Origin of the sequence: Pseudarthrobacter sp. H2 (genome assembly GCF_050157045.1) — a bacterium.
GTDB lineage: Bacteria > Actinomycetota > Actinomycetes > Actinomycetales > Micrococcaceae > Arthrobacter.
The window spans coordinates 224784-339236 of record NZ_CP189594.1 but is presented as its reverse complement, the minus strand read 5'-3'; the positions used below and the strand labels follow the sequence as shown (position 1 = coordinate 339236).

At 65.2% G+C, this 114453-nt stretch carries 102 protein-coding genes and 2 pseudogenes (2 of these 104 running past the window's edge); 47 read left to right on the top strand and 57 right to left on the bottom strand.

All coding sequences use genetic code 11. The features are described 5' to 3' along the window. The 5 genes from ACQCSZ_RS01610 to ACQCSZ_RS01590 form a co-directional block, all read right to left on the bottom strand. Positions 1 to 226: the 5' end (the start) of a dihydrofolate reductase family protein gene (locus tag ACQCSZ_RS01610; protein ID WP_427006407.1), read on the bottom strand. The gene continues 410 nt to the left of window position 1, outside the view; only the first 226 of its 636 coding nucleotides appear in the window; its start codon is at positions 224 to 226; the stop codon falls past the left edge of the window. A gap of 91 nt (positions 227 to 317) precedes the next feature. After that, complete coding sequence (locus ACQCSZ_RS01605; RefSeq protein WP_427006406.1) at positions 318 to 800, bottom strand: hypothetical protein; 483 nt, start codon at positions 798 to 800, stop codon at positions 318 to 320. Between the two features lie 99 nt (positions 801 to 899). Next, on the bottom strand, positions 900 to 1715 hold the full coding sequence (locus tag ACQCSZ_RS01600; protein ID WP_427006405.1) for an MBL fold metallo-hydrolase: 816 nt from the start codon (positions 1713 to 1715) through the stop codon (positions 900 to 902). A 141-nt stretch (positions 1716 to 1856) separates the two neighbouring features. Beyond that, a complete protein-coding gene (locus ACQCSZ_RS01595) occupies positions 1857 to 4511 on the bottom strand; it encodes a hypothetical protein (protein WP_427006404.1) in 2655 nt (884 codons plus the stop codon). A 59-nt stretch (positions 4512 to 4570) separates the two neighbouring features. Beyond that, positions 4571 to 5680: an acyltransferase family protein gene (locus tag ACQCSZ_RS01590; protein WP_427006403.1), complete on the bottom strand. Its 1110-nt coding sequence runs from the start codon at positions 5678 to 5680 to the stop codon at positions 4571 to 4573. Between the two features lie 93 nt (positions 5681 to 5773). On the opposite strand from ACQCSZ_RS01590, the gene ACQCSZ_RS01585 reads away from it, so the two are divergent. The 4 genes from ACQCSZ_RS01585 (at position 5774) to ACQCSZ_RS01570 (ending at position 9715) form a co-directional block, all read left to right on the top strand. Further along, positions 5774 to 6565: a hypothetical protein gene (locus ACQCSZ_RS01585; RefSeq protein ID WP_427006402.1), complete on the top strand. Its 792-nt coding sequence runs from the start codon at positions 5774 to 5776 to the stop codon at positions 6563 to 6565. A gap of 345 nt (positions 6566 to 6910) precedes the next feature. Beyond that, entirely contained in the window at positions 6911 to 8662 is a 1752-nt protein-coding gene (locus ACQCSZ_RS01580; RefSeq protein ID WP_427006401.1) for a reverse transcriptase domain-containing protein, read from the top strand. A gap of 178 nt (positions 8663 to 8840) precedes the next feature. Then, the gene (locus ACQCSZ_RS01575; protein ID WP_427006400.1) at positions 8841 to 9197 is read left to right on the top strand and encodes a hypothetical protein; all 357 of its coding nucleotides are present in this window, start codon (positions 8841 to 8843) and stop codon (positions 9195 to 9197) included. Beyond that, on the top strand, positions 9179 to 9715 hold the full coding sequence (locus tag ACQCSZ_RS01570) for a hypothetical protein (RefSeq protein ID WP_427006399.1): 537 nt from the start codon (positions 9179 to 9181) through the stop codon (positions 9713 to 9715). The genes ACQCSZ_RS01575 and ACQCSZ_RS01570 overlap by 19 nt, the downstream gene beginning before the upstream one ends. Before the next feature lie 45 nt (positions 9716 to 9760). On the opposite strand, the gene ACQCSZ_RS01565 is transcribed toward ACQCSZ_RS01570, so the two are convergent. Further along, positions 9761 to 11929: an acyltransferase family protein gene (locus ACQCSZ_RS01565; RefSeq protein ID WP_427006398.1), complete on the bottom strand. Its 2169-nt coding sequence runs from the start codon at positions 11927 to 11929 to the stop codon at positions 9761 to 9763. Between the two features lie 364 nt (positions 11930 to 12293). Between ACQCSZ_RS01565 and ACQCSZ_RS01560 the strand changes: the two genes are divergently transcribed. Then, positions 12294 to 12488, top strand: a complete 195-nt coding sequence (locus ACQCSZ_RS01560) for a hypothetical protein (protein ID WP_427006397.1) — start codon at positions 12294 to 12296, stop codon at positions 12486 to 12488. Between the two features lie 429 nt (positions 12489 to 12917). Here ACQCSZ_RS01560 and ACQCSZ_RS01555 read toward each other — a convergent pair whose 3' ends face one another. Further along, positions 12918 to 15572 (bottom strand): DUF7402 domain-containing protein, encoded by a 2655-nt coding sequence (locus ACQCSZ_RS01555; protein WP_427006396.1) that lies wholly within the window; start codon positions 15570 to 15572, stop codon positions 12918 to 12920. 635 nt (positions 15573 to 16207) lie between these two features. Between ACQCSZ_RS01555 and ACQCSZ_RS01550 the strand changes: the two genes are divergently transcribed. The 4 genes from ACQCSZ_RS01550 (at position 16208) to ACQCSZ_RS01535 (ending at position 18433) form a co-directional block, all read left to right on the top strand. Next, on the top strand, positions 16208 to 16570 hold the full coding sequence (locus ACQCSZ_RS01550) for a putative transposase (protein WP_427006395.1): 363 nt from the start codon (positions 16208 to 16210) through the stop codon (positions 16568 to 16570). Next, complete coding sequence (locus ACQCSZ_RS01545) at positions 16458 to 17174, top strand: putative transposase (protein ID WP_427006394.1); 717 nt, start codon at positions 16458 to 16460, stop codon at positions 17172 to 17174. Before ACQCSZ_RS01550 ends, ACQCSZ_RS01545 begins: the two co-directional genes overlap by 113 nt. Positions 17175 to 17198: 24 nt before the next feature. Beyond that, positions 17199 to 18062, top strand: a complete 864-nt coding sequence (locus tag ACQCSZ_RS01540; RefSeq protein WP_427006393.1) for a putative transposase — start codon at positions 17199 to 17201, stop codon at positions 18060 to 18062. A gap of 128 nt (positions 18063 to 18190) precedes the next feature. Beyond that, positions 18191 to 18433, top strand: coding sequence for a hypothetical protein (locus ACQCSZ_RS01535; RefSeq protein WP_427006392.1), 243 nt, complete (start codon positions 18191 to 18193; stop codon positions 18431 to 18433). Positions 18434 to 18543: 110 nt separating this feature from the next. On the opposite strand, the gene ACQCSZ_RS01530 is transcribed toward ACQCSZ_RS01535, so the two are convergent. From ACQCSZ_RS01530 to pdhA, 6 genes are all read right to left on the bottom strand, one after another. Then, positions 18544 to 19587, bottom strand: coding sequence for a glycosyltransferase (locus tag ACQCSZ_RS01530; protein WP_427006391.1), 1044 nt, complete (start codon positions 19585 to 19587; stop codon positions 18544 to 18546). Positions 19588 to 20500: 913 nt separating this feature from the next. Then, positions 20501 to 21673, bottom strand: coding sequence for an IS630 family transposase (locus tag ACQCSZ_RS01525; protein ID WP_427006385.1), 1173 nt, complete (start codon positions 21671 to 21673; stop codon positions 20501 to 20503). A 177-nt stretch (positions 21674 to 21850) separates the two neighbouring features. Continuing rightward, positions 21851 to 22261: a reverse transcriptase domain-containing protein gene (locus ACQCSZ_RS01520; protein ID WP_427006390.1), complete on the bottom strand. Its 411-nt coding sequence runs from the start codon at positions 22259 to 22261 to the stop codon at positions 21851 to 21853. 318 nt (positions 22262 to 22579) lie between these two features. Continuing rightward, complete coding sequence (locus ACQCSZ_RS01515) at positions 22580 to 24031, bottom strand: dihydrolipoamide acetyltransferase family protein (protein WP_427006389.1); 1452 nt, start codon at positions 24029 to 24031, stop codon at positions 22580 to 22582. A 2-nt stretch (positions 24032 to 24033) separates the two neighbouring features. Next, positions 24034 to 25119 carry an alpha-ketoacid dehydrogenase subunit beta gene (locus ACQCSZ_RS01510; protein WP_427006388.1) on the bottom strand — a complete coding sequence of 362 codons (1086 nt, stop codon included), beginning with the start codon at positions 25117 to 25119 and terminating at the stop codon, positions 24034 to 24036. Then, positions 25116 to 26384, bottom strand: a complete 1269-nt coding sequence (pdhA, locus tag ACQCSZ_RS01505; protein ID WP_427006387.1) for a pyruvate dehydrogenase (acetyl-transferring) E1 component subunit alpha — start codon at positions 26382 to 26384, stop codon at positions 25116 to 25118. Before pdhA ends, ACQCSZ_RS01510 begins: the two co-directional genes overlap by 4 nt. Positions 26385 to 26543: 159 nt before the next feature. Here pdhA and ACQCSZ_RS01500 point away from each other — a divergent pair, with 159 nt between their 5' ends. Both ACQCSZ_RS01500 and ACQCSZ_RS01495 read left to right on the top strand, forming a co-directional pair. Continuing rightward, on the top strand, positions 26544 to 27008 hold the full coding sequence (locus ACQCSZ_RS01500) for an Lrp/AsnC family transcriptional regulator (protein WP_427006386.1): 465 nt from the start codon (positions 26544 to 26546) through the stop codon (positions 27006 to 27008). Between the two features lie 142 nt (positions 27009 to 27150). Beyond that, positions 27151 to 28323, top strand: a complete 1173-nt coding sequence (locus tag ACQCSZ_RS01495) for an IS630 family transposase (RefSeq protein WP_427006385.1) — start codon at positions 27151 to 27153, stop codon at positions 28321 to 28323. A 122-nt stretch (positions 28324 to 28445) separates the two neighbouring features. Here the strand turns inward: ACQCSZ_RS01495 and ACQCSZ_RS01490 are convergent, their stop codons facing one another. From ACQCSZ_RS01490 to ACQCSZ_RS01455, 8 genes are all read right to left on the bottom strand, one after another. Beyond that, positions 28446 to 29957: a polysaccharide biosynthesis tyrosine autokinase gene (locus ACQCSZ_RS01490; RefSeq protein WP_427006384.1), complete on the bottom strand. Its 1512-nt coding sequence runs from the start codon at positions 29955 to 29957 to the stop codon at positions 28446 to 28448. A gap of 213 nt (positions 29958 to 30170) precedes the next feature. Then, on the bottom strand, positions 30171 to 30968 hold the full coding sequence (locus ACQCSZ_RS01485; RefSeq protein WP_427008462.1) for a glycosyltransferase: 798 nt from the start codon (positions 30966 to 30968) through the stop codon (positions 30171 to 30173). 878 nt (positions 30969 to 31846) lie between these two features. Next, a complete protein-coding gene (locus tag ACQCSZ_RS01480) occupies positions 31847 to 33082 on the bottom strand; it encodes a hypothetical protein (RefSeq protein ID WP_427006383.1) in 1236 nt (411 codons plus the stop codon). Beyond that, positions 33075 to 34265 (bottom strand): glycosyltransferase family 4 protein, encoded by a 1191-nt coding sequence (locus ACQCSZ_RS01475; protein ID WP_427006382.1) that lies wholly within the window; start codon positions 34263 to 34265, stop codon positions 33075 to 33077. Before ACQCSZ_RS01475 ends, ACQCSZ_RS01480 begins: the two co-directional genes overlap by 8 nt. Beyond that, positions 34255 to 35475 carry a hypothetical protein gene (locus tag ACQCSZ_RS01470; RefSeq protein WP_427006381.1) on the bottom strand — a complete coding sequence of 407 codons (1221 nt, stop codon included), beginning with the start codon at positions 35473 to 35475 and terminating at the stop codon, positions 34255 to 34257. The genes ACQCSZ_RS01475 and ACQCSZ_RS01470 overlap by 11 nt, the downstream gene beginning before the upstream one ends. A 38-nt stretch (positions 35476 to 35513) precedes the next feature. After that, on the bottom strand, positions 35514 to 36470 hold the full coding sequence (locus tag ACQCSZ_RS01465; RefSeq protein WP_427006380.1) for a polysaccharide pyruvyl transferase family protein: 957 nt from the start codon (positions 36468 to 36470) through the stop codon (positions 35514 to 35516). Between the two features lie 211 nt (positions 36471 to 36681). After that, positions 36682 to 37908, bottom strand: a complete 1227-nt coding sequence (locus ACQCSZ_RS01460; RefSeq protein ID WP_427006379.1) for a glycosyltransferase family 4 protein — start codon at positions 37906 to 37908, stop codon at positions 36682 to 36684. Then, positions 37832 to 38419, bottom strand: a complete 588-nt coding sequence (locus ACQCSZ_RS01455) for a WecB/TagA/CpsF family glycosyltransferase (protein WP_427008461.1) — start codon at positions 38417 to 38419, stop codon at positions 37832 to 37834. Before ACQCSZ_RS01455 ends, ACQCSZ_RS01460 begins: the two co-directional genes overlap by 77 nt. Positions 38420 to 38965: 546 nt before the next feature. On the opposite strand from ACQCSZ_RS01455, the gene gmd reads away from it, so the two are divergent. The 6 genes from gmd (at position 38966) to ACQCSZ_RS01425 (ending at position 45916) form a co-directional block, all read left to right on the top strand. Then, a complete protein-coding gene (gmd, locus tag ACQCSZ_RS01450) occupies positions 38966 to 39994 on the top strand; it encodes a GDP-mannose 4,6-dehydratase (RefSeq protein WP_427006378.1) in 1029 nt (342 codons plus the stop codon). Continuing rightward, positions 39994 to 40968: a GDP-L-fucose synthase family protein gene (locus ACQCSZ_RS01445; protein WP_427006377.1), complete on the top strand. Its 975-nt coding sequence runs from the start codon at positions 39994 to 39996 to the stop codon at positions 40966 to 40968. The genes gmd and ACQCSZ_RS01445 overlap by 1 nt, the downstream gene beginning before the upstream one ends. A 58-nt stretch (positions 40969 to 41026) precedes the next feature. Continuing rightward, positions 41027 to 42463: a sugar transferase gene (locus ACQCSZ_RS01440; protein ID WP_427006376.1), complete on the top strand. Its 1437-nt coding sequence runs from the start codon at positions 41027 to 41029 to the stop codon at positions 42461 to 42463. A gap of 309 nt (positions 42464 to 42772) precedes the next feature. Further along, the gene (locus ACQCSZ_RS01435; RefSeq protein WP_427006375.1) at positions 42773 to 44560 is read left to right on the top strand and encodes a DUF4012 domain-containing protein; all 1788 of its coding nucleotides are present in this window, start codon (positions 42773 to 42775) and stop codon (positions 44558 to 44560) included. 163 nt (positions 44561 to 44723) lie between these two features. After that, positions 44724 to 45359: an LPXTG cell wall anchor domain-containing protein gene (locus tag ACQCSZ_RS01430; RefSeq protein WP_427006374.1), complete on the top strand. Its 636-nt coding sequence runs from the start codon at positions 44724 to 44726 to the stop codon at positions 45357 to 45359. A 50-nt stretch (positions 45360 to 45409) separates the two neighbouring features. Further along, the gene (locus ACQCSZ_RS01425) at positions 45410 to 45916 is read left to right on the top strand and encodes a VanZ family protein (RefSeq protein WP_427006373.1); all 507 of its coding nucleotides are present in this window, start codon (positions 45410 to 45412) and stop codon (positions 45914 to 45916) included. A 44-nt stretch (positions 45917 to 45960) separates the two neighbouring features. Here ACQCSZ_RS01425 and galU read toward each other — a convergent pair whose 3' ends face one another. The 11 genes from galU to ACQCSZ_RS01370 all read right to left on the bottom strand — a co-directional run bounded on the left by galU (position 45961) and on the right by ACQCSZ_RS01370 (position 54013). Next, on the bottom strand, positions 45961 to 46854 hold the full coding sequence (galU, locus tag ACQCSZ_RS01420; RefSeq protein ID WP_427006372.1) for a UTP--glucose-1-phosphate uridylyltransferase GalU: 894 nt from the start codon (positions 46852 to 46854) through the stop codon (positions 45961 to 45963). A gap of 51 nt (positions 46855 to 46905) precedes the next feature. Continuing rightward, on the bottom strand, positions 46906 to 47685 hold the full coding sequence (locus ACQCSZ_RS01415; protein ID WP_427006371.1) for an enoyl-CoA hydratase/isomerase family protein: 780 nt from the start codon (positions 47683 to 47685) through the stop codon (positions 46906 to 46908). Between the two features lie 23 nt (positions 47686 to 47708). Continuing rightward, a complete protein-coding gene (gene paaE, locus ACQCSZ_RS01410; RefSeq protein ID WP_427006370.1) occupies positions 47709 to 48941 on the bottom strand; it encodes a 1,2-phenylacetyl-CoA epoxidase subunit PaaE in 1233 nt (410 codons plus the stop codon). 15 nt (positions 48942 to 48956) lie between these two features. Beyond that, on the bottom strand, positions 48957 to 49502 hold the full coding sequence (gene paaD / locus ACQCSZ_RS01405; RefSeq protein WP_427006369.1) for a 1,2-phenylacetyl-CoA epoxidase subunit PaaD: 546 nt from the start codon (positions 49500 to 49502) through the stop codon (positions 48957 to 48959). 2 nt (positions 49503 to 49504) lie between these two features. After that, positions 49505 to 50437: a 1,2-phenylacetyl-CoA epoxidase subunit PaaC gene (paaC, locus tag ACQCSZ_RS01400; RefSeq protein WP_427006368.1), complete on the bottom strand. Its 933-nt coding sequence runs from the start codon at positions 50435 to 50437 to the stop codon at positions 49505 to 49507. Beyond that, positions 50434 to 50751 carry a 1,2-phenylacetyl-CoA epoxidase subunit PaaB gene (paaB, locus tag ACQCSZ_RS01395; RefSeq protein ID WP_427006367.1) on the bottom strand — a complete coding sequence of 106 codons (318 nt, stop codon included), beginning with the start codon at positions 50749 to 50751 and terminating at the stop codon, positions 50434 to 50436. The genes paaC and paaB overlap by 4 nt, the downstream gene beginning before the upstream one ends. Then, positions 50748 to 51779: a 1,2-phenylacetyl-CoA epoxidase subunit PaaA gene (gene paaA / locus ACQCSZ_RS01390; protein WP_427006366.1), complete on the bottom strand. Its 1032-nt coding sequence runs from the start codon at positions 51777 to 51779 to the stop codon at positions 50748 to 50750. Before paaA ends, paaB begins: the two co-directional genes overlap by 4 nt. A gap of 139 nt (positions 51780 to 51918) precedes the next feature. After that, the gene (locus ACQCSZ_RS01385) at positions 51919 to 52221 is read right to left on the bottom strand and encodes a hypothetical protein (protein ID WP_427006365.1); all 303 of its coding nucleotides are present in this window, start codon (positions 52219 to 52221) and stop codon (positions 51919 to 51921) included. 843 nt (positions 52222 to 53064) lie between these two features. Beyond that, a complete protein-coding gene (locus tag ACQCSZ_RS01380) occupies positions 53065 to 53217 on the bottom strand; it encodes a hypothetical protein (RefSeq protein ID WP_427006364.1) in 153 nt (50 codons plus the stop codon). 245 nt (positions 53218 to 53462) lie between these two features. Continuing rightward, the gene (locus ACQCSZ_RS01375; RefSeq protein ID WP_427006364.1) at positions 53463 to 53615 is read right to left on the bottom strand and encodes a hypothetical protein; all 153 of its coding nucleotides are present in this window, start codon (positions 53613 to 53615) and stop codon (positions 53463 to 53465) included. A gap of 245 nt (positions 53616 to 53860) precedes the next feature. Then, positions 53861 to 54013, bottom strand: a complete 153-nt coding sequence (locus ACQCSZ_RS01370) for a hypothetical protein (protein WP_427006364.1) — start codon at positions 54011 to 54013, stop codon at positions 53861 to 53863. 504 nt (positions 54014 to 54517) lie between these two features. Here ACQCSZ_RS01370 and ACQCSZ_RS01365 point away from each other — a divergent pair. The 3 genes from ACQCSZ_RS01365 to ACQCSZ_RS01355 all read left to right on the top strand — a co-directional run bounded on the left by ACQCSZ_RS01365 (position 54518) and on the right by ACQCSZ_RS01355 (position 57313). Further along, on the top strand, positions 54518 to 54952 hold the full coding sequence (locus ACQCSZ_RS01365) for a VOC family protein (protein WP_427006363.1): 435 nt from the start codon (positions 54518 to 54520) through the stop codon (positions 54950 to 54952). Between the two features lie 5 nt (positions 54953 to 54957). Continuing rightward, complete coding sequence (locus tag ACQCSZ_RS01360; protein WP_427006362.1) at positions 54958 to 55599, top strand: winged helix-turn-helix transcriptional regulator; 642 nt, start codon at positions 54958 to 54960, stop codon at positions 55597 to 55599. A 292-nt stretch (positions 55600 to 55891) separates the two neighbouring features. Next, a complete protein-coding gene (locus tag ACQCSZ_RS01355) occupies positions 55892 to 57313 on the top strand; it encodes a GTPase (RefSeq protein ID WP_427006361.1) in 1422 nt (473 codons plus the stop codon). A gap of 11 nt (positions 57314 to 57324) precedes the next feature. Here the strand turns inward: ACQCSZ_RS01355 and ACQCSZ_RS01350 are convergent, their stop codons facing one another. After that, positions 57325 to 57855: an RNA polymerase sigma factor gene (locus tag ACQCSZ_RS01350; protein WP_427006360.1), complete on the bottom strand. Its 531-nt coding sequence runs from the start codon at positions 57853 to 57855 to the stop codon at positions 57325 to 57327. Positions 57856 to 57976: 121 nt separating this feature from the next. On the opposite strand from ACQCSZ_RS01350, the gene ACQCSZ_RS01345 reads away from it, so the two are divergent. The 3 genes from ACQCSZ_RS01345 to ACQCSZ_RS01335 all read left to right on the top strand — a co-directional run bounded on the left by ACQCSZ_RS01345 (position 57977) and on the right by ACQCSZ_RS01335 (position 62126). Then, positions 57977 to 58366: a hypothetical protein gene (locus tag ACQCSZ_RS01345; RefSeq protein WP_427006359.1), complete on the top strand. Its 390-nt coding sequence runs from the start codon at positions 57977 to 57979 to the stop codon at positions 58364 to 58366. Beyond that, positions 58350 to 60179 carry a hypothetical protein gene (locus ACQCSZ_RS01340; RefSeq protein ID WP_427006358.1) on the top strand — a complete coding sequence of 610 codons (1830 nt, stop codon included), beginning with the start codon at positions 58350 to 58352 and terminating at the stop codon, positions 60177 to 60179. The genes ACQCSZ_RS01345 and ACQCSZ_RS01340 overlap by 17 nt, the downstream gene beginning before the upstream one ends. Before the next feature lie 129 nt (positions 60180 to 60308). Next, complete coding sequence (locus tag ACQCSZ_RS01335; protein ID WP_427006357.1) at positions 60309 to 62126, top strand: Hsp70 family protein; 1818 nt, start codon at positions 60309 to 60311, stop codon at positions 62124 to 62126. A gap of 41 nt (positions 62127 to 62167) precedes the next feature. Here the strand turns inward: ACQCSZ_RS01335 and ACQCSZ_RS01330 are convergent, their stop codons facing one another. Further along, positions 62168 to 63217 carry a S1C family serine protease gene (locus ACQCSZ_RS01330; RefSeq protein ID WP_427006356.1) on the bottom strand — a complete coding sequence of 350 codons (1050 nt, stop codon included), beginning with the start codon at positions 63215 to 63217 and terminating at the stop codon, positions 62168 to 62170. Positions 63218 to 63692: 475 nt separating this feature from the next. Between ACQCSZ_RS01330 and ACQCSZ_RS01325 the strand changes: the two genes are divergently transcribed. From ACQCSZ_RS01325 to ACQCSZ_RS01305, 5 genes are all read left to right on the top strand, one after another. After that, on the top strand, positions 63693 to 63977 hold the full coding sequence (locus tag ACQCSZ_RS01325; protein ID WP_427006355.1) for a hypothetical protein: 285 nt from the start codon (positions 63693 to 63695) through the stop codon (positions 63975 to 63977). Between the two features lie 119 nt (positions 63978 to 64096). After that, entirely contained in the window at positions 64097 to 64834 is a 738-nt protein-coding gene (locus ACQCSZ_RS01320; protein ID WP_427006354.1) for a helix-turn-helix domain-containing protein, read from the top strand. Next, a complete protein-coding gene (locus ACQCSZ_RS01315) occupies positions 64827 to 65678 on the top strand; it encodes a hypothetical protein (protein ID WP_427006353.1) in 852 nt (283 codons plus the stop codon). Before ACQCSZ_RS01320 ends, ACQCSZ_RS01315 begins: the two co-directional genes overlap by 8 nt. Before the next feature lie 197 nt (positions 65679 to 65875). Then, a complete protein-coding gene (locus ACQCSZ_RS01310; protein ID WP_427006352.1) occupies positions 65876 to 66982 on the top strand; it encodes an LCP family protein in 1107 nt (368 codons plus the stop codon). Then, positions 66948 to 67595: a low molecular weight phosphatase family protein gene (locus tag ACQCSZ_RS01305; RefSeq protein WP_427006351.1), complete on the top strand. Its 648-nt coding sequence runs from the start codon at positions 66948 to 66950 to the stop codon at positions 67593 to 67595. Before ACQCSZ_RS01310 ends, ACQCSZ_RS01305 begins: the two co-directional genes overlap by 35 nt. Positions 67596 to 67634: 39 nt before the next feature. On the opposite strand, the gene ACQCSZ_RS01300 is transcribed toward ACQCSZ_RS01305, so the two are convergent. From ACQCSZ_RS01300 to ACQCSZ_RS01280, 5 genes are all read right to left on the bottom strand, one after another. Continuing rightward, positions 67635 to 68369, bottom strand: coding sequence for a DUF4386 domain-containing protein (locus ACQCSZ_RS01300; protein WP_427006350.1), 735 nt, complete (start codon positions 68367 to 68369; stop codon positions 67635 to 67637). A gap of 466 nt (positions 68370 to 68835) precedes the next feature. Beyond that, positions 68836 to 69255, bottom strand: a complete 420-nt coding sequence (locus ACQCSZ_RS01295) for an SRPBCC domain-containing protein (protein ID WP_427006349.1) — start codon at positions 69253 to 69255, stop codon at positions 68836 to 68838. 90 nt (positions 69256 to 69345) lie between these two features. Next, positions 69346 to 70875: a CHAD domain-containing protein gene (locus tag ACQCSZ_RS01290; RefSeq protein WP_427006348.1), complete on the bottom strand. Its 1530-nt coding sequence runs from the start codon at positions 70873 to 70875 to the stop codon at positions 69346 to 69348. 5 nt (positions 70876 to 70880) lie between these two features. Continuing rightward, on the bottom strand, positions 70881 to 71147 hold the full coding sequence (locus tag ACQCSZ_RS01285; RefSeq protein ID WP_427006347.1) for a hypothetical protein: 267 nt from the start codon (positions 71145 to 71147) through the stop codon (positions 70881 to 70883). A gap of 268 nt (positions 71148 to 71415) precedes the next feature. Continuing rightward, on the bottom strand, positions 71416 to 72603 hold the full coding sequence (locus ACQCSZ_RS01280) for a carboxylate-amine ligase (protein ID WP_427006346.1): 1188 nt from the start codon (positions 72601 to 72603) through the stop codon (positions 71416 to 71418). Between the two features lie 128 nt (positions 72604 to 72731). Between ACQCSZ_RS01280 and ppk2 the strand changes: the two genes are divergently transcribed. Further along, positions 72732 to 73667 (top strand): polyphosphate kinase 2, encoded by a 936-nt coding sequence (ppk2, locus tag ACQCSZ_RS01275; RefSeq protein WP_427006345.1) that lies wholly within the window; start codon positions 72732 to 72734, stop codon positions 73665 to 73667. Between the two features lie 248 nt (positions 73668 to 73915). Beyond that, positions 73916 to 75001 (top strand): LCP family protein, encoded by a 1086-nt coding sequence (locus ACQCSZ_RS01270; protein ID WP_427006344.1) that lies wholly within the window; start codon positions 73916 to 73918, stop codon positions 74999 to 75001. Positions 75002 to 75041: 40 nt separating this feature from the next. On the opposite strand, the gene ACQCSZ_RS01265 is transcribed toward ACQCSZ_RS01270, so the two are convergent. Continuing rightward, positions 75042 to 75425 (bottom strand): hypothetical protein, encoded by a 384-nt coding sequence (locus ACQCSZ_RS01265; RefSeq protein ID WP_427006343.1) that lies wholly within the window; start codon positions 75423 to 75425, stop codon positions 75042 to 75044. Positions 75426 to 75713: 288 nt separating this feature from the next. Here ACQCSZ_RS01265 and ACQCSZ_RS01260 point away from each other — a divergent pair, with 288 nt between their 5' ends. Together ACQCSZ_RS01260 and ACQCSZ_RS01255 are read left to right on the top strand one after the other, a co-directional pair. After that, positions 75714 to 77930, top strand: coding sequence for a S9 family peptidase (locus ACQCSZ_RS01260; protein WP_427006342.1), 2217 nt, complete (start codon positions 75714 to 75716; stop codon positions 77928 to 77930). Between the two features lie 290 nt (positions 77931 to 78220). Next, positions 78221 to 79420: an NAD(P)/FAD-dependent oxidoreductase gene (locus ACQCSZ_RS01255; protein ID WP_427006341.1), complete on the top strand. Its 1200-nt coding sequence runs from the start codon at positions 78221 to 78223 to the stop codon at positions 79418 to 79420. A 660-nt stretch (positions 79421 to 80080) separates the two neighbouring features. On the opposite strand, the gene ACQCSZ_RS01250 is transcribed toward ACQCSZ_RS01255, so the two are convergent. The 5 genes from ACQCSZ_RS01250 to ACQCSZ_RS01230 form a co-directional block, all read right to left on the bottom strand. Continuing rightward, positions 80081 to 80656 (bottom strand): GNAT family N-acetyltransferase, encoded by a 576-nt coding sequence (locus ACQCSZ_RS01250; RefSeq protein ID WP_427006340.1) that lies wholly within the window; start codon positions 80654 to 80656, stop codon positions 80081 to 80083. Positions 80657 to 80750: 94 nt separating this feature from the next. Next, positions 80751 to 81953: an acetate kinase gene (locus ACQCSZ_RS01245; protein WP_427006339.1), complete on the bottom strand. Its 1203-nt coding sequence runs from the start codon at positions 81951 to 81953 to the stop codon at positions 80751 to 80753. A gap of 8 nt (positions 81954 to 81961) precedes the next feature. Continuing rightward, on the bottom strand, positions 81962 to 84088 hold the full coding sequence (pta, locus tag ACQCSZ_RS01240) for a phosphate acetyltransferase (RefSeq protein ID WP_427006338.1): 2127 nt from the start codon (positions 84086 to 84088) through the stop codon (positions 81962 to 81964). Between the two features lie 62 nt (positions 84089 to 84150). Further along, positions 84151 to 84309, bottom strand: coding sequence for a hypothetical protein (locus ACQCSZ_RS01235; RefSeq protein WP_427006337.1), 159 nt, complete (start codon positions 84307 to 84309; stop codon positions 84151 to 84153). Positions 84310 to 84324: 15 nt separating this feature from the next. After that, a complete protein-coding gene (locus ACQCSZ_RS01230; RefSeq protein ID WP_427006336.1) occupies positions 84325 to 84879 on the bottom strand; it encodes a hypothetical protein in 555 nt (184 codons plus the stop codon). Positions 84880 to 85300: 421 nt separating this feature from the next. Between ACQCSZ_RS01230 and ACQCSZ_RS01225 the strand changes: the two genes are divergently transcribed. From ACQCSZ_RS01225 to ACQCSZ_RS01205, 5 genes are all read left to right on the top strand, one after another. After that, positions 85301 to 85807: a hotdog fold thioesterase gene (locus ACQCSZ_RS01225; RefSeq protein ID WP_427006335.1), complete on the top strand. Its 507-nt coding sequence runs from the start codon at positions 85301 to 85303 to the stop codon at positions 85805 to 85807. Positions 85808 to 85823: 16 nt separating this feature from the next. Then, positions 85824 to 87164 carry an AMP-binding protein gene (locus ACQCSZ_RS01220; protein WP_427006334.1) on the top strand — a complete coding sequence of 447 codons (1341 nt, stop codon included), beginning with the start codon at positions 85824 to 85826 and terminating at the stop codon, positions 87162 to 87164. A gap of 226 nt (positions 87165 to 87390) precedes the next feature. Then, a complete protein-coding gene (locus ACQCSZ_RS01215) occupies positions 87391 to 88743 on the top strand; it encodes an MFS transporter (protein WP_427006333.1) in 1353 nt (450 codons plus the stop codon). Positions 88744 to 88847: 104 nt separating this feature from the next. After that, positions 88848 to 89453, top strand: a complete 606-nt coding sequence (locus ACQCSZ_RS01210; RefSeq protein ID WP_427006332.1) for a TetR/AcrR family transcriptional regulator — start codon at positions 88848 to 88850, stop codon at positions 89451 to 89453. Between the two features lie 261 nt (positions 89454 to 89714). After that, positions 89715 to 90551, top strand: a complete 837-nt coding sequence (locus ACQCSZ_RS01205; RefSeq protein ID WP_427006331.1) for a DUF427 domain-containing protein — start codon at positions 89715 to 89717, stop codon at positions 90549 to 90551. 92 nt (positions 90552 to 90643) lie between these two features. Here ACQCSZ_RS01205 and ACQCSZ_RS01200 read toward each other — a convergent pair whose 3' ends face one another. Further along, a complete protein-coding gene (locus tag ACQCSZ_RS01200) occupies positions 90644 to 91051 on the bottom strand; it encodes a VOC family protein (protein ID WP_211879689.1) in 408 nt (135 codons plus the stop codon). Positions 91052 to 91709: 658 nt separating this feature from the next. Here ACQCSZ_RS01200 and ACQCSZ_RS01195 point away from each other — a divergent pair. Further along, the gene (locus tag ACQCSZ_RS01195) at positions 91710 to 93110 is read left to right on the top strand and encodes a sensor domain-containing phosphodiesterase (RefSeq protein WP_427006330.1); all 1401 of its coding nucleotides are present in this window, start codon (positions 91710 to 91712) and stop codon (positions 93108 to 93110) included. Between the two features lie 201 nt (positions 93111 to 93311). Here the strand turns inward: ACQCSZ_RS01195 and paaZ are convergent, their stop codons facing one another. Then, positions 93312 to 95423: a phenylacetic acid degradation bifunctional protein PaaZ gene (paaZ, locus tag ACQCSZ_RS01190; RefSeq protein WP_427006329.1), complete on the bottom strand. Its 2112-nt coding sequence runs from the start codon at positions 95421 to 95423 to the stop codon at positions 93312 to 93314. A gap of 146 nt (positions 95424 to 95569) precedes the next feature. On the opposite strand from paaZ, the gene ACQCSZ_RS01185 reads away from it, so the two are divergent. Together ACQCSZ_RS01185 and ACQCSZ_RS01180 are read left to right on the top strand one after the other, a co-directional pair. Continuing rightward, a complete protein-coding gene (locus ACQCSZ_RS01185) occupies positions 95570 to 95986 on the top strand; it encodes a PaaI family thioesterase (RefSeq protein WP_427006328.1) in 417 nt (138 codons plus the stop codon). 230 nt (positions 95987 to 96216) lie between these two features. Continuing rightward, positions 96217 to 97425 carry a globin domain-containing protein gene (locus tag ACQCSZ_RS01180; RefSeq protein ID WP_427006327.1) on the top strand — a complete coding sequence of 403 codons (1209 nt, stop codon included), beginning with the start codon at positions 96217 to 96219 and terminating at the stop codon, positions 97423 to 97425. 13 nt (positions 97426 to 97438) lie between these two features. On the opposite strand, the gene ACQCSZ_RS01175 is transcribed toward ACQCSZ_RS01180, so the two are convergent. Both ACQCSZ_RS01175 and ACQCSZ_RS01170 read right to left on the bottom strand, forming a co-directional pair. Beyond that, positions 97439 to 99892, bottom strand: coding sequence for a hypothetical protein (locus tag ACQCSZ_RS01175; RefSeq protein ID WP_427006326.1), 2454 nt, complete (start codon positions 99890 to 99892; stop codon positions 97439 to 97441). A 4-nt stretch (positions 99893 to 99896) separates the two neighbouring features. After that, positions 99897 to 100604 carry a tyrosine-protein phosphatase gene (locus tag ACQCSZ_RS01170; protein ID WP_427006325.1) on the bottom strand — a complete coding sequence of 236 codons (708 nt, stop codon included), beginning with the start codon at positions 100602 to 100604 and terminating at the stop codon, positions 99897 to 99899. Between the two features lie 188 nt (positions 100605 to 100792). On the opposite strand from ACQCSZ_RS01170, the gene ACQCSZ_RS01165 reads away from it, so the two are divergent. Further along, a complete protein-coding gene (locus ACQCSZ_RS01165) occupies positions 100793 to 101641 on the top strand; it encodes an SGNH/GDSL hydrolase family protein (protein ID WP_427006324.1) in 849 nt (282 codons plus the stop codon). Between the two features lie 21 nt (positions 101642 to 101662). Here ACQCSZ_RS01165 and ACQCSZ_RS01160 read toward each other — a convergent pair. The 6 genes and pseudogenes from ACQCSZ_RS01160 to ACQCSZ_RS01135 form a co-directional block, all read right to left on the bottom strand. Next, positions 101663 to 102267 (bottom strand): annotated as a pseudogene (locus ACQCSZ_RS01160) (GNAT family N-acetyltransferase). Positions 102268 to 102312: 45 nt separating this feature from the next. Further along, positions 102313 to 103212 carry a 3-hydroxyacyl-CoA dehydrogenase family protein gene (locus ACQCSZ_RS01155; protein ID WP_427006323.1) on the bottom strand — a complete coding sequence of 300 codons (900 nt, stop codon included), beginning with the start codon at positions 103210 to 103212 and terminating at the stop codon, positions 102313 to 102315. Between the two features lie 2 nt (positions 103213 to 103214). Next, positions 103215 to 104033, bottom strand: a complete 819-nt coding sequence (locus tag ACQCSZ_RS01150; protein WP_427006322.1) for an enoyl-CoA hydratase/isomerase family protein — start codon at positions 104031 to 104033, stop codon at positions 103215 to 103217. 29 nt (positions 104034 to 104062) lie between these two features. Continuing rightward, on the bottom strand, positions 104063 to 105292 hold the full coding sequence (locus tag ACQCSZ_RS01145; RefSeq protein WP_427006321.1) for a thiolase family protein: 1230 nt from the start codon (positions 105290 to 105292) through the stop codon (positions 104063 to 104065). A 141-nt stretch (positions 105293 to 105433) separates the two neighbouring features. Beyond that, on the bottom strand, positions 105434 to 106129 hold the full coding sequence (locus ACQCSZ_RS01140; RefSeq protein ID WP_427006320.1) for a pentapeptide repeat-containing protein: 696 nt from the start codon (positions 106127 to 106129) through the stop codon (positions 105434 to 105436). Further along, positions 106129 to 106617, bottom strand: coding sequence for an SRPBCC family protein (locus ACQCSZ_RS01135; protein WP_427006319.1), 489 nt, complete (start codon positions 106615 to 106617; stop codon positions 106129 to 106131). Before ACQCSZ_RS01135 ends, ACQCSZ_RS01140 begins: the two co-directional genes overlap by 1 nt. A gap of 176 nt (positions 106618 to 106793) precedes the next feature. Between ACQCSZ_RS01135 and ACQCSZ_RS01130 the strand changes: the two genes are divergently transcribed. Continuing rightward, positions 106794 to 106970 carry a CsbD family protein gene (locus tag ACQCSZ_RS01130; protein ID WP_427006318.1) on the top strand — a complete coding sequence of 59 codons (177 nt, stop codon included), beginning with the start codon at positions 106794 to 106796 and terminating at the stop codon, positions 106968 to 106970. 232 nt (positions 106971 to 107202) lie between these two features. Here ACQCSZ_RS01130 and ACQCSZ_RS01125 read toward each other — a convergent pair whose 3' ends face one another. Further along, a complete protein-coding gene (locus ACQCSZ_RS01125) occupies positions 107203 to 108660 on the bottom strand; it encodes an amino acid permease (RefSeq protein WP_427006317.1) in 1458 nt (485 codons plus the stop codon). A 255-nt stretch (positions 108661 to 108915) separates the two neighbouring features. Between ACQCSZ_RS01125 and ACQCSZ_RS01120 the strand changes: the two genes are divergently transcribed. Further along, on the top strand, positions 108916 to 109677 hold the full coding sequence (locus ACQCSZ_RS01120; RefSeq protein WP_427006316.1) for a CPBP family intramembrane glutamic endopeptidase: 762 nt from the start codon (positions 108916 to 108918) through the stop codon (positions 109675 to 109677). 157 nt (positions 109678 to 109834) lie between these two features. Here the strand turns inward: ACQCSZ_RS01120 and ACQCSZ_RS01115 are convergent. After that, positions 109835 to 111033: pseudogene (locus ACQCSZ_RS01115) on the bottom strand (IS4 family transposase). Positions 111034 to 111220: 187 nt separating this feature from the next. On the opposite strand from ACQCSZ_RS01115, the gene ACQCSZ_RS01110 reads away from it, so the two are divergent. The 4 genes from ACQCSZ_RS01110 to ACQCSZ_RS01095 all read left to right on the top strand — a co-directional run. Continuing rightward, on the top strand, positions 111221 to 111661 hold the full coding sequence (locus ACQCSZ_RS01110) for a VOC family protein (RefSeq protein WP_427006315.1): 441 nt from the start codon (positions 111221 to 111223) through the stop codon (positions 111659 to 111661). Between the two features lie 21 nt (positions 111662 to 111682). Next, positions 111683 to 112636, top strand: a complete 954-nt coding sequence (locus ACQCSZ_RS01105; protein WP_427006314.1) for a 1,4-dihydroxy-2-naphthoyl-CoA synthase — start codon at positions 111683 to 111685, stop codon at positions 112634 to 112636. A gap of 83 nt (positions 112637 to 112719) precedes the next feature. Further along, positions 112720 to 113859, top strand: a complete 1140-nt coding sequence (locus ACQCSZ_RS01100) for an AMP-binding protein (protein ID WP_427008460.1) — start codon at positions 112720 to 112722, stop codon at positions 113857 to 113859. Positions 113860 to 113919: 60 nt separating this feature from the next. Further along, positions 113920 to 114453, top strand: partial view of a 1,4-dihydroxy-2-naphthoate polyprenyltransferase gene (locus tag ACQCSZ_RS01095; protein WP_427006313.1) — the 5' portion only. 348 nt of this gene lie beyond the right edge of the window; only the first 534 of its 882 coding nucleotides appear in the window; the start codon lies at positions 113920 to 113922; its stop codon lies off the right edge, out of view.

Here is a 114453-nt window from a genome sequence, read left to right as displayed (position 1 = left end):
CTTGGTGCGGCCAGTACGCGGCGAAGATGTCGTAGGTCCGGCGCCCGAGCAACAGCGCGTCCATCCCCGCCATCCCGGAGTTGACCTGCTCGCCGACGACCTCGTCCAAGAGAGGCGCCTGCCAGCCGCCAAACACGAACCCGCTGTCGGTATCCTCGTCCGGTCCGCCGGGCGCCTGCGCGACGCCGTCGAGCGTGGTGAACAGATCGATGTGGATGAGTCCCATGCCGTGCTCCGTCCCGGTCACCCGTCGTCGCCCCGGCGACGGGATTACTTCGAGGCTGCCACACGACCCTCTGCGAAGCAACCGGCAAACATCATGCAAGCGACCAGGCCATGGCCTTTTTGCGATCTGGCGCTTTAGCTTCGGGGACCTTTTGCCCTTCGTTGCCGGCAGTTTCTTTGGTCGCACTCCTAGGGTCTTTTAGGATGATTTTCCCCGTCGTCGCACTTCGCAAAACAACCTTGCCCGCAGCTCCGTGACGAAGCGTCTTCCTGCCTTTGGTCGCTACCTTGGCTGCATCGCTTCCAACGCGCGCGTCTCGTGCGTCTACAACCTTTGCCTGGGCTCTTGCCAAAAGCTGGAACGCGCGTTGGTGAGAAATATCCAGGAGAGAACCAATCTCACGAAGGGTCAATCCTGCCGAGTGCAAAGCCTCCACTGCGTGGCCTGACTCAATGGCGGCTCGACGGTTCAGTTCCTCAGACTCCTGGCGCAGCCGCTCTGCGTCCTCTAGAGCGTCTATCCCTTGTTCCGGACCCGTCACCTGCATTTCAATCTCAATGTCGCTTTCGGGCACGCGCGGAGCATCGCGAAGAAGGCCGCGGCGAGAAGCAAGAGACTACCGGCGTTATCCATTCGACGGCGGCCGCCAGGCGTGCCCGGGCCCGGAGCAGCCTCAGTGGTGGGCGCGGGTCTCCTGCAGCCGCTTGATGAACCAGCGGGACTGTTCCGGGCCGTACGGGAGGATGGGGATCGCCTTGGTGGCGTCGTTCGGGGTTTCCCGGGTGGCCTGGATCGCCTGCCGCACCGCGGTGGACATGGTGTTCGCCATGGTCTTCACGAGCTGGTCCCCGAACGGCTTCCCGTGCCCGGGAATCAGGAATTCGTACCGGTGCCGCAGGGCGGAGAGGTGCCGGAGGGCGTCCGCCCATTCCTCGGGGTAGGAATCCTCGAAGGACGGGTAGGAGCCCTGCTCCACGAGGTCCCCCGTGTACAGGGTGGTGCCGGTCCCCACGAGGAGGTCGCCGTCGGTGTGGCCGCGGCCCAGGTAGAACAGGGTGACCGTCTGGCCGCCGAGGTCCACGAGGACCGGCTGGTCCTTCACGATGGCGTTCGGCACCACCAGCTCGACGTTCTCGCCGTCGCCGGCGGCCATCTCCGGCTCCCCTGATCCCACGAGCCGGCGCTGGGCGTCACCGTTTCCCTCGATTTCCGCGGCGCAGTTCTCGTGGGCCCAGAATTCCGTGACGCCCGCGTCGGCGAAGACCGCGTTGCCGAAGAAGTGGTCGTAGTGGGCGTGGGTGTTGACGACGACGAGCGGCAGCGCGGTCTGCTCACGCACCGCATCGAGGATCTCGCGTCCCTGCCGGGGACCGCCGCCGGTGTCGATCACCATGGCACGTTCGGTGCCGACCACCAGGCCGGTGTTGAGCAGGGATCCCTGGGTTGTCAGTACGTAGTTGTCCGGACCGACCTCGAGCCATCGTGACATTAAATCTCCGTATTCCGGCGCTGGTGCTTGCCATGTTCAGGCCTCGATTCTACCCACCTGGGCTGGCAGGACCCTGAAGACGTGCCGCGGCCGGGGGCAACCGGGAGCCATCGCCAGAGATCGCCCGAGGTGCTGCGCTCGTCAGTGTCCAGCGGGGCTGTGGCCGGCTCCTGCCTCGGAACCGGGCGTTATCAGGCCGTTGTAGTGTCCCAGCCAACGGTCACGGACAGCCTCGTAGGGTTCAAGCCATTCGGTGTCCGGAGTCCTGACGTCCATGCCCAGGGCCTCCATCAGGACCTCCGCGCGGATCCACCCGGCACCCGGCCGGTGCTGGCCCGCATACTCCAGGGATACGGACGCGGCTGCCTCCGCGTCGTCCGTCGCGAGCGCGTTCAGCAGCAGGAGTTCGGCTTCGCCCACGGTCATCGGTTCTTCACTGCTTCGCAGGCCCCGCATCTGCTCCACAATCTTGTGGACCGTCTCCGTATCGGCTGCATGGAAATAGCCCAGCGCGTTGAGCAGGTTCCGGTGCCCGGTCCGGTAGCCCACCTGTTCCATCCGGTGCAGCATTGCTTTGACCTCCGGCTCGGCAACGTCCCGCGTCAGCGAGCGGGCACGGATCATCCGGCTCTCAAGTTCGAGGGTGAACAGCCTGGTCATCGTTCCGGCGCCGGCCGCGATCCGCGCCGGGGTCGACGCGATGAACTCGGAAAAGTCCCCGAGTTGCTGGTTGATGTAGCTGAGCCCTCTGGCCATTGCGGCCGGCTCCCGGGTGAGGATCAGTTCGTGCGCCGTACGGAACTTCCTAGCCATCACCAGGGTGGAGACTGTTTGGCTGTCGAGCAGGGCCGCACGCTCTGGGTGTTTGACCCGCAGGGCGGCGAACTCCGGAAGCGCCTCGAGGAATTTGCCCTGTGCCCTGAGTTTGTAGGCTACCCAAAGCCCCGCGGACCAGGCCATGGCTCCCCCATGTCCCGCCACTTCCCGCAGGATCTCCACCGCACGGTCCTCCGCGCCCAGGCTTTTCGCGTCGATGTACCTCAGGACGTCCTGGACATTCGCGACGGCACAAGTCTCCGCATTCGCCGGCATGACATCGGCCGCCATGGCGAAGGACGGGACGTGCGGGACGGCCTTCGCCAGCCAGTCCTCCCAGATTTCATAGTCGTGGCAGATACGGACGGCCAGGCCGATAGCACCGACCATGCCGCGGTCATCGCCTGCCGCCTTGGCTGCTTCGAACCGCTGCTGTGCGTGGGCGGTCCCGCGGCGCGCCGCGGCCATCCAGTCACCCTGTGCCCATCCGCCTGAGGCGTTGGGCCCCGCCACTTTCACCGCGTCGCGGACCGAGTCATGGACCCGGAACGGATACGTCTCGCCCGCCGTCTTCAGGATCAACGCACGGGCAGTGAAACGCACGACGGCGCCCTCGTCCACGTTGCCGACGGCGGCAGCCAGCGCCACATCAAAGAAAGGCAACAGGCAGCACGCCTGCAGGGCCTTGGTTTCGTCCGCCGGCAGGTCGTCCACCAGCCGCTCCACCACAATTGCCAGGTCGCCCTGGACATCCTCCACACGGACCGGCCTGCCCTCGGCTGCCACGTTCCGGATGTATGTGGCCGCGGCATCCATGTGGATCGGCCATCCTTTGGTCGCCGCGACGACGGCCTCAACAACCTCGGGCGCGAGGTCTATTTCCTCCATGGCGGCCCGCTGCAGCACCGCCGAGCGCGTGTCGTCGTCGGACAGGGAACCGATCAGGTGTTGACGGGGATCCTGTTCCACCCCGGGGACCAGGCCCGGCCAGGCCGCCTTGCCGGCCCGGGGCAGGTCATGGCGGCCCGGGGAATCCCAGTCCATCCGGTTCCGTCCCGACACGACAAACAGGACGCCCGGCAGGGCCTGGATGCAGGCGTTGAGCAATTCCTCGCCGAGCCGGCGCCCCGGCGTCTGGATCTTCTCGAAATGGTCCACGAAGATGACCGGTACCGGCCGCGCCGCGGAAGGGATGGCGTTCATGTCCAGCGTCAGCATGGACATGATGTTAGGCACCAGGTGGGGCATTTCGTTTTCCGGCGACGGCTCCCGGGAGCACACCTCCAGCAGGGCCGCAAGCTGCGGCGACGCGTGCTGGAAAGCCTGGTGGCGGCGGGCGGCGACCTTAAGAACCTTCATCGCGCTTTTCAGGAGGCCGCCGCCCAAGCCGCCTACGAGATTTGTGTAGTCCAGGTCGAGGTCGGCCCCGAAGTCCTTAAGGTCCTGGAAGGCGTCCTGGGCCAGCCCCACAATTCCCGCTTCCACAGGATTGCGGCTTCCGGCCATTTCAGGGAGCGGCTCACCGGGCCTGATGCTGCTGAAATAGGCGGCAAAGGCCGTATCGAAAGCCGGCCAACTGCGGCGTGACTTTCCCATCGTGTCCCGCAGCGCGATCAGCAGGCGCTGGGCAGAGAGGTTTCCGTGCGAGTTATTCAGTTCCCAGCGCCCGGTCACCAGATTGTCCATAACGGGCGGCGGACCCCAATCCCCGGGGTCCCGCAGCGTCCCGTTGATCCAGGATTCCAGCCTGGCGGACAATGTGGTTTTGCCGATGCCGCCCATGCCGTAGAACACCAGCACGTTCCGCCGGTCACGGAGCCGCGGCAGGTCGCCGCCGGCGCGTTCGGCGTGGAACGCCAACGACGCCGCGATGGCTTCGCTTTGCGGCACCCTGTCGGCGAAGGCCGTCACAGCCTGCCGTTCGTCGAAGAATTCATCGAAGAAGTTGATCGCGTACATGGTTCCCGCGTCAGCCAGCACCTAGTCGAATGCTAGCGGCTGGCAGGGCAGCGTCAACGTGCAGTACCGAATCGGGGGCTTTATTGCGGCAAAGCGGCGGCCACCTTCTGTTCCGCCTCCACCCTTTCGGGCCGGGGGCGGCGGCCCCGGAGCCGTTCCTCGAGCGGCTTCTCAAACCAGGTGTAGGCGGCGGCTGACACGGCAACGGCCACCAGCACGAAGACGCCGCCCTCGAGCATCTGGAGGGTCACGGACCGGGCCTTGGATCCGGGGTCAAGATGAACCACCAGCTCCAGGAGCAGCCAGTGGGTGAGGTAGAGCGCGAACGACCACTCACCCAGCCGGACCACCCACGGGTGCGAGAGGAACCACCCCTTGCCGGAGATGTTCGCCGTGGCCGCGGACGCAATCACGAGCAGCATGAACGGCAGGATGATGGCGTCTTCCACTCCGTTGCCCAGAGGGTGCCCTTCGCGGTTGCCGGCCGTAAGCAGCGTATAGGCGGCGCCGGCGGCCAGGGCCGCGGCAGGAAGCGGCACCGGGCTTCGCCACCCGGACTTGATCAACAGTGCCAGGAGGCATCCGGCGATGAACTCCAGGATGCGGAACGGCGGGAAGATGTACAGCCAGAACCGGGCGTCGTCCCCGGGCGTCAGTGCCATGGTTACTGTGAACGCTATGGCCAGCGACAAGGTGAGGACAGCCGCCATGGACTTCCACAGGCCAGGTCGGCCCAGATTGACCAGGCGCGCGGCCAGGAACGGGAAGGCCGCATAGAACAGAGCCTCGCAGGAGAGTGACCAGCTGGGGGCATTCATGCCGAAGTAGACGTTGCTGTCGGGGATCCAGGCCTGCAGCAGCCCGCCGGCGGACACCAGCTGCCCGGCGTCAAGCCCCTTCCCCTCGAACAGGAACAACGGGACGGCCAGCAGCAGGGTCAGGAGGTGTAAGGGATAGACGCGGGCGAAACGCCGGCGGTAAAAGGCTCGCTTGGTGTCCGCAGGGCGGAGTGACCATGTCAGGACGAAGCCCGACAAGGCGAAGAAGAAACTCACTCCCACCGTCCCCAACCAGACCAGGTCCGAGACGCCTGGAACGTCCACGAGATCCCGGAACGTGTGGTGGATGACCACCAGCAGCGCGGCGAAAAACCGCAGGCCGGTCAGGGAGTAAAGCTTGATTGACTGCACGCCCGCAGCGTGGGGAACCCCAAGTTGCATAGGAACGAGCCTATTGCACGCGGCCGCTCCCGAAAAAATGGAGTACCCCGGGACCCGCCTCGGGTGGTTTACGGAACCTTCCACGCCAAACACCTCGTAGTTGTTCAGGTGAAGGTCCCGCACCGAGGGGAACCATGGACAGGCAATGCATTCGCTGCTGCCACCGTCTACAGAAGGGCCGAGCAGCAGCCGGGTCGTTCGTGGCCCGCTGCGAGGCTCGATCTGAGACGCGATTTCGCGGCACTTACTGCCACCTATCTTGACCAGCCCAGCGCTGCAGGCCCATTCAGTACGCCAACGGCCAGGCTCGATATCCTTGAACCGGCCGTCGATGCTCGACGCTATGTAGGCGAGAACACCGACATCGGTTCGGACGTGACTACCCAGCTTCAAGCGTGGCTCACCGCACTTGAAGGCAATGCCGGGGACCACCAGCGCGAGGCGTTCCTTCCGGCTGGAACCTATAACGTCTCGGCTCCGATACTCGCCCCGGATGGCTGTAAACTCTCCGGCCAGGGATCCTCCGGCGGCGGCAAGAACATGATGGCAAGCAGGATCAAGGCAATGCCGGGATTTGTCGGCGACTCGATCCTCAAGTCCAAGAACGCCGGAGCGGGCACCTCGGCCGTCAGCTCGTGGCACTGGGGCGGCATCGAACGGATCTGGTGCGCCACGAGGCGCGCTGCTATATCCCCGGTGCAGCCGGGACAAACTCGAAGGGAGGTTTGTGGGTCTGATGGCTTACCCGGATACCGAAAGGTGATGGGGACCAGAGCATGCCAGAAAACCGGTGACCGTGCCCAGGTGTTAGGGACGGTGCGCCGGGAAGACCCGCGTGACATGGCGAAGGCTTGATTGCTTGAATCCCAATCTCCAGAAGATGAAAGTTCACATCCACCGGAAATGACACCCGTTGCCGGTGCCGGTCCTGCCAAGGGGAGGAAAAACACCGAGGCAACCTTCGGGACCAGGAGCGATGCCCAATGAGGGCATTTAAGGAGATGAGTGGGGCGCCTAAATCATGCTCGATACGTATAGCAGCGACGAACGTGGGATCACCTACCGGGCGCGAGCCCCATGGTGACGGAGGCCTCGTAGTAGTCGCCGGTGTCACGACCGGCCACGGGGGACGGGAAAGCCGTCCACAGGGCGAAGGGGGCCAGATGGTGAAAGGTGACCAGCAGAAATGAGGTATGCGAAATGCAGAACGCCGAAGCAGTTCTGGGCATCTTGCGTGAACGCGGCAAACGCGGTTTGCCGTGCAATGAGTTATATCGACAATTGTTCAACCCGCAGTTCTATCTGTTGGCCTATGGGCGGATCTACTCCAATAAGGGGGCGATGACCCCGGGGGTCACAGCGGAAACGGTGGACGGCATGTCTATGGGCAAGATCGGGGCCATCATTGAGGCCATGCGTCACGAACGCTACCGGTTCAAGCCTTCACGGCGGATTCTCATTCCCAAAAAGAATGGGAAAACCCGCCCCTTGGGCCTGCCGACGTGGTCGGACAAACTCGTTGGCGAGGTGGTGCGCCTGCTCCTCGAGGCGTACTACGAGCCGACGTTTTCCGGCCGATCCCACGGGTTCCGGCCCCACAGGGGATGCCATACCGCGTTGCGGGAGGTCGCCAATGTGTGGAAGGGGACCACGTGGTTCATCGAAGGAGATATTGCCGACTGCTTTGGATCGCTCGATCACGAAGTTCTGATCGGCATCTTGTCGGAAAAGATTCATGACGGGCGCTTCCTGGCCCTCATATCCGGCATGCTGACCGCCGGGTACTTGGAGGACTGGAAGTGGGGTGCCACGGTTTCGGGCGCACCCCAGGGCGGCATCGCCTCGCCGGTGCTATCAAATATCTACCTGCATAAGCTGGACGAATTTGTTGAGGACACACTCATTCCGGACTACACCCGGGGCCGGTTGCGGAAAAGAAATCCCGCCTACCGGTCGGTGGAAGCACAGATCCTCAGGGCGCGGCGGCGCGGCGAGACTTCCGCAGTGCGGGAGCTTCGCCGCCGTCAATACGCCCTGCCCAGCCAGGATCCGCAAGATCCCGGCTACCGGCGTCTGCGCTATATCCGTTACGCGGATGACCACCTTCTCGGGTTCGCCGGGCCCAAGGCCGAAGCCGAGGCCATCAAGGAGCGTCTGGGGGTGTTCCTGCGTGAGGAACTCAGGCTTGAACTCTCCCCTGAAAAGACACTGGTCACCCACGCCCGCACGGGCGCGGCACGATTCCTTGGCTATGACATTCGAGTCGGGCACAATCAGCGGTATCACCGCAAAGGCCGCCGTGCGGTCAACGGTGAGATCCAGCTGGGCGTCCCCGACGAGGTGATCAAATCGGCTGCCGCCCCGTATATGGCCAAGGGGAAACCCGGACGCCGGGCCGCATGGATCGGGCACGATGACTACAGCATCGTGGCCAACTATGGTGCCAAATATCGGGGTATCGCCCAGTACTACATGCTTGCCGGTGACATCCGCAAGATGCACCGGCTGCGGTGGGTCATGGAAACTTCCATGCTCAAAACCCTGGCAGGTAAACACGGCTCCTCGGTATCGAAGATGGCGGCACGCTACAAAGCCAAAATCTCCACACCCCAGGGCCTGCGGACCTGCTTCGAGGCCACACTCGAGCGCAAGGGCATGAAGCCACTGGTGGCACGGTTTGGCGGTTTTCCACTCGCACGGCAGAAAACGGCGGTCATCAATGACCGCCTGATTACAGGACCGGCATACCCGCACAAGGAGTTGATCGATAGGCTCCGGAACGGTGTATGTGAGATTTGCGGCAGCCGCGACGGGGTGCGAGTGCACCACGTCAAGGCTCTCGCCGACCTCGGCCGGTCCGACACCGCACCGCAATGGGCGCAGATCATGGCCGCACGACGACGAAAAACCATCATCGTCTGCGGCAGCTGTTACGAACTCGCCCACCGGTAACACACCGGAATGTCGTTCACGTCAACACCATTGGAGAGCCGGATGCCGGGAAACTGGCACGTCCGGTTCGGAGGGAGGCCACGCGGAAAAGGACCCCACCAAGGGCACCTCGCCGCGTGGCCGACCCCACCATCATCGGGAACGGATCACCGGCCCGAACGGCATTTATCCGGGCAGCATGGGGGAGGCGTCGTTCATCCGCGACACCCTCATTCAGGGTGTCAAGGACGGGATCTACCTGTTCGGGGACCAGACCTCAGCGCATCTTGAAAACGTCTCCATCCATAGCAGTCGCTACGGGATCAACGCCGACAACGCAAATTCCACCATCCGCGTGTTCGGCGTCTCCGGCGACGGCAACACCTCGCTCGTGCGGATCAAGGGCGGCGTCTCGCTCTCGGTGATCCTGCATGGGCTCAAGGCGGAAAACTACACCGCAGGGACCGGGGACCCGTCATCCTCTTGGACTTCGAGGGCTCGCTCGTCCTCGACGGAGCGTGGGCCGATACGACGTCGTTGCGTAACGACTTCCTGAAAATCACCAAGACGACCGCCGTGAACAGCCCCAAGGTGATCCTGTTGGGCGTGGACACGAACGGGCTCTACACGAACCTCACCAATGACACGATCCTGAGCAAAACGCTCCCGGGCTCCGTCGCCGGGAACCGTCGTCCGGCCGTGTTCTGGAACGTGAGCAACACCGTCAGCGGCGGCTCCCTCGTGCTGGAAAACGGGAACGCGGTGCGCGCAAGGAACACCGCTGGCACCTATCAGGCAATCTTTGTCCCAGTCTCGGATAACTCGACCGACCTCCGCGCTCTCGGATCCGGCGGCGGCAAGCTCACCGGCACCGGCGGCACCGGACCGGCCCTCAAGTGGGGAGCCAACGGCGACACGCTCGGATTCTTTGGATCGGCGGCCGGCGTCAAGCCGACCGCAAACCCTGCCGCGGCCACCGACGCCGCCACGACACAGGCACTCGTCAACGATCTCCGGGCGAAGCTGATCGGGCTGGGCCTTATTGGCCAAGGCGACAAAAGCCCCGTCATCTAGGGATGACGGGCCATCCGAAAACTCCGGGGTATCCTCCAGGCAGGCCTACCCGGCGAGGGCCTTGGAAAGTAGAGGCGCCAATTTTTGCGAGTATTCGACCGTCATATGGCCGGTGTCCACGCGAACAGGAGTCTTTCCCACGAATCCGGGGCAGTAGCCATTGCTATGGCAGAACCAAGAGACCGTGTCGACATAAGTGACCCCCGGGCCGGGAATCACTTTCTTCTCGGCATCACTTAGCGACCTCCACTCGTCTGTCAGTTCGCTGATGCAGCTACCCGGGTTGGCAACCTTCGTCACACAGGTCTGCAGGCTCTTGCCCGTGGGGGGCGAGCCAAGCACTGCAACACGCCCGGTGCTCCCGGCCACCTCCGTCACGGTCTTTTCCAAGCCTGCCACCATTTCGGCGACGGCGTCTTGCCCTGTTTTGCCGGAGGCCAGCCGGCGCATAGTGCTTCCTTGGGCTGACGCCAGGATTGTGAAATCCGGGTGCATGGCCCGAACACTGTCGAGGGCCCACTGTTGGTGTGCTTCACAGGCGGGAAACGCTGCGCCGCCCTCCATGGTGACCTTCACGGTTGCTGCCGGGCACTGGCCCATGGTCAACGCCTGGACCTTGTATCCGAGCGGCTCCAAAGCAGCGCGGATTCCAGGCAGCCAGGCGACCGCAAAAGAGTCCCCCAGCACTGCGGCCGTTTTTGTAGCCTCAGCCGGACCCGTCAAGCAACTAGCGACGTTGCCTCCATTGACGTTCATGCAAGCTATCTCCGGGCGCTTTGCCCAATTTTCGGTCCCCAGGGATTCGATAGCAGGCGTGAACTCCGGGAAGTCCCGCGATGCCAACGCGGCGACAATTTGCGCTGAGAGGACACCTTCCGGAGTCGTATCCACGGTTTGCGGTGTTGCGCTGGGCGCGGCTGCCGCTGCCATGGAGGCCGATGCGGCTGGGGTGGCGGGGGCTTGGAACGGGGAGGCCCCCATGAGTGCGGCGGTACAGACAACAGCAGTGACCGCGGACAGGACGGCCAAGCCGATGTATTGAGGCGCTCGATAGTCCTTCTGCGGTTTCTGGCGCCGATCCTTCCTGCTTTTGGGAAGCAGCCATTCGGACCTGCGGATCGGTTCCTCCACCAGATGGAACGAGGCAATCGAGAGGGCCAACATCGCGACCAACGCGGCCGCGTAGAACTCGGGAGTCTGGTCAGGCAGGAAAGCCTGGGCGAGGATGATGACCGGGAAATGCCAGAGGTACAGCGAATACGATATACCGCCCACGTAGCCTGCGACCTTGTTGGTAAGGAGCCCCAGAAAGCGCTGCTCCCCGCCTGTTCCTGCAATGATGACGAGCGCAGTTGCCAGCACCGGAACGGCTGCCCAAGGGGCGGGAAACGATGCCTCTGCCGAGATGGCGAATACTGACCAAATAATCCCGGCGACACCCAACCATGCGATAGCGGGGCGTATCCGGTCCGGGATGCGGTGGAACGCCGGAGCGATCACGGCGACCAGTGCGCCCACCCCGAGCTCCCATGCCCGGGTGAAGGTCGAGAAGTATGCGGACGTCGGGTTGGCTGCGGACTGATACAGCGCCCAGGCGAAGGAAAGTGCCACGATCGCGACCATGGTGACGCCAATAGCCCTGTGCGCCCTTGCCTTGTCCCATTTGGCGGACTTGCTGCCGATCCAAAAGATGAACACCATCGGCCAGGGCCAGATGAGGTAGAACTGTTCTTCCACCGCAAGCGACCAGAAATGCTGCAGCGGCGATATTGGGCCACTCGCCTGGAAGTAATCTGTGCCAACGGCGGAGAAGTGCCAGTTGGCTGCGAAGAGAAGGCTCCAGACCGCGTCGACCAGGGTTTCACGCGCCCGGGCCTCACTGAATATCCAGTAGGCGGCTGCGGATGTGGCGGCAAGAACGGTCATGGCAGCCGGCATGATGCGCCGGATGCGCCGCCGGTAGAACCCTGCGAACGAGATGGTGCCGGTCTGGTCGTATTCCCGGAGCAGCAGCCCCGTAATAAGGAATCCGGAAATGACGAAGAACACGTCAACACCGACAAAGCCGCCGGACGGCCAGTGTACAAGGTGGTCAAAGACGACGACCAGGACGGCGATAGCTCGGAGTCCTTGAATGTCACGTCGTTTACTTTTCGGCTTCTGCGACAAGACAGCAGGCGAGGACTTAATTTTGGTCAGCGTCGATTGCGCCACGATTCCCCCATGTGAGACCTAACGGTGGCCCAAGCCTACAGGGCCGAAAAGTCCGGGAACGCTCACCATCACCAGCCCAGATGCTCATGGCGCCGTCCTTACATACAACATCACTTACGGTTCGCCGGTCACAAAGACCTTCACCCAGCCAGCCAGCCATTACCCGCAACGCCAACGGCGCCGCGACAAACGTCCCCCAGATTGTGGTGAGCTAAATGGGAATCCTCGACACCCCCGGTTACACCAGGAGCTCGGCCGACCAGCGTTTCAACAAGCGCGGCGCCGTATCCTCCCCGGCACAGTGAGCATGCGGGCGAACTCACCGACCAGCGCAGGGTCGCAGTGCGCGACCAGATCGGCCTCGATGAACCCCGAAACCTGCTCGTGTTCCTGGCCGGCCTGGCGCACCGCGTTGGACGAGCGCACCTCGCTGCCGGCCTTCGTCGCGGACAGTCCCTTCGGGAGCCGCACGTCCATGGTCGCCGCGAGGTACTTGCCCGACGGCATCCCGGCCAGCCGCCACACCCTGATCAGCGCCGTCAGCCTGTCGCATCCGTAGGTCCGCGGCCGGGGCTTGCGCTTCGCTTTCCGGACCGGCGTCCTGCGCCTGGCAGCGGCGAACAGCGCGCGTCTGGCATTGGCTCGCGACCAGCCAGTGACACCGAGCAGATCATCCAGGATCCGTCCCTTGTCCTTTTTCGTTGCCCGCGCCTACTCCGCCGCGGACTGTTTGGTGATCTCCCTGCGCTGACAACGACAACCCCTGACCCATCCACCATGGTCCCAGCAGTACCCGCCGGACCCGTTTCGCGAGCAATATTCGTGAGTCTCGTCGACTGCTTGACCACCAAGATAGAGGCACCGGATCATCAATGACAGGGCGAGAAAGTCATACCGGGTCCAGGGACCAAATCGCCACCCTTCGGAGAGGCTAGCAGCGGCTGCCCGGCGGTGGTGGCGGGTGGCCCGGATGCGGCGGAGGCGGTCGTCAATTCGTGTAGGCCTGGAGTTCGGAGAGTCCGACGTTCACGGTGGTGCCGCTGACGGTGGTGACGGTCAGTCGCAGGCTGGTGGTGGAGCGCTCGGTGAAGTTGATGGTGGTCGCCTGGCCTGCGTTGTCCAGGGAGGGCACCGGCACCGTGGTGCCGTCGGAGAAGGTGAGGGTGCCGGCGGTGATCTGGTCGTTGGTGTTGGGCCGGTCGTAGAGCACGACCCGGTTCAGGGTCACGGCGGAGGGGAAGTCGAGGTTGAGGTAGCTTCCGGCGTTGCCGCCGGCGGTGGCCCATTCCCGGGTGGAGTTGCCGGGGTAGCCGTCGATGAAGCCGTCGACGGCCTTCACGGCGGTCTGGCCGGCGGCGGCATTCTGGGAACTGGCGGTGACCGTCGCCGACGCCGCGACATTAGTGCCGGCACCCGGCGTCGGGATCGGGACGGGCGTCGGAGTCGTGTAGGCCTGGAGTTCGGAGAGTCCGACGTTCACGGTGGTGCCGCTGACGGTGGTGACGGTCAGTCGCAGGCTGGTGGTGGAGCGCTCGGTGAAGTTGATGGTGGTCGCCTGGCCTGCGTTGTCCAGGGAGGGCACCGGCACCGTGGTGCCGTCGGAGAAGGTGAGGGTGCCGGCGGTGATCTGGTCGTTGGTGTTGGGCCGGTCGTAGAGCACGACCCGGTTCAGGGTCACGGCGGAGGGGAAGTCGAGGTTGAGGTAGCTTCCGGCGTTGCCGCCGGCGGTGGCCCATTCCCGGGTGGAGTTGCCGGGGTAGCCGTCGATGAAGCCGTCGACGGCCTTCACGGCGGTCTGGCCGGCGGCGGCATTCTGGGAACTGGCGGTGACCGTCGCCGACGCCGCGACATTAGTGCCGGCACCCGGCGTCGGGATCGGGACGGGCGTCGGAGTCGTGTAGGCCTGGAGTTCGGAGAGTCCGACGTTCACGGTGGTGCCGCTGACGGTGGTGACGGTCAGTCGCAGGCTGGTGGTGGAGCGCTCGGTGAAGTTGATGGTGGTCGCCTGGCCTGCGTTGTCCAGGGAGGGCACCGGCACCGTGGTGCCGTCGGAGAAGGTGAGGGTGCCGGCGGTGATCTGGTCGTTGGTGTTGGGCCGGTCGTAGAGCACGACCCGGTTCAGGGTCACGGCGGAGGGGAAGTCGAGGTTGAGGTAGCTTCCGGCGTTGCCGCCGGCGGTGGCCCATTCCCGGGTGGAGTTGCCGGGGTAGCCGTCGATGAAGCCGTCGACGGCCTTCACGGCGGTCTGGCCGGCGGCGGCATTCTGGGAACTGGCGGTGACCGTCGCCGACGCCGCGACATTAGTGCCGGCACCCGGCGTCGGGATCGGGACGGGCGTCGGAGTCGTGTAGGCCTGGAGTTCGGAGAGTCCGACGTTCACGGTGGTGCCGCTGACGGTGGTGACGGTCAGTCGCAGGCTGGTGGTGGAGCGCTCGGTGAAGTTGATGGTGGTCGCCTGGCCTGCGTTGTCCAGGGAGGGCACCGGCACCGTGGTGCCGTCGGAGAAGGTGAGGGTGCCGGCGGTGATCTGGTCGTTGGTGTTGGGCCGGTCGTAGAGCACGACCCGGTTCAGGGTCACGGCGGAGGGGAAGTCGAGGTTGAGGTAGCTTCCGGCGTTGCCGCCGGCGGTGGCCCATTCCCGGGTGGAGTTGCCGGGGTAGCCGTCGATGAAGCCGTCGACGGCCTTCACGGCGGTCTGGCCGGCGGCGGCATTCTGGGAACTGGCGGTGACCGTCGCCGACGCCGCGACGTTGGTGCCGGTGACGGTGGCGCCGGCGACGGTAGCCGGCGTCAGAGTAGGCGGGGCGACGGTAGCCGGCGTCAGGGTAGGCGGGGCGACGGTGTACTGCCGGGAGAACCAGGTGCCCTCCGAACGGGAGGAACACGCGGCGGCGGTGTTGCAGGTCCTGGAGTCGTACTGGGCGTAGGTCAGGAAGGCATTGGTCTTGGTCGTCAGATCGGGATTGAACACATTGGACGGGCGTTTGGCGATGCCGTATCCCTGAAATCCGGTGATCGTGTGAGGCAGGCTGTACTGCTGCTGCACGGCCAGCACGAGGTAGCCGACGGTGTGGTGGTCACTGTGGTCGCCGTCGCCGTAGCTACCGGCGAAGTCCAGCGTGGCGATCTGGTTCGGCTGGTAGCTGTTCATCAACGCCAGCAGGGCGCCCTGAAGCGTCGAGAGGGTGTACGAGGAGGAGTTGTTGACGGCGGTGATCGTGTTGATCACGCCGCTGTACAGTTTCTGGAGGCTCTGGAAATCGTGGGTGGACCCGCCTCTTCCATCGGGGAACCCATCGGGCAACCGCATGAACGCCAGCGAGATATTCGTCGCCCCGGCGAGTGTGGCCACCGGAATCGGGTGGCCGGCGACCCCAGCATCCGCCGTCGTCCAGGTGTTGGCGACCCCGGCGAGCTGCGCGTAGGCCGCCTTGACCCCGGTCTCCCGCGATGTCCAATAGGCGGCGGAGTCATTTGCATCGCCGGCGGTGAGGTAAACGGTGCGCACGCACAATCCTCCGCGGATCGCCGAGAGGAGCGCAGGGCTCTGGAACAGCAGGTCGTCGTCCTGGTGGGCGACGATGTTCATCGCAGTTCCCGCCGTGCACCCCGGGGCTGCGGAGGCGCTGGGGGCGGTCGTCATGCTCCCCGCGAGCGCGGCGACTGCCGCGGAAGCGAGAAAGACTCGGAACAATCGGCGAAGCCGGGGAAAGGGCATTTGGCTCATCCTCACTGGTCATCAAGAAATTGCTCTTCTGGTGACAACCACGAGACCCGTTGCCGCTGGCTCGTAGACGAGCCTTTACTATCGAGGATGCCGACCCTTCAGCACGTCCCGCTACGAGGCGGGCTACCCGATTAGGTCGGCGCAATACCCGTATTTGGGCGGCGGCTACTTGCCTGCTCCAGGCACAATTACTCGGTAGGGTGGAGACTGGCCTCCAGTTGGTGGCCGCCGTTGTGCCGGGTGGGAGGCAAGTTAATGGTGGTTCCGAGACGCCGGATCGCTCTCGACGAAGGACACGCCGCGCTGGCCGCATGGCTGGAAGCCAACCTGCCAATGTCGGACGCTGCGGCCGACTCCCCGAAGCTACCGCCAATGTGTCCCGCAACACGCTCGCGACGGCGGTGTGCTACTCGCTGGAGGGAGTCACCGCGCGGGCACCCGGAAACTCGGTGGAGGGCTGCAGCCGGAGACTCGCTGCGCGGACGGAATCGCACCGGGTTTGATGGAGCCGGTGCGCCGGTCCGGGGAGCGGCGGCGGCAGGGTTGCTGGAGTGCGCGGCACCGGTGTTTGCCCGGCCGCCCGGGTTCCGCACGTCGGGTTGTTCCTGGCCTTCCCTGCCTTGGAAGCCGCAGGGCCGCTGTCCTGCGCGAAGGAGACCTATGGGGCGTTGCCGAACGGTTTCTACGGGCTGGAAACCGTCCTCATCGATGCGGTGTTGCGGGCCCTGGCAGGGGAAACGAGGGCCGAGGGCGCCACCCGCTTCGACCCGCAAGCGTTGGGCCGGGTCCTGGGGGTGGACCGTGCACCGGAAAAGACCATCCGCCGGCGGATCTGCCGGCTCGCCGGGGCTGGAAGGCCAACGCGAGCTGGTGGCCGCCCTGGCCGCCCACCACCTGCAGGACACAGGTATTGACGGTGGGAACCTGGCCGCTGTCCATTACGTTGACGGGCACGTGCGTGCCTACCAGGGCACGAAAAAGATCGGCAAGCTCTACTCCACCCGATTGAAGTTCCCCGTTCCGGCGACCGAGGAAACTTGGGTCGCCGATGCCGGCTCCCCGGTGTTTGTCGTCATGGCAGAACCGGGCGCGTCCCTGGCCGGGGAATTGCGCCGGCTGCTGCCCGAACTGCGCACACCCGTCGGCGATGACCGTCGTGTGTTGGTGGGTTTTGACTTGGGAGGCTGGTCCCCGGCCCTCTTCAAACACATGAAAGAGCAAGGTTTTGACGTCCTGACCTGGCGCAAGGGCGCCACCACCGACATCCCGCAGGACCAGTTCACCGAGGCCACCCACACGGACGCGCACGGGGAAACGAAGGTCTGGTCCGCGGCCGAAACGCTCGTGGACCTGCCCCTGAACACCACGAAGAAAACAGGGCAAGTCTTCGCCATACGCCAGATCAGCCGCATCGTGGGCGCCGCAGGCGGCGGCACCCGGCAAATCCACCTCCTGACCACCGACCATGGCATGCCTGCCGGGGAAGCGATCTACCGTCTCGGGGCCAGATGGCGGTAGGAGAACCAGTTCCGCTACGCCCGCATGCACTTCGACCTGGACTCCCCCGACGCGTACGCCAGCACCGATGAGGACCCCGACCGCCTCGTTCCCAACCCGGCCAAGGCAAAGTCATACCAAAAAGTGGTGGCCGCCAGGAAGCACCATGCCGACGTGGCGGCGGAGACGAACGCGGCGTTGATGGCCGCACGCACCCCGCCAGCCGACACCGACGAAGTCATCGTCGCCAGCGCCATGCACAACGCGGTCATGGCGCCATTATGGGAGGCCGAATCCGCCCTCGATCAGGCGGAAGCAGCCCATGCGGGAATCCCTGCCAGGGTGCGTCTCGGGGACCTGGCCCCGAGCCGGCAAGTCCTGGACACCGAGGTCAAGCTCATCACCCACGCCATCCGCATGGCCGCATACAACGCCGCGATGACCATCGCGTGGGAGATCCGCACGAACACCGGCTACAAACGTGCCGCCGACGAAACCCCTGCGCTCATGCGCCAGGCCTTCAACCAGCCGGGCGACATCGGTCCTACCGTCCCGGGGTTCCTAACGATCCGGCTGGACCCCCTGCCAACGAAGCGGGCCACCAAGGCCATCGACGAGCTCTGCGCACACCTCACCAGCACCGAAACCCGCTACCCCGGCACCGGGCTGACCCTCAAATTCGCCATCAAAAACAACACCCCCACCTCCCGGGCATTAAATCGCCAGGTCGGGAGTCCTCAGACCGCGAGGCTGCGCCGGCTCGTGTCCACAGGCTCCAGCACGGACTCCTTCTTCACGGTCCCCACTCGGCTGCCACCTCGCCACTCTCTGAGAATGACGCCCGTTTCAAGGTCATGGTCCCAACCCTCGGCGCACAGTTCACCCTCGGCGGCAAGTACGAGACCGTGACCAACAATCGCGGCTGGCTTGTGCAGGTCAACTCCAACGGCACGATCAGCTTCTACTATTAGACGGACGGGAGCGGCGGGACGGGCTCTATGCAGTGTGCACCCATTTTGCTGTTCCTCATCGGGTGCGTGTCCGGGCAGACGGTTTCCTACGCCAACGACGCGACCAGGCAGCCCAAGCTCGCCTCCATCAGTTCAGACCTGGCCGTCATCAACTTCAGCCACAACGAGCAGAACAATGTATCCTATCGGGCAGGGTACGAGCAGCTCGCGGACGCACTCGTTGCCAAGTGGCCAGACCTGGGGATCATCGCCACCACCGAAGCCACGAGAGTCCCGGGCGATCCAGATAGAACGTCCACGGCTGGCTGACCGAGATAACGTCAATAGAATTGTCGACGCGAATCAGAGCAGTTAGCCGAGCACAATCGAGGCCTTGTCATCCGACAGGGCCTCACGGTTCGATCTTTTGGGGACGGTGGCTACGGCCGTCGCAGAACGAAGTCGTACACGCCGTCGACTCGGTCCGCGACGGTGCCGGGGTGCACCAGCGCAGCCGCCGCGAGAGCAATCTCAGGCAAAGGTGTGCGCCCGATGCGACTCCTGACGAGCGACCGGAGCTTGCCGACCCCGTCGGCGGGCCGATCCCCGTCAATAACGAGACCGCCCCAATGTTCAACGAGGGGGGCAACGTGCATTTCTTGTGACACCACGGGAGGCGTTCCCACCAGTGCAGCCTCGAAGATTGATAGACCGAATGCTTCCCACCGTGCGAGTTGCATATAAACGGCGGCCGACCTCAGAACGCTCCACTTCCGCTCCCCCCATACAGGCTCATGCAGCGTCACGTTCGAAGGAAAAGCGGGCAACGACGTCCCCGTCCGGGCCGGACCGTAGATGCCGAAGGTCAAGTCTGGCATCGCCTCGGCGAACGTAGCCAGCCGGTCCAGGCCCTTTTGCTCTACATCCAAGCGTCCGAGGAACACCACATCCTCGCAGTCAATCAGCGGCATGTCTGTCGGTGCGGGGTTGAGAGCGTTCGACACAGAGAACGCGGGAAGCCGGTCCCCCGCGAAGTCTCGAATTTCCTGCAGCTCCGCGTCTAAGACTGCGGTCGCGGCTGCAGCGTGCCGAAACCTGGGGCGCTCGATCAGCGCGGAGTATACTGACTTCTTCAACTTGCCTCGCCCAAGAGTCTGGGGTGCGACCGCTCCGTGGGGGCTGACTATGTACGGAACGGAATGTCGCTTTGCCCACATAGCAAGTTTCGCCTGCACGGGGATGAAGACCGAGTGCAGGTGGAGGATATCGGGTCGGGGGCCTGCCATCGCGGATTCAATCGGCAGCAGGCGGATCCCCATCGCTTCGGCGTCCGTGATTTGCCTCTTCGATCCGTCCGCGAGGAATACCACTCGGTGCCCTCGCCGGGCTTGCTCAGCGCCTAGCGCCCACACTGTTTGCGCCACTCCATTGACTGCGTCGGGTGTGGGGCCAGCGGCATGATGCCAGATATTCAGATCGCTCATTGCGCCATCCTATCCCGATCCTATTGGCCCGTAGTATGAGGCCATTCACGAAACACTTTGGGGACTCATTGCGCTTTTCACGCCTGCTCACGGTGACTACTATGTCCCGGTCCTTGACCGCCACCGCGCAATGGAATTACTTGAGGGAATCATGATCAAGCTGAGAAACGCGTTCGCGCCCTTCCGAGATTCAGGGGTTACAGTTCGTTCGGGCAAATGCGGTTCTGCTGGTCGTCCTGTACCACTCGGCAGCGGTTTTGCGCCTGCCCAAATACTTCGACGTCGTCTTCCTGGGCGGACTCTTCAGCATTGGTGCTGTCGCAGGGTCGGGTGGCCGGAGGGGATTTCACCCTCCGGCTCCCACAGATCCCGGCGTGACAGTCTCCCGTCACCGGGCTCTTCTCAACCTCTTCACCATGCAGTTGTGACCCATTGCCAATGACGGAAGAATCGCGGATACGCGCTGGTGATCTCGTGAAGTTTCGTCCTGCCACGATGGGTCGAGTCATACCGTCGATATTTGTTGCGGATCCAACGCACCAAGTAGGCGTTGATGCGCGCCAGGAGGGGATACAGTGCCGAGGGATAGAGCTGCCCTGCATCCACCCGGCGATGATCGGGTTGATCACACGGGCCAGTTCACCAAAGGTGTGGTAGATCTTGCGGTGCAGCCGCCACCGGGGGACCTGTCCGCTGATCCTTTTCAAGGCCTGTTTGCTAATGGCCGGCAGGAAGGCCAGGAAGGTAGCCCTCTGGCGGTCCCGCGCAGCCCTGGGCCAAAACGTGTATCCCAGAAACGTAAACGAGGTCCGATCATACTTTTGGCCTCGCTTGCCGCCCTTGCAGTACACAATCGCGGTCTTGACAGGGTGCAGTTTCAGTCCCAGCTCCCCCATCCTCTCAGCGATCGCCGCTAGTGCGGTGAGCGGAAAGGTCCGGGGTGTTGGTCATGCCGCCGTCGGGGTGTCGTGCCGGCCCCAGCGGTGGCCCTATTCGCTGCGGATGCGGATGCGGTCCCGCTCGGGCGTTGGGCCTCCAGCACGTCGGGGTGGCGGGCGTGGGCGTTGCGCCAGCGCAGGTATTCGTGCAGCCGCCGGGTCTGCACGACATGGTTGGGGTGGACCGAGTTGGCCAGGGTGAACTGGCGCAGCGGCCCGAAGTGCGCCTCGATCGGGTTGGCCCAGGACGCGTAGGTCGGGGTAAGACACAACTCGCCGCCGTGGGCGAGAGCCCAGCGGCGGACCCGCGGACCGTTATGGGCGGAGAGATTGTCCAGGATCACGTACACCGGTTCCCCGTCGGGGCACGCGGCCCGGATGCTCTTGAGCGCGGTGAGGCTGTTCGAGGTGCCCTTGTGCCGGTGGTTGATGCCCCACAGGGTGTCCGCGCCGACCGAATAGCAGCCGTGGAAGTAGTTCACCCCTTCGGTGCGGTGGTAGTTCGCCGGCAGCCGGTCCGGCTCACCCTGGCGGGCCCAGCCGGAACCGGCGGTCGGGCGGATCCCCAGCGGCCCGAACTCGTCGAACGCGAAGGCCCGGTCCGGATGGTGGTTGAGCACGTCCTCGATCCTCTCCAGCTTCGCCTCGATATCCGGGTCGGTGGATTCATTCCACGTCGAGGTGCGCTGGAACGTGATTCGGTGCCGGTGCAGCAGGGTACGCAGCGCCTCCCTGCCGATCCGCACCGGCCTGTGCGGGCATTCGCCCAGAAAACCGGCGAGCTTGCGGACCGACCAGCGGGCAAAGGGCTGTCCCAGCCGGAGCGGGCGGGTCAGGGCCGTCGCGGCGACGAAGTCCTCGTCGCCGGAACCGAGCAGGCGGGGACGGACTCCCGCCCAGCCAGGGTCCAGGCAGTCCAGCCCGATCTCGTTGAACCGGTGGATCACCTCCCGGACGGTGTCCTCGTCCACGGCCACCAGCCGCGCGATGACCGGCACCGTGTTCCCGCCCGCCGAGGCCAGGATCATGGCCGCCTGCCGCCACCGGATCACTTTTCCGCCCTGTTTCGACTCGCCACGGCGCACGATCCGTTGGAGCCGCTGTCCCTCCGCCGGACTCAGCCGGCGCACTTTCACACGATCAGCCATGCCTCCAGACTGGCACGTTCCCAAACCCCGTCAACCTTTACGATCACAGCACTAGCACCTCACGGGCCCCGTTCTCGCTGAGACAATGCACCACCGCATCGTCGGCGTAGCGTTCGAACACCATAGCCGGGTATTCTCGCACCAGCCATTTGATTGAAGGCGTAATGCATGAACAAGTTAGCCAGCACCGAGGACCCCTGCGGTCCCGCACTCACGCTCTACCAGCACACTATTTAACTGTTGTAACGGCGCAACGAGCCACCGTCTCACATACAACAGCACCCATGGTGCCTCGGTGTGTGCGCTCACCTCTTGGGTGACCAGATCCCACGGCACGGTATCGAAGAACGCCCGAATATCAAGATCGATCACCCAGTCATACTTCCAACTCCGTTTCCGGCATACGTCTACCGCATCCAAGGCGGAGCGCGCCGGCCGATAGCCGTAGGAATCCGGGTGGAAGATCGGTTCGACCTTCGCTTCCAGATGTCGCGCCACGACCGGTTGAGCGATCCTGTCAGCGACGGTCGGTATCCCTAACGTCCTGACCCCGCCACCATCCGGTTTCGGTATGTCCACCGCCAGCACCGGAGGAGGAAAATACGTCCCCGAGGACGTCCGATTCCAGATCTTGTAGAGATTCCCCGCAGATCTTCCTCGAATGCCGTCAAGGTCTGCCCGTCCACTCCCGGCGCCTCTCGATTACCCTTAACTTTCTTATATGCCTCCCAGACTTCCACTTCGAAATCACGAACGGTTTGCCTGATAATTGTGGCTTTGACATCTCCAGTTCCTCCCGAAAAAACATCGGTTGACTATTGACCAAATGGCCACGGATGTGCCGGTCCCGTCACTCCACCCTCGCTGGTCTTGGATCACTCGGAACGAGACCGACTTCAACAACCCTTACATATCGGCCAGCACGGATCCCGGGTTCTCGATCGCGTCGGCCACGTAGCGCAGGAAACCTCCGGCCGTTCCGCCGTCGCAGACGCGGTGGTCGAAGGTCAGCGTCAGTTCGGTGACCTTGCGGACAGCGAGCTCGCCGTTGACCACCCAGGGCTTGTCGATGATCCGCCCGACGCCGAGGATTCCCACCTCGGGGTGGTTGATGATCGCGGCGGAGCCGTCCACGCCGAACACCCCGTAGTTGTTCAGGGTGAAGGTTCCGCTGCCGAGTTCGGCCGGGGTCGCCTTGCCTTCGCGGACGACAGCGGTGAGCCGGCGGATCTCCGCGTCCAGTTCACGGGCGCTGAGCTTGTCCGCGTTGCGCACCGACGGAACCACGAGCCCGCGGTCCGTCTGGGCCGCGAAGCCCAGGTTGACGCCGTCGAAGGCCACGATCTCCTGCATCGCTCCGCCGGCCGTGTCCTCGGTGGTGACGATCCGGGTGTTGAGCTCCGGGTACTTCTTCAGACCTGCTATGACAAAACGTGCGATGAACGCCAGCAGCCCGGGAGTGTCGTGCGGGTCCGACTTCTTGAGCGCGGCGCGCATCTCCACCAGCGCGGTGGCGTCGACATCGACCCACACCGTGGCTTCCGGGATCTCTGAACGGCTGCGCGTCATGTTCGCTGCAACGGCCTTCCGCACCCCACGGACGGCAGTGCGGCCGGAAATTCCAAGGCCCGTGCGGGCGTCTGTGCCGGCGACGGTCTCGACCGGCTCCACCACCAGACGCTCGTCAGCCCGGCGCGGGACCTCGACAGGCTCAGCCACCGGATTGGGCTTGATGACGGCCTCGACATCGCGCCGCATGATGAGCCCGCTGTCCCCCGATCCCTGGAGTCCCCCCAAATCAACTCCATGATCGCGTGCCATCCGCCGGACCAGCGGAGAAATCACAGCACCAAGCTTCCCCGGCACCCGGGTCCGCATCAGCAACACCTCATCGGCGGCCTTCTCCGCCGCGGAAATCTGGCTCGCGACTCCCGCGGTGTCGACGGTCCCGACCATCGGGTGCTTCGGAGCCCGAGTCCGCCGAGCAACTCCCTGCCCGCCAGGAGTCCCATAACCGATCAGCACATTGCCTGACCCTGCCTTTTCCTCCTCGCGGTAGGTTTCGGCAGACGTGGCTTCAGCAGGCGCTGTTTCGACGGGCTCAGCCACGGACCCAATTGGCGTCACCGAGATCAGCGGCTTTCCGACGTCGAGCGTCTGGCCGGGTTCGCCGTGCAGCACGGTGACGGTGCCGGCGTACGGGGAGGGCACCTCCACCATGGACTTGGCGGTCTCCACCTCGGCAATCGGCTGGTCCACGCGGATCTCGTCGCCCACGGCCACGAGCCAGTTGACCAGTTCGGCTTCGGTGAGGCCCTCGCCGAGGTCCGGGAGGAGGAATACTTTCGTTTCGCTCATGGTCAGTCTTCCCACTGGAGGTCGTCAACGGCGTCGAGGATGCGGTCCACGCCGGGCAGGTAGTAGTGCTCGAGTTTCGGCGCCGGGTACGGCACATCGAAGCCGGTGACGCGGCGGATCGGCGCGGCCAGGTAATGGAAGCAGCGTTCCTGGACCCGTGCCACGATCTCGGAGGACACGGACGCGAAGCCGTGCGCCTCGGCGATGACCACGGCGCGTCCGGTCTTGCGGACCGAAGCGCAGACCGTCTCGTCGTCGAACGGCACGATCGAGCGGACGTCGATCACTTCCAGCGAGCGGCCTTCCTCGGCGGCCGCGGCGGCGGCGGCGAGTGCGGTCGGGACGGAGGGCCCGTAGGCGATCAGGGTGGCATCCGTCCCGGGGCGGGCGACGGCGGCACGTCCCTCCGAGGAGGTGCCGCGGTCGGTGTTCGCGGCGTGCTCGGCCCGCAGCGCGTCCAGGTCCACCTGGTCCTTGGTCCAGTAGAGCCTCTTCGGCTCCATGAACATCACCGGATCATCCGAGTCGATGGCCTCGCGCAGCATCCGGTAGCCGTCCGCCACGGTGGCGGGGGTGAAGACCTTCAGGCCGGCGGTGTGGGCGTAGTAGGACTCGGAGGAATCGCAGTGGTGCTCCACTCCCCCGATGCCGCCGGCGTACGGGACGCGGATGACCATCGGCAGCTTCACGGCGCCCCGGGTGCGGTTGTGCATCTTGGCGACGTGGCTGACGATCTGCTCGAACGCCGGGTAGGCGAAGGCGTCGAACTGCATCTCAATCACGGGGCGCATCCCGTTCATGGCCATGCCCACAGCCATGCCGACGATGCCGGACTCGGCCAGCGGGGTGTCGAAGCAGCGGTTCTCGCCGAAGGTCCTGGTGAGCCCGTCGGTGATCCGGAAGACGCCGCCGAGCAGGCCCACGTCCTCGCCGAAGACCAGGACGGACGGGTCCGCGTGCATGGCGTCGGCCATCGCTGTGTTCAGGGCTTTGGCCAGGGTGATGGTCTGCGGCCCGGTCTGCTCCGCGGTGGCGGCGGCTCGGGCGGCTGCGGTGGCGGTGGCGGCGCTGACGTCCGTGGGGCTCATTTCGCGGCCTCCCCCGCGTTGGATGCGGTGGTGGCTGCGCCGGCGGCGTCGCGGGCGAGTTCATCGGCGAGCATGGCGGACTGTTCCTTCAGCTGCGGTGTCGGGGTGGAGAAGACGTATCTGAAGAGGTCCTGCGGATCCACCGGGACGTCCTCGCCGAGGCCGTCCCGGAGCTGGGTGGCGACCTCTTCGGCCTTTCCGGCGATCCGGGCGGCGCGGCCGTCGTCGAGCAGTCCGCGGTCCGTCAGGTAGGTCTTCATCCGGCTCAGCGGATCCTTGGCCAGCCACTGGGCAACCTCGCTGTCCTGGCGGTAGCGGGTGGCATCGTCGGCGTTGGTGTGCGCCTGCATGCGGTAGGTGTGGGCCTCCACCAGCAGCGGGCCGGAGCCTGCGCGGGCGAGCGTGACGGCCCGGTCCAGCACGGCGAGCAGCGCGACGACGTCGTTGCCGTCCACGCGTTCGCCGGCCATGCCGTAGCCCACGGCCTTGTGGGCGAGCGACGGCGCGACGGACTGGTGCGCCAGAGGGACGGAGATGGCGTACTGGTTGTTTTGGACGAAGAAGACCACGGGCAGGTGGAAGACGGCGGCGAAGTTCAGGGCCTCGTGGAAGTCCCCCTCGCTGGTGGCGCCGTCGCCGCACATGGCCAGCACCACGGTGTCCTCGCCGCGCAGCTTCGCGGCGTGGGCGACGCCGACGGCGTGGAGCAGCTGGGTGGTCAGCGGGGTGCACTGGATGCCCACCTTGTGCCTGGCGGGGTCGTAGCCGCTGTGCCAGTCGCCGCGGAACAGCGTCATGGTCTGGACGGGGTCCACGCCGCGGGCCATCACGGCGACGGAGTCGCGGTAGGTCGGGAACAGCCAGTCGCCATCGGACAGGCAGAGGGCGGCGGCCACCTGGCAGGCCTCCTGGCCGTGGCTGGAGGGGTAGACGGCCATCCGGCCCTGCCGGACGAGGGCGGAGTTCTGGTCATTGACGCGGCGCCCGATGACGAGCTGCTCGTAGGCGGCCAGGAGTTCCTCGTCGGCCGGCAGGCTGTACTCGTGGCCGGGCTGGGTGCCCTGCTCGGCATGGGGGGTCAGGGTGCCGTCCGGGCCCACCATCTCGATCTGGTGGCGGGCGGGCAGCATGTAGTCCTCGGCCGTGATGCCGAACTTGCGCACGGCCTCGCTGGCGGCGTCTTCCGGTGCCTGCCCGAGCGCGTTTTCCGGCACTCCCGCGCCGCCCGCCTCGGGATGCGCAGTGTGGTCTGCGGAGATCGTCATTGGTCCGTCCTTCTGTAGCCACTATTCTTTCCAAGTATGGCGCGGGACGATGTTTCGTATCCAGCCCTCTTTGGAATCGTGGAGAACTACAGGGTCCTGCCCTATTCTGGAAGACGAATTGTAAGTGTGAGCTGGATTACCGGCGGGAGTTGTAGACAAATGGCAGACGAAGAGTCCGAGCAGGTGGCGGTTCCTCTCGATGACGTGGACCGGAACATCATTGCGGAGCTGACGCGGGACGGCCGGATGTCCGTGACGCAGGTGGCGGAGAACGTCCATATCTCGCGCGCGCATGCCTACACGCGGATTGCCCGGCTGACGGGCGAGGGTGTGCTGACCAAGTTTACGGCGCTGGTGGATCCCATCAAGGCGGGACTCAAGTCCTCGGCGTACGTGACGCTGAAGGTGCGGCAGCATTCCTGGCGGGAGCTGCGGGAGCTGCTGCGCGCAGTCCCGGAGGTGCACCACATCGCCCTGGTGGGCGGCGACTTCGACGTGATCCTGCTGGTGCGCGCCGTAGACAACATTGATCTTCGGCGGGTGATCTTCGACCAGCTGCAGTCCATGCCCGGGGTGCTGGATACGCAGACGTTTCTGGTGTTCGAGGATGTGGATACGCGGTAGGACAGAACTGCACTCAAGAACAAGACAACGTAGCTGTCCGTCTCGTCGGAGACAGATTCCACGCCGTAGACATAGAAGTTCCCTTAGCTAGTGCTGTGATCGTAAAGGTTGACGGGGTTTGGGAACGTGCCAGTCTGGAGGCATGGCTGATCGTGTGAAAGTGCGCCGGCTGAGTCCGGCGGAGGGACAGCGGCTCCAACGGATCGTGCGCCGTGGCGAGTCGAAACAGGGCGGAAAAGTGATCCGGTGGCGGCAGGCGGCCATGATCCTGGCCTCGGCGGGCGGGAACACGGTGCCGGTCATCGCGCGGCTGGTGGCCGTGGACGAGGACACCGTCCGGGAGGTGATCCACCGGTTCAACGAGATCGGGCTGGACTGCCTGGACCCTGGCTGGGCGGGAGTCCGTCCCCGCCTGCTCGGTTCCGGCGACGAGGACTTCGTCGCCGCGACGGCCCTGACCCGCCCGCTCCGGCTGGGACAGCCCTTTGCCCGCTGGTCGGTCCGCAAGCTCGCCGGTTTTCTGGGCGAATGCCCGCACAGGCCGGTGCGGATCGGCAGGGAGGCGCTGCGTACCCTGCTGCACCGGCACCGAATCACGTTCCAGCGCACCTCGACGTGGAATGAATCCACCGACCCGGATATCGAGGCGAAGCTGGAGAGGATCGAGGACGTGCTCAACCACCATCCGGACCGGGCCTTCGCGTTCGACGAGTTCGGGCCGCTGGGGATCCGCCCGACCGCCGGTTCCGGCTGGGCCCGCCAGGGTGAGCCGGACCGGCTGCCGGCGAACTACCACCGCACCGAAGGGGTGAACTACTTCCACGGCTGCTATTCGGTCGGCGCGGACACCCTGTGGGGCATCAACCACCGGCACAAGGGCACCTCGAACAGCCTCACCGCGCTCAAGAGCATCCGGGCCGCGTGCCCCGACGGGGAACCGGTGTACGTGATCCTGGACAATCTCTCCGCCCATAACGGTCCGCGGGTCCGCCGCTGGGCCCTCGCCCACGGCGGCGAGTTGTGTCTTACCCCGACCTACGCGTCCTGGGCCAACCCGATCGAGGCGCACTTCGGGCCGCTGCGCCAGTTCACCCTGGCCAACTCGGTCCACCCCAACCATGTCGTGCAGACCCGGCGGCTGCACGAATACCTGCGCTGGCGCAACGCCCACGCCCGCCACCCCGACGTGCTGGAGGCCCAACGCCCGAGCGGGACCGCATCCGCATCCGCAGCGAATAGGGCCACCGCTGGGGCCGGCACGACACCCCGACGGCGGCATGACCAACACCCCGGACCTTTCCGCTCACCGCACTAGCCAACACCCGCAGCCAGGTCGAAGTGAAGGAGCGTCCGAAGACGGACTCTCTGAGCCGTCAAAGACGGGCGTTTCGTGTTTAAAACGCCGGACCCGGTGCCAAGCTCATCGGTGGATCACGGCTAAGAATCCCGTCGTCCGGGGAACGCCCTGGGGGGACGACTTCCGCCGACCATGATCGTCTCGTCAAACAAAGTGCTTGAGCGTACATCCCTATTCGCTAGTTCGGACACGTCCCCGGGCATCACGGAAGGACGCTCTTTCTCAGCCGGAGCGTGCCCCGCATCAGGGCTGCTGTAGTAGCTATATGCGTAGGCGTCTGGACCCTTGAGCGGAAGACGGTTCAAAACGACACCTAAAATGTTGGCCCCCACCAAGCGCAGAGCTCCCAAAGACTTGTCGAGATCCGCCTGACGAAGCTTTTGTGCCCCGACGACAACCATAACTCCGCCGACATGTTGGGAGAGGACAGCGGCGTCGGTGACGGGCAACAGCGGCGGTGCATCGATTATGACGGTATCAAAGGCATCCTCCAAGCCAACAATCAGGTTCTTCATTTCTGGCGATCCCAATAGTTCGCTGGGGTTCGGAGGGATTTGCCCTGAAGATAGGATGAAAAGGCCGTCAGCTCCCCAGGGCTGAAGAAGATCATTCACATCGGCGGCGCCGACAAGCGCCGTTGTCAGGCCAGCGTTTCGATCCAACCCCAAGTACTCGTTGATCATTGGGCGCCGAAGGTCTGCATCTATAAGGCAAACAGTCTGACCGGCCTGCGCCAAGGCAATCGCCAAGTTGGTCGCGGTGGTGCTCTTGCCTTCTCCGGGCAAAGAGGAAGTAACGAGAACAGACTTGGCGTGGCCAGATACATTTGCAAATTGCAGGTTAGTTCTCAATTGGCGAAAAGACTCGGCTCGAGGACTCTGAGGGGCCGCCTGTGTCAGAAGGGGCTTACGAATTGCGTCGTGGTCGAACGATATACCCCCCAGTAGCGGAATGTCTGTCAGTCGACGCAGATCCGCTTCGCCACGAATTCGGTTGTCCAACAGGGCCCTAAGGACAGCCACACCCGCCCCGATGACAAGTCCGACCAGGAATCCAACCACAAGATTGAGCTTCGTGTTTGGCAGCGATGGGGCAGCCGGGGCCGTGGCAGGTTTGATGATGGACAGGCTGACGGGCGACGTTCCCCCGGTCTTTGGCTTCTCAAGAGAGTCGATAGCTTGGATCAAACTACTGGCAACTGCCTGAGCCGTCGCAGCGGCCTGCACGGGCGAACCACTGGCCACAGAGATGTTGATAAGAACCGTGTTAAGTTCCGCGCTCGCCTTGACGCTCCCCGCCAACTCGTCTGCAGTCGCAGCTAAACCCAGTGAGTCGATAACAGGCTGGAGGACGATGGGAGATTTCACCGTTTGCACATATGACTGCACACGGGCTTGGCTGAAGGTGTTGCCCTGCTGGAGTTCCTGAACCGTTCCCGAACTTTGAATGGCCACAAAGAGCTGAGTCTCGGCGATGTAAATTGGCTTCGTCAGAACGGACATGCCGCCGCCCAAAAGGAGGCCCGCTAGCGTTGCGCCGACGATAAGTATCCAGCTCCGGCGGAGGATCCGCACGTAGTCGCTAAGTTCCAAAGCGGTCCCCCTGTGGGTTGCTGACGGTCGCCCGATGGCACGCAGTCAGAACGGCAAAAAATCGTGTATACGCTAATCATACCGGGGTCGCTGGGATGAGATGAGACTCTTGTCTAGGGAGACCGACGGCTTCAGCCACAGCGCCGGCCTCAGGTGCCATGTTCTGGACCCTCCGAACCATAGGCGCGATTCGTTTCCCGACGGTCCGACTATTTATACAGTCAAGTACCAATCATGGAGGAGAGCGCCGAAACGCGAAGCCGCCCACCGATTGACAGGACCAGGATGATCTCCGCTGTCCAAGAGTCGTATGACCGCTGCCCCAACCGCTTGCCCCAACTCTGGCTCATCGTTGCTGACCACCATTCCCCCTCCGCTGACTAGGCCAACTAGGTAGTCAGCTCCGTTCCCGGCGATGGTAACGACCCACTTGCCCTGCGTAAGAGCTTCGGCAATAGCCCATGGGGCGCCCTCCCGAACGGACGAATGTATCAATCCAACGCAGCCGGCCACTTCAATTTGAGCCTGGTCATGTGAAAGCCATCCGGTGAAGCGAAGTAGCCCTTCATCCATGAGGTCCCGATTCTTGCTCTCAAGTTGCTCTCGCAGAGGTCCATCACCCATGACGACCAGCTCCCACCGGCCCTTTCCGGTGGCTCTGAGTGCGTCGATCGCGAGTTGCGGGCGCTTTCGATCGGTCAGCACCCCCACGATCGCGACTCGTGGTCGCTCGTTTTGTCGAGCGCGCGTTGAACGGACGGGCAAATCGGTGACTCCATCAGCGACTACGCAGTTCTGCTCTACGACAATCGCGACGGCAAGCCCCTCAAGTTTTCTTGCAACGCTTCCTGTCTGGGCGACGACTAAGTCGACACGCGACCCTAGGAATCGGAACCAAGATTTCTTAACTTTGAACAATGCTCGCGTTACAAGCGACTGCGGAGACTCCAGTCGCGCGTCCGAACTTCCTACTGGCCCCCAAATTTTCCGTGACCGTCCAAGCCCTGGCATGTGAATGGCAGACGGTAGAGTATCCGAGGCGAACGTCACATGATGTATCAGCAAGCTGCCTGTGCGGTGCTGCATCGTTCGGAGTGCTGAGTAGGCAGAGAATTGCCAAGCTAGCGAATGCTGGCGAGAACCATCTCTACACATCCTCTCAATCAATCCTGCGACCCGCACCGGCCGAACTGACGCAAGATGTGTCAGGTCGGATTGCCTCAAGGCAGCCTCAAGAGTTGGCACGTGCTTAGCGCGCGTAAGTATAACGCACGAGGTACCGAGTTCATCGGCCACGCGGGCCGCCGCGATAGCGATGCGTCCCCCTGCACCCGGTTCGGATCCCGCTGTGGGATCACAGGCATAAGCGACGATTGCAATCGTCTTCGGAAGCCTGAGGTTACTATTCAACTGTGAGCCTACTTTCCACACTTATCGCAGATGCATCGCGCCTCGACCACCGTCAAGACAACACTCTGTCCGCCTGCCGTCTGGCCATTACGTCTGTGCCGTTCAGGACGGTACTGATCTATCGACTCGCGGCCGCCCTTTATCCCAAGGCGCCCTTCGCCGGGCGAATACTTCATCAAGTCAACATCGTTGCCCATGGCGCAGACATCGATCCCCGCAGCAACATCGGTGAAGGGCTTCTTTTACAACACCCTGTTGGAACGGTCATTGGCGGCGGCGCCAGCATTGGCAGCAACTCCACCCTGATGGGTGGCGTCGTGTTGGGTCGCCGCGACGTTCGAGGTGGGGATTCGCCCCTCCAGTACCCTCAACTTGGCTCCGACGTTCTGGTAGGAGCCGGCGCTTGCATTCTTGGCGCCGTGAAAGTCGGCGATCGGTCAACGATTGGCGCGTTAGCACTGGTATTGAACGACGTGCCATCAGATTCCGTTGCTGTCGGGAACCCGGCTACTACGAGAGCGAACAGAACTCCCGACCAAAAGCACATAAGTTGAAATAACCGTAGAAACGGAACCGAAGGCCAGCGCCCACACGAAATCTCGAATACTCTGACTTGTGGCCAATACACACAATATCAGTGTGACGCACATTCCCATTACTTGGCCCCAAAAGCTCACCGCACCGAGTCGCCGCACCTTGATCAGGGCACCTCCCGGCAGTCCTACGACCACGAATGAAAGCGACACTGCTACCGGAAGCAGTAATTCGTCAACAACCTCAGCCTGGCCCGGTGGAATAATGAAGTCGCCCAAAACGCTAATACCCCAGACAGCAATCAATGCCATAAGGGATGCGACTGATACTGAAACTAGTATCGTCGAGATCATAAACTTTCCAAAACGGCCGGATTTTTGACGCTCTGCAAATAGTCTAATCAGCGAAGGTTGGAAAGCTGAAGTCAGAAGCGTTATTGGTGACAGAATACTCTGCGCTATTCTGATGGCCCCAAATTGTGCCGCTCCGAATGCATGCAGGGCCAAGAACGGTATCACCTGAGATAATCCTGTTCCGGTCAGGAACTGAAAAGCCATGAGACCTTCAAACTTTTCCTTCCGACGAACAAAAGCCACAGCCCGACTAAAGCGCGGGAATCCATTCATTCGCAGACCGACCACTATCCAGACAACGGACGAAGCCAGGGCAAACCCTACCGACAAATAGGTCGACCCATTGAGCAGAGCGATAATCAATGCAAGCAAACTTGCGCCAAGTCGAATGAGCTCAATAGGCATGAGAACAAAGCCCCGAGCTTCTTCTAGAGGGCCAAGACCAGCCATTTCGCCGTAGCGGACCATGTCAGAGACTACGAATAGGGCAACGCATAACACACCTGGGATCAGTGATGACAAGTCGGTTGACACTGCCACAACGACCGTGGTCAGTATTCCAAGAGCCGACCATAGAAAACCGAAGTCAAGATATCCGTGCCGGATCTCGGGATCGTGAGACTGAGCAATTAACTGCTCACCAAAGACCGCACGATTCATCGACATGAGCAGCATCCAGACAGACCAGAAGGCCGCTAAAAAACCAAAATCACTAGGCGTGAGAATATTGATAAAAGTCAGAGTAGTCATCAGGTTGACTGCGGCCTGACTCAGCTGGGAAATCACGCTATCTAAAGCGCGCCAGACCAAACCATATTGCTTAGTCATTCAGAATGCTCTCAAAAGCTTCTGAGAGCATCATCTCCGTGGAACCTTGCGCGAATATCAACGCTTGCATAGAGCTAAAGGGCTTTTCAAGAACGGCTGCTATCTTCGAGGCAAGCTCGGTATGGTCAGGATAGCCAAACGTCTCGCCTAGAGAGTGATGCCTTGTGCGCCATCCGACCAAACCATGATTGGACGATACTACCGGTGTAGACGATGCGGCAGCCCGCACGAGCACGCCGGATGTGGAGGTGAAATCCGTGTGATAAGGAAGCAAGACTGCTGAAGCTGCAGCAAAGTACCTCGCCATGTCTTCGTCACTCAAATAGTCCGAGATGTGCAAGAAATCCTGGCCGAAGGTGCCTACGATTTCTTGCAAGTACCTTCGCATAGAGGGGTCGACCCTTCCCACCAAGGCCACCCGAAGGTTCGGTCTTCGCGCTCTCAAAAGAACTAGGGCTGGAACCGCAACGTTGAACCCCTTTCGTTCGTCTTGCCCACCCACGAGAAGGATAACGTCGCTATTATGAGACCAGCCAAGCGCAAGCCGAGACTCTGCCCTCGACGTAGCCCCAAATGGCCCCGTCCAAGGGTCAGGAAGTACGTGTAATTTGGTGGATTCAGCTACTCTTTCGTCAAAGATTGCACTTTCCGCGCCGGTGAGCATCTCAAGCATGCTAATTACAACTCGCTTTACGAGTTGCACTGGCTTTATGTCTTCAATGGGCAACAAATCAGCAACCCGGTAGCGAACCACAATTATTCTCGTCCGGGGGAAAAAAATCCGAACAACTACAGAAATCCAGGGCAATGCGGAAAAGTAGTCGTCAATCGCCGATAGAACCAGTGTGCGCCTTTCGCAACGGAGCAAAATGCGCCGAGCTTCCTTGAGTAATCTTATGAGCAGGCTAGGCGTGATACTGGTCTTGCCCGTCTCGGCGCTGTCAGCGGCGATACTGACAAAGGAAACCCCTGCATAAAGTCCTTCCGTAAACACGGCAAAATCAGTACCGGGCGGCCGTTCTGGACCTACAATCCAGACATCACGGTCTGGGCTCGCTGCGCCCGCAGCCATGGGTCCGAGCACGTGAAGGCGGGAAGCGAACGGGTTAGCCTCAATAAACACGACACCGTCGCGTCCATTTGGACTAGCCATCTGGGGCAGATTCATATCGTCATCTTGCATGGTATCTTTCCGAGTTCTCCGATGTTCTTGGCGTTCCTGTACTGCCGCAGAGCATAAGGGCGTAAAAAGGAAGAGCCGTGCCTAGACTGTCCAGGACCGGGTTCACTGACATTGTCACGAGTCCGCCCAGTAAGGCAGGCAGCCACAAGCCTGCCCTACGTCGCATTCCGAGGTCAGGCGAAAGGCAGGTAGCGAAGAGGAGAATGGTTGATAACGCAAGGAGCCCGACTGCCACCAAGCCACAAGAAACAGCGAGTGTTAGAAACGAATTATGGAACGGGACTGGCTGTATCACCCCCCGAATATTTGCGAGACCAGTGATTGGCTCAGACGCTGCCGAACCAACAACTGGGTTAGCCACTACCGACGCGATGGCTTGGTCCCAAAGACCCAACCTGGTCTCCGTATTGTCGCCCCGCCCCATCACAGCATAAAATTTGGCGATCCAGTCATTCGACTTGACTGCAATCACACCAAAACAGCCGATGAGACCAATAGTGCGTATATTTCGTGAGGTGTTCGTCTTCGCCTGAAGCAGCCAAAAGCAAACCATCGATACGATGACGACAAAACCGACCGTTGCCGATGGATACTTGATGAAAGCCACAATTAAGGCAGTCAGTGTAATTGCCTTGTAGACAGCCGATCGTCTAGTTTTGGGCATGCCCATTACGACTATCGCCAGAAACGCCTTCTCGTGGCCCAGCAATGTCGGCTGCTCACCCCACGGGGTGAGAGCGGCGTCCAGCAGTGCTGTTACCCCGAATATCAGAGTCGCAATCTGCAAGGCCTTTGACGTCAGCGATCCCCACTTCGGTCTTGCTGGAAGAGCGAAATAGGCTGCTGGTGCTGCAGCCAGGGGCAGTGCTCCGGCCAGAATCACCAAGCCATCCGGTTCCCAATTTCCTGACATTAATGCAAAGGTATGGACGCCTGCTATCCACAGACTGAAGAAGACTAGGGATAGTGCGGCCAGTGGTTTGAGCCGACGCCGAGAACCACTAAGCGCGCCATCAATAGCAAAAGAGAGTACTATCAAACTAGTTGCGACAACATACCTATACGGCGGTCCGTGAGACGTCCACGAGACTACATCCAGGGTGGCCAGTGCCAGCGCGCAGGCAATTGTTGCCGGCCATGGTATTGAATCAACCCGTGCTGGGTTCGTCACCCCTGCGTCAAGCGGTTGGAACTCATCACCAGCGTTCACGGATGCCAACATACGCCTGTGCGGTGATCTAGGCCCAGCTATTCCAGCACCCACGCGCTTAGGTTCTTCCTCCATTGTCCAATAGCGACGTGTGGAATCGCAAGTTTCCCTGGCTCCCGCCTGTCCACTTGTTCCCAATCGACATCGTTCAAGTCGTTCGACATTATGGAAATACCTATATCACGAGAAATCTCGGTGGCACGATTATCTATAGCCAGAATGGTGGATTTCACGCCAAACTGCAAAGCCCGAATCCCAGCGTGAAGGCGCGTCCCCACATAGTCCACACTCCCGCCGTTCAGCGCAGCATCAAAGTCGCTGAGTTCGGGGCCGATGAACTTAATTTGGCTGTCGAGGCTCGTCAAATAATCTCGGTCTTGAGAACCTTGGGGCCACACCAGGACCTCTCTATATCGGTCCCGGAGTCCTCTAATTAGACGCAAATCCCTCTTTGGGTTCTTATGATAGTCGGTAATAGTCATCAGGACGCTGCTCGGGGCCAGTGCTTGGGCCGACGTGTATTCCGGAAGTTTCCAGACAGTGGGGCAACTCGTGTTGATTGAGGCGACACCGAATTCAGCTAATCTATTAGCCGTGTAGGTGTCTCTTACGCTGTTCGCACCGCTGCCAAGAACATTCTTCCAAATGTGTCGGGATACCCCGTTTGCGGCAGACTGATATTGCCACCAACCCACGCCCATCGTCGATACGCGCCTCTTATAGGTGCCATATGAGCCTGGGTCCAGCCTCCATTGGATGTACCGCGGAATATTCCCGTTCAGCAGGTTCGTCCCACCCACTATGAATTTATTGCACGACCTTGCCAGGACTCGTTCCGACGGGCGCAAGAATGTCTGAGTCGGCAGGCGTACAATCTCCGTATCCCTAAGCGTCTCCCGTAGTTCACGGTGCACTGCATCAGCTATGATCTGGTCGCCCGTGTTGCGACTATTGAGACTGGGATCGAGCCATCCGACGCGGATCGTCTTGGTCATAAAAGATTTTCCTCTAATGTTCATTGGCAGACAGCATCGTGGCAGTCTGCTTGAATTTTCTTAAATAAGTATTCGGGAAATCGTCGAGCAAACACTCTCAGTCATGTGGTGCACAAAAATCCACGGGAAAAGTTTCGACGGAACACTCCCTTAATTCCCTAGACCCGTTCGGCAGAATCTACTAAGGTCGGGTATCCGATGGGAAAATATTCTATTCGATCACAGTGCTATCGATGGCGGAAAGTGTTAAGTTGACGTCCTCGGCTAACTCCCGCAGCCCACTTCGCCAGGCCGTTGAATAGGCGGTACGGGAAAGATGAGTTTCATAGTATGCTGCGGCATTAGCTCCAAACTTGTTCCGAAGTAAGTCATCTTTCGCAAGAAGCACCATCGAATCAGTCAATGACGCCTTATCGCCAGCTTTTATAAGAAACCCGGTACATCCATCTTCGACCAGGTCGCGAATACCTCCTGTGTCATAAGCAATCACGGGCAAGCCTCGTGCCATGGCCTCAACAATTGTCAGAGGTTGCGCCTCAAAAGCATAAGTACTCGGGAAGACTAGTACGTGAGAAGAATCCAGCAGTCGCCACTTCGTCGCCTCGTCTGCTTGGCCGATAAGATCAATACGATCACTGTATGGTGACCTGGATATCATGGCCCTGAGATCTCTCCTAGTGGATTCATCGGGCGAGGCTCCCGCGACCACGAATTTCGCTGACGACTCGACGGAGGCTACCCCAATGGCGGCCTCGATGAAGTCGGGTGCGCCCTTACCCGGTAGAAGATTAGAGAGGAACACGAACTTCGGAGCTGTGCACCGGACGGCCGCCGCTTTTGTTGGAAGACGATAGGGTGTGTTTGGAATTCTTCTTATCGTGCCGTGAGAGGCCCAAGAGACGTCTTTCACCAAAGCATCGCCTAGACAAATGGTCATCTTGGCAGCCCCCAGTGCCCGTCGGACGAGAACCTTAAAAATGCGGTTCTTCTTTGCCAAGTCAGAAAAACCACTCGTGTGAACGTAATTGACGATTGGACGACGAAGGGTGCGCAGTAGCTCAATCATCATCCAGTCGACAAGAAACGATGCCGGCCGATTCGTAATGAAAAGCACGTATGCCTGTGGTTTTCGCCGAAGATGGACGGTAATTAGTCGTCCCAGCAGGCCTATGGACTTGACAATCTTCAAAAGCGAGAAGCGGCCCACATCTCCGACCTTTTTACTGAAACGGCGATCCACCAAATGCCAATCGACGCCTAGTGAATCGAGAGTCTCCAAGAAGACTTGCGTCATAACGGTGGACCCGTGATGTGGCGGCGGCAGTTGACTAATAACGACGAGCGGTCCGACTGTTTCTTTTTTACCGGGGACCACGACCGCCCGTTTCATAGTTAGTAAATAGTCGCCAAGCAATTTGGAGAAATTTGATATTTCCAAATAGATACCGTCGCCACAGTCGGCGAGGCTCGGAAACGAGCCTGAACAACCACTCCAAGCATAAAGTTGTCATCCATCTAGGAGCTTCCCGGACTTCCCCGGCCGCAAAGTCGAAGGCGGCTCCGACCGCAATCGCCGTAATCCCTGTTGATTGTGTCAACCGGCCGGCCTCCGTATCCTGCTTGGGCGTTCCCAACCCAACCCAAATGATGTCGGGACGTGCATCAGAAATTCGCTTATCTTGAACTGCGCGCTCATTTTGAGTGAGGGCTCGGTAAGGCGGACTCTCCACGCCCACGATCTCACACCCTGGATACTCCAACGACAACGACTTTTGGAGTTTCCTGAGTACTACGGGAGAGGAGCCAAGAAGGTAATGACGGACTCCATAGTTGCGTCCGACATCAAATACGTCCAGGAAGAGCTTGGGGCCCCTAATCTGGTGAAGTCTTGGGACATGCCGCAAGACTTTCGAGACGATTGAAATCGGCTTTCCGTCAGGCAGATTCATTGAATCACCGGAAAGGAGTTCAGCATAGTCCTCGTCACCGTCCGCTAGTGCCAGAGTGTAGGCATTTACGAGGTGGACATGGCGCCCCTCGGACGCTTCGTCGACTGCCAGACGACATAGCTCGTGTGCCGCATCTGCTGGCGTCGTGGCTATGATCGGCACAACGCCGAAATAGTGGGAGTCAGTCGGCCAGGTCGTTTGGTTTCTTGTAACTTGCGCAGTCATGGGCCCCCCGGATGTTTTTGTTCACTCTTACTCACGGCCAAGAGTGTCTCAACCTCGATGATCATTCTCTCAGATCGGCTGGCAGTCGGAGTCACACCTCAGAAGCTCGGGTGAGAGTGGCCCCGGATCAACGATGCGAACGCCCGCATGATACCGGACGTAGATGATCTGTTCGCGCGTTGCACAACTGGACCCGGCGGAACGTCACATGCTGTTCGAGGTTTGACGAGGTTCTGACTATGATGGCACCAAACCAAGCTTTCAAATGTCGCTCTGCCGTCGTGTCGAGCGACATTTCATTTCGCACCCCTGGGGGACCACATGACTAAACGCGCGCTCATTACTGGTATCACGGGGCAGGACGGTTCCTATTTGGCAGAACTGTTGCTGAACAAGGGCTACGAAGTGCACGGACTGATCCGTAGAGCTTCAACTTTCAACACAGTTCGTGTTGATCACCTCTACGTTGATCCACACGATCCGAAGGCCAATCTCTTCCTTCACTATGGTGACCTGAGTGACGGTGCGCGCCTCGTCACTCTGTTGGCGGACATCAAGCCGGACGAGGTCTACAACTTGGCGGCCCAGTCTCACGTTCGAGTGTCCTTTGATGAACCAGAGCACACTGCCGACACCACGGGGGTGGGAACCATTCGACTTCTCGAGGCCGTGCGTATGTCAGGCATCGAGACCAAGTTCTACCAAGCGTCCTCCTCGGAGATGTTCGGCGCCACGCCTCCCCCGCAAAACGAGGACACCCCGTTCTATCCGCGATCGCCCTACGGCGCCGCGAAGGTATACAGCTATTGGATCACCAAGAACTACCGTGAAGCGTACGGAATGTACGCGGTCAACGGCATCCTGTTCAACCACGAGTCCCCACGCCGCGGCGAAACATTTGTGACGCGCAAGATTACCCGCGCAGTAGCGGCCATCAAGGCCGGCAAACAGGACCTGCTTTACATGGGAAACCTCGACGCCGTCCGCGACTGGGGGTACGCAGCAGAGTACGTCGAAGGCATGTGGCGCATGCTTCAGGCCGAGGAACCCGATGATTTTGTCCTCGCAACCGGCGGCAACTACACCGTCCGTGACTTCCTCCAGATTTCATTTGAGCATGCGGGTCTCAATTGGGAGAACCATGTCCGCTTTGACGAGCGTTACCTGCGACCGACCGAAGTTGATGCCTTAGTAGGAGACGCTTCGAAAGCCCAGGAGAAACTTGGCTGGAAGGCCTCAGTCCACACTCCGGAATTGGCCCGGATCATGGTCGATGCCGACGTTGAAGCCTTGAAGCACGCCGGGAACCACTGGATCGACAGCGTAGACCTCGACAGCTGGAAGAACTGATGCACGGAAAAATCGGTTTCGTTCCAGGCAAACTGGACCGGTCGTCAAGTTTCTACGTTGCCGGTCATCGTGGACTGGTTGGCTCCGCGATTTGGCGGAAACTTGAGGGTGAGGGCTTCACAAACATGGTCGGCCGCTCGTCGGCAGAATTAGACCTAAAGAACCGCGATGCGGCCTTCCAGTTCTTTGCGGAAACCAGGCCGCGTTATGTGGTCCTAGCGGCGGCCAAGGTCGGAGGCATTCTTGCCAACAATACCTATCCCGTGGATTTTCTCAGCGAGAACCTGCGCATCCAGGTAAATGTCCTGGACGCCGCCGTTGAACACGGAGTTGAGCGTCTGCTCTTCCTGGGCTCTTCATGTATCTATCCGAAATTCGCCGTACAGCCCATCCGAGAAGACTCGTTGCTCACTGGGCACCTGGAGCCGACGAACGACGCGTACGCCGTCGCGAAGATAGCCGGCATCATGCAGATCCAAGCTATACGAAGGCAATACGGACTTCCTTGGATCTCCGCGATGCCCACAAACCTTTACGGTCCGGGCGACAACTTCTCACCGGAGGGCTCCCACGTTTTGCCCGCCCTTATCCGCCGATACGATGAAGCGGCGCGGTCCGGAGCGGAGAGTGTCAGTAACTGGGGAACTGGCTCCCCTAGGCGCGAGTTCCTCCATGTGGATGACATGGCCGCGGCGTGCCTCCACCTGATGGAGAACTATGACGGTCCCTCGCAGGTCAATGTCGGGACCGGTACGGACGTCACCATCAAGGAGCTTGCCTCCATCGTTGCCGACGCCGTTCGCTATGAAGGAGACATTCAATGGGACTCGTCCAAGCCTGATGGAACTCCACGTAAGCTCCTGGACGTTTCAAAGCTCTCCGAAGCCGGCTGGACCGCATCCATCGGTCTCGAGGAGGGTATCCGAGAAACAGTCGCGTGGTACCAGAGCAACATGGCATCCCTTCGCGAGTAGTCAAGGCTGTCCATCGCCGCCTAACCACGGCAACTAGCTTCGAAATGGGGGAAATCTGATGCCTACGGGCACTGATTGGCGCGCGCGATCGTCACGTCGCCTGCGGATCGTCGACGCATTCGTAGTGGTTTGGGCCGTGGTTGGGGCCTTCAACATCCGGTTCGGCATTGAACCGAATTTCGTAGTCGCCGGCCAGGAATTCACCTACACGTGGCTCTCGGTTGCGCTCGCCCTCGTTTGGTGGATCATGCTCGGAGCTTGGAATAGCAGGCAGACCCGGATTCTGGGTGCTGGGCCCGACGAATACAAGCGCGTTGCCGCTGCTTCATTGTGGTTGTTTGGGCTTGTCGCCATTTTCTCCTATGTGTTTCGCCTCGACACCGCTAGGGGGTACGTGGGTGTGGCGTTGCCGGTAGGGCTGGTTGGCCTGCTCCTTGGCCGATGGCTCATCCGGCAGCACCTGAACATCAGCCGCCAGCGCGGTCACAGCATGTCGCACTTGCTCATTCTCGGGGGTCCAAGTGCCGTCGCGCATCTGGCTTCGTCCCTGGAACGTGCAAAAGGTGCGGGATATTTACCGGTGGCAGCATACACACCGGGCTCTCACGACGGTCCCGCGGTAGAGCCTGAGTCAGGGCTTCCGATTCTTGGCTACCGACCCGATACGGCGTCAATACTAGGGGCAATCGACGCCTGCAACGCCGATGCAGTGGCAGTGTCAGCAGGTGTTCAGTTGCACCCGCAGACACTAAGACACCTGGGGTGGGAGCTGGCGTCCCGCAATATCGGACTGATCATGGCTCCAGCACTAACTGATATTGCGGGACCGCGGATCCACACTCAACAAGTGGCCGGGCTCCCCCTCATCCATGTGACAACGCCTACTTTGGAAGGCGGCCAGGGCGTCGCAAAGCGCCTCTTTGACGTCTTTGTATCGACGCTACTGATCATCCTCGCGTCCCCCGTGATGGCACTCGTGTCGATACTCGTGAAAGTGGAGAGCCGAGGTCCCGTCCTCTTCAGGCAGGAGCGCGTTGGTATGGAGGGCGAGCATTTTCGGATGTTGAAGTTCCGGTCCATGGTGGTGGATGCAGAACAGCGCCTGACGGATCTGACGAACCAGAATGAAGGAAATGGGCTTCTCTTCAAGATGAAGAATGATCCACGGGTCACGCGAATCGGAAGAGTTCTCAGAAAATTCAGCTTGGATGAATTGCCCCAGCTCTTCAACATTTTTGCGGGCACCATGAGCTTGGTGGGCCCGCGCCCACCGTTGCCCTCTGAGGTCGCAGCCTACGAGCATGATGTGCGTCGACGGCTCTTGGTGAAGCCTGGCCTCACGGGACTCTGGCAGGTTAGCGGGCGTTCAAATCTATCGTGGCAGGACTCAGTCAGGCTTGACCTGTACTACGTGGAAAACTGGTCCCTGGCGGGGGATCTCATCATTTTGCTGAGAACCTTCCGTGCCGTTTTTCGTGGCTCGGGCGCATACTAAACCACCTCCAGGACAAGAGCCCATAATAGGCAAGGAACAAACAATGCGAATTTCGGTCATCGGCTGCGGGCGCCTAGGCGCAGGTCATGCAGCGTGGATGGAAAAGCTAGGCCACGAGGTCATCCTGACGGCCGCAACGTCGTGGTCGCCGCCAAACGGCGTCCCGCCGGATGGAACTATCGCGGATTGGGGCGTCCGTAGACGATGACTGATAGTCACGAGGCGCTTGAGGCCAGTAGCAATAACACGGGGCAGAGTAGCGGCACGAAGTCAACAGACCGCAGGGTTCGGTGCCCCCGAGGTCGTGTATTGATAGCTGCGTCATGGCTGGCGCTCGCCGCTGTACTCGCGATTGCTGTGGGGGCGTGGCTAAGCACGCGAGCCACCATCATTAAGGATGAACTTGAGGCAACCGCACAGCTCATCCCGGTGCTCAAGGAAAATATTGCTGGCGACAAGCCACAGGAGGCCAGTGCGACGGCCGACCAGCTCCGCTCCCACACAGCGGCGGCCCGCGAGGCAGCAGGAGACCCGCTCTGGACCTTGGCCTCTGCAGTTCCCGTACTCGGTGCCAACTTCAGCGCCATCGCCGAAGTTGCCCGGTCAGCCGACGATGTAGCGGCATTGGGCGTGGCCCCTCTGGTCAGGGTGTTCGATTCCCTCAACTGGGACAGCCTGCTGCCGAGCAGCACGGGGACGGATCTGGATCCTATCCAAAAGGCCTCCCCCAGCGTTTCAGCTGCCGCCCACGCTGTACGCGCTTCTGCCGAACGGCTGGACCGAATCGATGCCAACAGCCTGTGGCCCCAGGTGTCGGAGCCGTTGACCCGGGCCCGTGAGCAGCTTCAGACAGTGACCGGCGCCCTGGATGTAGCAGCGAATGGCGCCCGACTCGCCCCTGGCATGCTCGGGGCAGACAGCCCACGGAACTACCTGCTCATGATCCAGAACAACGCCGAAACCCGCGCATCCGGCGGTATCCCAGGAGCACTGGCCGTACTCGCCATCGACCACGGCAAGTTAACCCTGGCCGCACAAAATAGTGCTAACGGCATGGGGTTCTTCTCCCCGGCTCTACCCGTGGACGCCGAGCAACAGCAGATTTATTCAGCTCGACTCGGGGAGTACATGCACGACGTCAATCTGACCCCGGATTTCCCCACCGCGGCCAGTACGGCCCAGGCCATGTGGGAGAGAAAGACGGGGCAGCACGTGGACGGCGTCATCTCCCTGGACCCTGTGGCGCTGGGCTATGTCCTGGACGCAACCGGACCGGTGAAGATCACCAACCCCGAGTTGCTTGCGCTGGCCAAGGGCGCATTGCCGACTGAACTGAACGGCCATAACGTGGTGGCAACCCTGCTCTCCGATGTCTACGCCAAGATCGCGCAACCTCAATATCAGGATGCTTACTTTGCAGGGGTAGCCAAGGAAATCTTCGGCGCCCTGTCCAGCGGGAAGGGCGAAGCCAAAGGTTTGATCGAAGGCCTCACCCGGGGAACGACGGAAGGCCGAATCCTCGTTTGGTCCGGCTCAAGCGCTGAACAGGCGGTCATCGCGAAATATCCGCTGAGCGGATCCATCGCCGGCCCCAGCGTCTCCCCCGCACAGTTTGGTGTCTACTTCAATGACGGAACCGGCGCCAAGATGGACTACTACGTCAAGCGGACCGTGCAGCTTATGGAGGAATGCACCGGCGACGAGTACGGGCAGGTCAAGGTGCGCATCACCAGCACCAACACGGCCCCGGCAGACGCTGCCACATCGATTCCGGCGTATGTCACCGGCGGAGGTTCCTTCGGTGTTCCGGCAGGGACGGTCCAGACCAACGTCATTGCCTACGGTCCGGTCCAGGCCACCGTCCAAACAGCCAGCCTGGACGGCAAGAAAATCAGCTTCGCAGCAAACCGCCACGCCAATAGGCCCGTGGGATCTGTAACCGTCGCTCTCGCCCCCGGCCAGAGCAGCACCGTAGAGTTGACCTTCGGCAAAATCGTCCAGCACACGGAACCTAACGTGGTTGTCACGCCCACAGTCCAGGCCGTCAAAGACGTCGTTTTAGCCTCAGAGCCGGCCGAGTGCGGTCCCAGCAAATAGACACTTCGTTAACAGTATGTAAAGCGACTTGATTCACTTTGGTAACAGGCGTCACGGGGTGCTACCGTCTACTTGGATATCAAATGAGATTTCACCCTCTGTCCGCTCGAGGACCGGAAATCTCCATCGCGTGACACGAATTTAACGGTCTCAGGGGGACAAATTGAAGAAATCACTTGCAGCACTGGTGCTCGCCGGCTCGGTCGCACTCATCGGTGCAGTTCCGGCCATGGCGGACGACTACACGGCGCCGAACCAGGGCGATCAGGGTGGCGAGCAGGGCCAGGTTGACAACGGCGACGTCCAAGAGGGTGAACAGTTCAACTTCTCCGGCGGCGGTTTCACACCGAACGAGCCCATCCGGGTTGACGTTGAGGAGACCGGCGGCCCTCAGGCAATCGGCGGCGGCTTCTCGGGTGGCGCCAGCATGGCAGCTCCGACCAAGATCACCCTGCCGTCCGCAACGCAGACCTTCAACACACAGGCCAATGCCAGCGGCCGTTTCTCTCTGCCGGTGTCCATCAACGGAGCGGGAACGTATCGGCTGACCGCAACCGGCCTGGTTTCCGGCCACTCGGTTCCCGCCACCGTGACCGTCAAGGCTGCAGCCGGCGGCTCCGGTACAGGCCTGACCAACAACGGCGGCGGCACGGCCACCAACTCCGGCCCGGCCCTCGCCAACACCGGTGCGGACACCAGCCTGGTTCTCTGGTCTCTGGTGGGCGCTGGCGCACTGGCTGCCGGCGTAACCTCAGTAGTGGTGGTCCGCCGCCGCGCGAAGGCTGACGCCGCCGCCTAAGGGCACACAAGCACCAAAGAGGGTGGGCAGTTCCCGGGGAAACCTGAGAATTGCCCACCCTTGTCTTATCTCCCCATGAATCCCGGAAATCCCGACCCGAGGCCACCTTGAAGCTACTGGAAAAGCCACCGCTGTGGCGCGCAGTACTCGCGGTGATGATGGCCGTGCTGGCGCTGGTTGGCTTCTGGCCGAGCCCTGTCGACGCGCCAGCCCAAGGCGGAATTGACAGCGCCCTGGCCTTCCTGCACGCCCATGGTATCCCCGGTTGGATCAATTACTCGTTCGTGGAAAAGTCAGCGAACGTGGCGCTTTTCATTCCCTTCGGGGCCGCCACCTCCTTGGCTTATCCGGAAAAACGGTGGTGGCAGAATGCCGCACTCGGGCTGGCGGTGTCCGGCTGCATGGAGCTGGGCCAGCTGCTGTTTCTTCACAACCGGTTTTCAAGTTGGGTTGATGTTGTCACTAACTCGGGAGGCTCTTTAATAGGGGTGCTCCTGGCGGTGGCAGCCGTCCACTCCTACCAACAGAAACAGGCCCAACGCTTCAATCAGCGTTGAGCCTGTCCAAAACCAGTTTCTGAGCCTGCCGGCCAGCCTAGTGCTTAGTTGTTGACGAAGCCCTTTATCCAGGTCTTGAGCTCCTCGCCGAACTCCACCCGCTCGGAGGCCAGGGTGATGACGGCCTTCAGGTAGCTCAGCTTGTCCCCGGTGTCATAGCGGCGGCCCTTGAAGACCACCCCGTACACGCCGGATCCTTCACCGTCGGCCGCTGCAAGGGTCTGGAGGGCGTCGGTCAGCTGGATTTCCCCGCCCCGGCCCGGTTCCGTCTTCTCCAGGACGTCGAAGACGGACGGGTGCAGCACGTACCGGCCGATGATGGCCAGGTTTGACGGCGCCTCCGCGGCAGAGGGCTTCTCCACCAGGCTGTTCACCCGGACGTACTCTTCGCCGTCGATGGCGGTGATGTCCGCGCAGCCGTAGGCGCTGATCTGGGACGGGTCCACCTCGATCAGGGCGACCACCGAACCACCTGTCTTGGCGTGGACCTCCATCATGGTGGTCAGCAGCTCGTCACGCTCGTCGATCAGGTCGTCGCCCAGCAGCACGGCGAACGGTTCGTCGCCAACATGCTGGCGGGCGCACAGCACGGCGTGCCCCAGGCCCTTGGCCTCGCCCTGACGGACGTAGTGGAGGGGCCCCAGGCCGGAGGCATACTGGACGGCCTCCAGGCGGGCGGTGTCCCCCTTCAGCTCCAGGGTGCGCTCCAGGTTCGGTTCCCTGTCGAAGTGGTCCTCCAGGGCGCGCTTGTTGCGCCCCGTGATCATCAGGAGGTCCGTCAGGCCGGCGTTGACAGCCTCTTCCACCACGTACTGGATGGCCGGCTGGTCCACGACCGGCAGCATCTCCTTCGGCATCGCCTTGGTGGCCGGCAGGAACCGTGTTCCCAGACCGGCGGCAGGAATGACGGCTTTAATTACTGGTTTCCCCAAAGTCATACCCGAACCTTACAAGTTGTCGGCCAAAAACAGAATTGCCCCGACCGGCCGTTAGCCCTTGAAGATGGGCTTGCGCTTCTCCTGGAAGGCGCGGAAACCCTCGGAGTAGTCCTCGGTCTTGCAGAGCCGGGCCTGCTCGGCGTTCTCCTCTTCCATGGACGCCCAGAGGCCCAGGCGCTGGTCCCGGATGTGCGCCACGAGTTCCTTGCTGGCGTTGAACGCGCTGGTGGCGCCGGTGGCGGCCTTGGCCACGATGGCCCGGGTGCTCTCCAGCAGTTCGGCGGCGGGCATGGCCCGGCTGAACATCCCCTGCGCCACGGCCTCGGCGCCGCTCATGAGCTCGGCGGTGTAGATCAGGTCCAGGGTCCGGTGCATGCCCAGGCGTTCGGTGAAGTACCAGTGCCCGCCGGAATCCAGGGTGGCGCCGAGGTTGGCGAACGGCGAGCCGAACTTGGCGTTCTCCGCCACATACACCACGTCCGTGGCCAGCAGCAGGCCCAGCCCCACGCCGAGGCAGGCCCCCTGCGCGGCGGCGAAGGTGGGCGCCGGGAAGGCGCTCATCTTCTGCAGCAGCGGCTGGAGCAGCCCGCCCAGGTACGCCTGCACGTCGTCGGTCTCCGGCGTCACGCCGGCAATGTCGCGGCCCGCGCAGAAGGCCCGTCCCTCCCCCCGGAGCAGCAGCGCCCGCACCTCACCGCGGCCGGCGGCGTCAGCGGCGTCGTCGTACGCCGTGCCGAGGTCCTTGAGTGCCTGCTCGTCCAGCGCGTTCAGCTTGTGCGGGGCGTCCAGGACGATCTCGGCGATGCCGCCGTCGATGGAGAGGGAAATCATGGGGCTCCTTGGATTCAGGCGGGTCAGACGTCGAAGTCGACGGTGACTTCCGGGGTGGTGGGGTGCGACTGGCAGGTCAGGACGTAGCCCCTGTCCAGCTCGTCCTGTTCCAGCGCGTAGTTCTCGTCCATTGTGACGGCACCGGCCACCACCTTGGCGCGGCAGGTTCCGCAGACGCCGCCGGCGCAGGCGAACGGTACGTCGGGGCGGACCCGCAGGGCCGCGTTGAGGATGGATTCGCGGGCGTGGGTGGGGCTGGTCACATCGCCCTGGAGCCCGTCCAGCTTGAAGGTGATCTTGTACGTGTCCTGGGACTCGTCCGCGACCACCGGACGGCCGATGTTGCCCTCGGGGCGGTCCGGCTTACCGGAGGTGAACAGCTCGAATCGGATGTGCTCGGGGGCGACGCCGCGCTCGGCCAGGGTGTCGCGGCACAGCTGCACGAGCTCGAACGGCCCGCACAGGAACCATTCGTCCACCGTCTCGGCCTGGATCGCGGTGCCCAGCAGGGCCTGGAGCTTCCCGGCGTCGATCCGGCCGCTGAGCAGCGGCGCGATCCGCTGTTCGCGGGAGAGCACGTGGTGCAGGGCCAGCCGGGACGGGTACTTGTCCTTGAGGTCCGCGAGCTCCTCAAGGAACATCACATCCATGGCCGCCTTGTTGGCGTAGACCAGGTCGAAGCGCGTCTCCGGGTGCGCCGCGAGCAGGGTCCGGGCGATCGCGATCACCGGGGTGATGCCGGAACCGGCCGCGATGGCCACGAAGGAGCCCGGCTCCCCCGCCAACCCGCCTTCCAACTCTGTCGGGTGGTTCATGGAGGTCATCAGGTTCTGCTCTTTGCCGTCCCGGCCGTGCTTGGAGACGAACGCGCCCATCGGGCTCATGACGTCCAGGACGTCGCCGGCCTTGAGCTCGGCGTTGGCCCAGGTGGAGAACAGTCCGCCGAGGTCCTTCTTGATGGCCACCCGGATTTCGCTGCTGCCGTCTTCGAAGCTGCGCGGTTCGGCGCAGATGGAGTAGCTGCGGCGGATCTCGTGCGGCTCGCCCTGCTCATCCGGCAAGGTGGTGCGCAGGGCGACGTACTGGCCCGGGAGGTAGTCGAACTGCCCGCTCAGCTCGGCGGGGACGCCGAACTTCACCTCGATGGCGTCATCGGTCAGCCGGCGGACCTCGTCCACCGTCAGCGGGTGGAAGGACGCGCGACGGCGGCCGGTCGCCGCGGCCGTTTCGGCGGCGGTCTGGCGGACAACACTCATGGGAGTACCTGTTCCTTACAAAACTTTGAAGTAGTCGAACGGTTCCTTGCAGTCCTGGCAGACGTACAGCGCCTTGCAGGAGGTGGAACCGAAGCGGGTGAGTTCCTTGGTGTGCAGCGAGGAACACTGCGGGCATTTCACCGCCAGGCTCAGGCGCACGGGCCCGGCATGCCGGACGGCATTGGAATGGCCCGACGGCGGGGCGATGCCGTACTCCTCCAGCTTGGCCTTGCCGGCCTCGGTCATCCAGTCCGTGGTCCACGCCGGGGAGAGGACCAGGTCCACGTCCACGCTTCCGTAGCCTTCGGCCGCGAACGCCGTCTTGAGGTCATCGCGGATGGCGTCCATCGCCGGGCAGCCGGAGTAGGTGGGCGTGATGGTGACCCGGACGGCCGGTGCCGTCCCGGCGTCGTCCGCTCCTGCTGTCTCTGCCGTGGCGGTCAGCAGTTCGACGTTGCGCAGGATCCCGAGGTCCGCGACCGTGAGTACGGGGATTTCCGGATCGCACACCGTGGCCGCGATGTCCCAGGCCTTCTGCACGGCTGTTTTCACATCAGCCATGGCTACCACGTGGCTCCCGGGTACTCGCGGGCGAGCACCTGCATTTCGGCGAGGAGGTAGCCGAGGTGTTCGGAGTGCAGGCCGCGGCGTCCGCCGCCGGGAGCGGCCTTGACCTGCGGGACCTCCAGTTCCGCTTCGGCGAGGACTTCGCCCGTGAGGCGGTCGAAGTCCGCCCGCAGGCTGGAAGGCTCGACGGCGGCACCGGTCCCGGCCAGGCGGGCGGTGAGCTGGTCGTCGCGGAACAGTTCGTCCACGTACGGCCAGAGGACCTGGAAGGCGTGGATCATCTTCGCGCGGGACTCGTCGGTGCCGAGGGCCAGGCGCAGGACCCACTGGGCGCTGTGGTCGCGGTGGTAATCCACTTCCTTGACGGCCTTGGCGGCGATGCCGGCCAGGGTGGCGTCCGTGGATTCGGTGAGCCGGCGGTACAGCTCGTACTGGTAGTAGCTGACCACGAACTGGCGGGCGATGGTGACGGCGAAGTCCCCGTTGGGCTGCTCGAAGATCTCCACGGAGCGGAACTCCGGCTCGCGGCGGAAGTAGGCGAGGTCATCCTCGGTCTTGCCCCAGGCGCCGCCGGCATAGGTCAGGAAGGACCGGGCGTGGCCCAGCTGGTCCAGGGCGATGTTGCCCAGGGCAATGTCCTCCTCGAGCTCCGGTCCGCGGGAAATCCAGTGGCCCAGGCGCTGCGCGAGGATCAGGGCGTCGTCGCCCAGGCGCAGGGCGTACTCGGCGACGTCCTCGCTCGGTTTGGCGGTGCCGCGGCTCACGGCCAGGGCGATGTCCTCCGGGCGCAGGGCGTTGCCGGGCGTGATGCGGGTGGCGCTCGCCGCGGCGTCGCCGCTGCCTGCGCCGGCTCCGGGGACGCCGACGGAGATGTCGCCGTGGCCGCCGGTTTCTTCTGCGGGGACCGCAGTCTCAGGCGTGGTGCTCACAGGTGCTTCACGCCCTCGCTCTTGGTGTAGTACGTGGCGTGGCGGTAGTCCTTGCCCTGGGGCGACTCGAAGAACGCGCCCTTGGAGTCCGGATCGCTCGAGGCGATGGCGTCCGCCGGGACAACCCAGATGGACACGCCCTCGTTGCGGCGGGTGTAGAGGTCACGGGCGTTGCGCAGGGCCATCACGGCGTCCGGCGCGTGCAGGGATCCGGCGTGGACATGGGAGAGGCCGCGGCTGGAGCGGACAAAGACTTCCCAGAGCGGCCAGACGTTGCCTGCCGTGTGGGCAGCGGGTGCGGTTGAGTCGTTCATGCTGCAAATTCCTTCTGTGCTTGCTTGCGGCTCTGTTTATCGGCATAAGCCGCCGCGGCTTCGCGCACCCAGGCGCCGTTTTCGTGGGCTTCGCGGCGCCGTTCCAGGCGCTGGGCGTTGCAGGGGCCGCGGCCGGCGAGGACTTCGTGGAATTCATCCCAGTCCAGCGGGCCGTGCTCCCATTTCTTGGTCTCTTCGTTGAAGCGGATGTCCTTGTCCGGCAGCGTGAGCTCCAGGACCTTGACCTGCTCCATCATCATGCCGACGAAGCGGGCGCGCAGCTCGTCATTGCCGAAGCGCTTGATGTTCCACGCCATTGACTGCTGGGAGTTGGGCGAATCCTGGTCCGGCGGGCCGAACATCATCAGGGCCGGGGCGTACCAGCGGTCCACGGCCTCCTGGGCCATCTGCTTCTGCTCCGGCGTGCCGTGGGAGAGTTCCAGCAGGATCTCGAAGCCCTGGCGCTGGTGGAAGGATTCCTCCTTGCACACGCGGACCATGGCCCGGCCGTAGGGGCCGTAGGAGGCGCGGCACAGCGGCACCTGGTTGGCGATAGCGGCGCCGTCGACCATCCAGCCGATCGCGCCCATGTCCGCCCAGGTCCGGGCGGGGTAGTTGAAGATCGAGGAGTACTTGGCCTTGCCGTCCATCAGGTCCTGCATCATCTGGTCCCGGGGCTGGCCGAGGGTCTCGGCGGCGGAGTACAGGTACAGGCCGTGGCCAGCCTCGTCCTGGACCTTGGCCATCAGGATGGCCTTACGCTTCAGGGAAGGGGCCCGGGAGATCCAGTTCGCCTCCGGCTGCATGCCGATGATCTCCGAGTGCGCGTGCTGCGAAATCTGGCGCACCAGGGTCTTGCGGTATGCCGGGGGCATCCAGTCGCGGGGCTCGATCCGGGAGTCATCCGCCATGACTTTGTCGAAGTATGCCTGGCCTTCAGCGTCACGCCGGGCCGCATCTTCGAGGCTCTGTTCGTGCTGTGCAGGTGTTTGCTCAGCGGACACTGACTGCAGGGTCTGCGATGCCATGGGTTGCTCCTATGCATATCCGATAAATAATTACCGACCGTTCGTTCAGAATATGCGGAAGGCGCCAGATGCGTCAAGCACAGGGCGGGGGTGAGGGCGGCCGGCAGGCGGCCGTGACGGCGGCGGGCCGGCGCGGAAGCTAACGACTCTTACGGCTGATCTGGAACGAGTCGCCCCCATCCTCGTCGTCACGATCGACATAGGCCGCAAAGTCCGCCAGTGACATGAAGCAATAGAAATCGCTATATCGATAGGTCGATTTGTCGGCCTTGGTTGCCATGGTTCTCACCGTTTCGAAATGGTTCGAGTGTTCTGCTTGCTGGTGGTGCCTCGTTGCCGCAGAGGCGTTGGGCGATGCAACGTGCGACAGTCCTGCCGTAGCCGGCCAGAAGAATACGTCCACCACATCGATAAAACCGTCGTGTTTGGTGTCGTAACCCACCGCATCCGCCCATCCGTCACCGTTGCTGCCGACGGCGTAGGTATCGAAGTAGCCGTCACAATCAGTGTCTGGCGCACCTACGACAAAAAGGTGGCCTCAACGAACACCTCGGAATCCTGCGGGCACAAATAGGGCTGCGCACCTGGTGCGCACCCCTCCCGGACCGCTTCAGCACTCGCGCCCTCGGGGATCCTCGGCCGGTCCTTCGGCTTGAGTGTTTACGTTTGCCTCAGCGGGCAGACTCCCGGCTGCTGATTGAAAAGCCATCTTCCCCGTCGCGGTCATCACGTGAGACATACGCGGTGAAGTCTGCCAGCGACATGAAGCAGTAAAAGTCGCAGTAGCGGTACTTCGATTTCTCTGACCTCGTTGCCAATTTGGATGCCTCTTCATTCACTGTCTCTGGGGGTGCGGTGCCGGTTGACCAACAATTCGGGACTTCCTGAATTTGTTGATACCCGTTAGAGGTCCGGTACTGCCGAATTGTTCCTTGCAACTGGTGCGGATTTCAGGGAACTTTCCGAAGGAATGCCGCATCTAACAGACCTTGTGTGTGCCTTGCCGAACAGAGGGTGCGACGGGTGGAGAACTACACGCCGAGGCTGTGGAGGTGCCAGAGGAACTTCCGTGAGGCCCCGGCACTATCGGTGCGGGCCACAAACTTCTACCCGGCCCTGGCGCGGTTCCGTCGATGATGAGCGGGTCCGCGGCCGCCGCGGACAAAGTCGGGTTCCGTTCCCCGGCGGCGCGGCCCCTCCGGGGTTTTCCCGGCCGGAAGGTGCCGGACACAGAAGCAGGGTGCGCACTGCGTGCGCACCCTGCTTCTGTCAATTTTTGTTCGGGTCAGTAGAACCAGACGTCCTCAACGTGGACCGGGTTCCAGCCGTCACAGGGGTTGAAGTCCTGCCAAACGGAGAACGTGCCGTCCGAGTTGGGGGTCAGGTCGATGGCGGTGTCGTAGCCGTTGATGCCGTCCTTGTCGAGATATTCGTACATGGTGTTCTCCTTGTTTCGGGGGAAGCGGGGGCTTCCTGGTTTTGTTGATGTGTATTTAGAGGCGCCCAGGGGCTGGAAAGTTCCCTCAAAAAAGACGGGATTCCAGGGAACATTTGCTGCCCCCGGCAGCATCAAACAGACATGGAGTTATTCGCGTTTCCGGTGGTGCCGTGCCCGATGACGCGGCACACAGAAGCAGGGTGCGCACTGCGTGCGCACCCTGCTTCTGTCAATTTTTGTTCGGGTCAGTAGAACCAGACGTCCTCAACGTGGACCGGGTTCCAGCCGTCACAGGGGTTGAAGTCCTGCCAAACGGAGAACGTGCCGTCCGAGTTGGGGGTCAGGTCGATGGCGGTGTCGTAGCCGTTGATGCCGTCCTTGTCGAGATATTCATACATGGTGTTCTCCTTGTTTCGGGGGAAGCGGGGGCTTCCTGGTTTTGTTGATGTGCATTTAGAGGCGCCCAGGGGCTGGAAAGTTCCCTCAAAAAAGACGGGATTCCAGGGAACATTTCCTGCCCCCGGCAGCATCAAACAGACATGGAGTTATTCGCGTTTCCGGTGGTGCCGTGCCCGATGACGCGGCACGCAGAAGCAGGGTGCGCACTGCGTGCGCACCCTGCTTCTGTCAATTTTTGTTCGGGTCAGTAGAACCAGACGTCCTCAACGTGGACCGGGTTCCAGCCGTCACAGGGGTTGAAGTCCTGCCAAACGGAGAACGTGCCGTCCGAGTTGGGGGTCAGGTCGATGGCGGTGTCGTAGCCGTTGATGCCGTCCTTGTCGAGATATTCGTACATGGTGTTCTCCTTGTTTCGGGGGAAGCGGGGGCTTCCTGGTTTTGTTGCTGTGCATTTAGAGGCGCCCAGGGGCTGGAAAGTTCCCTCAAAAAAGACGGGATTCCAGGGAACATTTCCTGCCCCCGGCAGCATCAAACAGACATGGAGATGCGTCCGGAAGGAGGATTGGCAATGGGTGATCTCCCTATCGGCTATCCAGGGCTTCGCTCCAGCGCGGAGCAGTTCTTGGACGAAGTCGAGGCTCTGCTCGGGCCGCTGTGGATGCCCAGGTCCGTGCGCTGGGGGAAATACTGGCGCAGCAGGCCATTGGTTTTTCATTGATGCCGCGCTGCCAAGGCGAGTGCACAGGCGGAGCCCCGGATATCCGGCTCCGCCTGGCCTGCCTCCCAGCCCAAAAATCCCACGTGTTGCCCCCACGGCGTTGCCCGCCGAGGTCTTGACGCAGCACTTGTTTTTTGCAAGCGTGGATTCCGTCACCTACGGACCTAAGAGAGTGAGACCCCGATGACCGCGATGTTCGTCAACCTGCCAGTGACCGACTTGGACCGCGCGAAGGCGTTTTACACGGCGATTGGATTCACCATCAACCCGCTCTTCACCGATCACAACGCGGCCTGCGTCGTCGTCGAGGAGGACCACAGCTACTTCATGCTCCTGGTGCGCGACTTCTTCCAGACCTTCACCGACCGGCCGATCGGAGACCCGGCCGCGGCCGTGTCGGTGGCGACCGCCATCTTCCTTGAAAGCCGGGAGGCGGTCGACGTGGCCCTCGCCGACGGCATCGCCGCGGGCGGCTCGGAGGAGCACCCCGCCACGGACCTCGGCTTCATGTACCAGCGTCAGCTCACCGATCCCGACGGCAACGTCCTCGAGTTCGGCTACATGGACCCGGCCGCCGCAGAGCAGGGTCCCGAGGCCTTCGTAAACCAGCAGGCCTGAGGTCGATGGCCGCACGCGAGTATGGGCAGTACTGCGGCATCACGCGGGCCCTGGAGCTCGTGGGCGAACGCTGGGCCCTGCTCATCGTCCGCGACCTGCTCGTCGGGCCGCGCCGCTACGGAGAGCTCGCCGCGGGGCTCCCCCGGATCCCGAGCAACATCCTGGCGGCGCGGCTCAAGGAGCTGCAGGCGGCCGGGGTCATCCGCCGGGTGCCGCACTCGCGCGTCGTCGTCTACGAGCTGACGCCTTACGGCCGCGAACTCGAGCCGGTCGTGCTCGCGCTCGGCGTGTGGGGCTTCAAGGCGATGGGCGATCCGCGGCAGGAGCAGATCATCACCCCCGACTCGATGACCATCTCCCTCCGCACCGCCTTCCGGCCGCAGGTGGCGGCGGACCTGCCCGCGACCGCCTACGCGGCGCGCTTCGGTCCCGCCGGGCTGCTCATCCGGGTGGACGGCCCCACCCTGGACGTGACGCGCGGGGACGGACCGGCCGACCTCGCCTTTGCCGCGGGTCCGGGCATCCGCCGGATCATCTCAGGCGAGCTCGCCCCGGATCGCGCGATCGCGACCGGCGTCATCGAGGTGCTGCGCGGGCGCGGCGACCTCCTCGACCGCTTCGCGAGCACGTTCCACCTCGCCGCCTGACCCGAGCCAAGAAGGCACGGCCACTCGCGACCGCAGCGGAGGGCACGACCGGGAAACCGGACACAGAAGCAGGGGTGCGCACAGAGTGTGCGCACCCCTGCTTCTGCTGCCCGTGGTCCGGTTGGTTCCGGTCAGAAGTTGATAGCGTCCCCAACACCGTCGTCCCAAACTCCTTCATAGGGGTCTAGGTCCCTGCCGAAAGTTCCTCAAAAATATTTCGGATTCCCGGGAACATTCCCGCCCCCGGCAGCATCAAACAAGCATGGAGTTCCGTCCGAAAGGAGGACTGACAATGGACGCTCTTCCTACAGGCTCTCCGAGGCTTCGCTCCAGCGCGGAGCAACTGTTGGACGAAATCGCGCCGCTGCTCGGGCTGTCGGGAGCACAAACGGTGGAAGAGGCCAGGCGTGCGCTCGCGACGCCGGCCCTCATTGCCGTGGCCGGCCGGGTGAACACGGGCAAGTCGACTCTGGTCAACAGCCTGATCAGCGCCAAGCTAGCGCCGACGTCAGCCCAGGAGGCCACCGCCTTACTGACGTATTACGTCTACGGCTCACCCTCTCGCGCTGAAGCCGCCCTGGGTTCCGGCCAGGTGGTTCCCATTCCGGTTACCGGGTCCGGGCCCGCCCTCGGGAACATCCGGCCGGAGACCGTCGATTTCCTGCGGGTCTATGTGCAGGCCGCCGCCCTGGAAAACAGCACGATCCTCGATACGCCCGGACTGGAGTCTGCGGTGACAGGCAACTCCGCCAGAACCGCGTCAGGGATGCTGGAAGAGCGGGAGTCATCAGTGGATCCGGATGTGTTGCTGTACCTCATCCGGGACGCCTTCCGCCCGGACGACGAGGAGTTCATTGCCGCGTTCAGGGCACGGCAGGGTGCCGGCCCGGACCGTCCAGTCATCGGACTGGTAGCCCATGCCGACAATTTCGGCGCCGGCCCGTGGCACACCGCTGACCCTATTGATGAAGCGCGCAAAGCCGCGGCCGACCTCGCCAAGCGCATGCCCCAACTGACCGCAGTCCTTGCGGTCTCGGGGCTACTCGCCGAAACAGCCAGAACCGGGGCCTTGCGGGAGCAGGATGTACGCAGTCTTCGCGTTCTTCGGGGCGTGGACGATGTGCACCTGCAGTTCAGGGACCAGCTTGGGCCGCCCCCGGGAGCACGCCTGGAGGACCTTCAAAGGCTCACCGGGCTGATCGGCTCCTACGGGCTCAGATTCGGGCGGGAACACTGCGACGGTGCCGGGACGCTGACGGAATGGCTGCTGGACCGCTCAGGTCTGGGCCGCCTCGAGCGCGTTCTGCACGAGGAAGTAACCGGGCCGAGCGAATGTGCCCGCGTCGATAAAATGCTGACAATGCTCCTGGCGGCCGGCCGCTCCCAATCCTGGCCGGCCGAAGCGCGGCACCTGATCGAATCGGCACGGCATGCACCTGCTTTCCACCGGTTGCACGAAGAAGAGGCACTGGCCCTGCTGCGGGGCTCCGCCCCGGACCACGCGTTGGTTCCCGTTCTGGAGGGGCTGCGGCAGGCGGACTGGCGCCCGCCGGCCATCGGCCCGGCAGTGCCCGAAAAAAACGGCTACCTGGAGCTGGCATCGCATTACCAGGCGATGGCTGGCACGGCATCGACCGGCGCCGAGGCCCGGGCCGCCCGGGTAATAGCCCGGTCGCTGCTCATCCGCTCCGGCACCGGCAGGACTCCGGCATGAGGCGCCCGGGATCAGGGAGTGCCCGAGCTGAGGGCCTCCTCGAAGGCGTGCCGGGCACGGTTGATTCTGGTCTTCACCGTGGCCACGGGCACGCCCTGGTATTCCGCGACCTGGGCATAGGTAAAATCGCACAGCTCCCGGAGCACGAGGGCCACCCGGAGGTCTTCGGGAAGGAACTTCAGTGTCTGCTGCACCAGGTCGGCGGCCGCGAGTTGCTCAGCGAAGTCCCGTTCAGGCGCGAAATTCTCGGGGATCTCGACGTCGGTGGCCCGCCGCGCGCGGATGACGGCCAACGCGGCGTTGGCCGCGATCCGGTATATCCACGTCCCGAAGCTGGAATCCCGGCGGAACCGCCCGATGCCACGCCAGGCAGCGAGCAGCGTGTCCTGGAGGGCGTCTTCGGCGTCGTAGGTGTTCCCGGTGACCCGCAGGCAGACGGACCAAATCATCGTCCGGTGCTGCGTCACCAAAGACTCGAAGGCGTGGGCGTCTCCGCCGATGGCCCTGTCTATGAGGAGCACTTGGCCCCCGTCTGCGTCCATAGTTCCCCCATATGGGTTCAGGTCGCAGTGCCCCCCGCACTAGCCGATAGTAGGGCCACTCTAGACCTGTCCGAAATGTTCAACCACCCCTACCCCAGAGAAATCTGAAATGAGCGACGAAATGCCTGAAATATCATTCAAGGAAATGCTGGTTGTTCCCGAGGGCCCGCCGGAATCCGTCTGGGAACGGGCCTTGGACGCTGCCTTCGCCAGTACCGAACAGGACGCCGTCCCGGACGACGAACCCCCGGATTCTGCCGGGCCAGGCAAGCTGCATGATCCGGGCGCGGACTTCCTGCAAACAGACGACGACGCCGGCGACTCCCACCCAACCATGCACGACGACAGCTCTGCGGGCGCTGCCTGGGATGACGGGAACGGGGTTCCCCACGCCGGCCACGATGACGGGGACGGACTCCCGGATGGCGGCCACGAATTTCCGGACGGCAGCGACGGATTTCCGGGCGGCAGTGACGGACTGACAGGCGGCGGCGATGACGTCGGATACTGAACCGCAGCAGCATTCCGCGTTGAGCGCGGCCAGGGCCGTGCTCAGCACATCCACCCGTCTGCTCCGGACCGCAGGCTATTCGGACGCTGCCGACCGCATCATCCGTCAAGCCACCGGCGCCACCGGAACTCCCGTCGTCGTATTTCTCGGGGAAAGCGGGAGAGGCAAATCCTCCCTGGTCAACCTGCTGGCCCCGGACCTGCACGGCGCCTTTTCGGGCTCCGACGGACAAGGACAGGCTCTGTACCGATTGGTGATCCCGGCGAAGGAGGACAACCCCGATGCCGGGGCCGTCTGGGTCTACCCCGATGGCTCACGTTCGGCGCCGGACCCGGAGGCGGCCGATCCCATTGGCGTTGAGCTGGAAACACGCGGCGGGTTACTGGGTGACGTGATTCTGCTCGATGCGCCCAGCGCGGGAGGCCTGGCGGCGCCCCAGTCGCTCTTAAATCTGAAGATCCTTGACGCGGCCTCCGCTGCGGTCTTTATCACCGACGCCGGTGCGCTGCTCTCGAGTGCCGAGATCGCCTATTTGGAGCAATGTTCCGCCCAAGTGGAATCGGTGGGCGTGGTCGTCACCAAAACGGATTTGTACCCGGCCTCCTGGCAGGACGTTGTGGCAGGAAATGAGGCCCTGATTAAGGCCCGTATTCCCCGGCTGGCCGAGTCATTTGTCATCGGCGTTTCGTCTGTCATCGCCAATGCGGCCAGCCCTTTGACGGATCCGCCGATGCGCGACGGCTTGCTGGACGCCTCCGGGCTCCCGCGGTTGGTTCAGGCCCTGAAGCGGGACCTCGCCCGCGCCGGCACCGCCCCCACAGCCAATGCCCTCCGCATGGCCCGCACCGCCCTGGACGCAGGCCGGCAGACCCGGTTCACCCAATTGGCCATTGCCGAGGCTCCCGCCGAAGCACGGGCGGGGATCATGGCCCAGAGGAAGCGGCTGTCCGAACTGAAAGACCAACAGCAGCGATGGACTTTGGATCTGGAACGGGACCTCGGGGACCTGCGTGCCGGGGTGATGCGCAAAGCAGTCTCAGCGCTTGACAGCTGGGCCGCCCAATGGCGAAGCCGCGTCCAGTCCACGCCAAGTCTGCGGATGGGAAAGATGGCGCAACAGCTCACGAGTGACATCTTCGCTGAACTCCTGGTGCTCCGCGCCGACCTCCTCGACGACGCCGAGGAACAGCTTGGCGAGCTGATGCATGGGTTGTTCCGCGACATTCCGCTCCCCGCGGTACTGAATGAGCTCCTGGGTGCCGGGGAGCGGCCCGCGGACACTCCCCATATGGGCAGCGAAAAGAGCCACACCGGATTTGACCCCACAGTTGCCATGTCCGTGGTCGTGGGATCCAACATGGGAAGGGCGGTCGCCGCTCTTGTTAGTAGCAGCGCGCTGACCGGTGGCGTTGTGCTGACCGGTGCCGCCGCCCTCCCAGTTGTCATTCCGGTTGCGGTGGTGGGGGCGGGCGGATGGTTTGCCGTCAACCGGTTCTTCCGCCAGAACATGCTGGAGAAGAACCGTCTCCAGACGGAAATCCCCAGACTGGCCCAGGCAGAGCGTGCGGTCATCACGGATTATCTGGACTCCCGTCTCCGCCACCTGAAACCTGAGATAGTCGTGGCTTACCGTGCCCAGCTGCAGGATTCCCTGGCCGGTTTACAGCAATTGATCCAGGAGAGCCAAGCCCAGGAGCAACTCTCCGCCCAGGCATCCCTACAGCGGATCGAAGCGCTCAAACACGAGGTGGCCCTGCTCGACAAACAACTGGCGGACATCGACGCGAGCCTGGCGAACCTCAGGCGCCCCTGACGGAATTCCTCGCCCTCCGGACCGTTGGAGCCATACACAGAGGGCTGCGCCCGGCCGACGTTCAGGTGTACAAAGATGGAACCATCTGAAACACCAACACACCTGAACCGGGTGAAGAGCGGATCCACAATGGAGAGAATCCCCTGGCGCTTGGCCATCGACTTTGGCACGTCGAATTCCGCTGCCGCCGTCGCGCAGGACGACGGCGGCCCGCATGCCCTGCGGTTGGGAGCCCGCGCGGACGCCATCCCTTCCTCTGTGGCTGCCTACAACGGCGAAATCCTCACTGGTGACGCAGCCCTTCAAATCTCGGGCATCTACCCAGCTGCCTTCGAACCAACGCCCAAGCGACGCCTGGGCGAGGAGGCAGTGGTGCTGGGCGGCGTCATCTGCGACCCCGTGGACCTTGTCGCGGCGGTGTTGGAATTCATCATGGGCCAAGCCACCCGGTTCGTGGGCGGCGGGTCACCGGCCCAGGTGGTTCTGACCCATCCGGAGGCCTGGGACGAATATCTGAAGGCACGACTGCGTGCGGCCGCCCTCAAAGCGGGCATACCGGAGGAGAGCATCGTCCTGATACCGGAGCCGGTGGCGGCTGGATGGCATTACGCGGCTGGCTCCGATATGGACCCTGGAACTCACGTGGCCGTCCTGGACTTCGGCGGCGGCACCTGCGACGCCGCCGTGCTGGAACTTGCGCAGACGCCGGACGGACCTGCTTTCCACGTCGTCGCGGCAGACGGAATCGATCCCTTGGGCGGGCACGACTTTGATGCCCAGCTGGAGACCTGGGTTTACTCGCAGCTCGCCGCTGACGGCAAGGACGAACTTCTCGACGGCCTGAAAGCGGAACATTCCGGCGCCGACAGGGCTCATCTGCGGGACCAGATCCGCGAGGCCAAACACGCCCTGAGCTTCCATGCCTCGGCCCCCATCGGCGTACGTTCAGGGCAGCACGAGTGGGTCTGCACGGTGACGCGCGCCGAGTTTGAGCAACTGATTGAACCGCAGCTGTCCCGGGCCGTGGACCTGGTCCAGCAGGTCATCCAGGAGGCGCTGCCTTCGGCCGAACAACTGCGCAAGGTATATCTCACGGGCGGATCCAGCCACATACCGGCCCTCCAGGCCAAGCTCAGCGAGATCCTGCCGATGAAGCTGGGGCTGATGGGCGATCCGAAGCAAGTCACGTGTATCGGAGCGCTGGAGGCACCGCCAGCCGCCGGGCGCATCGCGGACAGCAACGTCCCCGGGCTCCAGACAAAGGCACCGGCCCCGGAGCCCGCCGACAAGCAGGGCGCCAGCAAGCAGCCCGCCGACAAGCAGGGCGCCAGCCGAGGCAGGCGTTCCGGGATGCTCGTTGCAGGCGGGGTCGCTGCCTCGGTGGCTCTCCTTGCTGCAGTGTTCGCGCTGGCTTCCGGCGGGACACCGCAGCCGCCGTCGTCGTCGTCGTCAGCGGGATCCGTTGAGACAGCCGTGCGGCAGTGCGGCGGCAAGGAACGGCCGGACCTGCGGGAGGGCGAGTGCAACCTGCTGAACAACGTCAACAGCATCGGACGGGTGTCCCCTGACAGCTGCGTCCCCAAGAAGGACCTGGACGGAGCCAGCTACGGACTTACTTGTGACCCGAACGCCAACAGCAACTTCAGCTCCACCGAACGGCCGGCGGTGTACGTCTACGGCTACCCGTCCGTCGAGTCACTCAAAGCTTCGTTCGACGGCCTCATCCAGCGATTCAAGGCTGCCCCACGATCCGCGACGAAGCCTCCCGGATGGGAGACCTGGCACCTGGCCGGCGACACGACGCAGGCGCCCAGGGGCCGCGTCCTCAGCGCGTCGGAGGAGGGCATGAATTACCTGATCTGGACTGAGGAAGCGCCGCTCATGGAGATCTGGGCGGCCTCCCAGGACGCGGACGTCGCGAAGCTCTATGCATGGTGGAACAAGTAAGCCCCTTGGCGGGGACGGCCTTCCGCCGAGGGGCGGGGGTGTTAAGGCTTGCCAGGCACGACGAACTCCGTATGGAGCTTTTGGTCGAAATGGGCGGCGTCTGCGAGGAGATTGATTCCATCAACCTCGGCAGTGGAGCCCGGAAGTATGGACCCCACAATGGCGCACATCTCATCGATGGTAGCAATGGAGGTATTCTGTAACCTGGTCAGCAGCATGCCCGTCTTGATCCCTGCCTTGCTGGCTCCCGAGCCGGGGGTGACGGCCTTGACGTAGAGACCACCCTTAACTCCCGCGCCCGCCAGCAGGGCGTCGAGGGCAGGACCCCTGGTGCTGTCCAAAGCCGCGAAGTATCCGGGGTAATACTCTTCGACTGCCCATCCCATGTTGTTCGGGGAATCACCCTTGAGCAGCTTGGCGACGACCTCGCTCTTGGCCGAATCGCTCGATATCGAGTAGAACTGGCCCTGCGCCGGTTGACTCTGCGAGCCGAAGTAGGTCAGGGCGTTGATCCCCACGAGACGGCCATGGTGATCCAGCAAGGGACCACCGGAGTTTCCGGGGTTCACGGTGGCGCCGTGCTGGATGGTGTCCTTATATTCCGGCAACCCCGCTCCCCGCGCAGGCACCTTTATCGCGTTTACCAGTCCCGAGGTGATCAGCATTTTCTGCTCCGATTGGCTGGCGGTGCTCGGGTAGCCCAGGACCGTAACAGTATCTCCTGGCTTGACGTCAGCCGAGCTGCCGAAGATGAGGGCCTCCGCCTGCTTTGGCAGATCGGTCGAGAAGTGGACGACTGCAAGATCGGTGCACGGATCCGACCCAATCACGTGAAGGGCCGCCTTCTCGCCCGTGTTGAAGCGGCCGGAGATCGCCGAGAGACCCTCCACCACGTGCGCCGTGGTGACGCCCATCGCGCCTTCCTTGTCCACCAGAAAGCCGGTGCCAAATCCTATGAAATCGTCGGGCCGGCGTCCTTCGATCGAGAACACGGACCGTTCGCCGAGTGCGTACAGCTGCTGGGGGGTGGACTCGGCCGGATGCTGCTCGCCTGAAGGCAGCGGGTCAGCCGCCGCGAGACCGCCCTCCATATGATGCGAGACCCCGGCAGAACCTCCTGATGCGCTGGCTGACGCTGAGGCTGATGCTGAGGCTGATGGGCCCGGCGCGTTGCCTGGCTGGCACCCGGTGACTAGCAACGCCACGGCCCCAAACGCCGCAGCATACTTCGGAAGCGCCCGACCGTGCATGCATGGTTCCATGATTTCCTCCTGGAGACCGCTAGTTGGCGATGACTCATTATCACGTATCCGGCCCGCGACACAATAGGGCGCCAAGGCCCTGATGTAGCGCCCGCTCTGGCCCAAGGAAAACCCAAGGGCCGGCGGATAGCGCCTGGAGGATCGTCGGCAGCTAGGTCATCCCGGACTTTCCAGTCCGGAAGCTGCACGAAACCAGGGGGACCGGCATGTCGAATCTTTTGGAAGTGGACCACGCAGCACCACCGGAGCCGGGCACGCCCGAGCCGCCCGAGCGGCAGGGCCGCGGCGCCGCCGTCGGGCCTTATTGTTCGGCATCCTGGCGCTGGTGCTCATGGTCCCCGGGTCGGTTGGGGCCTACCTTTACTCGCTGGCGCACGTCTACGATTCCCAGACCGTCACGCTCCAGGACGCGTTCCCACCGGAGGCCGTCCGCATCCAGGCGCCGGAGGTCCCCGCCGGCGAAGCCAAAGCCATGAACATCCTGGTGCTGGGCAGCGACAGCCGCGACACATCGGCCGGGGCGGGGGCCAAGGCGGCGGAGTACAGGTACAGGCCGTGGTTCAGGTGCAGGTTGTCGGATCGGCCGTGATCGCGCCGCTGGCCTCGGGGGCGATGATGACAGCTCAGGCCAGACCCCCGGAGCGCACGCGCGAGGATCACCAATCCCATCCTTTGCATATATGCAATTTCTTGCCTAACGTTGCGTATATGCAAAACATCGTTCAGGAGGCCATCCGGCACTCCGGGTACAGCCGCAGTGAGCTCGCCCGCCGCGCGGGGGTATCCACCTCGACCGTGACCCGGATTGAGAAGGGCGCCTCAGATCCGACCCTGGGCATGGTCACCCGGATCCTCGCGGCGGCAGGGCTGCAGCTGCCAGCAGCGACCGAGCCGCTGTGCGATCCGGAGGCGCTGCGGGCCGCACGGTCCATCATCGGCGGCGTCACTGCCACTGCCCCGGATCACTCCGGCATGGCCGGCACCCTCATGCGCTGGGCGAGCCCGGATGGTTCCCCGCAGCCGCGCAAGCTGGCGCGTGAGGCCGGCGCCGCCGCCCCGCCACGGTTCCGGCCCGGTGTCACCCAGGCAACCTCCGACTGGAACTTCCTGCGGATCTGCTCGACCGTGTCCGCGACCCGCAAGGGCTGGGCCGTGAGTGGAGCCCCGGCCGCGACCCGGATAGGAGCCACAGAGGTGCCGGGCGGCCCGATCATCCTATACGTCGAGGAACCCCGCAGGGTCGCCACCCTGATCAACCGTCCCGGTGCGGCCGCGGCCGACATCATCGTGCTGCCCTTCGACGGACACAGTGAGGCAGGTGCCTGGAACGATGAAGGTGTCATCTGGGCGGATCCGATACAAATCATCCTGGACTGCTACGGCATGGCCGAGACCGCGGCACAGGCCGTTGAACTCACAAAAGACTGGGAGCCGGTCAATGACTGAGCCACCACGCTGGGGCGTAGGCTCCAACCAGTACAAGAAGCGACGGGGCCGCCCCCGCCTCAACGAACCCGCCCCTGACCTGCTGAACACTGCCGCGAAGGACCGGGAGCGGGAACTCGGCTTCGCATGGGACTCCGCCGCAATTCCCTGGCACTTGATGCCGGACATGGAAGTCCCCCGCGCTGTGGCCCGCTTCGAGGGTCAACTAGCCGGCCATGTCTGGGACGCCGCCGCGCTCGAAGGCAACCCATATACGCTCCCCGAGGTGCAGACTCTCCTGGAAGGCGTCACGGTCGGCGGCCACCGCCTCGATGACGAGCGGCAGGTCCTGGCCCTCGCCGCATCCACCCGGATGCTTCACGACATGGTCCAGGCCGGCAGCTTCGAGCCCGTAAAAGAGGTTTCCGACCGGCTGCACGGCGTCGTGGCGCCTCACGAAGCGATCGAGGCCGGGCACTTCCGCGGCGAAGGATCCGTCCGCGGTGGAGGAACGGTTAATCTCGGGGAAGCCGGAACGTTTTATGCGACCGGCTGCGAAGATGGCGGGGAAGCGCTCAGGGACGAATACGACCGAGGCAGGGCTTACCTTTCGACGCTCCAGAACCCAGTGGAGCGGGCCGTGGCGTACTTCTGCTTCGGCACCCGGCACCAGTTCTACTTCGACGGCAACAAACGCACCTCCCGGCTGATGATGAACGGCATCCTGATGGGCTCGGGGCACGATGCGATTTCGATCCCGTTCAGCCGGCGGCTCGAATTCAACCAGCACCTCATCGCGCTGTACGCGGATGCAAATGCCACCCCGCTGATGGAGTTCATCATCGACTGCCGTCCGCCGGGCTGACCCTGTCCTTGCCGACCCCGCCGCCTGACCCCACGAACCAACGAAAATGCCCACCAGCGGTCCCGCCGGCGGAGAGCGCCGTCATCGTCGGCCAAAGGAAAACCCAAGTTCCCCCGGATAGCGTCTGGAGGATCGTCGGCAGCTAGGTCATCCCGGGCTTTCCAGTTCGGAAGCTGCACGAAACCAGGGGGACCGGCATGTCGAATCTTTTGGAAGTGGACCACGCAGCACCACCGGAGCCGGGCACGCCCGAGCGGCAGGGCCGCGGCGGGACCGCCCGCCTGAAGCGCCGCCGTCGGGCCTTATTGTTCGGCATCCTGGCGCTGGTGCTCATGGTCCCCGGGTCGGTTGGGGCCTACCTGTACACGCTGGCGCACGTCTACGATTCCCAGACCGTCACGCTCCAGGATGCGTTTCCGCCGGAGGCCGTCCGCATCCAGGCACCGGAGGTCCCCGCCGGCGTAGCCACGGCCCTGAACATCCTGGTGCTGGGCAGCGACAGCCGCGACGCATCGGCCGGGGCGGGGGCCAAGGCGGCGGCCGGGACCGCCTCCAACCAGCGCTCGGACACCCTGATGCTGGTCCATATCCCCGCCGACCGCTCGCAGATCTACAGCATCTCGCTGATGCGGGACCTCTGGGTCACCATCCCGGACCATGGCGAGGCCAAGATCAACGCCGCACTGGCCTACGGCGGTGTGCCGCTGGTGGTCCAGACCGTGGAGTCCCTGCTCCAGCAGCGGATCGACCAGGTGGTCAGCATCGACTTCGCCGGATTCAAGGCACTCGTCGACGCCCTGGGCGGGGTCAAGGTGGATGTCAAGGTGCCGTTCACCGCCGTCAGGGCCACCAGCAGCTACGTCTTCAAGGAGGGGCCGAACACCCTGAACGGGGCCAAGGCGCTGGCCTTTGTGCGCGAACGCTACGCTTTCGCCGACGGCGACTACCAGCGGGTCCGCAACCAGCAACTGCTCCTGAAGGCCGTCATGGCCAAGACCTTCGACACAGGCGCCCTCCGAAACCCGGCCACGCTGCAGAAGGTGCTCAGCTCGGTGTCCCCCTATCTGAGCGTTGCGCCGGCACTGGACCCCGTGGAGGCCGGCCGCCTGGCCTTCAGCCTCCGGGATGTCCAGAGCCAGGATGCCGTCGCGTTCACGCTGCCCACCGCCGGAATCGGCACCTCCGCGGACGGCCAGTCCATCGTCCTGCCGGACTGGGCTGCCATCGAGGAGATCAAGGCTGCGCTGAGCGGGGATAGACTGGGCGACTATGCCGCAGCCAAGAGCCTCGGAAACGGAAACTAGGGGCGACGCCACGTCGTTGCCCATCCGGATCCTCACCGTCTGCACCGGCAACATCTGCCGCTCCCCCGTCGCCGAGCGCCTGCTCCAGGCCGGGCTCGACCAGGTGACGCCGGGCGCCTTCCGCGTGCGCAGCGCCGGGACCCGCGCCATGGTGGGCGAACCGGCCCAGCCGGGCTCCGCCAGGATCATCACCGCCTATGGCGGAACGGCCGAAGGCTTTGCGGCCCGCCAGCTGACTCCGGCGATCCTGCGCGACACCGATCTGGTGCTGGCGATGGCCGCCCGGCACCGCGGCGAGGTACTGCAGCTGGATCCGTCCCTGCTCCGGCGGACCTTCACCATCCGTGAATTTGCCCGGATGCTGGACGCCCTGGAGGAGCGGGAGGCGGGGCAGCGGGACTCGACGCCGTCGTCCGCGGCTGATCTGGGTGCCTTGTGGCGGGGACTTCCCGCGCGGGCCGCGTCCGTCCGGCACCTGGCGCTCGCCGCGGAGCCTCGCGACAACGACGTCGTCGACCCCTACCGCCGCGGCGAGAACGTGTACCTGCAGATGGAGGATGAGCTGGCGCCGGCCCTCCTCACCATCCTGCGGTTCGCCCGCCTGCACGGCTGACAATCCCCCGGCCGGTCAACTCCCGGCACACTGCGGCAGTCAGCCGGCGGCGCCGCGCCGGCCGGACGGCGCCACGCCGTCGGGCATTCCGGCGGTGAGGGGAGAGGCCCGGAAGCCCTTGACGATGAGGTAGATGCCCAGCGACGCCTCCCAGAGGAACTCCGGGACCGTGAAGATTCCCGACCACACCGAGACCTGGTCATAGAGTCCGAACAGCACCGCGATCCCGGAAGCAAAGACGAGGGGGCCGCCGATGAGCCCCAGCAACGCCATGGGCCGCGGCACGAGGCCGGACCGGTACATCAGGTATCCCAGCAGCAGCCCGTTCCCGAAACCGGCAAGCAGCCCGGGCCCCAGCAGGAAAGTCGAGCCGTGCAACGCGACCAGCGCGTGGCCCGCGGCGAGGAGCGGTGCGGCATCTGCGCCCGGACCTGCGGCGAAGTCCTGCCGCAAGGTGACCACCGAAAGGACGCTGAGGATTCCGACGGCGATGATGGTGGACTCGACGATGCGGGAAGCGACATAGCCCAGGGCGATGCCTTCGCTTTGCCGCCTGAGGATGGGAAACAGCACGACGGCGGTGCCGATGTTGGCGGCGGCCACGACGATCTCCAGGAACGCGCCCAAGGCCACCTGCGTGTCGGCGCCGGGCCCGAGGATGTAGTTGGGGTCGTTCAGCAGAGGGCCGTAGAGAAGGGCCCCGGGGATCGAGAAAACGATGGTGATGATGAACAGCACGCCGGTAATGAGCGCGGTCTTCCTGGTGAAGTTCACGTCGAGTCCTCCGGTGACGAGTCGACGACCGGAGCCGACGCAGATGGATCACGGTTTGGAAGTCACCGGTCCCGTGACGCTCCACCGCCCGAACGGGCCGCTGGTGTGGCTGTGCTGAGTAATTCCCGTGGCCCTGCCCCGGATTCTTTCGAGCGTACGCGCATCCCCCTCACAAAGAGAGGCCTGAGGTACGGCCCACCCGCTATTCCTCCGATCCCACCCCGATGCCGACCGGCCTCGAGGGCCACTACTTCGCCACGCGCCTCCACGGGCGGCTGGTGGCCGGGGCGTCGAGGACCCGCCACATTGGAGTGTCAATTTCGCCGTCCGCCGGGGGCACTTTGACACGGACTCGCCGCATTCCGGCGCGAAATCGCCGGTTACGGGCCTCAAAGTAGCCCCGGACGGCGCCGCCGGCCTGGTCGCCAGCCTGAGGGCGCGGGCCATGCGGCGGCAGCGGTCAATGTCAGCCGATGAGTTCGGCGCGTTCCTTGACGGCGTTGACGTAGCCGGTGCAGTCCTGTCCCATGTCCGGCACAGCCCTCCCGATCAGTCCGATCAGGGGGCCGCTGAAGTCCTCCCGCACCCGCAGGTGGGTCTTTCCTCCCTGCGGTGAAAGGGTGAACGTCCGCACGCCCGTGAACAAGCTCAGGGGCAGGCCGCCGGTCCAGGTCATCACCTCGCCGGGGATCTGCCGGACACGCAGGCGGAAGGTCCGGTTTCCGCCGGTCCGGGTCCGGATTCTGATGGTGCCGCCGTTGCGCACCTGTCCGTCGATGCGGGTGATGCCGGAGGCCCAGACGGTGAAGTTGCCGGCATCGGTGATGATGTCCCACACGGTGGACGACCGGGCGTAGATCATTGCCTCTGCCTCAAAGGATTTCATAGCCGAAGAGTACCGAGCGCAGTTGACGACCTTGGTTGAACTTCGGGCGGCGCGGGTGAACATCACACATACGGTCCGTGAAGTGGCAGGTCAGTGGCGCAGCCGGATGTCCAGCGCTTTTTTCTTGACGGCTTTGCGGTAGCGGGCTTCGGTGTCGCGGGCGATGCGCTCTTCGATCTCCAGCAGCCCGGCGTAGCTGCGGGCGGTGTCGGGGGGCAGGTCCGGCCCGGCGGCGAGGCGGGCCAGGAGGGACCGGGCCATGACGCTGTCCTGATGGTCGCCGAGGATTTCCTGCAGCCGCCGGGCGGATTTTGCCAGTCTGCGGGCGCGTTTTCCGTGGATGCCGGCGACGGATTCGCCGGCATGCCTGAGCCGTTTGGCGTCTTTGCGGACCTGGTGCAGGGCGGCGTCCCGCAAAGCCCCGGCCGGGGCCCGCGCCGCGGCTTTGCGGGCGCGGGCCAGGCGTCTGGCTGATTTGTCAACCAGTCCGGCTGTCACCTTGCGGGCGGGCCGGGACGCCAGGTGCGTGGCGGGCGGGTGGTCGCGGAAGTCTTCGAGGCTGTCCAGAAGCCGGTAGTACCGGCCCGTCCCGAGCGCCGTGATGACCTTTTGGTAGCCGGCGTCGTAGGCGGCGCCGAGCTCGTGGTCGAGCGGCCCGGGGAGCGACCCGGAGCTGCCCTCCTTCGGCAGCTCGCCGAGATGTTGGCGGAGGCGTTCGCGCATGACTTCGGCGTCACGTGCGCCGCCCAGGATCCGTGCCAGCCATTTCAGTTCGTCGCCAAGTTTTTTGACCCGGGACGCGTCGAAAAGCTTGCGGTAGGTTGCCAGGGCGGAGCGCATCCGGCGGGTCGCGGATCGCATCTGGTGAACGGCGTCCGGGGTCTCCTGCCGCACTCCCGGGTCATGCGTGAACAGTTCCGTGATCCGCTCATCCAGGTAGGCGGTCACGACGTCGGCTGCCGGTCCCTTCTTCCGCGGCTTCCGCGGCGGTCCCGTGCCGGTGCCGCGTTCGGGCGGCCAGCCGCCACCGATCGCCCGTGCCAGCTTGGAGGCATGGCCGGAGCGGCGGGCCCCGGTGCGGGTGAGGGTCTCTTGGGCGGCCGCGAAGAAGCGTTCCGCGCCGTGGACGAGTTCGATCTCCCATTCACGCCAGTGCTGCTCCGCCTGTGCCGGGTGCAAGGTTTCGGCGTCGACCTGGTCGTCGGCGAAGTCGGCCAGGTGCTCGCCTCCCGGTGCGTACAGCCGGTATGTGGTGCGCTGCGTGGTCAGACGTGCGACGGGCATGAGGTCTTCGCCGCGGGTGTACACGTGCAGGTGGTCTTTCAGCTCCTCCGGCACGGTGTCTGGCCGGCCCAGCGGCGCTTGGATTTCCTGGCGCCGATCCTCTCCGGCGGGGAGTTTGAGGTGCCATCCGTGGTCGGCTCCGCCGGTGCGACGCCGGAGGGTGATCCGGCGTGCGGCGAGGGCCAGGGTGGGGGTGTCGAAGTAGACGGCCTCAAGATGATCCGACACCGGTTCCGCGACCCGTTCGACGCCCGGGATGTCCGACAGCGCCGGCAGCGGGGTGGAGGTGTCGGCGTCGTATTTTTGCTCGTTTTCAACCTGCCCGGGGGATGCCATGGCTGTCAGGTATCCGCCCCGGTTGCGCCTTCAAGCGTCGAGGAGGCGAAGATTGCGGCGGCGACGTCCTCGCGGAGGTAGTACTGGCGGCGTTCCTGGGGTATCAGGCTGCCGCGGACTACGTAGTAGCCGCGGCCTTCACCGGGTCCGCCCGCTGCACGGTCAATAGCGTCCAGGATGCCCCGGTCCAGGGACTGGTCCGGGCCGCGCTGCCGGAGCACGACCAGGTCCTCCGGGAGCAGCGAATCGATGAGCCCTTGAATGTCAGTCATTCTCCGCTTCCTTGCCGGCACCGCTGAACGTGGTGTGGTTTCCCCCGCGGGCGAGTCCGGGGGTGCCTGGGCCGGTTGCGTCCTCCCCGATTCTAGGGGCAGGCCCCCGGCATGCAACAGGCCTTGTTTTCGTGCAGGACGGGAGGTAGAGGGCTGCGAGAACAGGCCGCCTCGGAGCGCGAACGTACACTTGGGGCCCCGAATTCGCTGATTTCGGGGCCCCAAATGTCCGTTCGCTCATGGCTGCAGGTGGCGACAGGCGCGGGCGTCAGCCGGCGATGGCGGCTAAATCGCCGCTTGGGATGGCGGTTTCTGCGTCCCAGGTAAGGAGCCGGTCCCCGAGGTCGTCGTCGGCGGGTTCCTGATGGGTCAGGGCGGTGGCGTGGGCGACGACGTCGGCAAGTCTGCCGCTTCGTTCGAAGGCCTCCCGCTGCCGGGTGGCCCCCGTGCCGTGGCTGAGGATCCGTTGCAGGGACTCCGCGGCGTAGGCTCCGTCCCCGGACTCCGCCAGGGCGTCGCCGACGTGGTCGTGGAGTGCGGTGAGGACATTTCGTGCGGTGTCCGGCCTGTGCGTTACCGGGTGGAGCAGCTCCCCGTGCATGCCGAACCGGCTGGCCCGCCAGGCACCCTGGCGCAGGACGGTTGCGGGAACCATGTCCGGCGGCTGTCCGGCTTCCCACTCCCGTGCCGCGGTCTCCACCAGAGCCCGCACCAACGCGGCGATCAGGGCGGCGTCCCGGGCATCCAGGCAAACATCGGATACCCGGACCTCGACGGTAGGGTGCCGGGCGGACAAGCGCGCGTCAAAATCCGGGCTGGAGACGACCCCGGTGGCCGAGAGGTCCGCCACCAATGAGTGATATGCCCGTGCCGATCCGAAGACCTCCGCCGGCCCGGCAGAGGACCACCGGTTCCAGGCCTGGGTGCGGAAACTGGCGTAGCCGCTCTCCGTGCCGTTCCAGAACGGTGAATTCGAGCTCAAGGCAATAAGCGGCGGCAGCCAGGCCCTGATCCGGTCCAGGACCGCGACTCCTTCCTCATCCGAGCCGACTGAAACGTGAACGTGGAATCCGCAGGTCAGCTGCTCCCGGGCAGTCATGGCAAACTTTTCGATCAGCGCGTCGTAACGGTCGTTGCGGGTGTGACGTGGTGCGACCGGCACCGGGGACGTGGCGAGGGCAGCGATCCGTCCACCCGCCTTCCGGGCCAGCGCGTCGGCATAGGTGCGGCCAGCCCTTATCTCGGCGGCGAGGCCGCTCAGAGTGCTGTGCGGGCGGGTGATGACTTCAAGCTGTTCCTGCTGCAGCTCGACTGCCAGAACCGGGAGCGGAGAAGGGCGGTTCACTACCGGCCGGCCGGGGTCATGGAGGCGCAGCAGCTCTGCCGCCAAGGGCAGGGCGCTGCCGTTGTAGGGATCCACGATCAGAAATTCTTCCTCGACACCAAAAGTACGCACATGATAAGTGTGGGCCACGAAAGCACCGGCGACGGACCACAGGCGACACCGACACCCGCCCAGCCGTCGCTGTTAGACTGCGGTCGATGGTTCGGCGAGGATTCGGCGAGGCCGGAAGGAGGCCCGGGATGACCCAGACGGGGAGGCCGTGGTCGCCTAAGGACCAGTGGTGGGTCCGGGAGAATCTGCGGGAGTCCATTGACCATCTGGTCGAGCTGGGATACACGGTGCGCGGAGGTCAGGGTGAAGACCCGGAGCTCGTCAATCCCGGGGGCTCGGCGGTGGAGACGTGGCGGGAGGGCTACCCGTACGACGAACGGATGTCCCGCGAGGACTACGAGCTGGAGAAGTACCGGCTGCAGGTCGAGCTGCTGAAGTTCCAGTACTGGGGCCAGGACCACGGCCTCAGGCAGGTCATCGTCTTCGAGGGCCGCGACGCGGCCGGCAAAGGCGGGACGATCAAACGCTTCACCGAGCACCTGAACCCCCGCTCGGCCCGGGCCGTGGCGTTGGGCACGCCGTCCGACCGTGAACATGGCCAGTGGTACTTCCAGCGCTACATCCAGCATTTGCCCACGGCCGGGGAGATCGTGATGTTCGACCGCTCCTGGTACAACCGGGCCAACGTGGAGCGCGTCATGGGCTTCTGCACGGACGAGGAATACCGGATCTTCATGGGGCAGGCACCGGAGTTCGAGAAGATGCTGGTGGACTCCGGGATCCACCTGACCAAGTTCTGGTTCTCGGTGACCCGCCACGAGCAGCGTACCCGCTTCGCGATCCGGCAGATCGATCCGGTGCGGCGCTGGAAGCTCTCGCCCATGGACCTGGCCTCCCTGGACCGGTGGGCGGACTACACGGAAGCCAAGGAAGCGACGTTCCTGCGCACCGACACGGACCACGCGCCCTGGATCACCATCAAGTCCAATGACAAGAAGCGGGGGCGGATCAACGCCATGCGCTTCTTCCTCAACCAGTTCGATTATGGGGACAAGGACACCTCGGTGGTCTACGAGCCGGACCCGCTGATCGTCCGTCGCGGCCGCGACGCCGCCGGCGACTGAGGTGCTTGAAGACCGGGCTGCGGTCCAACGGCAGGAGTCGCTTCCCGAGGTCGCGAGAGCGCTCAAAGTCTTCGAGGATTCTATGGCGTCGGAGCCGGAAGCAACGATCTTCCATGTCTCCTCCTCGGAGCCCTGGACGGGCTGAAGCCCACCAGGGCGTGACCTGCGTACCGCGGTGCCGGCGGCGCGTCCCCGCATAGGGCCCTGCGCCTCTGTGCTGCGCACTCCCGCGGTGATAGCGTCCGCTCATGGGAGACCCTGCGGACCCGTCCGCGTCTGGACAGCCGGCGCCGGCGCCCGGGAACGGACGACGACGGCGGACCCTGGTGGCTGCGATCGCGGCGGTCCTGCTGGTGCTCGCCGTCGTCGTCGCCGCGTACGTCCTCGGGCGGCCGAAAACCGAAACCGCCGCTCCGGCCGGAACCGCCCCGCCGGCTGAAACCGCCGCTCCGGCGGCAACCCCCACACCCACGCCCACCGGATCGCCGGAACCTCCCGCCGTCGCGCTTAACATCCTGCTGGTGGGCAGCGACAGCCGGGGCAATTTCCGCGAGGAGGAGGCCAAGGCGGCGGCCGGCGGCTTCGCCGACCAGCGGTCGGACGCCCTGGTGCTGCTCCACCTCCCCGCGGACCGGCAGAAGGCCTACGGCATTTCGATCATGCGGGACCTCTGGGTGGACATCCCCGGCCGCGGGGCGTCGAAGATCAATGACGCCCTCAGCTTCGGCGGGATGCCGCTGGTGGTGCGGACCGTGGAAGCCCTGCTCGGTGCCCACATCGACCACACCGTCATGATGGACTTCGCGGGCTTCAAGGGACTCACCGACGCGCTCGGCGGGATCGAGGTGGACGTCAAGCGCCCGTTCACCTCCACGCATGACTCGAAGCACGACTTTCCGGCTGGCGTGAACCAGCTCAACGGCGCCGCCGCGCTGGAATTCGTCCGCGAACGGAAGGCCTTCCGCGACGGTGATTTCCAGCGAGTGCGCAACCAGCAGAGCTTCCTGCGCTCCGTGCTGGCCAAGGCGGTCAAGGACGGCGCCCTGACCAGCCGGGACTCTGTACGCCAACTGGTCAGCACGGTGCTGCCGTATGTGTGGCTCGATCCCGGCTTCACCGCGCAGAACCTCGAAAGCCTGGGCCTCAGCCTGCGCAGCATGGGTCCGGAAAACGCCGTGTTCTTCACGCTCCCCACGGCCGGGACGGGCACGAGCCGGGACGGTCAATCGATCGTGCTGCCGGACGCGGCAGCGATCGCGGCCGTGGCCGGCGCGCTGCGCGAAAACCGGCTCGGCGAGTACGTGGCGGCCAACCGGCTGCAGGGCGGCAACTGAGGCCAACGGCCGGGTCCCCAGGCGGCTGGCTGCCGCCGTCCTAGGCTGCCAGCCCCAGGGCCTCCCGTGCGCGAACTGCCGCCCGGGCGCGCGCTGCCGACCGGGACCCAGCCCGAATTCGGCCCGGAGTTCCGGCACCAACCGGGGCCCCGGCGTCGGCCCCGGCTCCGGCGTCGAAAGCGTCGGCGTCGAAAGCGTCGGCGTCGAAAGCGTCGGCGGGAGCCACGATGCTGAGCCGGCACTCCGACTGCATCGGATCAATGGCGGCGGGCAGGTGGTGGGAATCCGAGCAGGCCTGCAGCTGCTCCATGGCGGCCGGTTCCACGCGGGCGTGGCTTACATCCACCACCAGGCGCAGGCCTTCCCGCAGGTGGTTGGCCCGCTTCACGACTACATACAGGGCCTGGAGGCTTCTCGCCGTCACGTGCCCCTGGGCTGACACCTCTGCCTGTCCGCAATCTAGGTCGAGCCGGACAAGAACTCTCAGCTTGTCGTTCAAATGCTTCCCCTGTTCGTGCATTTCGTAACCGGCCGCGACGCTGCGACCGCACCCCAGCCTAGGGAGGGGATGTGACGCACGCAACAGTTGGCGTCATATCGGAAAACCATGCGTTATGAACGGCACTGACTGTTGAAGGACCCGCCAGACTGCTGTAGAGGCCGGTAGCGAACGCGGGCCGCGCGCCGCGGAATAGCTTTATATATTGGGTCCATGACCCAGACTCCTACGCAGCCTTCCCCGCAGCCTCCCGTCGCCCGGAAGGTTCCCACCGTACGCACCCACCACGGCGACTCCTTTGAGGACAACTACGAGTGGCTCCGCGACAAGGAATCCGCGGACGTAGTGGAGCTGCTGAAGGCCGAAAACACCTACCAGGAAGCGGTGACCGCCCACCAGGAACCCCTGCGCGAGGCGATCTTCCAGGAAATCAAGGGCCGCACCCAGGAGACGGACCTCTCCGTGCCCAGCCGCAAGGACGGCTGGTGGTACTACACGCGCTCGGTGGAGGGCAAGGAATACGGCATCCACTGCCGCGTCCAGGCCCGGGACACCGGCGACCGCGTCGCGGACTGGACTCCCCCCGCCGTCGAGGTCGGCGTCGGAATCCCCGGCGAGGACGTCCTGCTGGACGGCAACGTCGAGGCCGAGGGCAAGCCGTTCTTCGCCGTCGGCGGCTCCGCGGTGACCCTCGACGGGACCCTCTACGCCTACGCCGTGGACAACGCCGGCGACGAGCGCTTCACCCTGCGGATCAAGGATCTGCGGACCGGCGGAATGCTTCCCGACGTGATCGAGAACGTCTTCTACGGCGTCTCCTTCTCCCCCGACGGCACCCGGATCTTCTACACCGTGGTGGACGATGCCTGGCGCCCCCACCAGGTGAAGTCGCATGTGCTGGGCACGCCCGTCACCGAGGATGAGGTGATTTACCAGGAGGACGACGTCGCCCTGTGGCTGGGCTTCGAGCTCTCCGCCGACCGGCGCCACCTCGTGCTGAGCATCGGCTGCTCCGAATTTTCCGAGACCCGGCTGCTGCGCTTCGACGCGCCCGACGCCGGGCTGGCCACCGTGATTTCCCGCGAGGAACGCATCCTGTACGACGCCGAGCCGTTCCTCCTGGCCGGCGCCTCCGGAGAAACGGCCGAGCGGATCCTGCTGACCCACAACAAGGACGCCATCAACTCCATGGTCTCGCTCGTGGATCCGGCCGAACTCGCCAAACCGGTCGCCGAGCAGCACTGGAGCACCGTCGTCGCGCATTCCGACGACGTCCGTGTCAACGGCGCCGGCGTCACCTCCACGCACCTGGTGGTCTCGGTCCGCAAGGACACGATCGAACGGGTGCAGGTCCTGGCGCTGGCCGGGCTGGGCACACCGGAACAGGGCGCCCCCGTGGAGCCGGCCTTCGACGAGGAGTTGTACACGGCCGGCGTCGGGGGTTCCGATTACGAGGCCCCCGTGATCCGGATCGGCTACACCTCCTACTTCACGCCGTCCCGGGTGTACGACTTCGTGCTGCCCGCGGGGGACATGCCCAGCGGCGAACTGCTGTTGCGCAAGGAAAGCCCCGTGCTGGGCGGCTACTCGCCGTCGGACTATGTGGCCACGCGGGAATGGGCGACGGCGGCGGACGGGACCCGGATCCCGCTCTCCGTACTGCGGCACGCCTCCGTGGCGCGCGACGCCACGGCGGCCGGCCTCGTCTACGGCTACGGATCGTACGAGCTGAGCATGGATCCGGGCTTCGGCATCCCCCGGCTCTCGCTGCTGGACCGCGGCGTCGTTTTCGTGATCGCCCACATCCGCGGCGGCGGGGAACTAGGCCGGCATTGGTACGACAACGGCAAGAAGCTGCACAAGAAGAACACGTTCACGGACTTCATCGCGGCCACCGACTGGCTGGCTGACTCGGGATGGGTTTCGCCGTCGCGGATCGCCGCGATGGGCGGTTCCGCGGGCGGCCTGCTGGTGGGCGCCGTCGCCAACCTCGCGCCGGAAAAGTACGCGGCGATCGTGGCCGCGGTGCCGTTCGTGGACGCCCTGACCACCATCCTGGACCCCGAGCTGCCGCTCTCCGCGCTGGAGTGGGAGGAATGGGGCAACCCGATCACGGACCCCGAGGTGTACGCGTACATGAAGTCGTACACGCCGTATGAGAACGTCCGGGCCGTTGCCTACCCGAAGATCGCCGCCGTCACCTCGTTCAATGACACGCGGGTGCTGTACGTGGAGCCGGCCAAATGGGTGCAGCGACTGCGCGAACTGACCACCGGCAGCGAGCCGATCGTGATGAAGATCGAGATGGACGGCGGCCATGGCGGCGCCTCGGGCCGGTACGTGCAGTGGAAGGAGCGGGCCTGGGACTACGCGTTCGTCGCCGATTCCCTGGGCGCCACCGAACTGCTTCCCGGCGCCGGCCTGAAGTAGCCTCGAACCCCGCATCGATTGCTCCGCAGCGGCCCTTTTGAGTCCCCATACGGGCCGCTACGGAGCACTCGATGCGGGTGTGGGGCGGGGTGCGGCGCGGGGCGCAGCGCGGGGCGCAGGTGGTGGCCCAAAACGCTCAACACGCTTACCATTGAGGCCCGGCCTGCTGGTCGCCAAACCACCGCGGGGCCGCCCGAGCCAAGGAGCACACATGTCGCTGAGCAAGGGAACACCTGCGGAATGGAACACGCCCCCGGGTCCCGCCCTCCTGGCTGAGATGAAGTAACGCCATGGCCGGGCAGCACCACGAGGTCCTCATCATCGGTGGCGGCAGCGCCGGGATTTCCCTGGCGGCGCGCCTCCAGCGCTACGGTGTCAGGGACGTGGCCGTGGTGGAGCCCAAGGACCACCACCTCTATCAGCCCTTGTTCTCCCACATCGCCGGAGGGCGGGCGAAGGCGTCCGAGGCCGTCCGGACGCAGGCCTCGGTCCTCCCCCGCGGCGTGGAATGGATCTGGGACAGCGCAGTGGGCATCGACCCGGCGGGCAATACGGTGTCGCTGGCCTCCGGCGCACGGGTGGGGTTCGGCCATCTGGTGGTCTGCCCCGGCCTGCAGCTGGACTGGGACCTCATTCCCGGTCTGGCCGAGGCCGTGCATTCCCCCTTCGGTGCGTCCCACTATGAATTCAGCCTGGCGCCCAAGGCCTGGACGCTGCTCAGCGGGCTGAAGGCCGGCACAGTGGTCTTCACCATGCCCTCCGGCCCCATCAAATGCGGGGGCGCCGCCCAGAAACCCATGTACCTTGCCTGCGATTACTGGCGGGAGCAGGGGGTTCTGGACGACATCCGGGTGGTCATGGTGCAGCCCTACCCCACGGTGTACGGGGTCCCGGGCATCGATGAAGAGCTGAACCGCAAGATCGCCGAGTACGGCATCGAACTGCGCTGCAACAGCGAACTCATCTCGGTGGACGCCGCGGGACAAACAGCGCTGATCCGGGACAACACCACCGGCACCACCGACGAGCTGCGGTACGACGTGCTCAATGCAGTCCCGCCGCAGTCGGCCCCGGACTGGCTCAAGGCCACTGACCTGCCGGCACCGGGCGACGCCGGAGGGTTCGTGGAGGTGGACCCGCAAACCCTCCGGCACGTGCGTTTTCCGAACATCTGGTCCCTCGGGGATGCCGCGGGTACCACCAACTCCAAGTCCGGGGGCGCCCTGCGCAAACAGACCCCGGTGCTGGCCAAAAACCTGGTTGCGGCCCAGGACGGGAAACCGGTGACGGAGAAGTACAACGGGTACTCCGTGTGCCCGTTCACGGTGTCCCGCTCCACGGTCGTGTTCGCCGAGTTCGACGACCAGTACCGGCCCATGCCCACCATCCCGAAGGTGCCCACCTGGAAAGAGAGCCGGGCATCCTGGGTGGTGGACCGCGACCTCTTCCCCCAGGTCTACTGGAACCTGATCCTCAAGGGCCGGGCTTAGGGTTTCCCGCCGGCGCATGGGAGCCCGGCGGCTCCGCCCGGCGCCCGATTGCCGGCCTCAGTACCCGGGGCTGGTCTCGCCGCGCCCCGCCGGGCCCCGTTTGCCCTTCCCGCGGGCATCCGATTGACGAATATGGCCGCAATGAAGTCGTCATTGCGGCCATCTTCGTCAGATCGCCGGTGACTGAGCCCATGGTCGGAGATTGAGCCCGTCGAAACCGCCGCGGATTAGGGCCTGGTCTCGCCACCGACACCGGATTGCCGGATATGGCCGCCAAGAAGGACCCGATTGCGGCCATTTCCGTCATATGGCCGGAGTGAGAGCACGCCGCCGGTGTGGAATAGCCTCGAAACCCCATCGAGTGCTCCGTAACGGCCCTATTGAGTCCCCATAAGGGCCATTGCGGAGCACTCGATGCGGGTGTGGGGCGGGGTTCGATGCGGGTGTGGGGCGGAGTTCGAGGCGGCGCGGGGTGTGGGGCGGAGTTCGAGGCGGCGCGGGGTGTGGGCCGGCCCGACCCAGCTCCGCGCCGTAGCCAGGCGGGCACCCGATTGCCGGATATCGCCGCCCTCTCCGCGCGAACGAGCATTTCAGGCCCGGAAATCGCCGTTTCGCGGGCCTGAAGTGCACGTTCGCGCGGGCCGGTAACGGCCATTGCCGTCAAATCGCCGTGGCCTTCCATTCCCGGGCCCATTCCTGGGCGAGGACGGCATAGACCACTTCCGTGGCCCACCGGCCCTTGTAGTGCCACTTGTCCACCTGCGTTGACTCCAGCCGCATGCCGAGGCGTTCGCAGAGCGCGGCCGAGGCGGTGTTCAGGGCATCGAGCCTGGCCTCGATCCGGTGGAAGCCCAGCTCCTCGAAGCCGAGCCGCAGCAGTGCCCCTGCCGCTTCCGTGCCGATGCCTCTTCCTCGGGCTGCCGGGGCCAGGCTCCAGCCGATCTCGGCCTGCCCGCGGCCGGGGAGCCACTTGAGGACCACCTCGCCGAGCAGCCCGGGCGCGTCCGCGGCTTCGATGGCCAGGCAGACCCAGTCGCCTTCCCTGCCGAACGCGAAGTTGGCGTAGCGGCCTACCAGCTCCATGGACTGCGTGTAGCTCTTGGCGTCGCCGGGCAGGAACCGGGCGGTCTCCGGCAGCGAATGGTACGCGTGGTAGGCGTCCAGGTCCCCGGCCTCGAAACGGCGCAGCACCAGCCGCGCCGTGCGCAGGGGCAGGGGCAGCTGAAGTTCCCTCATGGCCCCACACTACCCATCGGCTGCTCCCCACCGGCCCCCTCGCCTCGCAAGCTCGGCCAGGGAACCCTGCCGGCGTGGGCCCAAACGGCCGTTTTCAGCCGTCAAGAGGGCCGTTACGGAGCAGCCGATGAACGATTGAGGATGAACGGCTGACGACGTCGGCGGTGGCCTCCGCGATCGCACGCTCCTCGTCGGTGGGCACCACCAGCACCGGGATGGCCGAGCCGGCGGTGGAAACCACGCGCGGCTCCGCGGAACGGACCCGGTTGGCCCCGGCGTCGAGCTCCACGCCGAGCGCGCCCAGCCTGTCCGCCACGAGCGCCCGGAACTGGTGCGAGTTCTCCCCGATCCCGGCCGTGAAGACGATCGCCTTGGCCCCGCCGACCGCGACGTGGTAGCCGCCGATGTACTTCGCGAGCCGGTAGGAGGCGACCGCGAGCGCCATCGCCGCCTTCGCGTCGCCGGCTTCCGCGGCCTCCACCACCGAGCGCATGTCGTTGTTCCCGGCGAGGCCCTTGAGCCCGGACTGGCGGTTCAGCATGGCGTCAAGGTCCTCCGGGGACCAGCCGGCCCGGCCGAGGAACACCAGGATGGACGGGTCGAGGTCGCCGGAGCGGGTGCCCATCACGAGGCCCTCCAGCGGGGTGAAGCCCATGGAGGTGTCCACGGACCTGCCGCCCTGGATCGCCGTGACGGAGGCGCCGTTCCCCAGGTGGGCGATCACGCCGTCGAACTCTTCCGGCGGAAGGCCCAGCAGCGCCGCGGCACGCTGCGCCACGTACGCGTGTGAAGTGCCGTGGAAGCCGTAGCGGCGGATGCCGTGGTTCGTGTAGAGCGAGTCCGGCACCGCGTAGCGCCAGGCGTGCTCGGGCAGGGTGCGGTGGAAGGCGGTGTCGAACACGGCCACCTGCGGCAGCTCCGGCCACTTCCTGGTGATCGCGCGGATGCCCAGCACGTTGGCGGGGTTGTGCAGCGGGGCCAGCGGGTTGAGCCGTTCGATCGCCCGGGTGATCTCGTTGTCGACCAGGACCGGCTCGGCGAAGCGTTCCCCGCCGTGCACCACCCGGTGGCCGACGGCGTCGAGCACGCGGTCCCCCAGCGCCTCAAGGATCGCTGCCCCCACCTGCCCGAGGGCCTCGGCATGGTCCCGGGGGCCCTCGATTTCGCCGTCGCCTTCGCCGCCGTTTCCCATCCCGATCTTCTCGACCAGGCCTTCGGCGAGCACGCTGCCGGCCTCGACGTCGCGCACCTGGTACTTGAGCGAGGATGAGCCGGAGTTGATGACGAGCACGAGCATGGGGCCTCCTAAGCCTTGGCTTCCACGGACTGTATTTTCGCCGGGTCCGGCGTTTCCGGCGTTTCCGCGGTCTGCGCCTGGATGGCGGTGATCGCCACCGTGTTCACGATGTCCTCCACGGTGCAGCCCCGGGACAGATCGTTCACGGGCTTGCGCAGCCCCTGCAGGACGGGCCCGACGGCGACTGCACCGGAGGACTGCTGCACCGCCTTGTAGGTGTTGTTGCCGGTGTTCAGGTCGGGGAAGATGAAGACGGTCGCCTGCCCGGCCACGGACGAGCCCGGCATCTTGGACGCGGCGATGGCGGCGTCCACGGCGGCGTCGTACTGGATGGGGCCTTCCACCGGGAGGTCCGGCCGGCGTGCCTTGACCAGCCCGGTGGCCTGCCGGACCTTGTCCACGGCCTCGCCGGAGCCGGAGCCGCCGGTGGAGTAGGAGAGCATCGCGACGCGCGGCTCCACCCCGAACTGGACCGCCGTTTCGGCCGAGGCGAGGGCGATGTCCGCGAGCTGCTCGGCGTTCGGCTCCGGGTTCACGGCGCAGTCGCCGTACACCAGCACCCGGTCCGGCATCAGCATCAGGAACACGGAGGACACGATCGTGACGCCCGGCCGGGTCTTCACGAATTCCAGCGCCGGCCGGATGGTGTGCGCCGTGGTGTGCGCGGCGCCGGAGACCATCCCGTCCACCACGCCGAGCTGGACCATCATGGTGCCGAAATAGCTCTCGTCCTGCATCACCTCGAGGGCCCTGGCCAGGTCCACGCCCTTGTGTGCCCGCAGCTCCGCATACTTCTGCGCGAAGCCGTGGCGGAGTTCCGAGGTGGCCGGGTCCACGATCCGGATCCCGGAAAGGTCGATGCCCTGGGTGGAGGCGACCTCGCGGACGTCGGCCTCGCGGCCCAGTACCGTGAGCTCGCAGACGTCGCGGCGGCGCAGGATTTCCGCGGCCCGCAGGATCCGGATGTCCTTCCCTTCCGGCAGCACGATGTGCCGGCGCTGCGAGCGGGCCCGCTCGATCAGCTCATGCAGGAACCGCAGCGGCGTCATCCGCTCCGGCCGCGGCAGGTGCAGCCGCTCCAGCAGTTCCGCCTCGTCCACGCGCCTGGACCACAGGCCCACGGCCGAGGCCACCTTCCGCCGGTGGCCGGACCAGATCTCGCTGCGCACCTCGGAGACCCGCTGGGCCGTGGCGTAGGTGTCCTCGGTGGCGGCAAAGACCGGAAACGGGGCCTGTGCGAGCAGCGAATAGATGTTGGCGTCGGGGGCCAGGCCGCCGGTGAGGATCAGCGCGGAGGGCACCGGGAACTCCGGCGACCAGGACGAGGCGAGGCAGGCGACCAGCACGTCCGCGCGGTCACCTGGAACGATCACCAGCGCGCCGTCGTCGAGCACGCCCAGGAAGTTGGCGACGCTCATGGCGGCCACCCTGACCGAGCGCACATCGCGCTCCAGATCGGGCAGCCCGGCCACCTGGCCCAGGGCCAGGGCGGAGGCCACCTCGCCCGTCGTCGGCCGCGCGATCTCCTCCAGTTCCGGCAGGACGTAGACCGGCCGGCCGGTCGCGCCGGGCCGGACCGCGGCCGCGATGCCCTCCAGGTCCGCCGGATCCGCACGGTTGACCATGATGGCCAGGAGCGTGCAGCGTGCAGCGAGGAGCTCCTTGCGGGCCACCTCGACGGCGTCGGCGGCCTCCGCCACGGTGCGCCCCTTCGCCCCCACGACGGCGACGACAGGGACCGCCAGGTTGTTCGCCAGCCGGGCGTTGAGGTCGAACTCGACGGCGGCGTCCTGGCCGGTGAGGTCGGTCCCCTCCACGATCACGACGTCGCAGTGCCGGGCGATCTCGGCGAAGATCTCCACGCAGCGGGCGTCGATTTCCTCGCGCTTTCCCTCGGCCAGCAGCCCGCGGACCTCGGCGAAGGTCAGCCCGCCGCGGCAACGGTCCTCCTCGAGCCCGAACCGGGCCTTCATCAGCGCCACCATGGGATCGGAGGCGGCGTCGGGGCCCGTGACCACCGGCTTGAAGAAGCCGATCCGGTCCGCATGCCGGTGGAGCATGTCCGCCAGGCCCAGGGCGATGAGCGACTTGCCGGAGCCCGGCGTGGTCGCGCTGACGTAGATTCCCTTGGCCATGGCCGCCCTTTGTAGTGATGTGTTGCTGCTCCGTCCCACCATACTTTCACTTGTCCGGGCTTTCACTTGTCCGGGCTTTCACTTGTCCGGCCGGGTGGTTCACCCGTGGAGGAGCCTGCTGCCCGGGTGGCCAGGGCCTTGGTCAGCGGGGTGTCTTCCCCGGCCTGCGCCGTGGCCGGCGTGGCCGGCCCGGGGAAGCCACTATTCTTCGGTGTTTCCACCGTCCAGACGGGCGCCTAAGTGGTTCGGCTGCCCGCAGCCAAGGTGCCCGCAACCAAGGGGGCGAGGGCTGATGCCAGGCCCGCGGCGTCCGGGACGAGACGGCGGCCCGTCTCCCGTGCCCGGTTCACGCGGCCCGCATGGAGGTCGTCGTCGATCAGACAGGCAACCAGTTCGAGCCGGCGGCCACCGGTTATCGCGGCAGACGAGGCCAGGCTCAGAACGGCGGCGCAGGCCGTTTCCCGGTCCTCACCGTCCAGGGCGCTGACAGCGTAATCGACCCGGTGCGGGAGCAGGACCAAAAACAGGTTCACGAATTCAAGGAAACTGGTCCGCGATTGAAGTTCCCCGGCCAACTCCTCTATCCGGAACCGGTCCAGGACTGGCGCCCGGTCGATGCGGGCCCGGTTCCGGCGCGGCACTGGTTCCCGCGGCTGGTCCCCCTCCGCCGCCCAGGGGGTTGATCCGGGTATCCGCCCGTGCGGCCCCGGGACAAAGGAACTGCCGTCCGCGGCGACAGATGAGGTGAAGGCCCGGAGCTTACCCGTGGCTGATTTCAGGCTGATACCCATGATGTCCATCCTTTCGCGTTGGCAGTACGGCCCGGATCTCTGTCCGCCCGAACGCCGGGACTCCATCCGGTTGTGCCTGCAGAGAGGTGCCGGTGAGTCCAACCTAGGGTGAGGAGCCGGCCCGGTCACGAGTGGCCGCTACTGGATATCGATGTGCCACCACCCGCACGGCGGGCCGCCACTACGGAACACCCGACCCGGCCTTGGGGCCGACAGACGGGACTCCCTGGACTTCCGGGGCGTGGATTCCGGCCGTGTGTTCCCTGCCAAGGACAGGTCTTCGACGGGGTCCCCGACGTCGATGTAAGGATGGCATTTCACCAGTCGGCTGGGGATGAAGGGCTCACTGGGTCTTGACAGAAGGCACCCAAATGGGATTACCTAATGAACATTCGGTAAATAAAGCTGGAGGCAATGACGCATGGCTGAAGTGAGCATTTCCGGTGGCACCCACCCCATCCTGCAGGACGACTATGCCTCCGAATGGATGGGCATCGAAGTGCTCGCACTGGACGACGGGCATGCCACCCTGCGCATGACGCTCCGCCAGGAAATGCTGAACGGTTTCGGGATGGCCCACGGCGGAATGATCTTCGCCTTCGGCGACACCGCGTTCGCCCTCGCCTGCAACCCGGCGAAGCCGCAGCCCGGCGAGGAAGACTCCATCACCGTTGCTTCCGGCGTCGACATCAACTTCCTGAAGTCGGCCTTCCGCGGCCAGGTGCTCACCGCCGTCGCCAACCGCCGCGCGAGCACGGGGCGCAGCGGGCTCTACGACGTCCAGATCTACGCCGCGGACCCCGCTGGCCCGGCGGCCTCCCTCGCGGCTCCGGCCGCGACCGTCCCAGGCGAGCTCCCCGCAGACATCCTCCCGGGCGAATTGATCGCCGAGTTCCGCGGCCGCAGCCGTACCATCTCCAAGAAATAGAAACAGGGAACCCCAGATGACCCAAGAAACCGTCGCCGCCCCCAGTGATGCCGTCCTGGACCGCGAGGAAACCATTTCCCGCGATGAGCTGGAGGCGCTGCAGCTCAGCCGCCTGCAGCACACCCTGGCGTACGCCTATGACCGCGTCCCCCTGTACAAGCGCAAGTTCGACGAGGCCGGGGTCCACCCCACGGACCTCCGCGAGCTCTCCGACCTTGGCAAGTTCCCCTTCACCACCAAGGAAGACCTCCGCCTGGAGTACCCCTTCGGCATGTTCGCCGTGCCGCAGCACGAGGTGGCCCGCATCCACGCCAGCTCCGGCACCACCGGCCGCGCCACCGTGGTGGGCTACACCAAGAAGGACCTGGCCGACTGGGCCAAGCTCGTGGCCCGCTCGCTGCGCGCCTCCGGCGTCCGCCCGGGCATGAAGGTCCACAATGCCTACGGCTACGGCCTGTTCACCGGCGGGATGGGCGCCCACGCCGGCGCCGAAGCCCTGGGTTGCACCGTCATCCCGATCTCCGGCGGCCAGACCGAACGCCAGATCACGCTCATCCAGGACTTCAAGCCCGACGCCATCCTGGCCACCCCCACCTACCTGCTGACCATCGCCGACGCCATGGCCAAGCAGGGCATCGACCCGGCTTCCACCTCGCTGAAGTACGCCGTCCTGGGTGCCGAGCCGTGGACCGAGGAAATGCGCCACGAGCTCGAGGTGACCATGAACATCAAGGCCTGTGACATCTACGGGCTCTCCGAGGTCATGGGCCCGGGCGTGGCCGGCGAGGCCGTGGAAACGCAGGACGGCTGCCACATCTGGGAGGACCACTTCCGCCCCGAAATCATCGACGCGTTCAACCCCGCCGTCGGCGTGGACTCGGTGCTGGGCGACGGCGAACACGGCGAACTGGTCTTCACCTCGCTGACCAAGGAAGCCCTGCCGATCATCCGGTACCGCACCAAGGACCTGACCCGCCTGCTGCCCGGCACCGCCCGCCCGGCGCACCGCCGCATGGGCCGCATCACCGGCCGCAGCGACGACATGATCATCCTGCGCGGCGTGAACCTGTTCCCCTCGCAGATCGAGGAAATCGCGCTGCGCATCCCGGAGCTGAGCCCGCACTTCCAGCTCGAGCTCACCCGCCCCGAGGGCCAGCGGATGGACCAGCTGACCGTCAGGATCGAGCGCCGCGAATCCGTCACCCCCGAGGGAAGCACGGCAGCCGCCCGCACCCTCACCGAGCAGATCAAGATCCACGTCGGGTCGTCCTGCACTGTCGACGTCGTGGACCCGGGCTCGCTGGAGCGCTCCAACGGCAAGCTGCGCCGGATCTACGACATGCGTCCCAAGGCCTGACCCTGAATTTTGCGGTGACCATGCCCCGGCGGCTGAATCCGGCGCGGACCCTGGTCCTGGCCGGGGCGCGCCTGGCGATCTCCAGCCTGCACCGCTCCGGACTCCATCGCCTGATGGCATCAGGTTGCCATTAATGGGCAACCGGTTGCCACCTGTGATCCAAGTCGCTATTCTGGATGGACAGCCCACCTAACGGTCGGTCATGTCATCCAGAACAGGACAAGCAATGACGCAATCCCCCTCGCTTTCTGAGACCCCCCTCCACACCACAGCGCCCCACCCGGAAGTTCCGAAGACGGAACTTCGCCGGGCCGGTTGGGCCGGCTTCATCGGCACCGTGCTCGAGAACTACGACATGGTGGTTTACGGCGTGGGCACCGCCATCATCTTCAACACGCTCTTCTTCCCCAACGTCACCCCCGCCGTCGGCTTCATCGCCAGCTTCGGCGCCTATGCGGTGGGCTTCGTGGCACGGCCGATGGGCGGCCTGTTCTTCTCGCGGTACGGCGACAAGATCGGCCGCAAATTCGTCCTCGTGGCCACGCTGGCACTCATGGGAACCGCCACATTCGCCATGGGGCTGCTGCCGACGTATGCAAGCGTGGGCATCCTGGCCCCGATCCTCCTGACCGTGCTGCGGTTCATCCAGGGCTTCGGCGCCGGCGCGGAAATGGCCAGCGCCGTGGTGCTCCTGGCTGAGTTTGCGCCCAAGGGCAAGCGCGGAGCCATGACCTCGCTGGTGTGGGCCGGTGCAGCGGTAGGGTCCGTGTTCGGCTCCCTGGCGTGGATCCTGGTACAACTGCTGCCCAAGGCAGACCTGGAATCCTGGGGCTGGCGGCTTGTGTTCCTCTCCAGCGCCCTCGTGACAGTCGCCGCCTACCTCATCCGCCGCAACATGAAGGAATCCCCCGTCTTCGCCGAACTGAAGCGCGAGCAGATGGATGCCGCCTCCCCTGTGGCCGAGGTACTGAAGAAGGGCCGCCGGCCGCTCCGCCAGGTCTTCCTGATCAACATGGGCACGCACGCGCACTCCTACATCTATCAGGCGTTCCTGGGCACGTTCCTGATTTCCGTGGTGCAGATCGAGAAGTCACTCATCCCCCAGATGCTGGCCATGGGCGGACTGTTCGCCATCCCCGCGGCGCTGCTGGCCGGACGCGCCACGGACCGCTGGGGCCGCAAGCCGGTCAACGTCTTCATCCTGGCCTTCCTGTTCCTCTTTTCCTTCCCGGCATTCTGGCTCAGCAGCACAGGCAACGTGTGGCTGATCGCCCTGGTCTACGCCGTGGGCTTCACCTTCGCCGTGGAGGGCGGGATCGCCTCACAGTCGGCCATGTACGCGGAACTCTTCGGTTCCAAGTACCGCTACGCAGGCGTGGCTATCGCCCGCGAGTTCTCGGCAATCTTCGGCGGCGGTATCGCCCCGATAATCTGCTCAGCCCTGCTGGCCTGGGCCACGAACTCCTACTGGCCGATTGCCGTCTACATGATGGTCATCGTGGGAATCTCCCTGGTTCAGGCCGTCAAGACGCCGGAGACACGGGACCGAGACCTCACCCTGGAAGAGAACGCCAACTAAATCCGGGTACGATAACTCCGGAATCTGCGGTGGGCCGCCCGCGGCGGCCCACCGCTTTTCCAGCTTAACCTGATTTACCGAACGTTCGTGAGAAAATAGCTGGTATGCCCTCCACAGCAGCAACCACGAAGCGCGGCCGTCCCGGCTATGACCAGAAGTCGGTGCTGACCGTCGCCGTCGACGTCTTCAACCGGCACGGTTACGACGCCACCTCGATGGGCATCCTGGCCGAAAACCTAGGCATCTCCAAGTCCGCCATCTATCACCATGTGCCATCCAAGGGCGATCTGTTGAAGCTTGCCCTTGAACAGGCCCTCGGCGGTCTCGAGTCCGTCCTGGAGCGGCCGGAGGCGCTCACCGGCACGGCCGAAGCCCGGCTGGAGTTCGTGCTCCGGGAAACCATCGCGGTCCTCGTGGACCGACTGCCGTTCGTCACGCTGCTGCTGCGCCTGCGCGGGAACACGGAGATTGAACGGGACGCCATGGAGCGCCGGCGCAAGTTCGACCACAAGGTCGCGGCCCTGATTTCCGCGGCCCGCGACGAGGGCTCGCTGCGCCAGGACATCGACCCCCGCACGGTCACGCGTCTGCTGTTCGGCATGATCAACTCGATCGTGGAGTGGTACAAGCCGGGCGGGTCGCTGTCGCCGGAGAAGCTGGCCGACGACGTCATCACCATGGCGTTCAACGGCCTGCACATCCCCCGCTGACCCCTCCCGGCGGCCGCGCCATTGGACATGCCCTCCGCTGAGGCTGCACCCCCGCGGGACATGCCCTCCGCTGCCCGCGGCCGTTGGGCATGATGGTGATATGTCCACTCGTCACGGCCAGCACTGGGCATGTCCCGCGGATCCCGGGTCGACGCGCCCCGCGGGACGCCCCAGCCACCGGAAAATCCTGCAGGATTCAAGGGAGCGCCCGGTGCCGCACGGCCATTGACGGCGCGGGGGCGCGGAGGCCACCCTGAATGCATGGCCACGAAACTATCCGATGTCCTCTTCGGAACCTTTTCGCAACTCCGTTACCAGCCCACCGCCAAGCGGGTCCGGGCGAGCCTTGGCGGGAACGCCGTCGTCGACACCCTCAACGCACTCCTGGTCTGGGAGCCGCGGCGGATTACCCCGATCTTTGCTGTTCCGGAAGGCGAGCTGCGGGCGGAACTCGCGGCGCCGGACCAGCGACAAGCCGACGTCCCCGAGTTCGGGTTCAAGATGGTGCGGGACGCACCTCCCGTGTTGGACCCCCGCACCGGCTTCAGCCGGCACACCTCGGCCGGCGAGGAGTTCGACGTCGTGACGGCGTCGGCGACGGCGTCCCGCGCCGCGTTCCGCCCGGACGATCCGCACCTTGCCGGGTATGTGGTCCTGGACTTCGGCGCCTTTGACTGGCTGGAGGATGACGAGGAGATCATCGGCCACCCCCGCGACCCGTTCCACCGCGTGGACATCCGGGCCTCCTCCGTCAGGGTGGAGGTGGCGCTCGACGGCGTCACGCTCGCCAGCACGAACGGCGCGCATCTCCTCTACGAGACGATGCTCCCGGTCCGCTATTACATCCCGCGCGGGGATGTGCGCCTGGACCTGATGGAGGCGAGCCGCAAGCGGACCGTGTGCCCGTATAAAGGCGAAGCCCGCTACTGGACGTATCCCGGCCCGGAGACCGGAAGGAACGTCGCGTGGAGCTATGACCGGCGCTTCCGCGACGCCGCCCAGATCCACGGCCTCGTGTGCTTCTTCAATGAGCGGGTGGACGTGACGGTGGACGGCGTGCTCCAAGCCCGGCCCGTGACGCCCTGGTCCCTGCCGTAGACAGCGGGAAGGCGCCCCGCTGAGCCGGGGCGCCTCGATACTTCCGCCGATCCGCTGGTACTTCCGCCGATCAGATTCCGGTGCAGATCCGGTCAGACCTGGTAGTCAGCCGGCGAGGTGATGTTCTCGTGGACGCACAGGATGTTGTGCTCCGAGTCCATGAACCAGGCGCACTTCTCCGAATCGGTTGTGCAGATGTGGTGCTCGGTCTTGAGGTCCGGGAGGTCGTAGTCCTGGAACCTCACACCCTTCGCTTCCATCTCCTCGACGGTCCGCTCGATGTCGCGGACCTCAAAGCTGAGGGTGGTGTGCTCGGAGTGCTTGCCATCCGTCACCGGCATCAACTGCAGCATCGGGCCGCCGTCGCTGCCGAACATTTCGCTGCCATCTTCCGCCACGCCACGATGCGGGAGTCCGAGAGTTTCCGCGTAGAAACGGCGGGCGCGCTCTTTGTCATCAACGGGCAGAACGGTTGTGGCACTGTTCAATACTAGGGTCATCTTTCCACCTCCTACGATGAAGATTTTACGCCGGAGCGGGCCAGAAAGAGCCTGCGAATTGGCTGCCGAAAGCCTCACCGGCGGGCCCCCCGGCGTCCCCCCGGGAACGTGTGTAGGTAGGCTGGGCGGATGGACGAGGAGACAGGCCCTCGGAGCCCCCCGCACGCGCTGGTGGATTGCGGCCATTGTTGTTGTCCAGGTGGCCGTCCTGGCGGTTCCCGCAGCCAGCCTGGCCCGCTTTGTGATGACAAATGCCGTCGGACGGACCACCGTGGTCAAGGACGAGGCCGGCGAAGAGCGCACCGTGTACTGGCGCGATTATCCGGGTGTTGCCGGTCTCGATCCTGACGAAATTCTTCGCGGCCCACTGCCGAGGAGGGCTATGCCGCCGGGAAGGAAATGGTCGCGGAAATCCGGGCGGCACTGGCCACGGAGCTTGAGCTGGCCACCACCGCTGCGGCCAAAGCACCCTGGCTCGCGCGGCGCCGTCGTCCGCGGACCGGTGCGGCGGCAGCGGCGCCCCGCACCCTACGCGCCGCGCGCGGACCCGGCGGGGTGGCGGGGTGGCGGGGTAGGCTCAGTGAACCAGGCAGGGGGCATGGGAATGACAGATAGAGAAGCGAACACACCGCGGGTGTGGGATGTTTTAGTTTGCGTATTGACTGTCCAGGTGGTCTTCGCGCTGGCCGCCGGCGCAGTCGTGATCTTGGATCCGGCAGAGGTACTGGACCATCCCGGCGTCCAGATGCTGGCAGGCTCGCTGGTCCTGATGCCGATCGTCATGGCCCTCCTCCTTGCCCTGCGTTTCCGCAGGAATCACCGCTCGGAGAGAATCCGTACCAGGAATGTCTCCCGACTCATAGACATGGTGCTGAGCACCAGCCACGACTGGGTATGGGCGGTGGATGACCAGTGGAAATTCACGTTCTCCAGCCAGACCAGCGCCGGCCTTCTTGGTTATCCGCCCGCAGAGCTCGTCGGTGAGCCCTGCAGCATGATCATCGACCCTGACGATCTCGCCAGGGGCCGTCGGGCCGTGGATGCCTCACTGGGCCGGGAAAGTTCCTCGTGGAAGGGTGTCACCATGCGCTGCCGACACCGCGACGGCAGCACAGTCTGGATGGAAGTGGCCGGGGGTATCCGCCCACCTGCTGATGGACAGCGCGGGGGCTTCGGCGGGACCAGCCGGCTGCTCCCGCCGGAGACCGCGCAGGAAGCAGCCGCTTCATACAGCAGAACCCGGATCCGCGAGATGATCGACGGGAAGTTGCTCCTGACGGCCTTCCAGCCCATCCACAGCCTGGGCACCGGGCACCTCATCGGAGTTGAGGCGCTGTCGCGGTTTGTCAGCGATGACGGCGCAGGTACAGAGTACTGGTTCCGCGAGGCGGCCGCCGTTGACCTCTCGGCAGAGCTCGAATTCGCTGCCCTGACCACAGCGCTGGAGGCCGCGCGGGAGCTGCCTCCGCGCATTTACGTAGCCCTGAACGTTTCCCCGGCCACATGCCTGGACCCGCGGCTCCCCGGAATGCTGGAGCGTTCGTCTCTGCCCTTGGACCGGATTGTCCTGGAGCTGACCGAACGGCTCGAAGTCCCTGAATACGGTCCCCTCGTCTCAGCCCTGGCGCCGCTGCGGGAGCGCGGCCTGCGCATTGCCGTCGACGACGCCGGCTCGGGCTTCGCCTCCATGCGCCACGTCCTACACGTCCGGCCTGACATCATCAAGCTGGACCGCAGCCTTATCGCGGGGATCGACGACGACCAGGGCCAACGCGCTCTTGGTGCAGCCCTGGCCGAGTTCGCCCGACAGATCGGCGCCACCGTTGTCGCGGAAGGCATCGAAACACAGGAAGAACTCGCGGCCGTAACCCGGATCGGAATGACCGCAGGACAGGGCTACCTCCTCGGCAGGCCATCTGTCCACCCGCGTGAATGGGCAGCATGGCATAAGGCCTCCATCGGGGAGTTAACGCCATCCAATGAATGCGCGTCCGCCCCGGGCCGCGTCAGCGGGATCGGCGGCCGGCGGAGCGCCAGCGAGGACGGCCGCCGCGCCTAATGGCCGGACCGGACCACTGGGTGATCCGGCCCGGCCATTCCATGGGACTAGATGATCGGACGCTGGTAGGACGCTTCAACGCCCCCACGCAAAACACCTGACTGGGATACCCCAGCTGGCGCCTGCGTGATTTACTGACATCCATCTGAACCGCCAACACGTGTTGCAACGACTGCTGGAAACCGCCAAGTGAGGGAGCGTCTATTTCTCCACGAGGGTGAGGACGTCGTAGGTGGCGACGATCTCGTCGTCCTGGTTGGTCAGGACGGCGTCCCAGGCCACCTCGCCGTACTCGTCGGTCTCGCGCGGGGTGATCTTCTTGGCCGTCAGCGTGACCCGGATGGAGTCGCCCGCGGCCACGGGGGTGATGAAGCGCAGGTTCTCCAGGCCGTAGTTGGCCAGGACGGGACCCGGCGCGGGCTCCACGAACAGCCCGGCGCCCCAGGCCAGCAGCAGGTACCCGTGCGCCACGATGCCCGGGAAAAACGGGTTCGCGGCGGCTGCCTCCTGGTTGGTGTGGGCGTAAAAGGTGTCGCCCGTGGAGTTGGCGAACGCCGTGATGTCCTCCAGCGAAACCTGGCGCAGCCCGGAGCGGATGGCGTCGCCGATGTGCAGCGTGCCCAGGGGCTTCCGGAACGGGTGCTGGCCTTCGGTGTCCAGGGTGAAGTTGCGGTCCGCCCCGGTATGCCAGATGCCCGTCACGGCGGTCAGCATGTTGGGCGAGCCCTGGATGGCGGTGCGCTGCATGTGGTGCATGACCGAGCGGATCCCGCCGAGCTCCTCGCCGCCGCCGGCGCGGCCGGGTCCGCCGTGGACCAGGTGCGGGACCGGTGAGCCGTGGCCGGTGGAGCTGCGGGCGTCCTCACGGTTGAGCATGAGCACACGGCCGTGGTGGGCCGCGATGCCCGTCACCAACTCCCGCGCCACGGCCGGATCGTTGGTGCAGACCGAGGCGACGAGCGAGCCGCCGCCGCGGGCGGCGAGGCGGACGGCGTCGGGCAGGTCCGTGTACCCGACCACCGAGGACACCGGGCCGAATGCCTCGAGCGAGTGGAGCTCCTCGGCTTCCGGATCGGCCCAGCTCAGCAGGACGGGCGACATGAAGGCGCCCTCGTCGACGACGCCGACGGTACCGTCGGCGCTGGTCACCCTGGGCGAGTCGAGGGTGCCGTAGGCGAGCTCCCCGCCGGCGTCGAGCATGGCCTGGACCGCGGCGCGGACGTCGGCGAGCTGCTCCCGGGAAGCCAGGGCGCCCATGGTGACGCCCTCGGCGCGGGGGTCGCCAAGGACCACGCGTTCCCGGATCCGGTCCCCGACGGCGGCCACGACGTCGGACACCAGGTCCTGCGGCACGATCGCGCGGCGGATCGAGGTGCACTTCTGCCCGGCCTTCGCCGTCATCTCGGTGACGAGGGACTTGATGAAGGCGTCGAACTCCGGGGTGCCCTTGACGGCGTCGGGGCCGAGGATCGCGGCGTTGAGGGAGTCCGTCTCCGAGGTGAAGCGGACGCCGCCCTTGACCACGTTCGGGTGGGACTTCAGGGTGTCGGCGGTGGAGGCGGAGCCGGTGAAGGAGACGTAGTCGCGGTAGTCGAGGTGGTCCAGGAGCGTCCGGACGGACCCGGAGATCAGCTGCAGCGAACCCTTGGGCAGGATGCCGGATTCGATGATCGCCTTGACCACGGCGGTAGCCACATAGCCGGTGGGGGTGGCGGGCTTGACGATGGTGGGGACGCCGGCGATGAAGGCCGGGGCGAACTTCTCGAGCATGCCCCACACGGGGAAGTTGAAGGCGTTGATCTGCACGGCCACGCCCGGGATGCGGGTGAAGATGTGCTCGCCGGCGAACGAGCCGTCCTTGGACAGCACCTCCATGGGGCCGTCCACCACCACCTGGGAGTTGGGAAGTTCGCGGCGGCCCTTGGAGCCGAAGGTGAAGAGCACGCCGATGCCGCCGTCGATGTCGATCATCGAGTCGATCCTGGTGGCGCCGGACTGCGCCGACACCGCGTAGAACTCGTCGCGGCGCGCATTGAGGTACTGCGCCAGCTCCTTGAGCTTGAGGGCGCGCTGGTGGAAGGTCAGCTTGCCGAGTTCGGCCTGCCCGGTGGTGCGTCCGTAATCCACGACGGCGGCCAGGTCCAGCCCCGCGGTGCTCACCCTGGCCAGGAGTTCGCCGGTGCTGGCATCCAGGACGGGTGCGGCGCCGGCTGCGGCGGCGGCGTCGGGGGTCCACCAGGAATCCCGGATGAAGCTGGGAACGATTTCTACGGTGTCTACAGTGGGTTCCGGAGCAGTTGCGGTGGTGGTCATCGTTGATGGGTCCTTCCAGCGGGCAAGATCAACACGGCCAGCGCATTACTGACCGTCCGTTCGGTAATATGTCTACAGTACAGGAATGATGCCCGCGGCACACTAGCCGCGGCACCGATTGGCCGGCCGGCCACAGAGGAGACGCCATGACGCCCGAGCCCCGCACCCCAGAGCTGTGGAAAATCACGCTCGGCGAACTTGACGAGAAGATGGGCGTGAAAATCGTCGAGGAGTCCGTGGAGCGCGTCGTGGCGACCATGCCGGTGGAAGGCAACCGGCAGTCGTTCGGCCTGCTGCATGGCGGCGCGTCCCTGGCCGTCGGCGAGGCCGTGGGATCCTGGGCCGCCGTGATCCACGCCAGCACGCTGGGCAAGACCGCGGTGGGCGTGGATGTGTCCGCGACCCACCACAAGTCCGCCCGCGAGGGGACCATCACGATCACGGCCACGCCCATCCACCTCGGCGGCACCCTCACCACCCACGCGGTGCTGATCACGAACGACGCCGGGCAGCGGCTGTGCACGCTGCGGATCACCAACCTGCTGCTGGACCGGAAGAACTGAGCGGAGGCGAAACCGCCGGGTTCGCCGGAAAGCGGCGGGGGTCGCCGTAGCAGCACGGCGACCCCGCAGCTTTCCGGCGAACTCGGGGATGAAGCCCCCGGCTACACCGGATTTCCGCCGCGATGTAGGGCCGATTGACCCGGAAGGCGCCCGGCCGCGGCTGTTAGATTGGCAGTGCTGAGCCACCCAACACCGACCGGCACATCCGGCCGCACCGGAAGGGAACCGCCATGCTCTCAGACACCTCGCTACCCGTGATCAAGGCCACGCTGCCTGTCGTGGGCGAGCACATCGAGGAGATCGCCAAGCGCTTCTACGAACACATGTTCGACGCGCGGCCGGACCTCCTGGACGGGCTCTTCAACCGGGGAAACCAGGCGGACGGCCGCCAGCAGCAGGCACTGGCCGGGTCCATCGCGGCGTTCGCCGGGCTGCTGGTGGACAAGCCGGACCAGGTGCCGGACCACCTCCTCTCGCGGATCTCCCATAAGCACGTCTCGCTGGGACTGAGCCCGGACCAGTACCAGATCGTCCACGACCACCTGATGTGGGCGATCGTGGACGTTCTCGGGGAGGCCGTCACGCCCGAGGTCGCGGCCGCCTGGGACGAGGTCTACTGGCTGATGGGGAACATGCTCATCAGCACGGAACGCGGGCTGTACAACGCCGTGCACCTGAGTCCCGAGACGATCTGGCGGACGTGGCGGGTGGCCCAGCGGATCCAGGAGACGGAGGACGTGGTCTCGTTCGTCGTCGAACGCACCGACGAGCGCGACGTCAAGCCGTCCCTGCCGGGGCAGTACGTGACCATCAAGATGCCCATGCCCGACGGCGTGCAGCAGCCCCGGCAGTACAGCCTGACCCGGGCCGACGACGGGCTGCACCGGCAGTTCGCCGTGAAGCGGGTCCATGGGCTCAGCACCCCGGACGGCGAGATGTCCACGCTGCTCCACGACGGTGTCCAGGTGGGCGACGAGGTGGTGCTCTCGGCACCCTTCGGCGATGTGGTGCTGGAGTACACGGACCGGCCGCTGGTCCTGGCGAGCGCGGGAATCGGGATCACGCCGATGGCCGGAATGCTGTCCCACCTGGTGAAGTCCGGCTCCCAGCGCCAGGTGATGCTCCTGCATGCCGATGACAGCGGGGAGTCCTTCCCGCTCCGGGCGCAGGTCACAGAAGATCTCGCGAAACTGGCGGACGGGACGTTGAAAACGTGGTTCCTGTATGCCGCCGAGGGCGGAAAGTCCTCCGAGTCCGGGTTCTCCGGCTTTATGGATGTCAGCGCCGTGGAACTGCCCGACGACGCCGAGTATTACCTCTGCGGGCCGCTGCCCTTCCTGCAGTCGGTCCGGAGCGCGCTGGTTGCCGGCGGCGTCCGGCCCAAGGACATCCAGTATGAGGTTTTCGGTCCGGACCTGTGGCTGGCGGATTTCCAGTAGTCAGCGGTACTCGTTACCAGCGGACCGTCCGGCGGCGGACCACCAGAAGGGTTCCGCCGAGCAGGAGGGCACCCGCGCCCAGCCCGGCTGCGGGCAGCAGCGCTCCGGCCCCGGTGTTGGCCAACCGCCCGGAACCGCCCGCGTCGCCCGCCGCGTGCACGGCTGCCGGGGGCGCGGCCGCCGGCTCGATGGTGAACGTCGCCGTCGCCGGAACGGAAGCAACGCCGTCGACCACCTGGCTGACCGAGACCGTATGCGGGCCCGCGGCCAGGCCGGCGGGGAACGGCACGGTCCAGCGTCCCCCCGCCGTCTGCGCGGCACCTGCCGGCACCCCGTCGACGAGGACGGTCACCTCGGCGCCGTCGACGCCGCTGCCGGAGATCGTCGCGGGGAGGCCGTCGTGGCCGAAGCGCAGCCCGTCCGGAATGCCGGAGACGGCCGGCGCGGGGGGCATCACGGTAAAGCTTCGGGTGGCCGAGGGGCTGTCTTCATGGTTGCGGGCCGTCTGCACGGCCGTGACCGAGAATTTGCCGTAGACCGCCTGGCCGGACAGCGGGATGCTCCACTTGCCGTCCGGGCCGACCGCCGCGGATGCGGTGATATTCCCGGACAGCCGCACCGTCAGTCCGGGCGTTCCGGTGCCGTCAATGCTGCCGGCACCGGTCAGTTCTGCGCCCTCCGACGGCTGGGTTATCACCGGTGCTGCCAGGTCCGAGACGTTGACGGACAGGGAGGCCGCCCCTGACCGGCTGAAGCCGTTCACTGTCTCGGCGGAGAACTGGAGCCGGCCGGTGGACAACGGTGCAGGGAATGACCAGTTGCCCGCGGCATCCACCGGCACCTCAAGCGGCGGCTGGCCTGCGACGGTGATGCGTACTTTCGAATTGGCGGCAACGGCCGAGGCCGGGGCTGCGGGGACGCGCCCCGTGACGGGCGTTCCGGCGGTGAACGTGGCGTTCGCCGGCGCGACGGGTTCGGGTTTGTTCAGGAAAAGCTGAAGCTGCACGCCGCCGGGAATCCGGGCCAGGGAGTCCTCAAGTGTGGTGGCAATGGCAAAGTTCTCGGCGGATCCTGCGGCGTCCCCGGCGCTGTGGGTGCCGACGGCGTAGTTGCCGCTGACCCACGGCCCGCCGGAGTCTCCCCCGCTGGACTGGACATCCCTGGAGAGGAAGCCGCTGAAGGCCCGGAGATCGGCAGGGTCGGCCGTGCTGCCGCCCACAACGTAGGTCCCCAGCTCGCTCACCGTGCCGCAGGACCAGCCGGTGGTGCGCCCGGAGCGGCAGACTGCCTGGCCCTGGAAGGGTGCCACCGTGCCGATGATCTTTACGGACGTCGGACCCGGGTTGGCGACGTTGTCCCACTTCGTTGCGGCAGGCTGGACGTTGACTCCGGTCCGCAGCGCCCCGATGACGGCGACGTCGGTACCCACGTTGCCGGGGGCAGCCTCGGTGCCCGTGATCCAGGAGTTGTTCAGGCCGCCGAACTGGCTGAATCCAAAGGTCCCCAGCGGGGCGAGCGGGCGCGTCAGGGTGGTCGTCGCGCCGCCCGCGGTGGAGGCGCTCGGGGTCTCGATGTCCGCGGACTTTTTCGCCGGCCCGTCTCCGGCGCAGTGCCCCGCCGTCAGCACCAGCGGCTCCCCTGCCGGACTGAAGGCGCCGAAGCCGGCCGAGCAGATGGCCTGCTGGTCGATGACGTAGCCCTGTCCGCCGAAGAGGTCCTCTTCGGTCTTGATCGGGGCGCCCTTCTGCAGCCGGACGTTGGCGTAGCGGGCCACGAATTCTGCGGGCGAGATCTTGGCGGGCGCCGGCTGCGCCGTCCCGGCAGGGGCCGTCGTTGTGGGGACAGCCGGCAGCGCTGTTTCGGGTGTATTGATCCCGCCGGTCCGGATGACGAAGTGCCCGTCGGCGTAGGCCACGGCCTGCAGCCCGGCGGGGCTGACATCACGGATGTACGCTTGGAACAGCTTCTCGGTGCTGGACGCCACCAGCTCCGCGGCCGAGGCAGCCGCCGGCGCGGCGGACGCGGGATCAGCCGGCGCGGCCTCCGGCGCCGGGGCCACCAGCACGAAGTCCGCCGGTGCGGCCTGGTTCAGCTGGTCCAGCCGCGCCTGCAGCTCAATGCCGCCACCTGTGACGGCGATCTTCCCGTCCTTCAGGCTGATCCCCACATAGCCGGGGAGGCCGCGCAAGGAGGGCACGGCGTCGGCGGCGCGCCTGGCCTGCTCGCCCGCGGCGTTGAACTCCTCGAAGGTCATGCCGAGGTCCCGCCCGATGGCCTCCGCCAGTCCGGCCGCGCTGACCGACGGCGCCACGGATGGCGAGGGAGCCGCCGTCGACGGCGCCGCAGCGGACGGCGTCGGGTCCGCTCCGGCTTCAGCCCAGGCCGGAACGGCAGCGAACGATCCGGAAAGCGCGATCGCGAGGGCCGCGGCAGCCTGGACCGCGGGCTGGAACTTCGTAGTCTTCACCCGGCTACTGTAGCCGCCCCAGTTTGCGCAGAATGGCAGTGAGCTCCGTGTCCGTCACCCCGTGGCGGCGCAGGTATTCACCGGTCTTCAGCGAGCGGACGAACTGCAGCAGGCTTCCGCCGCGGAATTCCAGCAGGGGCACCAGCACCTCATCGGGCAAGTACCGTTCATGCGGATGCGGGACTGCCGCCAGCCGGCGGTATTCATTGATGCCCCGCATCGAGCGCTGGTAGCCGAGCACGATGGCGTCGTCGGTGTCCCCGGCAAGGTCCTGGAGCATCGCCGCGACCATGCCGCTGCGGTCCCGGCCGGCCGAGCAATGGATGACGACGCCGCCCTGCGCTGCCGCGACTGCCTTGAAGACGCCGGCCAGCTTTTCCGGGAAGAGCCGGGCGTTGTCGGCGTAGGACGCCGGGTTGTTCAGGTACGGCCCGCAGATCGCGCGGAACTCGCTGTTGCCGGGGTCTTCCGTGGGGGCCAGCACGACGTCGAACGCCGCCAGCACCGCAGGGCTCACCGGCGGATCGGTTTCCCGGCGCTGCCGCTCGTCATCATTGCGGAGGTCGACGACGGTGCGGATGCCGCCGTCGTACGCCTGCTGCCAGCCGGCCTCGGTGAGCCATTCGCGGCGGCCCATGCGGTAGACGTCACCGGCGATGTGCCAGGCGTTGACGGCCCCGTCCCAGCCCACGGTTTTCCCGGACTCTTCCACTTACGAAAGCTAACCACAACGTCCGGGTAGTCCGCAGCCGTCATCAGGGTAGGCCACCCGAAAGTCTTTCCGTATAAGCGAGTAGGGGCCACGGTGTCCGGCAGGGCAGCCCGCGGATACGGTAGCCCCAGCATCGCCCATGGACGCACAGCCAGATCTCCCACAGCAGCGATTTAGGGGACTCCATCATGAAGAACATGTCATTCGGCCCCTGGTCCGGACGCCTGGCGGGCGGCCTGGCCACCATTGCCCTCATCGCGGGTTTCGCGGCTGCCCCCGCTTCCGCCGCAACGATTGAACCGGTCTACATTGCCCTGGGCGACTCCTATGCCGCGGGCACCGGCGGCGGCCAATACGTCGCACCCCCGCCCGGCCTTCCGCAGGAATGCCTGCAGACGGCAGCGGCCTACCCCGCGGTCCGGGGCGCCGCGCTCAACCTGGGCTGCTTTGGCGCCACGACGACGGATGTGACCGCCGTAGCCAGCGGCTATGCGGCCACGCTGGCGACTGCCTCGGTGGTCACCGTCACGGTGGGAGGCAACGACGTCGACACCGGCCAGGTTGCGGGCGCCTGCACCGTCGCTGCCGGTTCACCTGCATGCAGCGCGGCCCTGTACAACACCCTCGTGGTGAAGCTCCGCCAGTTGCCGGCCAAGATCAAGGCCATGGTGGCGGTCCTCAAGAAGACGGCGCCCAAGGCCAGGATCGTGCTGACCGGGTACCCCCGGCTCTTCACTGTAAGTGCGGGGCTCACCGCGCAACAGGCCCAGGCAGCGAAGTCCATGAATACAGCCGCCGATCTGCTCAACGCGACCATCGCCCTCTCGGCGCTGGCGAACAGGGTCGGGTACGTAAGTGTCACGGAGCGGTTCGCCGGCCACGGAATCGGATCCCCTGATCCTTGGATCGTGGCGCCGGAGGGGCTGTGCCTCCAGACCGTCAATTGCAGCCTGAGCCCGGCGGATGCCTTCCATCCCACGGCGGCCGGGTACTCCGGCGGCTATGCCGAGGCCCTGAAGGCGGCCCGGATCCCGTGATCGCGGCGGCGGCCCGGCTGCCTACCGCAACCGGGCCAGCCTGAACTCCAGGCCGTTGCGGACCATCGGCCACTCATGCTCGAGGATGGAGAACACCACAGTGTCCCGGAGCGCCCCGTCGCCGGCGCGGGTGTGGCTGCGGAGCACGCCGTCCTGTTTGGCGCCCAGCCGGGCGATCGCCTCGCGGGACTGGTGGTTGAGCCAGTGGGTGCGGAATTCGACCGCGGGGCAGCCGAGGGTTTCGAAGGCGTGGCGCAGCAGCAGCTTGGAGTCCGGGTTGCTGCCGCTGCCGTGCGCAGACGCCGCGTTCCACGTGGAACCGATCTCCACCCGGGGTGTGGCGGCGTCGATATTCATATATGTGGTCATGCCGATCACGCGGCCGGGGCCGCCGGTGGCCGGATCGATCAGCCGGGCGGTGAAGGGCAGCATGGAGCCGCACTCCTGGAGTTCCAGCCGCCGGTCGATCTCGGCGGCCATCCCCTCCGGCTCTGGGACACCGGTGTACCAGAGCTTCCAGAGGTCCCGTCGCGGACCGCCTCCACAAGGCCGTCGTGATGGGCCTGGCTCAGGGGCTCCAGGACCACGTATTTGCCGGTCAGGGTGAGGGGTTCGATGGATGTCACAGCACCATCCTAGGGTCCGTGACCGTCACCGGTGCCGCTCCGGCGTCAGGCCGTCCAGTCGAAGAAGCCCTTGCCGGTCTTGCGGCCCAGCTCGCCGCGGGCGACCTTGTCCCGCAGGATCTGCGGCGGGGCGAAGCGCTCGCCCAGCGTGGAGGCCAGGTATTCGGCGATGCCCAGTCGCACGTCCAGGCCGACGATGTCCGTGGTCCGCAGCGGGCCGGTGGGGTGCTTGTAGCCGAGCACCATGGCGTTGTCGATGTCCTCGGCGGACGCCACCCCCTCTTCGACCATGCGCATGGCCTCCAGCGCGATCGCCACGCCAAGGCGTGAGGACGCAAAGCCGGGGGCGTCGCTGACGACGACGGCGGTCTTGCCGAGCGCCTCGACCCAGCCGCGGGCCGCCCGGGCCAGCGGTTCGGAGGTCTGCTCGCCGAGGACGACCTCGATGAGGGTTGACGCCGGCACGGGGTTGAAGAAGTGCAGGCCGAGGAAGTTCTGGGGCCGCTTCAGCTCGCGGGCCAGGCCGTCGACGGACAGCGAGGAGGTGTTGGACGCGAGGTAGGCATCGGCGGCGAGGCGCTCCTCGATCCCCTTCAGCGCTGTCACCTTCAGCTCCCAGTCCTCGGGGACGGCCTCGATGACCAGCTGGCGGTCCGTGAAGTCGTCGTAGTCGACGGTCACGGCGAGCCGGGACACCATTTCGTCCAGGTTGCCGTCGACGGCGCCGCGCTCGATGCTCTTGGCGGCCGCGGATTCCACGCGTTCGCGGGCGGCCTCGGCCGAGGCCTCGTCGCGCTCGACCACGAGGACGTTGGCCCCTTTGATCAGGAAGGCGTGGGCGATGCCGGCGCCCATGCGCCCGCCGCCGAGGACGCCGACGAAGTCGGGAAGGTTGGCGTCGGGAAGATCCGCGGCCAGTTGTGCCGAAACTTCAGGGTTGCTCATGTCTACTTCTTCCGGTCTGATGTCTCGTCGGACTTTTTGCCGGCCTTCTTATCGGCCTTCTTATCGGCCTTCTTATCGGCCTTTTTATCGAGGAAGGCCTGCATGCGGTCGAACTTGGCCTGGGATTCGAAGAGGATGCCCTGGGCCAGCTGGTCGATCAGGGGATGCGCCTCGGCCGGGGCATGGAACACGGACTTGGTGATCCGCACGGCCAGCGGGTCCTGCCGCGCGATCCGGTCCGCCAGCGCATGGGCGGCGTCCATCAGCCCGGGGGCCTCATGGATTTCGGTGATCAGGTGCACGGCCAGGGCCTGCTCGGCGCGGAGCACGAGCCCGGCGAGCAGGATCTCCTTGGCGACGGGCTCCCCCACCAGCTCCTTGAGGCGCCAGCTGGCGCCCGCCGCGGCGAGGATTCCCAGCCCGGTCTCCGGGTTGCCGATCCGTACGTCGGGCGTGCCGATCCGGAAGTCGGCCGCGTACGCCAGCTCGGCCCCGCCGCCCAGGCAGAAGCCGTCCAGGGCGGCGATGACCGGCATGGGCAGCCTGGCGATCCGGACGAAGATGCCGGAGTTGATGCCCTGCAGGGCGTCGTCGCGGCGGCGTTCGCGCAGCTGGGCGATGTCCGCGCCGGAGGCGAAGACCCCGTCCGTCCCGGCGATGATGAGCACCCTGGGGTTCTGCTCCAGGGCGGCGCAGACCATGTGGAGCTCGTCCACCATCTGCTGGTCGATCGCGTTGCGGACCTCGGGCCGGTTGAGCAGGACCACCACGCGGTCTTCACGCTCCTCGACCAGGAGGGTGCTGAACTCCAGGGTGCTCAAGTGTCCGTTCGCGCTATCGGGGGCCGCCACTAGACGCGCTCCAGCAGCATCGCGGTGCCCTGGCCGACGCCGATGCACATGGTGGCGAGGCCGATCCTGGCGTCTTCGCGTTCCATCCGGCCCAGCAGGGTGATGGCGATCCGTGAGCCGGACGAACCCAGCGGGTGGCCCAGGGAGATCGCGCCGCCGTCGCGGTTCACGGTCTCCGGGTCCAGGCCGAGCCGGCGCATGCAGGCCAGGGACTGGGTGGCGAACGCTTCGTTAAGTTCGACGGCGCCGAGGTCACCGGCGTTCAGCCCGGTCCGGGCCAGCACCTTCTGGGTGGCCGGGACGGGGCCGATGCCCATGATCTCGGGCTCGCAGCCGGCGGAGGCGCCGTCGATGATGCGGGCGCGCGGCGTGAGGCCGAGCCTCTTGATCGCGGCCTCGGAGGCCACGATAATCGCGGAGGCGCCGTCGTTGAGGGTGGAGGAGTTGCCGGCGGTGACCACCGAGCCGCCCGTGACGACGGGGCGGAGCCCGGCGAGGATGTCCATCGTCGTCCCGGCGCGGGGGCCCTCGTCGGTGTCCACGACCGTCTCGCCCTTGCGGGACTTGACGGTCACGGGGACGATCTCGTCGGCGAAGCGGCCGGCGGCGATGGCGGCGAGGGCGCGTTCGTGCGAGCGGACGGCGAACGCGTCGGCGTCCTCGCGGGAGATGCCGTCCACCCGGGCGACTTCCTCGGCCGTTTCCGGCATGGAGTACGTCATCTTGCCGTCACGGGAGAGCCGGCCCTTCGTGAACTGCGGGTTGGCGAAGCGCCAGCCGATGGAGGTATCGAAGATTTCGCCGGGCTTCGCGAAGGCGGTCCGGGGCTTTTCCTGCACCCAGGGGGCCCGGCTCATGGATTCGACGCCGCCCGCGATCACGATGTCCGCGGCGCCGGACTTGATCATGTGGCTGGCCATGATGATGGCGCTCAGGCCGGACGCGCAGAGCCGGTTCACGGTGATGCCGGAAATGTGCAGCGGAAGGCCGGCCAGGAGGGTCGCCATCCGGGCGACGTTGCGGTTTTCCTCGCCGGCGCCGTTGGCGTTGCCGAGGATCACCTCGTCGATGCTGTCCGGATCCAGGCCGGCGCGGGCCACGGCTTCGCGGACCACCAGGGCGGCCAGGTCATCGGGGCGGACCGCGGAGAGGGCACCGCCGTAACGGCCCACGGCGGTGCGGGCACCGCCAACGAGAAATGCCTGTGGTCCTGCAACTGCTGATGCCATGGGTACACCCTTCACGCGATAAACAGCACTGTTGTCCGCGGCGGCAACACGCCTTCAGCTAAGGAGCGCAAGTTCATTACCGACCGTTCGTTCTATAAAGATTACACGGCAGGGCAACGGGGTCAACCGGATGCCCTGTGATTACGCGACCACGATGCCCAGATGTCCCGCCAGCAGGGGCGCGAGCAGGGTCAGCTGGTAATCGTCGACGACGAGGCCGGACAGGCTGTCCAGGCCGCTGATGGTGCGGAAATCGGTGCCGCGCAGATCGAAGTCCGTCAGCCTGGCGCCGCTGAGGTCCAGGGTGCCGATGGTGCAGTTTTTCAGGACCACCCGGGTGGCCGCGCAGGATCCGAGGTCGAGTTCGTTGATGATGCAGTCGCTGATCTGCACATCCGTCAGCCTGGAGCCGCGCAGGTTGACGTAGTCCAGCTTGCCGCCGTCGATCCGCACCGACTGCCAGCCGCTCTCGTAGAGTTCGGCGGAGCCCCAGCGCGGATTGGAGAACTCCACGTCCCGCAGGGTGGCCCGCGCCGCCATGAACACGGGGGCGTAGAGCTCCGCGATGATGCAGTCGCGGAACGTGGCGCCGCGCAGCTGCGTCTCGTTGAAGGAGATCCCGGCGAACTCACACTCGGCGAAGTCCGTGCCGCTGAGCTCCAGGCCGTCGGCGGACGCGCGGCTGTACCGGACGCCGTCGTACCGCTCGCCGCGCTGGAAGTCCGGCGCCGGATCGTCCCTCAGCTCCCCCAGCAGGACGGGCGCCAGGCGCGGCGGCGTGACCTTGGTTGCCTTCGCCGTCTTGGCCGTCCTGGCGGCAGGGGTGGCCCGCACCATCACAGGGACTCGGCCTTGGCTGCGATCTCCGCCAGATCCTTGGCGAGGGCCTTGCGGGTGATGCGCATCCCGATCGGGCCGAGCACCGCCATCATGATCCTGCCCAGCCGCGTGGGCTTGATGACCTCGGCGCCGAACGTGAGCGTCAGGTCCGTCCCGCCGTCGCGCTCCACAAGGGCGAAACGCGAGGTGTAGTCGGCGCCGCCCTGGCGCGCCTTGACCGTGGTGCTGCCGCCGCGGGTGCCGCCGTCCCGGCCCGGGGAAGGCGGTTCGCACTGGGCGACCCACAGCTCCATTGTCTGGGACCGGCCCATCATGGTGCGGGTTTCCTTCCAGCGCGTGCCCTCGGCGTACGGGCCCGCGGTGAGCATCTGGACGGAATCGATGCCGGACAGCGTCGCGGCCGATCCCGGGATGTCCGAAACGACCGCCCACACCTTGTCCGCCGGGGCCTTGATGTGCTGCGTGAGGCTGGTTTTGTGGTCCATGGCTTCGAGCCTAGCCCGGCTCCCCGGAATTTTTCACCCCGCCGGAGTGGCTGCAACCCGCAATATCAATCCCCGGCAGCCCCTTCGAGCCGACAGCCCCTTGAAATAGTAAGCATGCTTTGTGTTATTGTGAATGTGCGTTGAATTACAACCGGAAACGAAAGGTGGTTCCCACCATGGGTATCGGAGACAAGATTCAGAACGAGGCGGAGCACCTGGGCGGCAAGGCCAAGGAAGCCACGGGAAATGCCACGGACAATGACCGCCTCAAGGCCGAGGGCCAGAAGGACCAGGTCGTAGCCGACGCCAAGAAGGTCGGCGAGGACGTCAAGGACACCTTCAAGAAGGACTGATCCCGCAAATCTTCACCCAAATCTTCACCAGGCTGCGGCGCCGGACTTCCCTTGGGGGATCTCCGGCGCCGCTGCCGTGTCCGCAGCGGACCAGGCAGCGGCTGAGCCGCGGCGAGACGACGACGGCGGGCCCCCTCACCGGGGGCCCGCCGTCGTCGGTTGCTCCGTAACTGCCCTTATCCACGCTCATAACGGCGGTTACGGAGCAACCGACGGGGATGAACGGAAACGGCTAGCTGAAGAGCTCGCTCTTGGGCTCGTTGTGCTTGACCTTCTGCCAGCCGAGCCACAGCACCAGGGCGAAGAACGGGATGGTGGCCAGGGTCCACAGGCCCAGCGGGAACACCTCGCCGCTCGCCTTGTCCGTCATGGTGTCGAAGCCGATCAGCACCGCGATGGCCAGCAGGGCGATCAGGCCGGCCCAGCTGGTCCAGGGTGAACCCGGCATCGGCAGCGAGGAGACCTTCCCCTTCTTCTTCCGCAGCGCGATCTGGCTGGCGAAGATGGAGCCCCAGGTGAAGATCACGCCGATGGAGGCGGAGTTCAAGGCCAGGTCGAAGGCGTGCGAGCCGCCGAGCCAGACGTTCAGCAGGATGCCCACGAGGTAGACGCTGGCGATCGCGAGGATGGCCGCATACGGCACGTGGCGCGTGGACATCCGGGTGAGCCACTGCGGGGCATGCCCATTGTTGGCCATGGTGCGGAAGATCCGGCCGATGGAGTACAGCCCGGAGTTGGAGGAGGACAGCGCCGCGGTGATGACGATCATGTTCATCACGTCGCCCATCCAGGGAAGGCCCATCTGGCCGAACACGGTGACGAACGGCGATTCGCCGGCTTTGTACTGGTCCGAGGGCAGCAGCATGGCCAGCAGCGTTACGGAACCGACGTAGAACACCACGATGCGGAGCACGACGGCGCGGATCGCCTTGGGCACTTCGCGCTCCGGGTTTTCCATTTCGCCGGCCGTGATGCCCACGAGTTCGATCGCGTTGTAGGCGAAGATCACGGCGTTCAGCACGAGGATCATGACCAGCGCGCCCTTGGGGAACATGCCGCCGTCCGCGGCGAAGAGGTTGCTGACGGAGGCGTGGCCGGCACCCACCTTGGCGTTGGTGACCACCATGAAGGTGCCCACGGCCAGGAAGATCACGATCGCCGCGACCTTGAGGCAGGAGGCCCAGAATTCAAACTCGCCGAAGGCCTTCACACTCAGCAGGTTCACGGCCACCAGCAGCACCAGCGCGGCGATGGCGGAAAATTCCACGGGAACGTTGGGGAAGAAGAACTGGAAGTACAGGCCGATCGCGATCAGTTCGGCGATGCCGGTCATGGCCCAGTTGATGAAGTACATCCAACCGGAGATGTAGGCGCCCTTCTTGCCGAACATCTCGCCGGCGTAGCTGACGAAGGAGCCGGAGGTCTGGCGGTACATGATGAGCTCGCCGAGGGCCCGCATCAGCAGGAAGGCGATGACGCCGGCGATGGCGTAGGAGAAGATCAGGGCCGGGCCGGTGGAGGCCAGGCGGCCGCCGGCGCCCATGAAGAGGCCGACGCCGATCGCGCCGCCCATCGCGATCATGGTGACGTGGCGTCGGCCGAGGGTCTTCTTGTAGCCCTCGGCGCTGAGGGTGGGGTCGACGACGGCGGATGGCGCGGTCTTTAGTTCGGTGGCAGTACTTTGTGGCACAACTGTTCCTTGTGGGTCGAGGTATGGCCGGGACAGGCCCGTGGGCTTCGGTACACGCTAAATTCGGGCTGAACCCCTGCGGGGGCAACAATGTGTACCGGAGGCCGTGAAAGGTCGAACCTTCGCGCGGCTCTTCCATAATACAAGCTCTTTCGGCCCCAAAGTGACGCGGGCAACATCCCGGGGCCCTGCGTGCCACGTGCCGGCTGAATTTCCCCGGCTTCGCAACCCCGGCTGCGGCGCTAGGCTGGTGGCATGGGCACAGCTCTTCGCACACCACCGGCTCCGCGGCCGGAACTCTACCGTTTTACCGGACTCGATCTCACCGCCGCCGGGCTGTATGTGGCCGTGGCCGCCTTCTTTGCCGCGGCCGGCGATCTGCTGGCGCCGCTGCTACTGCAGATCTCGCCGAATCCGGCCGTCGGATCCTACACCGTGAATCTGGTCTTCTACGGCACCATCGGCCTCCTGGCCCTGGCCGCCGCCCGGCACGTCGCCGCGCGCGACCTCCGGGTCCTGGCCACCCGGCCATGGTTCACCCTGCTCATGGTCCCGCTGGCGGTGGTGGCGATGATGATCCTTACCGCGGTCCTCGTCGCACTCAGCGGTCCGGTGCAGACCTCCGCCAACCAGGCCGGCCTGCAGGCGCTCATGCAGCAGGTGCCGGCCTGGCTGATGGTGCCCCTGCTGGTGATCGTGGGGCCCTTCGTGGAGGAGTACATCTTCCGGCACCTGCTGATCGGAAAGCTGAGCCGGCGGGTCAACATCTGGGTGTGCTGCGCGCTGTCCGTGGTGTTGTTCGCGGCCCTGCACATTGTGGGCCAGGAGCAACTGACCCTGCAGGTGCTGATGCCCTACCTCGCGATGGGCGCGGTCCTGGTGTTCGTCTACGTCTGGGCCGGCAGGAACGTGATGTTCTCCTACTTCGTCCACGCCTCGAAGAACCTCCTGGCGGTCATCTTCATCTATGCGATCCCCCCGGACGTCCTCGAGCAGCTCCAGCAGCTGCAGGGCTAGGCACAATACTGTTTACTTAGGCTTTTTTGGTATTCGCTTGAGTGGCCAGTTCGACATTTTCCTTTTGATGACGCGGGGGTTGGTTCTTGGCCGGCGCGGGGGCAGCAGTTCATGCAGGATTTCGCGGCAGAAGACCGTGAAGGCCTCCGCCAGACGCTCAGGGGGAAATAGCCGGGCGCGCGGCGAGGGAACGCCGTACTGCCCGGAGGGTGCGGGTGAAAGAGAACCTCAGGGGGTCTTCCTCGAAGTGGTGGGCGACGTCGCCGATGAGGGACCGGATGGCGTAGTGCACGCAGAGGTATCCGTAGATTTCCTGCAGGACCCCGTCGGGGGTTTTGGAGCGCAGCACGGTCCCGGGGCCGCGCTGGTGGGTTTTGAGTTCATCGAAGCAGGACTCGATTTCCCAGCGTTTGGCGTAGGCTTCGGCAAGGTCCTCCGCGGAGGCGGCGTGCGGGTCAAGGATCGTGGTGATCAGCCGGAATTCGCTGCTCGTGTCGCCGGTGCTGACGGTGTATTCGATCACGCGCACCCGGATGGGGTCCGTGTTGTTCCGCCGTGCCTTCGGGTTCGCGTAGACGGCGGAGAGGTAGGAGCCGTCGGCCAGGTCCTCGAGCACGGGCAGCACGGCGTTGGCCTTGACCCGCCACAGCAGTTGCGCACCGGTTCCGGAGCTGTCCTTCCAGGCCGTGTAGGAGAAGAACCCGCGGTCGGCCATGGCCAGCATGTCCGCCTCCAGCCGGTGGAGCAGGCCCGGATAGAGGTCGTGCTCGGACGTGGAAAAGCCGGAGACCACGGCCCCGATCACCGCGTGCGTGGCGCATTCGACCAGGCCGAGCACCGCGCCTGCGGGTAGGCGCTTTTCAGATCCGTGGCCGTGCCCGGCCTGCCATACGCGCGCTCGTTGGCCTCCGTGTCCGCCAGATCCAGGCAGGTCCCGTCCACGGACACCAGCCGCCAGGAGCCGTGGAATCCCGGACCGCCCGGGAGTGCCAGAGGCTTCGCGGTCTCGGCGAACAGTTCGGCCATCACGGCGGAACCGAGGCGGGTCCGGGCCTTGAAGATCGCGGCCTTCGTCGGCATCTGCCAGTCCCGGAACCGGCCCGTGATCCATTCCATGCCGGCCAGCAGGGACCGCATCACTTCCTCATACGAACCGGCCGAAAACAAGGCCAGCGCCATCACGTAATAGACCATCAACCGCGACGGCAGCAACCGGTTCCGCTGCTCACGGGCCCCGGTCCGCCCAATCACCGCATCAACGACATCCGGCGGGAAAACCCGCGTCAAAACACCGAGCGAGACGTGGTCACTCAACCGCTCAGGACCCTCGGGAGTCACCCATCCGCTACGCGCCATGCCGAAAGATTAACACAACTACTCTAAGTGAACGGCATTGGGGCTAGGCATAAACAACGCGGGGTCACTTACGGCCCATTCCGGCGCTCCGAATGGGCCGTAAGTGACCCCGCGTTGCATGAAGTCGGACGGGAGGCTGAGCCGCACGCCCCTACCGAGCGGGGCGCCGGCGTCGTAGTTTCATTCCATGACACTGAACATCCAGATCGCCGTCGACTGCAGGAATCCGCATGAGCTCGCCGACTGGTGGGCCGAAACCCTGGACTGGGCCGTGGAGCCGCAGGACGAGGGCTTCATCCGGTCCATGATCGGGCAGGGCTTCGCCACGGAGGCGGACACCCTGATCCACAACGGCAAGCTCGTGTGGCGCGACGGGGCAGCCATCCGCCCGGCCGAAGAGCTGGACGCCAGACCTCCGGCCCGCCGCATCCTCTTCCAGACCGCGCCGGAGGACAAGACCGTCAAGAACCGGATCCACTGGGACGTCAACCTCGCCGGCAAAGACAAGGATCACGTCCGCGCCGCCCTGGAGGCGCGCGGCGCCACGTTCCTGTGGACGGCCAGCCAGGGCCCGCATTCCTGGCACACCATGGCGGACCCGGAGGGCAACGAGTTCTGCATCAGCTGACGCGATTACTAGACTCGGACTGTGAACAACGAAATCCCCGCCCAGGTATCCGACGTCTTCGACCCCACCCGCTGGCGCGCCGTGTCCGGTTTTGACGACTTCCAGGACATGACCTACCACCGGCAGGTGGAGCGCTCCGCTGACGGCTCGTACATGCGGGACCTGCCCACGGTCCGCATCGCCTTCAACCGCCCGGAGGTCCGCAACGCCTTCCGTCCGGGCACCGTGGATGAGCTGTACCGGGCCATGGACCACGCCCGGATGACCCCGGATGTCGCCACCGTGCTGCTCACCGGCAACGGGCCGTCGCCCAAGGACGGCGGCCACTCGTTCTGCTCGGGCGGCGACCAGCGGATCCGCGGCCGCGACGGGTACCGCTATGCAGAGGGCGAGACCCAGGAGACCATCGATCCCGCCCGCGCTGGCCGGCTCCACATCCTGGAGGTCCAGCGGCTCATGCGCACCATGCCCAAGGTGGTCATCGCCGTCGTCAACGGCTGGGCGGCCGGCGGCGGACACTCGCTGCATGTCGTCTCGGACCTCACCATCGCCTCCCGCCAGCACGGCAAGTTCAAGCAGACCGACGCGACGGTGGGCAGTTTCGACGCCGGCTACGGTTCCGCGCTGCTGGCCCGCCAGATCGGCCAGAAGGCCGCCCGCGGGATCTTCTTCCTGGCCCGCGAATATTCCGCAGAGGACATGGTCCGCCTGGGTGCCGTCAACGAGGCCGTGGACCACGAACGGCTCGAGGACGTGGCGCTGGAATACGCCGCGGACATCGCCCGGCAGTCCCCGCAGGCCATCCGCATGCTCAAGTTCGCCTTCAACCTCGCCGACGACGGCCTGGCCGGCCAGCAGGTGTTCGCCGGGGAGGCCACCCGGCTGGCCTACATGACCGACGAAGCGGTGGAAGGCAAGGAGGCCTTCCTCGAAAAACGCGACCCGGACTGGTCCAGGTTCCCGTACTACTTCTAAACCATTCCTTCCAAGGAATACTTTCCGATCCGACGACCTCTCACCCGACGACCTCCAAGGCAGGACCTGTGGCTTCCGGAGCTGTGAACATCGAGCCCGCGCTCGCGGCGCTGGCCGCCGCCCTCCACGGCGAGGGCCCCGCCGTCGAACTTTCCGCCGGACCGGACGGCAGCCCGGTGGTTGAGCTTGTCGAAACCCCCGGCGTCGGGGACGCCGCCGTCGTGGTGCGGACCTCCGGTTCCACCGGCACGCCCAAGGCCACGGTCCTGACCGTGGACGCGCTGGCCGCCTCCTCGATGGCCACCGCCCTGGCGCTCAAGGGCGAAGGCCAGTGGCTGCTGGCGCTGCCCGTGCAGTTCGTCGCCGGGCTGCAGGTGCTGGTCCGCTCGCTTTTCGCGGGCACGCGGCCCTGGGCCATGGACCTGCGCGGCGGCTTCACGCCCGAGGCCTTCACCGCCGCGGCCCTCGAGCTCACGGACAGGATCCGCTTCACCTCCCTCGTCCCGACGCAGTTGCAGCGGCTGCTGGACACCCCCTCCGCGGACACCCTGGCGGCGCTCCACCGCTTCGACGCGGTCCTGCTCGGCGGGGCGCCTGCTTCCCGTGGGCTCCTGGCCGCCGCCCGCGACGCCGGGGTCCGGGTGGTGACCACCTACGGCTCCGCCGAGACCTGCGGCGGCTGCGTCTACGACGGCGTGCCCCTCGACGGCGTGGAGGTCAAACTGGGCGCGGACGGGCGCATCCTGCTGGGCGGTCCCGTCGTTGCCGCCGGTTACCTGGACGCGCCCGCGCTCACGGCGGAGACGTTCGTCGAGGAAGACGGCGTCCGCTGGTACCGCACCAACGACCTCGGCGAGCTCGACGCGGCCGGCCGGCTGACCGTGCTGGGCCGCGCCGACGACGTCGTCATCACCGGCGGCGTCAAGGTCTCGGCCGCGCATGTGCAGGCGGAGCTGGAGAAGCTCGACGGCGTGCTGGCGGCCTTTGTGGCCGGCGTCCCGTCCGCAGAGTGGGGGCAGGCCCTCGCCGCCTACGTCGCGGTGGCCGACAGATCCCCCGATGGGATCGCCGCGTTCACCGCCCGCGCTTCCTGGGCGCAGGTACTGGGGCGGCTGGCGCCGAAGACCGTTCTCGCCGCCGGGGAATTGCTCATGCTGCCCAACGGCAAACCGGACCGGCTGGGCATGACTGTCCGGCTGGACGCCCTGCATCAGGGAAAATAGAGAAGCCGGGCATTCCCGGCGTCACCGAATCAACACCCGAATCAACACGAGGTACTGAACGTGGCCACTGCCGCACAATGGATTCAAGGCGCCCGACTGCGCACCCTGCCGGCCGCGATCGCTCCGGTCCTGATCGGCACTGCCGCGGCCTACGAGATGGACGCGTTCCGCCCGGTCAACGCGGTCCTGGCGGCGCTGGTCGCCCTCCTGCTGCAGATCGGCGTCAATTACGCCAACGACTATTCGGACGGCATCCGCGGCACTGACGAGGACAGGGTGGGCCCGCTCCGGCTCGTCGGGTCCGGCGCGGCCCGGCCCGACCACGTCAAGTGGGCGGCCTTCACGGCCTTCGGGCTCGCGATGGTGTCCGGCCTGGTCCTCGTGGTCATGACGCAGTCGTGGTGGCTGATCCTCGTGGGCATCGGCTGCGTGCTGGCGGCCTGGGGCTACACGGGCGGCAAGAACCCCTACGGCTACCTGGGCCTGGGCGACGTGTTCGTGTTCGTCTTCTTCGGGCTCGTGGCCACGCTCGGCACCACGTACACGCAGGCCAGCCAGCTCAGCCTCGCCGCCATCATCGGGGCCATCGGCACG

Bases quoted from the DNA above. Each gene is read 5' to 3' on its own strand.
- ACQCSZ_RS01120 (WP_427006316.1), top strand. From the start codon at position 108,916: ATGGGCACAGCTCTTCGCACACCACCGGCTCCGCGGCCGGAACTCTAC.
- ACQCSZ_RS01255 (WP_427006341.1), top strand. From the start codon at position 78,221: ATGGCCGGGCAGCACCACGAGGTCCTCATCATCGGTGGCGGCAGCGCC.
- ppk2 (WP_427006345.1), top strand. From the start codon at position 72,732: ATGACCCAGACGGGGAGGCCGTGGTCGCCTAAGGACCAGTGGTGGGTC.
- ACQCSZ_RS01200 (WP_211879689.1), bottom strand. From the start codon at position 91,051: ATGACCCTAGTATTGAACAGTGCCACAACCGTTCTGCCCGTTGATGAC.
- ACQCSZ_RS01455 (WP_427008461.1), bottom strand. From the start codon at position 38,419: ATGAATCTGCCTGACGGAAAGCCGATTTCAATCGTCTCGAAAGTCTTG.
- ACQCSZ_RS01335 (WP_427006357.1), top strand. From the start codon at position 60,309: ATGGAGAGAATCCCCTGGCGCTTGGCCATCGACTTTGGCACGTCGAAT.
- ACQCSZ_RS01145 (WP_427006321.1), bottom strand. From the start codon at position 105,292: ATGGCATCAGCAGTTGCAGGACCACAGGCATTTCTCGTTGGCGGTGCC.
- ACQCSZ_RS01365 (WP_427006363.1), top strand. From the start codon at position 54,518: ATGACCGCGATGTTCGTCAACCTGCCAGTGACCGACTTGGACCGCGCG.
- ACQCSZ_RS01525 (WP_427006385.1), bottom strand. From the start codon at position 21,673: ATGGCTGATCGTGTGAAAGTGCGCCGGCTGAGTCCGGCGGAGGGACAG.
- ACQCSZ_RS01445 (WP_427006377.1), top strand. From the start codon at position 39,994: ATGCACGGAAAAATCGGTTTCGTTCCAGGCAAACTGGACCGGTCGTCA.
- galU (WP_427006372.1), bottom strand. From the start codon at position 46,854: ATGACTTTGGGGAAACCAGTAATTAAAGCCGTCATTCCTGCCGCCGGT.
- ACQCSZ_RS01465 (WP_427006380.1), bottom strand. From the start codon at position 36,470: ATGACCAAGACGATCCGCGTCGGATGGCTCGATCCCAGTCTCAATAGT.
- ACQCSZ_RS01330 (WP_427006356.1), bottom strand. From the start codon at position 63,217: ATGGAGGGCGGTCTCGCGGCGGCTGACCCGCTGCCTTCAGGCGAGCAG.
- ACQCSZ_RS01515 (WP_427006389.1), bottom strand. From the start codon at position 24,031: ATGAGCGAAACGAAAGTATTCCTCCTCCCGGACCTCGGCGAGGGCCTC.
- paaD (WP_427006369.1), bottom strand. From the start codon at position 49,502: ATGGCTGATGTGAAAACAGCCGTGCAGAAGGCCTGGGACATCGCGGCC.
- ACQCSZ_RS01180 (WP_427006327.1), top strand. From the start codon at position 96,217: ATGCTCTCAGACACCTCGCTACCCGTGATCAAGGCCACGCTGCCTGTC.
- paaE (WP_427006370.1), bottom strand. From the start codon at position 48,941: ATGAGTGTTGTCCGCCAGACCGCCGCCGAAACGGCCGCGGCGACCGGC.
- ACQCSZ_RS01380 (WP_427006364.1), bottom strand. From the start codon at position 53,217: ATGTACGAATATCTCGACAAGGACGGCATCAACGGCTACGACACCGCC.
- ACQCSZ_RS01485 (WP_427008462.1), bottom strand. From the start codon at position 30,968: ATGCCAGGGCTTGGACGGTCACGGAAAATTTGGGGGCCAGTAGGAAGT.
- ACQCSZ_RS01260 (WP_427006342.1), top strand. From the start codon at position 75,714: ATGACCCAGACTCCTACGCAGCCTTCCCCGCAGCCTCCCGTCGCCCGG.
- ACQCSZ_RS01305 (WP_427006351.1), top strand. From the start codon at position 66,948: ATGCCGCAGCCAAGAGCCTCGGAAACGGAAACTAGGGGCGACGCCACG.
- ACQCSZ_RS01415 (WP_427006371.1), bottom strand. From the start codon at position 47,685: ATGATTTCCCTCTCCATCGACGGCGGCATCGCCGAGATCGTCCTGGAC.
- ACQCSZ_RS01315 (WP_427006353.1), top strand. From the start codon at position 64,827: ATGACTGAGCCACCACGCTGGGGCGTAGGCTCCAACCAGTACAAGAAG.
- ACQCSZ_RS01225 (WP_427006335.1), top strand. From the start codon at position 85,301: ATGGCTGAAGTGAGCATTTCCGGTGGCACCCACCCCATCCTGCAGGAC.
- ACQCSZ_RS01135 (WP_427006319.1), bottom strand. From the start codon at position 106,617: ATGGACCACAAAACCAGCCTCACGCAGCACATCAAGGCCCCGGCGGAC.
- ACQCSZ_RS01205 (WP_427006331.1), top strand. From the start codon at position 89,715: ATGGCCACGAAACTATCCGATGTCCTCTTCGGAACCTTTTCGCAACTC.
- ACQCSZ_RS01440 (WP_427006376.1), top strand. From the start codon at position 41,027: ATGCCTACGGGCACTGATTGGCGCGCGCGATCGTCACGTCGCCTGCGG.
- ACQCSZ_RS01110 (WP_427006315.1), top strand. From the start codon at position 111,221: ATGACACTGAACATCCAGATCGCCGTCGACTGCAGGAATCCGCATGAG.
- pdhA (WP_427006387.1), bottom strand. From the start codon at position 26,384: ATGACGATCTCCGCAGACCACACTGCGCATCCCGAGGCGGGCGGCGCG.
- ACQCSZ_RS01140 (WP_427006320.1), bottom strand. From the start codon at position 106,129: ATGGTGCGGGCCACCCCTGCCGCCAGGACGGCCAAGACGGCGAAGGCA.
- ACQCSZ_RS01355 (WP_427006361.1), top strand. From the start codon at position 55,892: ATGGACGCTCTTCCTACAGGCTCTCCGAGGCTTCGCTCCAGCGCGGAG.
- ACQCSZ_RS01580 (WP_427006401.1), top strand. From the start codon at position 6,911: ATGCAGAACGCCGAAGCAGTTCTGGGCATCTTGCGTGAACGCGGCAAA.
- ACQCSZ_RS01500 (WP_427006386.1), top strand. From the start codon at position 26,544: ATGGCAGACGAAGAGTCCGAGCAGGTGGCGGTTCCTCTCGATGACGTG.
- ACQCSZ_RS01510 (WP_427006388.1), bottom strand. From the start codon at position 25,119: ATGAGCCCCACGGACGTCAGCGCCGCCACCGCCACCGCAGCCGCCCGA.
- ACQCSZ_RS01270 (WP_427006344.1), top strand. From the start codon at position 73,916: ATGGGAGACCCTGCGGACCCGTCCGCGTCTGGACAGCCGGCGCCGGCG.
- ACQCSZ_RS01245 (WP_427006339.1), bottom strand. From the start codon at position 81,953: ATGCTCGTGCTCGTCATCAACTCCGGCTCATCCTCGCTCAAGTACCAG.
- ACQCSZ_RS01495 (WP_427006385.1), top strand. From the start codon at position 27,151: ATGGCTGATCGTGTGAAAGTGCGCCGGCTGAGTCCGGCGGAGGGACAG.
- ACQCSZ_RS01530 (WP_427006391.1), bottom strand. From the start codon at position 19,587: ATGAGCGATCTGAATATCTGGCATCATGCCGCTGGCCCCACACCCGAC.
- ACQCSZ_RS01480 (WP_427006383.1), bottom strand. From the start codon at position 33,082: ATGACTAAGCAATATGGTTTGGTCTGGCGCGCTTTAGATAGCGTGATT.
- ACQCSZ_RS01345 (WP_427006359.1), top strand. From the start codon at position 57,977: ATGCCTGAAATATCATTCAAGGAAATGCTGGTTGTTCCCGAGGGCCCG.
- ACQCSZ_RS01295 (WP_427006349.1), bottom strand. From the start codon at position 69,255: ATGAAATCCTTTGAGGCAGAGGCAATGATCTACGCCCGGTCGTCCACC.
- ACQCSZ_RS01600 (WP_427006405.1), bottom strand. From the start codon at position 1,715: ATGTCACGATGGCTCGAGGTCGGTCCGGACAACTACGTACTGACAACC.
- gmd (WP_427006378.1), top strand. From the start codon at position 38,966: ATGACTAAACGCGCGCTCATTACTGGTATCACGGGGCAGGACGGTTCC.
- ACQCSZ_RS01230 (WP_427006336.1), bottom strand. From the start codon at position 84,879: ATGGGTATCAGCCTGAAATCAGCCACGGGTAAGCTCCGGGCCTTCACC.
- ACQCSZ_RS01165 (WP_427006324.1), top strand. From the start codon at position 100,793: ATGAAGAACATGTCATTCGGCCCCTGGTCCGGACGCCTGGCGGGCGGC.
- ACQCSZ_RS01540 (WP_427006393.1), top strand. From the start codon at position 17,199: ATGCACTTCGACCTGGACTCCCCCGACGCGTACGCCAGCACCGATGAG.
- ACQCSZ_RS01320 (WP_427006354.1), top strand. From the start codon at position 64,097: ATGCAAAACATCGTTCAGGAGGCCATCCGGCACTCCGGGTACAGCCGC.
- ACQCSZ_RS01370 (WP_427006364.1), bottom strand. From the start codon at position 54,013: ATGTACGAATATCTCGACAAGGACGGCATCAACGGCTACGACACCGCC.
- paaZ (WP_427006329.1), bottom strand. From the start codon at position 95,423: ATGACCACCACCGCAACTGCTCCGGAACCCACTGTAGACACCGTAGAA.
- ACQCSZ_RS01185 (WP_427006328.1), top strand. From the start codon at position 95,570: ATGACGCCCGAGCCCCGCACCCCAGAGCTGTGGAAAATCACGCTCGGC.
- pta (WP_427006338.1), bottom strand. From the start codon at position 84,088: ATGGCCAAGGGAATCTACGTCAGCGCGACCACGCCGGGCTCCGGCAAG.
- ACQCSZ_RS01555 (WP_427006396.1), bottom strand. From the start codon at position 15,572: ATGACGACCGCCCCCAGCGCCTCCGCAGCCCCGGGGTGCACGGCGGGA.
- ACQCSZ_RS01130 (WP_427006318.1), top strand. From the start codon at position 106,794: ATGGGTATCGGAGACAAGATTCAGAACGAGGCGGAGCACCTGGGCGGC.
- ACQCSZ_RS01215 (WP_427006333.1), top strand. From the start codon at position 87,391: ATGACGCAATCCCCCTCGCTTTCTGAGACCCCCCTCCACACCACAGCG.
- ACQCSZ_RS01475 (WP_427006382.1), bottom strand. From the start codon at position 34,265: ATGCAAGATGACGATATGAATCTGCCCCAGATGGCTAGTCCAAATGGA.
- ACQCSZ_RS01250 (WP_427006340.1), bottom strand. From the start codon at position 80,656: ATGAGGGAACTTCAGCTGCCCCTGCCCCTGCGCACGGCGCGGCTGGTG.
- ACQCSZ_RS01210 (WP_427006332.1), top strand. From the start codon at position 88,848: ATGCCCTCCACAGCAGCAACCACGAAGCGCGGCCGTCCCGGCTATGAC.
- ACQCSZ_RS01285 (WP_427006347.1), bottom strand. From the start codon at position 71,147: ATGACTGACATTCAAGGGCTCATCGATTCGCTGCTCCCGGAGGACCTG.
- ACQCSZ_RS01290 (WP_427006348.1), bottom strand. From the start codon at position 70,875: ATGGCATCCCCCGGGCAGGTTGAAAACGAGCAAAAATACGACGCCGAC.
- ACQCSZ_RS01560 (WP_427006397.1), top strand. From the start codon at position 12,294: ATGAACCCCGAAACCTGCTCGTGTTCCTGGCCGGCCTGGCGCACCGCG.
- ACQCSZ_RS01310 (WP_427006352.1), top strand. From the start codon at position 65,876: ATGTCGAATCTTTTGGAAGTGGACCACGCAGCACCACCGGAGCCGGGC.
- ACQCSZ_RS01360 (WP_427006362.1), top strand. From the start codon at position 54,958: ATGGCCGCACGCGAGTATGGGCAGTACTGCGGCATCACGCGGGCCCTG.
- paaA (WP_427006366.1), bottom strand. From the start codon at position 51,779: ATGGCATCGCAGACCCTGCAGTCAGTGTCCGCTGAGCAAACACCTGCA.
- ACQCSZ_RS01340 (WP_427006358.1), top strand. From the start codon at position 58,350: ATGACGTCGGATACTGAACCGCAGCAGCATTCCGCGTTGAGCGCGGCC.
- paaB (WP_427006367.1), bottom strand. From the start codon at position 50,751: ATGAACGACTCAACCGCACCCGCTGCCCACACGGCAGGCAACGTCTGG.
- ACQCSZ_RS01350 (WP_427006360.1), bottom strand. From the start codon at position 57,855: ATGGACGCAGACGGGGGCCAAGTGCTCCTCATAGACAGGGCCATCGGC.
- ACQCSZ_RS01375 (WP_427006364.1), bottom strand. From the start codon at position 53,615: ATGTATGAATATCTCGACAAGGACGGCATCAACGGCTACGACACCGCC.
- ACQCSZ_RS01155 (WP_427006323.1), bottom strand. From the start codon at position 103,212: ATGAGCAACCCTGAAGTTTCGGCACAACTGGCCGCGGATCTTCCCGAC.
- ACQCSZ_RS01220 (WP_427006334.1), top strand. From the start codon at position 85,824: ATGACCCAAGAAACCGTCGCCGCCCCCAGTGATGCCGTCCTGGACCGC.
- ACQCSZ_RS01575 (WP_427006400.1), top strand. From the start codon at position 8,841: ATGGGGGAGGCGTCGTTCATCCGCGACACCCTCATTCAGGGTGTCAAG.